Origin of the sequence: Hyphomicrobium sp. (assembly GCF_041659645.1) — a bacterium.
Lineage (GTDB): Bacteria > Pseudomonadota > Alphaproteobacteria > Rhizobiales > Hyphomicrobiaceae > Hyphomicrobium_B.
In genome coordinates this window covers 861493-976835 of the sequence record NZ_JBAZXX010000002.1, presented here as the reverse complement: position 1 = coordinate 976835, position 115343 = coordinate 861493, and the positions used below count along the sequence as shown (strand labels likewise).

Below are 115343 nucleotides of genomic sequence, written 5' to 3'. Positions count from 1 at the left end.
CCGCGGCGAAATCAAGATCGTAGGCCTTGGCTCGGCCATTTAGCCAGCCCGAGTGGCACTCATATTCATCAGTTCACCTCACTTTAGGAATTGTCGTGCAACCTTGCCTCGCGTCGAAGTGGGTCGGATACGTTTTTCTCGCAGCTCAGAGGGGTCGTCGATGGTCAAATCCTGGCTTCAAGCCCACTGGGTCGCGGGCGCCATGTTCATGGGCATCGCCTTCCTGTTACTTGTCCCGGTAGGCATCGGCGGCGGCAGCCAAGCCCTGCTGCTGATCTTTCTCGCGTCTCCTATCTATATGCTGCATCAGGTAGAAGAACACACCGGCGACCGCTTCCGTGCTTACATCAACGGCACCGTGTTCGGAGGCGTGCAAGCGCTGAGCGTGGCCGACGTGCTTTGGATCAACCTGCCTGGCGTGTGGGGCCTGAACTTCGCAGCGCTCTATGCCGCGCATTTCATCGATGTTGGCTGGGGCGTGGCGGCGGGCTATCTCATCCTCATCAACGGCATCGCGCACATCGGCATGGCCGCACGGTTTCGTGGCTACAATCCGGGCCTCGCGACCGGCGCGTTGCTATTCGTGCCCTTTGGGCTCGCGCTGATCCTGCTTGTGCCGGCGACGCCGATGCAGAACGTAATCGGCTTTGCGATCGCAATCGCGGTTCACGCGGCCATCGCCGTCCGAGCGAACCTCAATGCATCGGCGGCACATCATGCTAAAGATCCGCGCGTGTCGGCAGCAGCGGCCTGACCTGTAAGGGCGTCGCCGCCATCGACTAGGCGCGGTGTTCGATTGCGCGAAGCCTTTCGCTGTGTTTCCCGCAATGTGACTCCATCACATTCATTGGAGTGTAACAGGCGTATCCGAAGCGTCGTAGGTTAGGATGCCGGTTGTTCGGACATCCCCTTGATCTCGACGGAGAACCCCATGAAGTTGATCTCTGGTCTTGCGTTTGCCGCGATTTGCTTGGTCGCTCCACTATCGTCGGTGCAAGCGCAAGATCTGACGGGCCTCGATGTCACTTCCGACGCCTTCACCAAGTCCGAACTGACGCGCGATCAGATCGAAGCCGCTATTCGTGCACTTCCAGACGGGAAAATCCTCGATCTCAGCGGCAAAAGCCTGAACGGGATCGATTTGTCGAAACTCGATCTCCGTCGCGTGAAGCTCCAGTCGGCGCGCATCAACAAGGCCAACTTCAAAGATGCAGACTTGGAAGGCGTCGTCCTTGATCAAGCCTGGGCGCTGAATTCCGATTTCTCAGGCGCAAATCTCAAAGGCGCGAGCCTCTTCGCCTCGCAATTTGGTGGAGGAAAATTTGACGGAGCAAATTTCGCCAACGCCCTCGTCGCTGCGGACTTTTCCAACGCGAGCATCAAGAACGCCACGTTCGATGGCGCCAATCTATCTGCCGACGAGAAAAATCAGTCGATGGGATTGATGCGCGGCGCTTTCAAGAGCGCAACGTTGGACGGATCTTCGTTCAAAGGCGCCAATATGGCGCGTGTAATGATGGAATTTGCTTCACTGAAAGGCACCGATTTGTCCGGCGCCAATCTCCGCAAGGGAGAATTCGCGGCAACGGATTTCACCGGTGCGAACGTAGCGGGAGCGAACTTTGACGGCGCCGATTTAAATTCGGCCCGTATCGGCAACATGAAGAATGCCGAAAGCGCAAAGAACATGGACAAGGCGAAAAATAGAGACCGGGCCAACGTCAACTGACGGTTGGCGCCGTTGAGCAGATCAAATTCGGGCGGCCCGGATGCCTCACGCCCTTATCGCGACGGCGCGATTGGCAGACCTTTCGATTTCTGCTTAGAAGCTCTCCCGAAGGCGCATGGCGTTGGTTCTGGAGATATTTGTAAATGAAACTCGTTCGCTTTGGCGCCCCCGGCGTCGAAAGACCCGGCATCCTCGACAGCAACGGCGAAATTCGCAATCTTTCGGAGATCATCCCGGATTTTTCGGGCGAGTATTTGTCTCCGGCATCGCTCGCACGCGTGCGCGAACTCGATCTCGAAAAGCTTCCCAAGGCTCCGAATGACGCCCGCCTCGGCCCGCCGGTCGCCGGGACACACAACTTTATCGCCATCGGCCTCAACTATGCCGATCACGCTAAGGAAACGGGCCAGGAAATCCCGACCGAGCCGATCCTCTTCAATAAGGCGACGACGTCGATCTGCGGTCCCGACGATGATGTGATGATCCCGAGGAATTCACGCCACCTCGATTGGGAAGTCGAGATCGCGTTCGTCATCGGTGCCCGCGCCCGCTATGTCGAAGCGAAGGACTGGGCCGACTACATCGCCGGCTACTGCATTTGCAACGACGTCTCGGAACGCCGCTTTCAGAGCAAACGCGGCGGCCAGTGGGTGAAGGGCAAGTCGGCTGAGACGTTCGGTCCGATCGGCCCCTGGCTCGTGACGCCCGACGAGATCGCCGACGTCGACAATCTCGCCATGTCCCTCGACGTCGACGGCGCGCGTAAGCAAACCGGCTCGACCGCAACGATGATCTTCAAAATTCCGGAGCTGTTGGCCTACGTCACCGAGTTCATGGTGCTCGAGCCCGGCGACATCATCACGACCGGAACGCCGCCCGGCGTCGGTACGGCGCGCAACCCGAAAGAGTTCCTGAAGCCTGGCAATGTGATGGAACTAAAAATCGAAGGCCTTGGGATCCAGCGCCAGAAGGTCATCGACTTCAAACTTTAAACGTCGCCATAGAGTGGGGAGGGCGTCGTACATCCCCATTCTGTCATGGGCGCGACAGCGGCGATCGCCATCGCCAGCTTGCGGTCTCAAATGTCGTTGTCGTCCGGCGACCCGTCATGGTCGGACGGCCTGTTTAGGTAATTGCGGAAATCCGTTCCCGTTCGCATCGCGAGCCGCTGGCGGATCTGGTTCCACGAATCCGGATTGTCGAGATCCAATCGGCCAAGCGCCTCGCGCACATATTTGAGCTGGTCCTTCAGGTCCTGCTCGCCGTGAACGAGGCCATCGTCGGGCTGCGCGGCGGCTTCGAGTTCGTCAATGAGATACGTGACGAGCCCCATCTCCGGGAAAAGCATATAAAGCGTGAGGTCGTTGCGGACACGCCCGTCCACGCTATCGAGCAGCGACTGCTTGCGCTCGTCGCCGCCGTTCTCGCTGCGCAACTGCGAATAAACTTCGGCCAAGACGCGATCTTGCTCGTTCTGGAACGCACGCAGCAGGAAGTCGAGATTTTCGTTCTTCTTGCTGTGCGCGTTGAGCGCCTTCCAGGCTTCAAGGATGGCATCGCGCGATTCCGCCAAGCTCAGGCGCGTGTCGACGATATCGGGGCGAAGGTGGACGGCTTCGAGCAGCGCCTCGCGATAGTGCGCGGCGAGTTCCTGCTTTTCTTCACGCGGCAGCGGCAGCCGGCCCGGCAACGCCGGCGGATCGCGACGCCTCTCGATCTCGGGAACGCTGCCCTTTGCCGGTTCTAATCTCTGTTGCGCTTCACGCAGCACGCCAGCGTCGATTGCCGGACGCTCTTGCACGCCCTCGAAACGCGCGCGCTCGCGGCCATAAGAGGAACTTTCCGGCGCTGTCGCGCGGATCGTCAGCAGCGTTTCGTACAGCGCCGGGCGAATGTAATAGCGATCGTCGATCTTGACGTCGGGCGCCACCGCTTTCGCCGCCGAACCAGCATTCATCACGCGGCGAACGACGCGCGAATCGTAGTCGTTGGCGATATCGGTCAGCGTCACCATCGAGGTGAAGCCTTCCGTTTCCCGGATCGGTTCCAGAGTGTTGAGAACGATTTCCGAATGCTCGCGCGGATGCGGCGCCAGTGCGGCGGATACAAGTTGTTCGAGCCTTGCCCGATCTTTTGCCGTCGCGTCGGTCTTGAACTGCTTGTCGCAAATCGACGACAGATATTCGCGAAGCTCGCTGCGCACGCGGTAACGCTCGGGGTTATGGCTGATCGTCTCGACTGCGCCGATGTCCGCGCCCGCCGTCAAAACCATGCGCACGCGGTCGGCCTGCGATCGCTCCATCGCGCTTAGGTCCGCGAGCGCTGAAAACCCATCCTGGTTCGTAATCGGCCGGAGCGCCGTCAGCGTCAGCCACGCGGTCTCATAGGGATGCGCGCCAAGCGCGGCGTTGATCGTCGCTTCGAGCTGCGCCCCCGAACGCGACCGGAAGCTCGGAATATCCGAGAGCGGCGAACGCACGGCGTTGGCGCCGAACAGGCCCGACATGAAGATCAGCCCGTCGAGGCCGATGGCGATCGCGAGCGCTAGATACGCGAGGCGGTTGCCATCCTGAAACGCGTTGAGCGTAACGACGAAACGGTGCGCTTTGTCATCGCGGGAAAGCTCGATGCGGTTGATGTTCGTCCTGAGCGCATCGGTGTCGCTGCTCGGAAGTGCGCTGTCGGAAAGGCAGCGCCGCGCGAACGCAAACAGCGCGTCGGTCGATGTGTTGGCGTTAAGCTTGTCGCCACCAGCACACGTCGTCTCGAAAACTTTCGTCCCGGCCTGCAGCGAGAAAAGCGTTGTCGCCGCATCCGCCGTCGACTTCGGATCGCAGTCGATTCCGGAAACGAGCGACTTCGTCTCAGGCGTCGCCTGCATCGCCGTGTAAATGTCGTTGCACATCTGCTGTACGTCGTGGAGATGCCCAACGGTCGGATCGGCGCGGAAGTCCGATCTGATGCGGGCAAACAGCGGCAGAATGCGCGTTGGATCGATCTTTGGCCCGCTCTCCGTCTGGACGCTATCTTCAGCAAGCTTGATGCGTTGTTCTGCGGTTTCGGCCTCGCCCTTGTACTTGGCAAGGTCGCCGTCGAGCGTCGCAAGCTCGGTGTCGATCGCCGACAGCCGCGATTCGACGGCCGTCAGGCGCTTCTGCGCGTCCTTCATGCGCTCTTGCGAAATCTGTACGCCAGCCTGCAGCAGCCCAAGCTCGTCCATGCGCTGGCGATAGAGCGGCCCGCGTCCGGCTTTGCCGCTGCCCTCGACTCCCTTGTCCTCCGCCAGCGCCTCGACGCGCTTGGCATCGACGTCGCGAAGCTTCTGGTCGTAGTCGGCCTTCTTGCTCGCATAGTCGGCGGCAAGCTCGGGCCGCTGCCCGACAAGGTTCGACTTCTCGTCGGTCAGCGAGACTTTGCGGTTGGCAAGTCCGGCCTGACCGGCCTGCGCCGACGTCATCCGTTCCTGCTGCTCTTTAACCGCGCGCCGGTGCTCTTCGATCTGATCGTTGACGTACTTTTCGATCACGCTCTGCGATTGCGTCGCGGCGTGGGTGATCTTCTCAAGCTGCTCGTCGTAATTTTTCCAGACATCGGTTGTGAACAGCTCTTCGGCAAGGGCCGCGCGCCGTGCCGCGATCGCTTGCTCGATATCCGTGATGATACCCGAGACCTGATTCTGCGCCCGCAACTCAGCGGCGCGGACGCGCTCCGACTGCGGGAAAATCGAGGTGAAGAAGCTATCGAACGAAAAGAATACGCTCGTCGCCATGCACGCGAAGAACATCAGCCACAGCATCGAATTGCGAATGATAATCCGGCCGACCTGGATGTACGGGCGAATAATGTCGCTTGCCGCATAGAGCGCGAAAAGCGCGACCAGCAGCAGGCCCGCGCCAAACATCAAAAACTTATCGCCGGCCGCCGACCAGTCGAGACCCTCGATACCCGCCGCGCGCTTCGCAGCGTCGCTTCCCGGCCACTGTAGAAACATCACGAAGACCGTGAGAAAAAGCAGCAATCCGATGAAGGTGCCGATCCACGGCTGCGCTCCGGCGCTAACCAGAGGCGATTGGCCGGGGCGCGACTGCCGGTTCATGCCGGTGGCAAAGCTTTCGCCGATCAGCCAAGCGACGATCAGCATGATGCCTTGTATGCCGAATGTGACCATACCGGAGAGCAGCGGCTCCCCGGTAAAATTATACATGCCTTCCCAGGTTCGCCAGCCCGCCGCGGCCGAGAGCACGATGCCGGTCGTGCCGAGCAAGGCCAAGCGCCAGTTGCTGAAAACCGTTTCCTCGATTGCCGCCCGGAGCCGCCGTGCCACACGCGTGCGCAAGAGCAGGGCGAGGGTACAAGCCACGAAAACGGCAATACCGATCGGTTGGGCGTGCTCCGCCAGCCTGTCGATCAGAAATTTGACGTCCATCCTTCGGTCGTTCCCAGCCTAGGCGCCAAGCGAATCGCCGGTCGCGATGGTTAATAATTGCGCGGCCGAGCGGGCCGATTGGCGGCGAGATTAAGACAAAATGTGCTCGTTGAATGAAGTTCTTTCGCGAATTCTGTCCATTCCGTCTGCCATCAGGGCAGTTTAGCTTGCTCAACCCGCCCGGGGATAAAAAGCCGGTGCGGCCCTTGAACCGAATGGCCGCCCATCCCGACATGTTATATCGTCCGAAGAGGCGCAAGTTCCAAGGTGCCGCCCAACGAGCGCTTCGGCCGGACGTTAGGGGACTGTCATGGTAGCCAATGCAGCCGACGAGCAGAGAGCCACGGACCGCTTGAAAACCTCACTTGAGCAGGCGACTGCGATCTTCGCGGAAAAGAACATCCGGTTCACCGATCTCCGTCGCAAGGTCTTCGAGGAAATCGCCTCGACCCATGCGAGCGTCGGTGCTTACGAGGTGCTTGATCGCCTCGCCAAGAAGGGCACGCGGTTAGCGCCGATCTCGGTCTACCGGGCGCTGGACGCGCTGCTCGAAGCCGGCGTCGTCCATCGTCTCGAAAGTAAGAACGCCTATTTCGCATGTCGGCGCATGGATAAGCCGCGCACCGGCCGTCCGCCGATCTTCCTGAGCTGCGAGAAATGCGGCACCGTCCAGGAGGTCGACGGCGACGATATTTTCCGCGCCATCGACACCGCCGCGAACGGAGCCGAATTCGAGACGCGAGTCCGTTTCGTCGAAGTATCGGGCACCTGCCACGACTGCGTTGCCGCGCGCCGCAACGCCTGAGACGGAGAGAATTTCTTTTGTCGGTTTTCGATACAAGCGGTAAGCCGCTCCCGGACGATGCAGACCCGATTGGCTCTGCGGCGTGCAGCTGCGGACACCATCATCATGGCCACGCGCCCGCGCCCGAAACCGCCGGTCGGATTGACGCGGAAGCGCTAATATCCGCACGCGGGCTGACGATGAAGCGCGGCAGCCGCGAAGTTTTGTCGAACGTCGATCTCGACGTCTGTCGCGGTGAGATCGTCACGGTCATCGGCCCGAACGGCGCCGGCAAGACCACGCTCGTCCGCCTTCTGCTCGGCATCGAACAACCGACGCAGGGGCGCATAGTGAAACCGGCGTCGACCCGCATCGGCTACGTTCCGCAGCGGTTCGACGTCGACTCGACGATCCCGATGACGGTCGCCTCATTCCTAGCGCTCGGCGCTGAGGCCAAGCCAAAGGACATCGAGCGGGCGTTGGACGAGGCGGGTGCGGTCAGAACGCTCAATCAGCAGCTTTCGAAGCTTTCCGGTGGCGAGACCCAGCGAGTGCTGATCACCCGCGCGCTTCTTCGCCGCCCGAATCTTCTCATCCTCGACGAACCCGCGAGCGGCGTTGATTTCACTGGCGAAGCCGAACTCTACGATTTGATCGGCCGTCTTCGCGACACCCACAATTTCGGCGTTCTGCTCGTCTCCCACGATCTTCATGTCGTCATGGCTCGCAGCGATCGCGTCATCTGCCTCAACGGCCACGTCTGCTGCTCAGGGAAACCGGAAGACGTCTCGCAGCACGCGTCTTATGTCCGCATTTTCGGACCGCGAGCCGCCACGGCGCTCGGCGTCTATCGCCACCATCACGATCATCATCACGATCTGACCGGCGAAGCCCTGCCGCTCAACAACGAGCCGCTCAACGAACTCCGTCCGGATGAAACAGCAGCACCAGGGCGAGGCTCCTGAGTGTTTGAATGGCCCGATCCGTTCGTCTGGCGCGCTTTCTTCGCGGCTGCCGGTCTCGCCGTCGTCGCGGCGCCGCTCGGCTGCATCGTCGTCTGGCGGCGCATGTCGTATGTCGGCGAGACGCTGTCGCAAGCGGGCCTCTTGGGCGTCGCGCTTGGTCTCGCAGCGAATATCAATCTAACCCTGGCGGTCATCCTGGCGGCGATCGCGGCGGCGGGTATTCTGACGCTCCTCCAGCGGCAACAGACGGTGCCGCTCGATTCCGCGCTGGGCTTGATGCATCACGCCACGCTCGCCCTCGGGATCGTCGCGATCTCGCTGGTGAAGGGTCCGGCCATCGACCTCATGAGCTACCTCTTCGGGGATGTCTTCGCCGTCACCAGCAATGACCTCATCTGGATTTACGGCGGCGGCGCGGTCGTCATGGCGATCACTTTCTTTCTGTGGAAACCATTGGTGCGCCTGTCGCTGCACGAAGATCTAGCAACCGCCGAGGGTATCAATCCGCGCCTGTCGCGGACGGCATTCGACATTTTGCTCGCCGTCGTCATCGCCGTGGCTATGAAAATCGTCGGCGTCCTGCTCGTCATGGCGTTTTTGGTCGTCCCCGCCGTTGCCGCCCGGCCACTATCCACAACCCCCGAGCGGATGGCGGTTCTGGCCGCCGGAATAGCGTTTCTGGGCGTTATCCTCGGCCTTTGGGTGTCTCTATCGAGCGATGCGCCGGGTGGCCCCAGCATCGTCATCGCCCTGTGTACAATCGCGGCCATATCGCTTCTGGCGGGAAGCCGCAGAGGGCGCTAGAACACGGCCACAGAGATCGGAAAGGCTATACGATGTTGCACAGCGACAGCATCACGATGAAAGCCCGTCACCAGACGACTGCGGTGAGCGTCGGCGGTGTCCAGGTCGGCGGCGGCGCGCCGGTTGTCGTTCAGTCGATGACCAACACCGACACGGCTGACATTGCGGGCACGGTGAAGCAGGTCGCCGATCTCGCGCGCGCCGGATCCGAGCTTGTCCGCATTACCGTCGACCGTGACGAAGCCGCCAAGGCCGTCCCCCACATCCGCGACCAGCTCCGGAAACGCGGCGTCACCGTGCCCCTGATCGGTGATTTCCATTACATCGGCCACAAGCTGTTGGCTGAAAATCCCGCGTGCGCCGAAGCGCTCGACAAATATCGCATCAATCCCGGCAACGTCGGCTTCAAGGACAAGAAGGACAAGCAGTTCGGCGCCATCATCGAAATGGCGCTGGAACACCGCAAAGCCGTCCGCATCGGCGTCAACTGGGGCTCACTCGATGGCGAGCTGCTGACGCATCTGATGGACGAGAATGCCAAGGCCACGCAGCCGAAATCCGCGCGCAGCGTCATGCACGAAGCCATGGTGCAGTCGGCGTTGATGTCGGCCGAACGCGCCGAGGAAATGGGACTTGGCGCCAACAAGATCATCGTCTCGGGCAAGGTGTCGTCGGTCCAGGATCTCTTGGCCGTCTACGCCATGCTCGCCGATCGTTGCCGCTACGCACTGCATCTCGGCCTGACGGAAGCCGGCATGGGTTCGAAGGGCATCGTTGCCTCCTCCGCAGCGCTCGGCATTCTGCTGCAACAGGGCATCGGCGACACCATCCGCTATTCGTTAACGCCCGAGCCCGGCGGCGACCGCGCTCAAGAAGTCCGCGCGGCGCAGGAACTCCTGCAGACGATGGGCCTGCGCTCTTTCGTACCCGTCGTCGCGGCGTGCCCCGGTTGCGGCCGCACCACCTCGACCGTTTTCCAAGAGCTCGCGCGCGACATCCAGAACATGATCCGCGATCGTATGCCGGACTGGAAGACGCAGTATCCAGGCGTCGAGGCGCTGAACTTTGCGGTGATGGGCTGCATCGTCAACGGCCCCGGCGAGAGCAAGCATGCCGACGTCGGCATTTCGCTGCCAGGCACCGGGGAATCGCCGGCCGCCCCAGTCTTCATCGACGGCAAGAAGGCCATGACCTTGCGCGGTCCGAACATCGCCGGCGACTTCAAGACCATCGTCGAGGATTATATCGCCCGCCGTTTCACCGTGGACGCCGTTGCTGGCGGCGAGGCGGCGGAATAGCCGTTCGTCTGATCTTCACCAAAACGATATTTCTTAAGCAATTCATGGAAAATCGCTGCTCTGGCGCAGCGTTTGCGACGATCCTGCGCTCGCACTATGGTCGGTCGATGTTGTATCGAGACGACCGGTCACCACCGCTCCCGATGGACCTAGCGCAGTGCGGACGCGTTGCCGATCGGTGCATCGCCACCTGCCATCAAGGATTTTTCTGAGAATGAGCGAAGGAATAAGCACGCTCGAGCGCCACATCGTCATCGGCGCCGGACCCGTCGGATTGGCGATGGCAGCGGCACTGAAGCGCCGCGGCATTCCCTTCGATCTGATCGAGGCGGCGCCCGGTGTTGGCGGCAACTGGCTGCACGGCGTTTATCGCAGCGCGCACATTGTCTCCTCTAAGAAGGCGACCGAATACGCCGATTATCCGATGCCGGACGACTTTCCGGATTTTCCATCCGCCGATCAGATGCTCAGTTACCTGACGGACTTCGCCAAGGATCGCGGGCTTCTCTCGTCCGCCGAATTCGACAAAAAAGTTGTGCTCGCCAAGCCCGACGGTGCGGGCCGCTGGACAGTCAAATTCGAAGACGGCGAGGAGCGCACCTACAAGGGCGTCGTCGTCTGCAACGGCCATCACTGGGATAAGCGCTATCCGACATTCCGCGGCGCCTTCACCGGCGAGATGCTTCATTCCAAGGATTATACCGGTCCCGCGCAGGTCGAAGGCAAGAGCGTGCTCGTCATCGGCGGCGGCAACTCCGGCGTCGATATGGCGGTTGATGCGGGGCGCTTTGGCAAATCGTGCGATATCAGTTTGCAGTCGGGTTATTGGTATTTACCGAAAACATTTTTCGGTCGCCCGTTGACGGATATTCCGATTTGGGGACTGCCGATCTTCCTTCAGCGCGCTATTTTGAAATCGATCGTCGCCATTACCATCGGTGATTATCGCCGTTACGGATTGCAGCGTCCGAACCATAAGATTTTCGATCGGCATCCCGCGTTCGGCACCGATCTCTTGAATGCCATTCGTCTCGGCCGCGTGAAGCCGCGCCCCGCGGTCGAACGCGTCGACGGCGAAACCGTGACGTTCGTCGATGGCACGACCGGCGCTTACGACATGATCGTCGCCGCAACAGGATTTAACACCTCGTTCCCGTTCCTTCCCGAAGGTCTCGTCGAAGTGAAGCACAACGTCGTGCAGGTTTATGGCGGCGCATTTCCGCCCGGCGCGCGCGGACTTTATCTCGTCGGTTGGGCGCAAGCGCGAAACGGCTTCGGCCGCTTGATCACGCCGCTGTCTGATCTTTATGCGCGTATGATCGCGCTACAGGATGAACTCGAGCTTCCGCTCGGTACACTCATGGAGAGTTCATTTACACAAAGTTTGCCGACGACCCATTTGGTCGATCCGGAGAAATCGCGCCGCGAGATTAAGCTCGCGTATTGGATATTGCCGCTCCTTAAGCTGCGCGACCGTCGCCTCTCCCGTAAGCAGAAAATCAACTCGGACAAACGAGGGATGGCCGAGAACGCCTGATTGCGCTTAATCAACGCGTTATTAGGATCCGCCCGCTAAGAGGGGCATTTCGGAAATACTTAGCGGCACGCAGTCGCTATTGCATACCAGCGTATCGGTTTGTGCATCGGCAATGTCCAATTGGAACCCCAAATGGGTGGTTGGCGTTAGATGCGCACGGTGGGCCACAAGCCTAGTACAAAGACGGGGTTCAAAAATGAAATCGCAATTCGCTAAGTCGCTTTTGGCGAGCGCAGCTCTGCTCGCGTTGACTGCAAGCAGCAGCGCTTTTGCAGCAGATCTCGGACCGTATCAGCCATATACGCCGCCGCCCGCTCCGGAAGTTGAGTACAGCGCTCCTTCCATTTGGGAAGGCGCATACGTCGGCGTCAACGGCGGTTACGGCTGGTCGAATTCGTCTTTCACCGAGCCAGAAGGTGGCTTCGGCGGCGGCCAGATCGGTTACAATTGGCAGCGCGGACGTTTCGTGTTTGGCGTCGAAGGTGACATTCAGGCTGCCGACATCAGCGGCCGCGCCTACGATCCTTTTAGCGACGCCACGGCGCATTCCGACGTGAACTGGTTTTCAACCGTTCGTGGCCGTCTCGGCTTCACGAGTGGCCCGCTGCTCATCTACGGAACCGGCGGTCTCGCCGTTGCCGATTTCGACACCCATGTTCGCGTCGACGATCTCCACTTTCGCGATTCAAATACCGACGTCGGCTATGCTGTGGGCGGCGGTGTCGAATGGGCCTTCGCGCCGAACTGGAGCATGAAGGCTGAATATCTCTATCTCGGCTTCGGTGACGACACGCTCTCGAGCGGTGATCGCATCAACAACGATTTCCAGGCCGTCCGCGTCGGTCTGAACTACAAGTTCCATTAATCGTCTGCGCCCTCTCTCGCTAGCTGTCGCGACGGCCCATCAGTCGCGCGGCTTCGGCGAGAGGTTCCGCTTTCCGTCCGAACACGTTGAGGGCTGCGATAGCCGCCGCGATCGAACGATCGAGGTGGCTACGCGCCTCTTTGATTCCGAGCATCCCGATAAGCGTGGCTTTGCCCGCGGCGGCATCCTTGCCGGTGGCTTTGCCAGTGTCCGCGCTCGATCCCTCGGCATCGAGCAGATCGTCGCTGATCTGGAAGGCGACACCGAGGTGTTCGCCGTAGGTCTTGAGCGCCGCACGTTCTTCAGACTTCGCGCCGCCGACAATAGCTCCCATCTCGCACGCCGCCGTAATGAGCGCACCGGTCTTCATCGCCTGTAGCCGCATGATGCTCTCGATCGTCGGCTCCGGCTGACCCTCAAGCTTCCCCGCTTCGAGATCGAGCTGCTGCCCGCCGACCATGCCGACCGAACCCGACGCGACGGCGAGAACGTGCACGAGGTCGGCCCTGACGCTCGGATTGTCGTTGCTTTCGGGCGCGGCGACGAGTTCGAAGGCGAACGCCTGTAGCGCGTCGCCGACGAGGATGGCCGTCCATTCGTCGAACGCCTTCCAGACCGTCGGGCGCCCGCGACGCAATTCGTCGTTGTCCATCGACGGTAGGTCGTCATGGACGAGCGAGTAGCAATGAATGCACTCGATAGCCCCGGCCGCTGGCAGGGCCGCCTCCTGAGCTGCGCCAAAAAGCGCAGCGCTTTGAAATACGAGGAACGGCCGGAAACGCTTGCCACCGCCGAGGACTGCATGGCGAATGGCTTCCGCCAGACGCGGCGGTGTGCCTTCGCTCTCCTGTTTGGCAAGGACGGCCGCTAAATAGGCTTCCACGACTGTTGCGGAGTTGCCAAGCTGGACAAGAAAAGGTGACACTGCCTTATGCTCTCCCCCGAGGATCTATTCGCCGCTCAAACATGGCCATGGTTGGGCGTTATTGCCGACGCGGTAACACAACGTCATTGATTGAAGCAAAGCATGGATCGGCCGGACGAGACATCGGGGTTATCTGCCGCGCCGACCGCGACTCTGTCGGAAAACAAACCGGCCGCCACGGCTGCGGCTCCAAATGCCGTCCAAAATGCCATGTTTGAACGGCCGCCGCCCCGCCCGCTTCCGCCGCGCGCTTTTTTCCCCACCCCATCGGCCGCCCCGAGTTCAACCGTCGACGATACCGCGCCCGCCCTCACGCCCGGCCCTGAGCCGCTGAGCGAAGTCGAGCCACACGCCGAACCGGCGCCTGAACTTGCCCTTGAACCGGCTCCTGAGCCAACCATCCCCGACGGCCCTCTTTCCGCCGATATGGCATTTTCCGCGATCGATGCCGAAGTATCGTCCCGCTCGCTCTTCGCGGTCGAAACCGCCGCCACCGATACCGCCGCTGCCAGGGCGCTTCGCGAGATAAAGCCGCACAAACCCATCGAGATTTCCGAACTCGTTCTGCCTGCGCCGACCCCATTCGCGAGCCCGGATCTCGGCCACACGATCCCGCAGCGGATGCTCGAGCCGCGCCTTGAGATCGCGCCGCCTCCGCAGGCCTTCGAACGCTTGCGGATCGACCCGTCGATGCAGCGCGGCATTCCCCTGCCCGTCGAGGAGGATAAGCCGCAGGTCGTGAAGCCGCCGCCCGCACGGAATTATTGGGCGGTTCTGAAGCGCGGTGTCAGGCTTCTCGCCTGGATCGCCATCGGCTGGCTCGCGCTCGTTCTAGCCTTGATCGTCGCCTACCGTTTCGTCGATCCACCCGCATCGACGCTGATGCTGCGAAATTGGCTCACCGGCCAGGATGTCGTTCAGAAATGGGTGCCGTTCGAGCAGATTTCGCCGAATGTCGTCCGCGCCGTGCTGCTGAGCGAAGACGGCCGTTTCTGCCAGCATTCCGGCATCGACCTCGAAGCCATCGAGAACGCGATCGAGAACATCGACGGCCGCTCCCGTGGCGGCAGCACGATCTCGATGCAGGTCGTCAAAAATCTCTTTCTCTGGCCATCGAAAAGTTACATCCGGAAGGCCATCGAGCTGCCGCTGACCTTCGTGATGGAGTTGATCTGGACGAAACGCCGGATCATGGAAGTTTACCTCAATATCGTCGAATGGGGGCCGGGCATATTCGGCATCGGCGCGGCGGCCGCATACCATTTCGACAAACCGGCCCGGAACCTTTCCGTCCGGGATGCGGCCCGCCTCGCGGTCTCGCTCCCTAACCCCTTGGAACGCAACGCGGGCCGGCCGGGACCCGGGTTGCAGCGCCTTGCTAATGCAATCCAGGTTCGAATGCGCTTGGCCCCGTCCAGCCAGCTCGCCTGCGTCCTGTCGAGAAGCCCCTATTAAGAGGCGGCTGGTGGGGACTGGCTTTTCTCCTCTAACTTGCGTATAAGCCCGGCCCGAGGTACCGCGCGCCTGAGAAATGGCGCCGCCGGTTCATCCAGCAATATGACGTTCGGCATTTCCGCCGCATGTTCGGCGGACCGCCCGCAATTGCGGGTCGAGATGTCACTTTTGGAGCAACACTATGGCAGTTCCGCGCAAAAAAACCTCCCCCATGAAACGGGGCCAACGCCGCTCTCACGACGCCCTCACGGCCCCGGCGTACGTCGAAGACAAGGAAAGCGGCGAGCGCCGCCGTCCGCACCACATCGACTTGAAGTCGGGCAAGTACCGCGGCCGCCAGATTCTGCCGGCGGTTGTCGAAGAGTAATTCGGCCCCAACGGCCTGTGCTGGTTTGCGTTGCGCCGGAACCGCGAGTTCCGGCGAAGGTTGCCTTGCGCCGGTCGCCGTCGCTTGGCAAATCTAACGGGCGTGCCTATAAACCCGGGACCGCGCGTTCAACCCGGACTTGCCAGGATCTCATCTTGCCAAGTCCGGTGCGACTGAGCGTGACGGCTGGGGTGATCGAAATATCAGGAGAGATTCATGTCCGTTAGAGCCCTTCCGCTCTTGGTTCTCGCCTTCATACTTTACAACGCGATCGTCCTGACCTTGGGGAAGGGCGCATTGGACTCTCAGATCTTTGAGCTTCATCTCCTGAGCGGCGGCGATTGGACCTTCAAGTGGGGTGATTTCATTCTGCTCGTCACCCTCGTTCTGCTGTTCATCGAGATCGTGAAGTCGACCTTCACGACGACCTCGACATTGATCGATCATGCTCTGTCGATGATCGTCTTCATGGCCGTCGGCGCGGAATTCCTGCTTGTGGCTGATGCCGCGACATCGGTTTTCTTCCTTATCCTCGTCGCAACGTTGATTGATGTCATCGGCGGCTACACGATCGGCATTCGCGTTGCGCGCCGCGATCTCAACATCGGCGCCGATCACTGAACTCTGACGCGATTTTGTCGGGCCGGATCGCAAGAGCGGGCGCCCTGCGCCCGCTGATTTGCGGGCAATTGTTTATCGCTTGTTAACGAAACCAAAATAGTTTTCCTTCGACTTTGGTACCTTTCCTCCCGCGAAACGGTTGGAAGCTGACCATGAGCTATCGAGGGCCAAACGTGGTTGCCACGTCGAACGCTGACGAAAAAACTCCGGCTGCCTCGCGCGATAACCGGACACGGTCGGCCACAACGGATTTTCTCGACCCATTGACCGAGACCGAGGGGCTCGATCTCGTCGGCATCCTATCGTCCGTCGACGAGACGGCCTACGTCTGGGACCTCACGACCGGCCGCCTCGATTGGGAAAGCAATGCCGCCGAAATCCTCGGCTTCGACGACACGCGCAAAGTAGCTACCGGCGCCGCTTTTCACGCGCTTATTGCGCCGGAACATCTCAATTCCCGATTAGAGGTCTTCTCGCGCAGCGTCGGCGCCGATCGAGTCCGCGGCGTTCCTTATCGCCTCCAATACCGTCTTCGCCCCTGCGGCCAGCGCAGCGAAACCGAAATACGCGTCGAAGACCAGGGACGATGGTGGCCGGGCGCCGATGGTCATGCCGTCCGCGCTCGCGGCGTCATCCGCATCATGCACGAAGAATATCTCGAGCAGCAGCGGCAACTCGTTCGCAACGACTTCGACGAACTAACCGGTCAGCTCAATCGCGTGCGCCTCACGGACGCCCTGGGTGCCGTTCTCACGCGCGCGGAGCGCGAATACCAACCGTGCGCCTTCCTCATGATTTCGGTCAACAACCTCGCCGTGATCAACGAGACGTTCGGCATTGAAATCGGTGACCAGATCATCGCCGAGGTCGGACGCCGGATTCGCTCGAAGCAACGCGGCGGCGACGTCATCGGGCGCTACTCTTCGAACAAGTTCGGCTTGGTGATGCTCGGCTGCGGCCCGGGCGCGCTGCGGGTTGCAGCAGAGCGCTTTATCAAGGCCGTTCGCGAGACCACCATTAAAACGTCATTTGCTCAAATGACCGCAACGATTTCGCTTGGCGGCGTGATCATTCCCGATCAGGCGAAATCCGTGCACGAGGCGGTGAACTTCGCCTTACGCGCGCTCGACATCGCCAAATCGAAACGCTTCGATTGCTTCGTGGCCCACGAGCAGTTGCCTCCGGCCGAAGGCGCGCGCCTGCGCAACAAGTCGATCGCCGAAGGCGTCATCGCCGCGCTCGACGACCACCGCATGCGGCTCGTGCTTCAGCCGATGGTCTCGACGAAGACTGGCAAGCCCGAAATCTATGAGGCGCTTCTGCGTATGGAACGTCCGGACGGCAGTCTCGTGTCTGCCGGCGAGTTCGTTCCTATTGCCGAGCAACTCGGCCTCTCGCGTCTCATCGATCGCAGGACGCTGGAACTGACCGTCGACCTTCTGAAGCGGCATCACGAGCTGACGCTGTCGGTCAACGTGTCGGGCTTGACGTGTTCGGACGCGGAATGGCTGACGACATTGCGCCGCCTGACGGCCGGAAATCCCGACGTTCTGCGGCGCATGATCGTCGAGATCACCGAAACCGTCGCGCTCGAGGAACTCGACCAGTCCGTGAATTTCGTCGACACGCTGAATGAACTTGGCTGCCGTGTCGCGATCGATGACTTCGGCGCCGGCTACACCTCATTCAAGAATCTGAAGCGCCTCAACGTCGACATGGTGAAAATCGACGGCGCCTTCGTAAAAAATCTTGCGGACGACACGAGCGACCAGATTTTCGTGAAGACCATGATCGACCTCGCAAACAGCTTCGGCATGGAAACGGTTGCCGAATGGGTCGGAGATGAGCGCTCCGCACGCTTTCTCAAAGACGCAGGCATCACGTACATGCAGGGCTATTATTACGGGATGCCGTTCGACAGTTCCGATTACGTCAAAGCCGCGTAAAATCGCCGAACGACACAGGCGTCGCCCGGCGATGAATGACTACGGCCGCGACTGCGACAGCTTCTCGATTTTCTGCTGCATCGCAGAGAGCTGAGACTTCAGCTCGTTGAGTTCGTTGCGCTCGCCCTTCTGCTCAGTCGAAGAGGTCGGAGCAGTGGGATGAGTGGAAGGCTGTGCCGCGGACGGCGGAGTACCTTCGCCGCCCTTGCCACCCATCGGAGGGGATCCGAACGTCGCCCACATCGACATGGCCTGCTCGAACATCGCCATGTTCTGCCTAGCCTGCGATTGATAGAATTCGAACGCCGCCGCCGGATTTGAAAACGCCGACGCGAGCTGTTCGCGAAAACGAACTTGCTCTTTGGCCAGATGCTCAAGGCTGAACTGCAGGTAGCTCGGCACCATCCGTGCGATGCTGTCGTCGTAAAAACGAATGAGCTGGCGGAGGAACGGAATCGGCAAAAGCGCTTGCCCACCTTCGCGGCTTTCCTGCTCAACGATGATCTGCGTCAGAACACCGTGTGTAAGGTCGTCGCCGTTCTTCGCGTCGTAAACCACAAAATCTCGATCACCGCGAACCATCTTCGCGAGATCTTCGAGCGTCACGTAGGTGCTCGTCTCGGTGTTATAGAGCCGCCTGTTGGCGTACTTCTTGATAACGACCGCTTCTTTTCTGGGCGCCTGCGTTTGCGGATCTGGATTGGTCAACATCGCGTTCGCGTTCTCTTTTTCGACGGCTTATGAGCATGTTGCTGCACTGCGGCAGCGTACCACACCCTGGGGGTCTCCCGCTAGCCGTTTCTGTCACTCCTTTGGGTGGGGGAATTCCTGGGCGATTGGGCAGTCTAGGCAAGAGGTCGCAATTGCTGAAAATAACCACGCGCTGCAAACTGTTTTGGCCTTTTGAACAACGCCGTAAAAACTGGCGCGACAGCGAGGTATTCTATAGATCTTCTTGAAAAAGATGTCTGTGCCCAGGGAGGGGCAATCAATGAGCCAAGACGCTTCGACGATCGTAATTGCGGGTGCTGCACGCACGCCCGTCGGTTCTTTTAACGGTTCGCTCGCCTCGCTGCCGGCGTCGAAGCTTGGGGAAATCGCGATCAAAGCCGCGCTCCAGCGCGCCAACGTGCCCGCGGGCGATGTCTCCGAGGTAATCCTCGGACAGGTTCTGACCGCCGCCCAGGGCCAAGGTCCGGCTCGCCAAGCTTCCGTCGGTGCCGGTATTCCGGTTGATTCCCCGGCTTGGGGCATCAATCAGATTTGCGGATCGGGGCTTCGCGCCGTCGCTCTCGGCATGCAGCAGATCCAGACCGGCGGCGCGTCGATTGTCGTCGCCGGCGGCCAGGAAAGCATGAGCCAGGCGAACCACGCCGCCCACATGCGCGATGGCACCAAGATGGGCGACATCAAATTCATCGATACGATGGTGAAGGACGGCCTCTGGGACGCCTTCAATAATTATCACATGGGCACGACAGCCGAGAACGTAGCCCGTCAGTGGCAGATCACGCGCGAAGAGCAGGACAAGTTCGCAGTCGCCTCGCAGAACAAGGCAGAAGCCGCGCGCAAGGCTGGCAAGTTCAAGGACGAGATCGCGCCCGTTACCATCAAAGGGAAAAAGGGCGATACCGTCGTCGACACGGACGAATACATCAAAGACGGCGTGACTTACGACGGCATCGCGAAGCTGCGTCCTGCCTTCGATCCCAAGGAAGGCACCGTCACCGCCGCGAACGCATCCGGCATCAACGACGGCGCAGCCGTCGTCGTGCTGATGTCGGCCGAGGAAGCCAAGAAGCGCGGCATCACGCCGTTGGCGCGCATTGTTTCGTGGGCGACGACGGGCGTCGATCCGTCGATCATGGGCACGGGGCCGATCTCGGCCTCGAAGAAAGCGCTCGAGAAAGCCGGCTGGACGATCAACGATCTCGATCTGATCGAAGCCAACGAAGCCTTCGCAGCGCAGGCCATCGCGGTCAACAAGGGCCTAGGCTGGGACCTCGACAAGGTCAACGTCAACGGCGGCGCGATCGCGATCGGTCATCCGATCGGAGCGTCCGGCGCCCGCATTCTGAACACGCTCCTCTATGAGATGCAGCGCCGCGATGCCAAGAAGGGCCTCGCCACGCTCTGCATCGGCGGCGGCATGGGCGTCGCCATGTGCATCGCTCGCGACTGACCCTGATCAAATCCTTCACGCAGTCGCTCGTGATAGAGCGGCTGCGTTTCCACCCCAACTCAGAGCCCAAAACAAAAAATTCAGGGAGAGAATGCTATGGCACGGGTTGCCCTCGTCACCGGAGGCACGCGCGGCATCGGCCACGCGATTTCGATCGCTCTTAAGAGCAACGGCTATCGCGTCGCCGCGAGTTATGCCGGCAACGATGCGGCGGCTCAGGCCTTTCAAATCGAAACGGGGATTCCCGTCTACAAATTCGACGTCGGCAATTATGAAGCGACGGAAAAAGCCGTTGCGCAGATCACCAAGGACGTCGGCCCGATTGACGTGCTCGTGAACAACGCCGGCATCACCCGCGATGTCATGTTTCACAAGATGACGAAACAACAGTGGGACGACGTCATCGGCACCAACCTCAACGGTCTCTTCAACGTGACGCGTCAGGTCTGGGAAGGCATGCGCGCCCGCAAGTTCGGCCGCGTCATCAACATCTCGTCCATCAATGGCCAGAAAGGCCAGATGGGCCAGGTGAACTACTCGGCATCGAAGGCTGGCGACATCGGCTTCACGAAGGCGCTCGCGCAGGAAGGCGCCCGCGCCGGCATTACTGTCAATGTCATCTGCCCCGGCTACATCGCGACCGAAATGGTCAAGGCCGTGCCGCAGGACGTTCTTGAGAAGAGCATCCTTCCGCAGATCCCCGTTGGCCGCCTCGGCGAGCCAAGCGAGATCGCGCGCTGCGTCGCGTTCCTTGCCTCGGACGATGCGGGATTCATCACCGGTTCGACGCTGACAGCGAACGGCGGCCAGTATCTTGCCAGCTAATCTCGCTGGCGAATTGCCCGCGATCCTCTGATCTCAGAAATGAAAAAGGCCCTGCCCGGATATCCCGGCAGGGCCTTTCGCTTATCGGATCAAATCAGCTGGCGGCGTCAGCCGCGAAACCTCGACCGCACGATGCGCGGAAATTCGTCTTCGCCGCCCGCTTGCGGCTGCTGCTGCGTGTAGGCGTTCGCCGCCCGTGGGTCGGCTCCGCGCGGATCAGGGGCCTGCTGGCGACCTTCTTCGACGTTCCACCAGCGATCGCCCCCAACGCCGGGAGCACCGGGAAGCTGCGCCGGTCCAGCCTGCGGCGGCGGCGCGGCCTGACGACCTCCGTAGGCCTGCGGCTGACGCCCAGGCTGCTGCTGGGGCTGCTGTTGCTGCTGAGGCGCGGAGAACCACGCTTCGATCAGATCGAGTTCATCCGCCGAGAGACTTAGTCCCTGGCTGCGGCAGCGCGCGACGACGAAATTCCGAAACCGGCTGGCAAAAAGTCCTGCCGACGTTCCTTGCTCGAACCACGGATCGCTCTCGCTTACCACGTCGTAGATGAACCGGAGATCGTCCCGCTTGACGTCGAGGCCGAACTCACGAGCACGCTGCGTGATATTGACGAGCGTCTGTGCGCCCTGCAGCCCGTTCGTCGTAATTTCTTGCGACATGACGTCGAACAGAACGCGATATTCCGCCGGCGCCAGAGCCGGGGCTTGGCAGGCGTCGTGAATGCGAGCGATGGACTGCTGGATCTGCGTCGCGTGATCGGCGTTACGAGGCGCTGCCGTTACTGGCGGCGGTGGCGCGGGTTGCGGAGCCTGGGCGCGCGGCAACTCCCGGCGCGGCTCGGGCTGATAGCTCGCGGTTGGAGCCTGCACCACAGGCGGCTGACGCCGCGGCGTCAACGCAGCGGGTGTTGGCGCAGCTTGAACCGGAGGCACGCTGTATTCAGGCATGCGAGCCATCGGCTGAGACGCCGCAGCGATGGGCGGGGCCGGTGGCGCGGAAGTCCGGTCGATGTAGCGCGACTGCGGAACGACAGCCTGATAGGGGCGCTCAAGCGCGGGAGCCGCTGGCGCCTGTGGCGGCGCAGCGCGGGCCGGACTGAGCATAGCTTGTTGCGGACGCTGCGCCTCGGCACGGGCGGGCTCCGGTGCGTACTCGCGGCGCTGAGGCTGCGGCTCAGCAGCGGGCGGAGCCAATTGCGGAGCGATAAGCCCCGTCGCCGAGATATGCCGGTTGGCGTCGAACACCGTGTAAGGCGCTGTATCGCTCAAATGGATGTCTTCGGGAAGATCCGTCAGAAGCAGATCGCGGAACGATCCGTAACCGCCCCAGTTCGTCCCGACCGTCTTATCGCGGCCGACGATGCGAACGGCGCGATCCGCAAGCGTCTCGAGTGGGACCGCCTGGGGCGCGTTGCGGACGAACTCCACGACTTCGGCGAGAATGGCTTTCCGTGCGGCTTCGACATCGATGGTCATGGCCGGGGCTGCGATTTCACGCGGGCTCTCGCCCGAAATCGCGCGGTTGCTCGTCAATAGCGCGATAAGGGACGACTCGCGGATCTCACCGTCACTGATGGCCGTGTAAGGCTGCGCTGTGTGATCGTTCGCGAACACGACGGTGCGCCGCGCATGCGCGCGCAGGCGATGCAGCAAAGGCGTGAAGTCGGCGTCGCCCGACAGGATAATGAACTCATCGAAGTGCGTATCGTGGTTGAGAATATCGCGAACGTCCATCACGATGCGGATGTCGGCGGAATTCTTCAGCTGCGCGGTCAGCGGCGGGCAATCGATCACTTCGAATCCCGAGCGCAGGAAATGATGCCGGATGAACGGAAACGAGTTCATGTCCGTCGAATTGTCGTGCGTGTTCCGGCGGGGCACCGGATTGCCGTAGCAGCGGTTCATTACGATGCGCCGCTCGCCGGGCAGCGAGAACGCATTCGTCGCGGTGATGAGTTCGCCCGACGCAATGCCCTGCAGCCACACGCTGCTGTCTTTGGCAAAGCGCTTCGCGGCTTCTTCGTTTTTGCGTTTCAGCGATAGATAGATGTTGTCGTAATCGACGAACATCGTCGTAAGGACGGGTCCTGAGGACTCGCGTTTCATGGACTAACCCCCGTGAATCGGAACGTGATTCGCTTTTCACTTTTTACGAGTCGAACGCGGCCAGCAAGGAGCGCCACTGCGCTCTTGCACAAAAGAGACAATTAACCCGTGGATGGAGGTCCAAGGCGCCACGCGCTAGGCCAATTGCTCTGGGGACGGCGTGTGGATGACCGCCGAAAGGCTTTGGTCTGTTGCTGCTCCGCCGCTCAATCGACCGACGGACGAGATACGGGTGAGAAATCCGGCGCCGTCAAAGTGAAGCCGTCGAACGTGAATGCGGGCGCGACGGTGCAGCCGACAAGTGTCCATTTTCCCAGGCTTCGCGCTTGCTGCCAGTGTCCGGCGGGAACGACCGCCTGCGGGCGCTCGCCGTCGGTCAGATTGCTGCCGAGTCTGATTTTCTCGATAGGCCCGCCGCTCGGCGACATTTCAAGCAATAGCGGATCGCCCGCGTAAAAGTGCCAGCCTTCGGCCGCGTCCACCGCATGCCAGTGCGAACGCTCGCCCGCCTTCAACAGGAAATAGATTGCCGTCGAAGCCGCCCGTTTTCCAGGCTCGGCCTTATCGCGGAACGTCTCGCGGAAATGGCCGCCCTCGGGATGCGGTGAAAGCTCAAGCATCGCAATGACGTCGTCGCCCGAGAGATCGGCAGGCATCGCATTTTCTCCGGAAAGCGTCGATTAGGCCTTGTTCTTCAGCTGCCTCAGGCGGGCGAAGACTTCCGAGGCCGGAGCGCCAAGCATGCCGAGGCGGGCTTGGATGGATCGCGATTTCGGCCGCAGAAACGGGTTCGTCGCTTTTTCGAACTCGATCGTTGTCGGCAGCGTCGGCTTTCCGGCGGCGCGAAGAGCCTCGACGTCCGCGGCACGCTTTTTCAGAATTTCGTTTTCAGGTTCGATGGTCAGCGCGAAGCGCGCGTTGTTCAGCGTATATTCGTGCCCACAGTAGATGTTGGTCTTGTCCGGAAGGGCTGCAATTTTCGAAACGGAGTCCCACATCATCTCCGGGTCGCCCTCGAAGATCTTACCGCAACCGAGGGAAAAGAGCGTGTCTCCGGTGAATACGATGCCGTCGTCGGGGAAATAATAGGTGACGTGTCCGAGCGTATGGCCCGGCGTCTCGAGGACTTGGATCGGATGACCGGCAAACACCAACGCACTTTTTTCCGTGACCGCCCGGGTCAACCCCGGAATACGGTCGGCTTCCGCCTCCGGCCCCGTGACGTTTGCGCCGTAAAAGGCCTTGAGTTCCTCGATCCCGCCGGTGTGGTCGGTGTGGTGATGCGTGATGAAAAGCTCGTTCAGCCGCCACCCGCGCTCGGCCAACGCGGCCTTGATCGCAGCCGCGCTCGGCGCGTCGATAGCCGCCGTTTTGCCGGATTCCGGCTCATGCAGAATGACGCAGTAATTGTCCGCGAGACACGGCAGAAGGACGATTTCAAGGGCTCCCATGGCGGGGACTTTGGTTGGCGCCGAGGGCCATGTCAAACGCAACGAAACGCCGCAGCGCAAATTCGTTTATTGCGCTTCCAGGCTGTCTCTCGGAAGTCGGATCGTCTAGAGAGTGTCCGATGATCCGTTTTAATCAATCTGCGTAAGCGCCAAGATGCCTCTCGACGCCAAAACCTTGAGAGATTTCTACCGGACGCCGCTTGGCCGGGTTGCGCGCCGCCAGCTGACGTTAGCCATTCGTGAAAGATGGAAACGGGTTAACGGCTTGACAGTGGCGGGCACGGGCTTTGCGTCACCGTTTCTCGGCACCTTCCGCACCGATGCGGCAAGCCTCGCTTGCCTGATGCCGGCGCGCCAGGGAGCGGTCGTGTGGCCGCGTTCGGGCCATTGTCACTCGGTCCTCGTTGGCGAAAACCAATGGCCGCTGCCCGACAATTCCATCGATCGACTGCTCGCCGTCCATTCCCTGGAGCAGGCCGAGCGGCAAGGCCCGCTCCTGCGAGAGATGTGGCGCGTGCTAAAGCCCGACGGTCGTGTCTTGTTCATCGTTCCCAATCGCCGCGGACTGTGGTCTCGCATGGATCGTACGCCGTTCGGCTATGGGCTTCCCTTCAGCCGCGGACAGCTTGAGACCCAACTGACGGACGCGCTCTTTACGCCCATCGACTGGGGGGAATCTCTCTATTTTCCACCAATGAGCCAGCGGCTAATGCTGCGCATGGCGCCCGCGCTTGAACGCTTCGGATCGAGCATGTCGATCGGCGTTGCCGGCGTCATTCTTGTCGAAGCCACGAAAGAAGTCATGGCGCCCATCGGTAGCGCCAAACGCGTCGCGCAGCCCGCAATTCTCAAACCGGCCGATAACAGATCGTCCGCGGGAATTCGCCGATTCAGATAGAAGCGGAAGACCGCGAAGGACCGCGCAACAGGAACACGGCTTTTTCCCCGAACAGGTTCTGCATCGACAGCGACCACTTGATCGGAAGCCGCGCGCCGTAAGCATTGAACGCGACGGCCTGTTCGACGTCCGCATGCACGAGCTCGCAAAGATCGGCAAAGTCGCGGATCGTGCACAGATGCGCGTTCGGCGTCAGATACCAGAGGTCGGGCAGGTTATCGTTGATGGGCATGCGGCCCGTCAGCAAAAGCTTCGTGCGGACATGCCAGTGCCCGAAATTCGGGAACGAAACGATCGCCCGCCGCCCAATTCGCAGCAGGTTTTCAAGCACCGTCTTTGGCTGACGCGTGGCCTGGATTGTGAGCGACAGGATGGCGTAATCGAACGCCTGATCCGGGTAATTGTCGAGATCGCGGTCGGCGTCGCCCTGGATGACGGAAAGCCCTTGCGCCACGCACGCGTTCACCTTGTCGCGCTGCAGTTCGACCCCGCGTCCGTCGACACCTTTTCGCTCGGTGAGAAGCTGCAGAAGCTCGCCGTCGCCGCAGCCGACATCGAGCACGCGCGATCCCGCTTCGACCATCTCGGCAATGAGAGCATGATCGAGACGCGGCGTCTTCTGCGCGCCGGCGATTTTCCCGATGTCGGGCGCGTTCATCGCGAAGCCTCTTTCGGTGCGTCAAGGCCCCGCTTGACGGCGGCGGCATTGAGAAAACCGCGGATCGTCGCGAAGAATGTCGGCTCTTCGAGTAGGAACGCGTCGTGACCTTTGTCGCTTTCGATCTCGACGAACGAGACGTTGGCTGCAACCGCATTCAGTGCTTGCACGATCTCGCGGCTTTCCTTTGTCGGATACAGCCAGTCGGACGTGAACGACACGACGCAGAACCGCGTGCGCGTGCCGCGGAACGCGTTCGCGAGCACGCCGCCCGCGCTTTCGCGCAGGTCGAAATAATCCATTGCCCGCGTGATGTAGAGATAGCTGTTGGCGTCGAAGCGGTCGACGAACGTCGATCCCTGATGGCGCAAGTAGCTTTCGACCTGGAAATCCGCGCTGAACGAGAACGTCTTTTCAGACCGGTCCTGCAAGGTCCGCCCGAACTTCCGGTGCAGCGCTTCTTCCGATAGATACGTGATGTGTGCCGCCATGCGCGCGACGGCCAAACCGTTGCGAGGTACTTTTCCCGACGCAAGATAATTGCCGCCGTCCCAAGCCGGATCGGCCATCACGGCTTGCCGTCCGACTTCGTGAAACGCGATGTTCTGCGACGAATGCCAAGCGGCCGTCGCGATCGGCACGGCGGCGAACACCCGGTCCTTGTAGCGCGACGCCCATTCGAGCACCTGCATGCCGCCCATCGATCCGCCGATGACCGCGAACAGCTGGTCAATTCCCAGAAAGTCGATCAGCCGGACCTGCGCAGCCACCATGTCGCCGATGGTAATGACGGGGAAGTTCAAGCCGTAGGGCTCGCCGGTCTTTGGGTTGATCGACGCAGGTCCCGTCGAGCCCATGCAGCCGCCGAGAATATTCGAGCAAATGACGAAAAAACGGTCCGTGTCGATCGGCTTGCCCGGCCCGACAAGCACCTCCCACCAGCCAGGCTTGCCAGTGACCGGATGTGGGCTCGCAACGTATTGGTCTGCCGTCAACGCGTGACAGAGCAGGATGGCGTTCGATTTGTCTCTGTTGAGCGTGCCGTAAGTCTCATATGCAATTGAAAATGGCGCCAAATCCTGTTGGCAAGCCAGCCGCAGGGGCGCACTCGCGTCGAAACGCGCGACGGGGCTCGTCGGCGTGTGGACTTCCGAGTGCCGCCGTAAAACCGGGGCAACGAGATCGGGCGATGCAGCGGTCATCGGATCAATCGATATCCCGGGGTTGAACGGTTCAGCGTGCGGCTAGAGGAGCGGCCGATAAAGTCAACTTTAAACTTTGATTTCAAGTGGTGAAGCCCCTATCAATGCGCCCGAACCCCCCAATTTCGGTCAACAATTCGAGAACATATATGGTGGCGAAAGCTCCAATTGCACGTCCGGGCATCCTGGATATCGCAGCCTACGTGCCCGGCGAAAGCAAGGTGCCGGGCGGCTTTGTCCCCGCCAAGCTGTCGTCGAACGAAACTCCGTTGGGCCCGAGCCCTGCGGCAATCGAGGCATTCAAGGCAGCCGCCGGCGAGCTCGAGCGTTATCCCGACGGCCAGTCGACGCGTCTTCGCGAAGCCATCGCCCGCCGTTACGGGCTCGATGCTGCCCGCATCGTCTGCGGATCGGGCTCTGACGAGCTCTTGGGACTTCTTGCCCGCGGCTACCTCGGCCCAGGCGACGAGGCGATCTACACCGCCCACGGATTTCTGGTCTACCGCATAGCCATTCTCACGAACGGCGCGACGCCCATCGTCGTGCCTGAGCACAACCTGAAAACCGATGTCGATGCCATCCTCGCGGCCGTCACGCCAAAAACGCGGATGGTCTTCATCGCCAATCCAAACAATCCGACCGGAACCTACATCTCCATCGAAGAGGTGCGCCGTCTGCGAACAGGGCTGCGCAGTGATATCGTGCTCGTGCTCGACGCGGCCTATTCCGAGTACGTCAGCCGTAACGACTACGAAGCTGGCATCGAACTCGTCGCCACGACGCCGAACACCGTCATGACGCGCACGTTCTCGAAAATTTACGGGCTTGCGGCGCTCCGCATCGGCTGGGCCTATTGTCCGCCCGAGATCGTCGATGTGCTCAATCGCATTCGTGGACCGTTCAATCTGTCGTCGCCCGCAATCGCCGCCGGCGCGGTTGCGATTGAAGATATCGCCCACATGGAGCGCGCCAAAAGTCACAACGACCAATGGCTCGCCTGGGTCGAAAGCGAGCTGAAAAAACTCGGCCTCGCCGTCACGCCGAGTGTCGCGAATTTCGTGCTCATGCATTTTCCGGAAGGCAGCGACAAGACCGCATCCGGGGCCGACGAATTCCTGAAGTCGCAGGGCGTGATTGTGCGTAAAGTTGGGGCTTACGGTTTTCCGAATGCGCTGCGCATGACGATCGGCTCCGAGAGCGACAACAAGCGAGCGATCGACGCGCTCGGCCGTTACTTGAAGGGTGCCGTCTGATGGCCCGCGACGACAGTGAAGGAAAGCCGATGTTCAAGCGCTTGGCGCTGATCGGCGTCGGCCTGATCGGCTCATCGATCAGCCATGCGGCGCGCCGTGCCGGTATCGTCGGTGAAATCGCGTGCAGCGCTCTGACCGCTGCCGAACGCCAACGCGCCGAAGCGCTCGGCCTAGCGACGAAAGTCTATGCCGACCCTGTTGACGCCGTCAAAGGTGCCGATCTGATTATCCTCTGCGCGCCGGTCGGCGCTTTCAAGGAGATCGCGGAGGCCATCGGACCGCATCTGGAAAAAGGCGCGATTGTTTCCGATGTCGGCTCGGTCAAGGCCGCCGCCGTGCGCGATATCGCGCCGAGCATTCCCGATGGTGTGCATTTCATCGCCGGTCATCCGATTGCCGGCACGGAGCAGTCGGGACCCGACGCTGGTTTCGCGGAACTTTTCGACGGCCGCTGGTGCATTTTGACTCCCGCGCCCGATGCCGACGCGGCGTCGCTGGCGAGGCTTGAAGAATTCTGGCGCAAGCTCGGCTCCAACGTCGAGCTGATGACGCCCGAACATCACGATATGGTGCTTGCGATCACGAGCCATGTGCCGCATCTCATCGCCTACAACATCGTCAACACCGCCGCCCACTTGGAGCGCGTGACCGACAGTGAGGTCATCAAGTTTTCGGCCGCGGGCTTCCGCGATTTCACCCGCATCGCCGCGTCCGATCCGGTGATGTGGCGCGACGTCTTCCTGAACAACAAAGAGGCTGTTCTCGAAATGCTCGGCCGCTTTTCGGAGGATCTCGTGGCGCTGCAACGGGCCATCCGCTTCGGCGACGGCCCGACGCTTGAGCACATGTTCACCGAAGCGCGCGCGGTCCGGCGCGGAATCATTCAGGCCGGTCAGGATACGGAGCAGCCCGACTTCGGCCGCAACGTCTCACGCGTGCGGGAAAAGTCCCGCTGAGCCGCGCTTACGCCGAGTGCGGCGCGTTCATGAATTGCGCCGTGATGAGATCGGCTTCGACGGCTTCGGCTTCCTGATTGGAAGACGCCAGCAAATGCACATGAACTTCGTCGGCGCCGAGAGCTGCAGCGTGCTGGCGGATTTCAGCAAGGTTCTCTGACGGAGAATTGTTCGACAGCCGGCCGATCGCAAGGACGGCGCGCGTCGAGCGATCGCTGCGCCGCACGAGGATATAATTCGCATCTTCGAGCGTCGGGCAGTCGAATAGGCTGTAGACTGTGTGCACGTAGCGTTTGCCCGATGCGCCGGTCCAGAAATGAAACCGCGGCGGCTGTTCCGGATACATCCCGCTGGTGATGACCGGCTGCGGTTCGCCACCCTCATGACGGCGCGACCGGAATTCGGCGAATTGGATAATTTCGGCACTCATTACGCACAACCCCTGATCGGCATCTTATCGCCGAATATTGCTCTTGAGACCTTGATACCCCGCTGGACCGTGAGGAATGATGAACTTTGGTTCGAAAATTTGACGTGCTTGCCCTGATCGCGCCCCGATGGTCAATGAGGTGTTGAGAACAGCAAGAATTGCAAACACTCCGCCCGAGCAGAGACGCGCTTCGCAAGCAAATCTAAATGCACGTTAGCGATTTGACGGGGGCGGCTATCGAAATGGCGAACGGCTGGTGCCGAAATCGTTAATTTCAATGGCCTTAGCCGCAGCGCGAATAATCACAATTCGTGCAGGTCCAGCAGCCTTCGATATGCCGGAGCGCTCGCTCACCGCATTTTGGACAAACCCGCGCCGCGGCGACTGCCCCATGATGACCCGGCGCGCTGCTGTCGTTGCGGGTTTTGCCTTGACCCTCGGTGCCGATCCGCTCGATCGCAACCATCGATTGGCGCGCGGGCTGAATCTGGCCACTCTCGCCGTCTTCGCGCGTCAGGAAGCCGATGTGAAGCATGTGCTGCTCGATGACGTCGCCGATGGCCGCGAGCAAGCTCGGGACATAGCGCCCTCCCATCCAGCGGCCGCCCTCCGGATCGAACACGGCTTTCAGTTCTTCCGCGATGAACGATACGTCGCCGCCGCGGCGAAATACGGCGCTGATCATCCGCGTGAGCGCCACCGTCCAGGCGTAGTGCTCGAGGTTCTTCGTGTTGATGAAAATCTCGAATGGCCGTCGCCGCCCGTCGCGGACGATGTCGTTGATGGTGACGTACAGTGCGTGCGCACTCGCCGGCCACTTGATTTTGTACGTTAGGCCTTCGAGCGCGGCATCCCGCTCAAGCGGCTTCGTCATGTAGACGACGTCGCCGGATTTCGCCGGATCCTCCAGCGATCTCGCCGCCGACGGTTGCGCCCGCTCCCCGCCGTCCGTTGCCGGTGTCGACTTGGAAAGGACCGAGCCCGTAACGGCGTTCGGCCGGTAGGTCGTGCAACCCTTGAGGCCCAAATCGAAAGCTTCCGCATAGATGCCGCGGAAATCTTCGAAGGAAATGTCCTCGGGGCAATTGATCGTCTTGGAAATGGCGCTGTCGACATAGAGCTGCAGCGCCGCCTGCATCGCGATGTGCTCGGCAGGCGACAACGTCTCCGCCGTTACGAACGCGTCCGGTAGCGGCGCAGTCTCGCCGAACGCCGCTCGAAATTCGCGATAGGCAAAATCCTCGACCGTCTCCTCGGTCGCCGTCGTGCCGTCGCCGAGGATGCGGCGCCGGTAGGCGAAATCGAACACCGGCTCGATGCCGCTCGAAACATTGCCCGCAAGAAGCGAGATTGTTCCGGTCGGCGCAATCGATGTGAGACAGCCGTTGCGGATGCCGTTGGCGGCGATTGCCGCGCGAACGTCATCGTCGAGCCGCCCGAGGTTCGGTCGCGCCCGAAAAGCTTCCGCATCGTAAAGCGGAAACGCGCCTTTCTCGGCGGCCAACGCCGCGCTTGCGCGATAGGCGGCGTTCTGGATGATCGCCATCCATTCGGCGGCTTTCTCGCGAGCAGCTTGGCTGCCGTAGGGAAGCCCGAGGAACACCAGTGCGTCGGCAAGCCCCGTGATCCCGAGGCCGATACGCCGTTTCGCGCGTGCTTCGTGCGCCTGCGCGTCGAGTGGATAGCGTGAAATATCGATGACGTTGTCGAGGAAGCGAATGGCGGTCGCGACGCGCGCTTCGAGCTTCGCGCGGTCTATGTCGGCCTGCGGCGTGAACGATTTCTCGACTAGGCGTGCGAGATTGATCGACCCGAGAAGGCAGGCGCCGTAAGGCGGCAACGGCTGCTCTCCGCACGGGTTCGTCGCCGATATCGTTTCGCAGTACGCGAGGTTGTTCGCCGCATTCACCCGGTCGATGAAAATGACGCCCGGCTCCGCATAATCATACGTCGCACGCATGATCGTGTCCCAGAGCCCCCGCGCGTCGACGGTCTTGTAGACCTTGCCTTCGAAAACGAGATCCCACGAGGTGCCGCGCTTGACGGTATCCATGAACGCGTCCGTGACAAGAACGGAGAGATTGAAATTCCGCAGCCGCAACGGATCGGACTTTGCAGCGATGAAGGCTTCGATGTCAGGGTGATCGCAACGAAGCGTTGCCATCATGGCGCCGCGCCGCTGCCCCGCCGACATGATCGTCCGGCACATGGCATCCCAAACGTCCATGAAGCTGACAGGCCCCGAAGCGTCGGCACCGATGCTCTTGACCGCCGCGCCTTGCGGCCGAAGCGTCGAGAAGTCATGGCCGATGCCGCCACCCGCCTGCATCGTCAGCGCCGCTTCTTTGACACTCTCGAAGATGCCCGAAAGGTCGTCGGGAATTGCCCCCAAAACGAAGCAGTTGAAGAGCGTGACGTTGCGGTCGGTGCCGGCTCCGGCGAGAATCCGTCCGGCCGGCTGAAAGCCGAAATCCGCCATGGCGTCGTAAAAGGCGCCCGCCCATTTCTCCTGCGCTTGGCTTCCTTGTTCGGCCGATGCGGCAGCTAGGGCCGCGCGCCGGAACGTGTCCTCGATTGTCCCGTCGGCAGCCGCCGTCGACGATCCGGCAAAGCGATACTTGCGCCGCCAAATGGCGTCGGAAATCGCGGGCAAACCTGACAAAATTGCGCTCATCGGAACAACCGTAATGTAGGCGTTCGGGGCCAATCTTCAATTCATGTTCACCATATGTTCCAAATGCGATCGCGTCAATCAATTTCGCGTCCGTTGATGCCCACTCTGTCTTCGGTCCGTGGTCGTGCCCTCAGCCGTGCTTTGCCCGTCTCTCGTGGGCTTGGATCATACCCTTGAGCTTGGCTATTTTCTGCTTGCTGCCCGCAATGGCGGCCGCGGTTGTGCCCGGAGCGTAGCCGCTTAATCTTTCTTGTTCGAGTTTGAGTTGCTTCTGATAGTCCGCCAGGACTTTGTCTTCTTTAGACATGCGCGCGCCTCGTCGTATTGCTCCGCGCTACGCATAGCACGGGAGTTCACTGCCAGTGAATTTCTGTCAACAGACCTGAATCTCAAACTGAGACAGTGCCCAGCCCGATCAGCGCTGCTCTCGCAGCAGGCGATAACGTCACTTTTTCAGAGAAGCGGAATGCTTCGAGACGATGCCTTGCGGCTCTAGCCGGTGAAGCCAGAGGGGCCGATCGCGACGCGATGCTTGTTCTTGTCGAAAATACGATACCCGCGAGCGCCGTATTTGGCCTTCATCGCCGGCAAATGGGTATCGGCTTGATCCCTGGCCTCTTCGAGCGTTGATCCAAGCGCCAATTCATCGAATATCTCTGGCGGTTCCACCCCAATCGGGGAAGCGACATACTCAATAATGAACATGAAAAGCCTCCAAGAATTCCTCCATGCATAGCATAAAGGTCGGGAAGCTTCTCTGCATAAAAAGCCGCCCGCCCGGCGACCGATGTCTCGGCGCGGGCGAACGGCTTTTAAATTCCATGAGAAAATCGCCGGCTCAGAGTTTGCAGAGCTTCGCTTCGCCGTGGCATGACCAGCCGATAGCTGCCGGGCTGCACTTGTAATGACGCGGGCCGAACGAATAGCCCGGCGTGCCGTTGCCCGACACCCAGGTGAAATAGATGTTCCAGTCGGTCGACTGCAGCAGCGCTGCGTCGACCTGGAAGTGCGCGAGTCCCTCGGTGAGGGCGACGCCCTCGGCGGCCTTGTTAAAGCAGTCTTTGGCTTCGGCCGGAGCGGCCGCCATAGCAGCGCCTCCGACGGCGAGAACGGCCCACATCAAACGGGCGGAAGTACGCATTGGATGGCTCCATGATTGCGGAAACGATCAGGTCTGGGATCGTGCCATACCGAGGCGGGCGCCGTGCATAACAAAGCGCGCGCTCGCTGTCGATTTCAGCCGCATTGCGGCATCGGAACATCAGCGCGCGGGAGAAGATGTGGAAAACTCAGTGCGCCGGAGTATCCGCGCGCATCTGCGCCAGCGGCGGCGGCGAAGGACTCCGCGCCGCCTCATCGATCAATCGCGCGCTCGCGGCTTCGATTGCCGTCTCGATCCGAGTTCGAAATTCCGCACGCGGCAGCCCCGGCGGCAAAGAGGGGAGGAATTCGACGACAATCGTCCCCGGATACCGCCAAAGGCTGCGGCGCGGCCAGAATAGGCCTGAATTGAGCGCAAGCGGCACAGTGGCGACTCCAAGCGCTTCATAAAGCGCGACATAGCCGGGCTTGTAGTCTGGAGCCGCACCCGGAATGGTCCGCGTGCCTTCCGGGAAAATGACGACCTCGCGGCCGATGCCGATCCGTTGCCGGGCATCGCGGATCATCGCTTTCAGCGCCGCCGAGGCTTTCTCGCGCCTGACAAGGATATGCTCGAACTTGATGCAGAACCAACCGTAGAAGGGGATCCACTTCAACTCTTCCTTGAGCACGATCGCCGGATCGCGAAACAGCGATATGAGGCCAAACGTGTCCCACGCCGATTGATGCTTCGAAATAACGAGGCATCCCGTCTTCGGCAGATTTTCATGACCGCGGACTTCGAGCTTTGTCCCGCAGATAAGCCGCAGAAGCCAGACGCAGGTGCGGCCATGAACTTCGAGCCCCTTCATCGCCCACGCTCGCGGGCCGATGAGCAGCCATGAGCCGAGAACGAGATACAGCGCCGTGACGACGTAAAAGACGACGAAGTAGACGAGGGAGCGGATGACGACCAATGGCGCCGGCCCGGGCGTCGCCAGTTTACTCATCGGCTTGCTTCTGCGGCGTGATCGCGACGGACCGTCCCTCGCTCCAATCGATGACGCGCTGCGCCGTGAGGCGCGCAACCGCCGGCAGGAATTTCAGATACTCCGAGAGCAGCACGCGAGTTGTCGTCGCATGTAGCCACCACGCCGTTTCCGGAAATCTCCGTGGTGTCACCGCGTAGGGCAGCAACGTGACGCCGGGCATGACCAGCGCCAGCTCGGCGAGGCTGCGAGGCATATGATAGCGCGACGTCACGATAATCAGCCTCGTGTAGCGGTTGGAATTGGCCCAGGTTCTCGTTTCGTCGGCATTGCCGACGGTGTCGAGCGCTTCATAGCCGAGATCGACGCAGCAATTGAAGAGCTGTTTGTCGATGCCGAGCAGGCGCTGCATCTCTTCGCGGCTGACCTTGCGATTGACGCCGGAAATCAACATTCGTTTGGCGCGGCCCTCGCTCATCAGCTTGGCGCCGGTTTCGATGCGATTGTCGCCGCCAGTCAGCACGACGATGCCGTCGGCCTTGTCCCAGCCCGTCGCGTCTTCGCGGGTGACGGATACCGCAAACAGCACGAATCCGAACGCCAGCGCGGTCGCGCCGAACGCCAGCATCAGAACGAATGCCTTTGAGATCGCTGTCATGGTCGGATGGTGTGTTCGGTATCGCTCGTTTTTGCGCCGCTGGCCGTCGTCGCGAAGTCTAGCCGAACTTCAGCCGGATAGGCAGCCTCATCCACGGGGCGAACTTGATGCTGTGCCATGCAAATCACAGCAACTCCCCCCGCAGGATTATGATTGCTCCCCGCGTCTAATGCCGGCCATGCAAGATGCGATAGACGCCGACGCGGGACGTCACCATGCAAAGCCCTGCGATCGTGACGACGACGAACCCCAAGATGACATAGCCGAGCGCATCGAGCGCCCCGGTTCCAATCAGCCGCTGCATCTCGACGGCGCTGACCGCCCCGCCGCCAAGCATTTCCGTTATGGCCGGCATGCTCATGAAGACGAGCATGGCCAACGCCGCACCGACGATGCCCGCCTTGATCCCGAGCCGCAGGAAATGCTTCTCGAATTCGCGCGAAATGAATCTGTCGGTGGCGCCGACGAAGTGCAGCACCTCGACGATTTCGCGATTCGACGCCATGGCGCTGCGGGTCGCGGAAACGATGATCGCTGTGGTCGCGGCGCCGACGAGCGCGAGGATCGCCAGACCCCCCAATGCGAACGACCGTGTCACGGCGCGGATCTGCTGCTGCCAGCGGCGGTGGTCGTCGAGTGACGCACCCTTGAAGTCCCTTGTGAGCGCCGTCGAAATCTCGGCCAGATCCGGCGGATCGGTGCGATCGACCTGGACGGCGATAAGGCGGGGCACCGGCAGCGACTTAAGCGCATCCGCCGAGCCGAGCCATGGCTGCAGAAGCGCCGCCGATTGGTCGAGGCTCAACGCGTTGACGTTCGCGATCCCCCGCTGCTTTTGCAGAAACGCGACCGCGTCGGAGACCGTCTTGTCGATGTCGCCGGTCTCCTGCGGAATGACCTGCACCGTCACTTCGCTCGCGATGTCGCTGAGCCAAGCGTCCGAAGATTCCTTGATCATCCAAACCGCGCCGGCCGTAAGACACGCGAGAAAGCACATGATCGCGATGACGAGCGTCAGCGAACGCCCCGTGACAGAGCCGGGCGGTACGACCGGAGCCGTCACTTTCATCTTGCGGCCACGTTCGCGGTCTCGGTCGCGGCCCGGCGCCCTGAGATCACGCTGCGGGTCTTCCGTCGTGATTGCCGGTTCGGCGCTGAACGGCGGATATCCGGCCGTGCGTGATGGCACGCCGGTCACGGGATCGTCATAGGGGTCGTAACCGGGCAGCGATATCGCTGGATCGGCTCGTCCGGTGAAACGGCTAGATGATCCGGACATGGCCCTTGTGCACCTCGATGCGCGGCGCTTTGAACTGCCGCATGAGCTGATGATCGTGCGTCGCTATCACGACGGAGGTGCCGAGCCGGTTGAGTTCGACGAACAGCCGCAGCAAGCGCCGCGCCATCTGCGGATCGACGTTGCCCGTAGGCTCGTCGGCCAGCAGCACTTCCGGCTTGCCGATCACTGCGCGCGCAATGGCTGCCCTCTGCTTCTCGCCGCCCGACAGCACCGAAGGATTAACATACATCCTGTCGCCGAGGCCCACCCACTGCAACAGGTCCGTTACATCTTCGCGGTAGTCGGAGGGCTTTTTACCGATGACCTGCAAAGGCAGCGCGACGTTCTCCCAGACCGTCAGATGATCAAGGAGACGGAAGTCCTGAAACACGATGCCTATGCGCCGCCGCATCTCGGCGCGCATCTGCGGCTTCACCTGCGTGATGTCTTCGCTGAACATCCGGATCTCGCCACGGGTGGGATGCAGCGACATGAACATGAGGCGCAGCAGCGACGTTTTTCCCGCTCCCGATTCCCCATGCAAAAAGTGGAAGGACCCGGGCCGCAGATGGAATGTCACATCCGACAGCACCTCTGGCCCCCTGTCGTATTTCAGTCCGACATTCGTCAAGCGAATCAAGAGGTATTAGCCTTGGCAGTGGATATTGATGTCTCTTTACAGGTCCCAGCGTTTATAGACACGTCGAAGACACAATGATCAATCGATTACGATTGTGGCGCGGTCGTGTACACAGGAACCTTCACGGTTTCCGACCGCCAGCCGCCGCGAGTTGCAGGATAATGACATGCGCGATTTAGACGTCCCTCCGACCATAGAAACGATCTACTCCGCCGAGGATATCCAAGTCCGTCTTAGCGTTCTTGCCGCTGAAATCGCAGCCAAACGGCCGGAAAATCTCCTGGTTGTGCCGATCCTCAAAGGCAGCTTCGTCTTCGCCGCCGATTTGATACGGGCGCTCCACGCAGCCGGATTGGCGCCGGAGGTCGATTTCTTGACGCTGTCCAGTTATCGCAAAAGCCGGGTCTCCTCCGGCCAGGTGTCGATTTTGCGCGACCTCGATCTCGATGTTGAGCATCGCCACGTCATCCTGATCGACGATGTCCTCGATTCCGGTCGCACCCTGGCTTTCGCCAAGGATCTGATCTCGGCCCGCGGTGCCAATCTCATCGAAACGTGCGTTTTGCTCGACAAGCAGGCCTCCCGCGCCGTATCGATCGAACCGGACTACTGCGCCTTCGAATGTCCTGACGTCTTTGTGGTCGGCTATGGCATGGACGTTGCGCATCGTTACCGCGAGCTGCCCTTTGTGGGCCGCCTCGTCGATTAGGGCCGAGGATACCGGGTTCGAAGGGAGGGCGCTTCATGGCGACGATCCTGCTCGCAGACGATGACGCCGCCGTGCGCGATCTCGTCAAGCGGGCGCTGATTTCTGACGGTCATACGGTGCACGTCACGCAAGACGGCGTCGAGGCTCTCGAAGCTCTGGAATCCGGCGCGGTCGAAATCGACATTCTGGTATCGGATGTCGACATGCCCCAGCTCGACGGCATAACTCTCGCTGAAAAGGCGCTGGCCCTGAAGCCCGGCCTCGCCGTCGTTCTCATGTCGGGTTTTTCCGATCAGCTTGAGCGCGCCGCCCGCTTGCGAGCGCGTCAACTGCTGTCGATTTCAAAGCCGTTTACACTCGAGCAGATCAAGCAGGCCGTCAGATCCGTGCTTTCGTGAGGGCCACGCGCTTCAGTTCTCGGGCTTGATGCGCGACGTCAGCCAAAGCGTCAAAAGCGCCAGCCCGATGAACGCCAGCGCGAACCAGGACGACGCCGCCGCGAAGCCGGTAGCACCGGCCCAGAAGATCGAAGAGAACGCTTCGGAAAACGTCGCAACCTTGGTCGCGGTCTGACGCCGGCGAAATTGATTGCGCTTCGCCGTGCTCTTGAACCAAAGCTGAATCGTGATCGCGGATATGCTCGCGGCAACAATGCCGAACAGCGTTGCGACCGCGCCAGCCTTCGAGATGAAGGCGATGCCGATGACGAACGGAGCCGCCGCGCAGGCGATCACGGTCAGGACGGCTTCGATCTTGGCCCGCGTGATCATGTTGCCCGTTGCCGGCGCCGTCGCCATGAGATCGGGCGCGTCTTCGCCCGAGATCGTCAGCCAAGAAAGTCCGCCGGAGAGTTGTCCAAACGCCATCACCAGAACGGGCGCGAGGATGACATGCACCTGCGTGTCCTGGCCCATGTCCCGCCAAAGAAGCAGGGCGGGCGGCAGCAGGTAGAGGATCTGCATGAGGGTTTGCGACAGAAGCCACGGATCGCGGCCGAGTAGGGTCAGCTCTTTATGCCGGAGCGCCCCAATCGGAGTGACTTTTCGGAAAGGCCTCGAAATGCCGCCGACGCTCTTTTTGTCGGTTTCGACACTGGCCGCTACGATGGCGTTGCTGCCGAATTCGGAGGCATAGACAGCGATCACCAGGGCCAGGAACGCGATGCCCGTCGTGACGATCGCAACCGCGGCGCTGGCATCGCCGATGAGTGCCTTAGCCGGCATCCAAAACAGGCTGTCGAGGGCGGGAGCCGCTCGGCCAACTGCTTCTGAATTCAAGATTGAGAACCGCGAAAGTCGGCCATACGCGAAGACCGCCGCGGCCTGCAAACCGATGAGCAGCGCCGCCCCAACGACCGCCGCGATGATTTGGGCAATGAGCCGGGTCCGCTTTGCGCCCGCAACGCGAAAAAGTCCGAGCGTGATGAGCACCGCAAGCCCGGTAGCGAAAGCACTCAATCCCGCGATAACGGCATAAGCTGAAAGCCAGCGCGGTCCGTCGATCCAAGCCGCCGCGTTGATCGCCGGGGCGATCATCATCGCTGACATCGCCGCGCCGGTCAGTGCGATCGACGCGATCCGAACCGCAAAAAGGTTCCGAGACGAAGCCGGCGACGACAGGATGAGATCGAGATCTGAACGCGCGTAGAAAGCACGGGTCACCTGCTCGATAGCCTGCGAAAGCATCATCGAGAACGTCAGCAGGATCGACGCGGTGAGCGTGATCAGCGTCGCCTTGCTCGCAAGGTCGGCACCCGGCAGGACGCGCGAGAGCAGGACGTAAGCCAGCCAATGCAGCAGCGCCACGAAAATGACGGCCCCGATCAACACGCTGCGTTCGCGCTTGGTCCGGCCGCCCGCCGCCATCTGCGCCCAGTCTCGCCAGGCAAGCTTCAACTCGTGCCGTGCAAACCATGGAAGCGATGCGGTCGTCATGCGGCGGCGCTTTCCTCGGCGACGAGGCTTAGAAAAATGTCTTCGAGATTGCCGTCGCGATGACCCCCTTGGACGCGAAGTTCATCGAGCGTGCCTTCCGCGATGAGACGGCCACGCGCGATAACGCCAATGCGTTCCGCCATGCGTTCGGCGACTTCGAGAATGTGCGTTGTCATCACCACGGTCGCGCCATTCGCAACGTACTCTTTCAGCACGGCCTTGACCCGGCGGGCCGATCCGGCGTCGAGGCCCGTCAGCGGTTCATCGAGAATGATAAGTTGCGGGTCGTGAATGAGCGCGCCCGCGAGCGCAACCTTCTGGCGCATGCCCTTTGACAAGCCCTGGCAGCGCATGTGCGCCTGCGCTTCAAGGTCGAGGACGCTGATAAGTTCCGCCGCGCGCTTGGTCGCCTTGCCGTCATCCATGCCCCAAAGGCCCGCGACGAATTCGAGATATTCGAGTGGATCGAGCTTGTCGTAGACCATCGGCTCATCGGGCACCCAGGCGGTCACGGCCTTTGCGGCGACGGGATCGCGGAGGGCATCAATGCCGAAAATGCTGACCGATCCGCCGTCGGGCTTCAAAAGCCCCGCGACCATCCGGAGCGTCGTGGTCTTGCCCGCGCCGTTTGGGCCGAGAAGCGCATAGAACTCCCCGCGCCTGAGGGAGAGCGACAGTCCGTCGACCGCCTTTTCGTTGAATGTCTTGCTGAGATTGCGGATTTCGAGCGCGGGAGCTTGGGAGATCATCGGTACGCACAACCTTGAACGATCGGTAAACACGGCATTGCCGCTCCGAGGCTAAGGGATTGTGATTGAACAAGAGTGAAGGCGCCCGCGAGGGGTGCCGCGCCTGCGGCTAGCCGCCCGTTACGCTCATGTGGCGGCTGACGGCGGGCTTTTTCGTGCGCCGGTCGATCACGAAGTCATGGCCCTTCGGTTTGCGCGAAATGGCTTCGACAATAGCCGCATCGAGCAGCGTGTCGTCCGTGGAGGCCCTCAGCGGGGCCCGCAAATCGGCGTCGTCTTCTTGGCCGAGACACATGTAAAGCTGGCCCGTGCATGTCACGCGGACGCGGTTGCAGCTCTCGCAGAAGTTATGCGTCAGCGGCGTAATGAAACCGAGACGTCCGCCCGTCTCCTTGACGGTCACGTAGCGCGCCGGGCCGCCTGTCCGATACGGATTATCTTCGAGCGTCAGCCGGTCCATCAGGCGCGCGCGTACGATCGAGAGCGGAAGATATTGGTCGGTGCGGTCTTCGCCGATGTCGCCAAGCGGCATCGTCTCGATAAGGGTCAGATCCGCGCCGCGGCCATGCGCGAAGCGGATCATGCTTTCGATCTCGTCCTCGTTGATGCCTTTGAGCGCGACGGCGTTGAACTTCACCTGGATGCCGGCTGCTTCCGCCGCATCGACGCCACGCAGGACGGCGGCGAGATCGCCCCAACGCGTCACTGCCTTAAACTTTTGCGGATCGAGAGTATCGAGCGAGACGTTGACCCTGCGGACCCCGGCGGCATGAAGCTCGCCCGCATACTTTTCGAGCTGGCTGCCGTTGGTCGTCAGCGTAACCTCATCGAGCGCGCCGGTCTCGAGGTGCCGTCCGAGTGCCCGGAACAGCCACAGGATGTTGCGGCGTACTAGCGGCTCGCCACCCGTGATGCGAAGCTTCCGCACACCGCGACGAATGAAGGCCGCGCACAGGCGGTCCAGTTCCTCAAGCGAAAGCAGGTCCTTCTTGGGAAGGAAAGTCATATGCTCCGTCATGCAGTAGACGCAGCGGAAGTCGCACCGGTCGGTCACCGAGACGCGCAAATACTCGATCGACCGGCCAAAGGGGTCGACGAGCGGCGTTTCGGCGATTTGGGCAGACGCGCCCAGCATGAGACCTTCTCCCGGCAAGATCCTTGAAATCATATATCGTGCCTAGGGACGTCAAGGACAAGCAAAGGCCTCGCGTCACATTTTCCTGCATTGTAGAAAAAAACGGGTTGAGGGGAGGAAAAATCGATGAAAAGTCCCGCTGGGTATTTCGTATTGGGGTTTGTCGCCGCATCAGTGCTCTGGCTGATCGGCCTCGCCGTCCTGAATGGTGAGCTCTTCCGTGCCTTTACGGGCCACTAGGCCCGCTGCAGCACCCGTTTGAAGGGGCCGACGGTCCTGGCGATCAGGGCGGCGATATTGTCGATATCGTTAAGATCGAACACGGGCTTGCCGTGCGCGTCGACCTCGTAGTCCGCCGCGATGGCGAGCACCATCGGATCGGTCGGCGCCAATAGCTTTTCCGGCGCGACGGCGGCGCGGCGAACCTCGATCTTCGGAATGTTTGCAGCCTTATAGCCTTCGACGAGAATAATGTCCGCCGGACGCAGGCGCTCCGCGACAGCTTCGAGCGCCGGTTCCCCCGCCGACTCGATCTCCTCGATGAAAGCGACGCGCGATCCCGAGACGATCGCCGTCTCGGCTGCGCCCGCCGCGCGATGCCGGGCGGTGTCGCTTCCGGGCGCATCGATGTCGAATTTGTGGTGCGTGTGCTTGATCGTCGCGACGCGCAGCCCTTCGCCCGAAAAGTGTAACGTCAGCTTTTCGATCAGCGTCGTCTTGCCGGAATTTGACCAGCCCGCGACGCCGAACAGCGGCAGAGAAGAGGAGGAGTGGGAGAGAAAAGCTTTGCCCAAGACGGTTATCCTTCCATCGTTTTTTTAGCGAGGACACGGGCAGCGCCGAGATCGTCACGCGTGTTGATGTTGAAGAACGGATCAATCTCGCAGCCATCAATGTCGCGCATCGCAAAGGCCACCGCAACAGCATTGAGGTCGTTCGCAAGGCGGTTGGCGCTCAATGCCTGCCGCGCGAGAGCATCGGCGACGGCAGGCCGTGCATTCATGGGCCAAAGTCCAATCGTTGGATGCCGCCTCCCGGCCGATTCCGCAATCGCGACGCCCCCGTTTCGCACTGCATCAAGGCGCGCCACCAGATCGTCCGGCACGAACGGCGCGTCCGCCGAGACCGTAGCGATCACCGTCATGCCGGGAGTGTGCTCTGCAGCATAGTCCATCGCGGCGAGAAGCCCGCTCAGGGGGCCGAGTTCGGGGCTCTCCCGATCCGAGATCGTCTCGATTCCATACGCAGCAAAGCGCGCCGCGTCGCCATTGACGTTCAAGACCAGCCGTCCGACCTGCGGCCGAAACCGGGCGATGACGCGCGAAAGAATGGATTGTCCGTTAAGGTCCGCCAGCGCCTTGTCGCCGCCGCCGAAGCGCCGCGAGCGACCGCCCGCCAGAATGACGCCAAGAATATGATCGCACGTCCGCATAGGCCACGATTAGGCTGCCTCAAGGGGCACAGCAAGTCGCCTGTTTCCGGGCAATTGGGCCGCACCCGCGAGAGGCGCTTCCCACCGGCGCTCACCCGACTTATATCGCGCGGATAGAAAGAGCGCCGCTTCGGCGCTTCCGGGAGACGCTCATGCCAGTCGATAAGACACAGGTGCTCGCCGCCCTGCGTCGGGTCAAAGGCCCAGACCTTGAAAGCAATATTGTCGACCTCGGCCTCGTATCCGAGGTCTTTATCAAGGACGACCATCCGTATTTCTCGATCACGATTCCGGCGAACCGCGCCGAGGAACTCGAGCAATTGCGCCTGGCCGCCGAGAAAGTCGTTGCCGAAATCAGCGGCGTCACGGGCGTCACCGCCGTCCTGACCGCCGAAGCTCAAGGCGGCCAGCCGCGCGAGACACGGGTTGCGAGCGGCCCCGTTAAAGCCGTCTCGGGTCCTCGTCCGGAGCATGCGCGCGTTCAGGCGGCTCGCGCCAAAGGTGCGACGGGTGACGGCGCCGGCCCGCGCCAAGCCGCAGCAGCTGGAGCGCAACCGGCCGCGAGAGCCCAGGGCATCCCCGGCGTCAAGCACGTCGTCGCCGTCGCGTCCGGCAAGGGCGGCGTCGGCAAATCGACAGTCGCGGTCAATCTCGCGCTTGGCCTGCAAGCCATCGGCCTGAAGGTCGGCATCGTCGACGCCGACATCTACGGCCCGTCGCAGCCACGCCTGCTCGGCATCAGCGGCAAGCCGCAGGTGGCGAACGGCAAGACCATCACCCCGCTCGAAGGTTGGGGCCTGAAAGTCATGTCGATGGGCTTTCTCGTCGATGAAGGCACGCCCGTCGTCTGGCGCGGACCGATGGTCGTCTCGGCGCTGACCCAGATGCTCCGCGAAACCGATTGGGCCGGTTCGACAGGCGATCTCGACGTCCTCATCATCGATATGCCGCCCGGCACCGGCGACGTGCAGTTGACGATCTCGCAAAACGTGCCGCTCTCGGGTGCCGTCGTTGTCTCGACGCCTCAGGATCTCGCGCTCATCGACGCCCGCAAGGGCATCGCGATGTTCAAGCGCGTCGAGGTGCCGATCCTCGGCATCGTCGAGAACATGAGTTACTTCCTCTGCCCGAAGTGCGGCGAACGCTCCGACGTCTTCGGTCACGGCGGTGCCCGCGACGAAGCGAGTAAGCTCGGCGTGCCGTTCCTCGGCGAAGTTCCGCTGCACATGGAAATCCGCGAAACCTCCGACAGCGGCAAGCCCGTGACGGTTGCCGCACCCGAAAGTGTCCACGCCGGAATCTTCCGCGATATCGCCGCGCGCACGTGGAGTGAGGTCGAGCGCGCCAAAGGCACGCTGACGCCGCCGCCGCTGCTCGATATCACCGATGGCGGCAAGACGCTGAAAGCGGCATTCCCCGACGGCCGCACCTTCGAATTGCCCGCCGAGTTCCTTCGCGTCGTCAGCCCTTCGGCTGAAGTCCAGGGCCACTCGCCGTCGCAGCGCATCACCGTGCCGAGGAAGAAGAACGTCAAGATCACCGGCATGAGCCCTGTCGGCAACTACGCGACGCGCATCGCCTTCGACGACGGCCATAACACCGGGCTCTACACCTGGGGTTATCTCCATCTCATCGGCCGCGAGAAAGATACGCGCTGGGGCCAGTACCTCGAAGAACTTGCAGCCAAGGGTTTGACGAGGGAATAAGAAATTACCCTCTCCCCTTGGGGAGAGGGTTCGGGTGAGGGGACAGTTTAGCTCCGCTCTTCCGGAACGATCGCGTAGTCCAGCTTTTCGCCGTTTCGCAGCACGGACGCGAGCACCTTCTGATTGATGTGCTTCGCATCGAGAACGCGCGCGACGTCATCGACGCCCGCGATCGGTACGCCGTCGAGCGCGATCAGGATGTCGCCCGCCTTAAGCCCGGCCGTATCCGCCGATCCACCCGTTTGCACGCTGCGAATGCCGATGGCGCCCGCCTGTGTCAAACCGAGCGCATGACGAATGCGTTGCGGCAGCACGACGTGTTCTGCAACGATGCCCATGACGCCGCGCCGCACGCGTCCGTGCGACAGGATTTGCGTCAGCACATATTCCGCCGTGTTCGACGCAACGGCGAAGCAAAGACCCTGCGCGCCCATGATCATCGCCGTATTGATGCCGATGACGTGCCCCGACGAATTGACGAGTGGCCCGCCGGAATTACCCGGATTGAGCGCGGCATCCGTCTGGATCACGTCGTCGATCAAACGCCCGTTCTCCGCCCGCAGCGAACGCCCGACCGCACTGATGATGCCCGCCGTCACCGTCGACTGAAAGCCGAGCGGATTGCCGATCGCAATCGCGATCTGGCCCGGGCGCAGCTTCTTCGAGTCCGCGAGACGCGCGAATTTCAGGCGCTCCGTCGTCTCCGCCCGCAGCACGGCGATGTCGGTGTCCGGGTCGCGGCCGACGAGGCGTGCGCCGAAATGCTGGCCGTCGCCCTGCGCAAGCGTGATCGACTGCGCGCCGTCAATGACGTGGTTGTTGGTCAGCACAAGGCCGTCCGGCGAAACGATGACGCCGCTGCCCGAGCCTTGTCCCGTGCGTCCGCCGCGCGTGCTTGTCACCTGCACATGCACGACGGCGGGCGATACCACGTCGACGACATCGACGACGGCGTTGCTATAAGCGTCCATGAGGACGGCGTCATCGCGGGCGATGCTACCGGGTAGCGCGCTTTGACGCTCGGCGTCAGACGAGTCAAAAACCCGAAAAATACTGTGTTCCATGATGCACCCGATGGGAGATGAAGTCGCGATTAGATGGCGACGGTCATCAATCCCATCAAGTCCTGGACGGTACTGGGACGCAGTGCAGCCATGCTGCCGCCGTTCGGCCAAAGGCCAAGAGCAGCGGCAATGACGTTCTTTCGAACGCTATTCGGCCGCTTGCCGCTCCAACGACTCGTAAGCCGCGTCGGCGCTCTCGAAGACGTGCGTGCCCAGTCCGCGTCGTCGCAGCGCCTCTTGCAGCTTCTGCCGCGTGATCGCGCTCGTGGCATAGCGCGCCGACCGCCCGTAATGGTTCTTCGAGACGTAGGCCACCATATCGGCATACTCGTCGTAGAGGTCTTCCGCGATCCGGCAGCCATCCTGATTGACCACAGCGTCGACCCGCTTACCGGTCGCCTTGCAGGCCTCGACAAGCACGGTCTTGAGATCGGCGACGTCGGCTTTCTTGCGCGCGCTCCAAGCCTGAAGGTTGACCGATAGAATGTTCCGGCCCGCGTCGTACGTCACACGATCCTTGAGGTTCTGATTCAGAAGGTCCGCGAGAAGATCCATTGGCTCGTCGATGAAGATCCGTGGGTTCATCGTCACCGGGTTGTGGATGTGAGGCTTGAACGCCATGTTCGGAAGAATGTCGCGCTCGATGTCGATGCCCGGCGCCACTTCGATCAATTCAAGGCCGTGATCGGTGAGCTGAAATACGCAGCGCTCGGTGACGTAAAGCACCGGCTGCGATTTCTGTGCCGCGTATTGGCCCGAGAACGTCACCTGCTCGACCTGCTTCACGAACTTCCGCGCGCGCCCCTCCTGCACGATCCGAACCTTGCCGTCCTCGATCGCGATTTTGAGGCCGCCCGCCGTGAACGTGCCAGCGAACACCACCGCGCGCGCGTTCTGCGAAATGTCGATGAACCCGCCGCAGCCGTTGAGCTTGCCGCCGAACTTGCTGGTGTTGACGTTGCCGAGGCTGTCGCATTCCGCCATGCCGAGGCACGTCAAATCAAGGCCGCCGCCATGGTAGAAATCGAACATCTGGTTTTGATCGAGGATCGAATGAGCGTTGGCCGATGAGCCGAAGCTCGATCCGCCCGCTAGCACGCCGCCAACCGCGCCTGCTTCCGTCGTCATGACGAGATACGGCGTAACTTTTTCTTCGTTGGCGACGTTCGCCACACCATCCGGCGCGCCGACGCCGAGATTGATGACACCGTTCGGCGGCAACTCGAAAGAAGCGCGCCTCGCGACGATCTTGCGCTCGTCGAGTTCCATCGTCGGCAGCCCATCGACCGTGACGCGAACTTCGCCCGCGAGACCCGGATCGTACATCACGCCGTAGTTCATGCGGTGCATCTCAGGCGGATCCGCGATAACGACGCAATCGACCAGGATGCCCGGAACCTTCACGTCCTTCGGCTTGATCGAGCCTTCCGCAACGATGCGTTCCACCTGCGCGATGACGATGCCGCCATTGTTGTGCGCGGCCATCGCCTGCGCCAGCACGTCGAGCGTCAGGGCTTCCCTCTCCATGCTGAGGTTGCCGAGCGGGTCGGCGCTGGTTGCACGGATGAGCGCGACGTTGATCGGCGTCGCCTTATAGAACAGCCATTCCTTGCCATCGACCTCGACCAGCTTGACGAGATCTTCCTTCGTCTTGGTATTGACCTTGCCGCCGCCAAGGCGCGGATCGACGTAGGTATGTAGGCCGACGCGGGTGAAAAGGCCCGGGCTGCCGGATGCGCAACTGCGGTAAAGCTTCGAGATCACGCCTTGGGGCAGGTTGTAGCCCTGGATCTTGTCGTCCTGTGCGGCCTGCGCGACTTTCGGCATACGCCCGAAGTTTGCGGCGATAACCCGCTTCAAAAGCCCGTCGTGATGCAATCGGCCCGTTCCGAGGCCTTTGCTGTCCCCGGCGCCGGCGCACATGATCAGGGTCAGGTCGCGTGGAGCGCCCGTCTCGACAAAGCGCTTCTCAAGAGCCGCGTGTAGCGCTTCAGGAATGCAGCTCTGAACAAACCCGGTCGTCGTGACGACGGCATTGTCGCCAATTCGCGCGATGGCCTCATCAGCAGAAATGACTTTGTTGGTAACCATGCGATGCGTTTCCCCGAGTCACAGCCTTGGATTGGGTGAGGCTTCGACCGGCCTCTTCACCATCCGAGCTGTTGTTTGTTTTATGCCGAAGACCAAGTCGTGCGCTCGGCCGATCATGGCGCATAGCGTAGCTACGCGAAACCTGCACCACTCAAGGGGGTAATGGCAGCCTATCCGAAAGTCGGCGGGCGGCTTATGCCGCACCCTAATGCAATCGAGACCTGCATAGGACGCGCGCCGGAAAGTCTGGCCATTAATCGTTTCACGCATGCTAGACAGCCCGCCATGACCGAACATTTTCGCCGTAATTTCATACCTCTGATCGTCGCCACCGCTCTCTTTATGGAGAACCTCGACGCGACGGTGCTTGCCACATCCTTGCCCGCAATCGCTAAAGATCTGAATGCAAACCCCATTCATCTTAAACTTGCCCTGACCACATATTTGCTGGCGCTGGCGGTTTTCATCCCGGCGTCGGGCTGGATGGCGGACCGTTTTGGCGCCAAAAACGTCTTTCGCGCGGCGATGGTCGTGTTCTCGGTCGGCTCCATTGCCTGTGGACTATCGACCGATCTCGGCTCGCTCATTGCTGCTCGTATCGTCCAGGGGATAGGCGGAGCGATGATGGCGCCGGTCGGCCGGCTCATTGTGCTGCGCACAATTCCGAAAACAGACATGATCAACGCAATCGCGTGGCTGACGGTTCCAGCGCTTGTCGGCCCCGTGCTCGGACCGCCGCTCGGTGGCTTCCTGACAACCTACTTCAACTGGCGCTGGATCTTCTGGATCAACATCCCGGTCGCGCTGGTCGGCCTCGTGCTCATCACCCGCTTCATTCCCGACACTCGCGAGAAGGTATCCAGCACCTTCGACGTTCGCGGCTTCCTGCTGATCGGCCCGGGCCTGTCGCTGTTCTTGACTGGCGTGACGCTGATGGGTCTCGGCCTCCTCAGCCGCGATCTGGTCGTGTTGATTACGCTTGCTGGCGCCGCGCTGCTTGCAACGTATGTGTGGTACGCGACGCGCGTTCCGGCGCCGATCATCGATCTCCGTCTGCTCGCCATTCCGACGTTTCGCGCCGGTGTCGTCGGCGGCTTTCTGTTTCGCACCGGCCTGGGCGCCGGACCCTTTCTACTGCCGCTGCTGTTTCAAGCAGGCTTCGGCATGACCGCCTTTCAGTCCGGATTGATGACATTCACAACCGGGATCGGCGCCATGTTTATGAAGACGCAGGCCGCAGCCATCATTCGTCGCTTTGGTTTTCGGCAGGTGTTGATCGCCAATGCCGTCGTCGCCAGCTTGTTCGCGGCTTTGCCGTCGCTGTTCTCGGCAAACACACCCTGGTTGTTGATAGTCACGCTTTTCCTGACAGGAGGTTTATCGCGCTCGCTGCAATTCACGAGCGTCAATACGCTCGCCTACGCCGACGTGCCACCCGAGCGGTTGAGCCGCGCCACGAGCTTCGCCGCTGTTTGCCAAGAGCTTTCAGGCTCAGTCGGCGTCACGATCGCGGCGTTGGGACTTCAGTTCATGCAATACATGCGAGGCGGCGACGCCATCGACGCTGATCATTTCCCGCCGGTCTTCATCCTGATCGCGGTCGTCTCGGCATCGTCGATCATCTTCTTCAGCCGCCTGTCACAGTCGGCCGGTGCTTCGCTTCTGCCGACGGAGGCGATGAAGGCCGCCGAACCCGCCAAGGAAGCCGCACGCCAGCGTGAAGGCCACATTGGGTAGACCGAAGCTGCACATGGAATTCACAAACACGAAAAGCCGCGATCGGGACGCGCCCGATCGCGGCAGCCTATTGCTGGTCGTGAAGAGAACGAAGCGGCTTAAGCCGCCTTCGCTTGGGCCTTCTGGCGCTGAGCCTTACGCGGTGCAGGTTGCTGCACGACACGCAGGGCAGGCACGGCGACGTCGGTATCCGTCCGCACGCGCTGGATGACCGCCTCGCGTGCCTGGAAGGCATCCGCGAGGGCGAGAAGAGCCGATGACGGCTTCAATCCCGCGCATCCGCGCGCGTCGACGGCGGCAAAGCCGGTCCGCGAGCACGCTTGCAAGGACAGGCGCCCGGAACTCAAGACCGCGACACCCGACACGCCGCCACCGGCGACGCGATCGAGGTGGAGGCTCTTGAGCTTGAGGCCCAAGCTCTCGACGGCGCGCTTGGTCGCACGCTCGGCCGACTTGACGTCGTCGAGGCGCTTGGCGCCGTGGAGATCGATATAGATCGTAGTCCCTGCACTAATAACGCTTTGCTCTGCAACCGGACTCGTCTCCGAGTCTTCGACTTCCGCATTGAACTCAGCGCGCGAGTGATCTTCCTCTTGGGCGGTGCTTGAACGAGTCAAGTCCATCCCCAATTGGAAGAGGGTGTCATTAAAGGCCATGTGACCCTCCCCAACCAGCAGATAGGTTTGACTCGCCCGCTCCTTACCTCATTGGTTCTGGGAAACCTCGACCATGTTGGCAGGTGGACAGACGAGAGATGCGCATATGAGGCCAACGCCCCCCCCACGCAAGACCTTTTTGACCCCTGGGGGGAATTTTTTTCAACGTGTCGCACCAGCGACTTAGCTGCAGCTTTTGTGACGCCTCGCCGACGCCTTCAATTCGTCATCGAAGCCAAACCAAGCCGTAAAAAAACCGCTAATTTTGATCGTCTTCCTGCTTGCCGAATAATTTATTCAGCAGGTTCTTTGCACTTTTCTTGGTTTTTTCCGTCTGCGGGTCGTCGTCGCCCTTCTTGCCGAACAGACCATCGACGATTTCGTCGGCGTTTTTGCCCTTGAGCTTCTTGCCGATCTTCTTGATCGCATCCATCGCCTTGTTGGGATCGGAAAGCACGCCTTTGAGGTCGGGCTGATAGCTCGGCTTGTCCCAGGAACCGCTTATCCGGACCGGCACCTCGATACCGGAAGCTTGCGCGTCACCCCCTTCGCCTTCGAGCGATGCGATGAGCTTCGGCTTCACCGTGTAATCGACGGTGCGCGCCGGCATGTGGATGGTGCCGCCGCCGGTCACGCGCAAAAGCGGGCTCACAAGCTGCAAATCCTGGTTCTCCGCGACGCCATTAGTGACGGTGAATGTCGCCGCCAGCGCGCTGAAATCCGTCTTCTCCGACGGCGATGTCCTGAGCGCCGAGAAATTGCCCTGCGAAAGTCCACGCAGCGCTGCCGGGAGATTGAAGCCGACGACGGAGCCATTCGAGAACTGGAAACCGGCCGTGCCGTTGAGGCTTTCGATCAACTGCAATTGGCTCGCGCCGTTCGCGGCAAGCTGAAGTTTGACGTTGGCGTTACCTGCAACCCAACCGAAATTCGCCGCGTCTTTGAGGAACGGCAGCGCCGAAACGCTGTCGAGCTTGAAGTTTGCGCCGACGTTCGCCGTTCCTGCCGAGCCATCGACCGTCAGCACGCCGCGGCCGTGCCCCTGATAAAGCGTGACGTCGTTGAACGTCGCCTGCATCGCGCGGTCCTTGACGGCCACATCGACGGAAGATTGCCCGATCGAGATGTTCTTGAAATGAAGCTTTCCAACGCTTACCCGCGCATTGCCATCGGCGACGCCAAGCAGCGTCAGGTTCAGCGCTTCGCTCGACCAGCCCGCGCGCTGCTCGACGCCGTAAACTTTCGTGCCCTGCTTTTGCAGCAGCTTTTGAATGTCGTCCGGCCCCGGCTGAGGCTCAGTCGGCGTCGTGGCGGGAGCTTGGTCTTCGCCTCCACCCGCGCCTTCCTTCGCCAGCATTCCGGTGACGGCGCTCGTCAGATATTTGTTGAGGTCGAGTTCGGAGATCGCGAGGTTGGCTTCGACGAACGGACGCGCGCCGCCGGTCGTAACCTTGATCGTGCCTTTCGCCGCTTCGCCGTCGAGTGCGAACGTCGCATTCGAGAATACGGTGACGTTGTCGGCCGTCTGTAGCGTGCCCTCAATCGAAAGCGGCCCGAAGCCGGAGACCGGCGGCAGGTGAGTGCCAAACCATTCCGCGAGTTGGCGCGCGGACTCCGCTTTCGCCGACACCTGGCCTTCGAGAGTGGCGCCGTCGTGGACTGTCAGATCGCCGTCGTATGAAGCAGCAATCAGCGTGTTCTTGGCGGAAAACGACAGGTGCGCGGGCGCATTCATGAACAGGCTGCGCACGTTTTCGATTCTGCCATCGAAATTGAGCTGCTGGTCGCGCCAGACGAGATTACCGTTCGCGACGAGCGGGCTTTGCAGTGACGGCAGCCCAAATTTTACGTTTACGCCGGAAACCTCGGACTTGCGTCCGGTCCGTTCGTCGCTGAAGCGGAACGTGCCGTCTTGAACGCTGACGTTATCGAGCTGCAGGTTGTTGATCACGCGGCTGACTTGGGGATTGTTATCCGCGTCCGCCGCCGCCACCTCGATTGCGCCCGCGTCCCGTAGCGTGCCCCGGCGCTGCAACTCTGCAAGCCGGGTCGACGCGTGATAAGCCGCGAATTTCCAATTGCTCCGTCCGCTCTTGTCGACGCGCAAATCGAAAACCGGCCGTTTGAGCGTCACCGAGTTGATCACCGGTTTGCGCTTGAAAAGCGACATCGCCTTCACGCTGACCTGCAGCGCTTCGGCCTGTATCAGGGTGCCGTCCATGCCGGGCGGCGCCGAAAGCGAAACGTCGTGCAGCGATACGCCGAGCACGGGGTAGAAATCGAACGACGCCGGTCCCGCGATCACGAGATCGCGACCCGTCCGGGCTTTGATCTGCTCGGTGATCCTCTGCCGGATGAAGTCGCTTGGCGGATTGAGCACAAAATAGCCGACACCCACGCCACCTGCGATCAGGAGAAAAAGAAAGAAGTAGACGGCGCCCATGAGAAGGCCGCTTCGCCGTCTTGGCGGCGGCCTTCGGGGGCCACCGGGCGGCGGCGGGCCACGGCGCGGGCCGGAACCGAGTGGCGCCCGCTCGAAGCTCGGTCGTTGCGGGGGCAACGGCGGTGGCGGCGGCACAGGATATTGGGAAACCATTCGTTCCTCGTCTTTGGCGGCAGCCCGCCCGCAAATCACGCGAAATATCGAGGCAAATTATGTCACTTGCGAGCCGCCGACGTCTGCGGCGCAAGGTCTACCCGATGCTGATGCCCAACGCGCGCCCCGAAGCTCGATTCACGCATCCGGTTTATCGCGCCGAACCATAACGGCTGGCACGCGCCCTCCCGTCGGGCGTCGCCAGCCGCCCCGTGTTGCATCCGCCCCACTGGATTGCATGATTTCACCACGACTCCGCCCAGGTTGTGACAAGCCGGGGGAAGATTTCTCCGTCGCATGTTCCCTGCGTCCTTCCCCCACCGACTTTCGCGCACCGGCCTCAAGGTCGGTGCGCTTTTTTTGATCGGCATTCTCCCTCTCACCGCCTACGCCTTGGGAGGGCGCGACGACCAGCCCGCGATCATCACCGGCATCGGCCGCGTTGTCGACGGCGATACCCTCGACGTTGGGCCGACGCGCGTCCGCCTCGAAGGCATCGATGCGCCGGAGATCGCGCAGACCTGTCAAACAGCCCGTGGTGAGACGTGGAACTGCGGCGTGGCGGCCGCGACGATGTTGCGCAAACTCGCCGAGCACCAAGATCTGTCGTGCGATCGGAAAGGCACGGACCGCTATCGTCGCGTCCTCGCGACCTGCTTCGCCGATGGCATCGATATCGACGAAGCGATGGTGAAAGCCGGTTTGGCATGGGCCTTCGTCCGGTATTCCGTCACGTATGTCGGCGTCGAAACCGAAGCGCGAAACGCGAAGATCGGCGTCTGGCAAGGCCCGGCGGAAGCGCCTTGGGATTTTCGCCGCAACGAATGGCAAGTCGCGGAAACGGGCGCTCCGAAGGGATGCGCGATCAAAGGCAACGTCTCGTCTCATGGCCGCATCTATCACATGCCTTGGGACCCTTGGTACGACAGCGTGAACATGGATTTGGCCAAAGGCAAGCGCTGGTTCTGCTCGGAACAGGACGCCATTGCGGCAGGCTGGCGTCCCGCGTCTCCGAATTAAGCGTTCCCGCTCGCCGCCGTCTCACGCGCCGCGACCGCTTGCGGCACGAGCCAGCCGCGGTAGTGCGCGAGCAGACCAACGATCGGTAGCCGGATCGCGACATCGAAGTGAAAGCGTCCGTCGCCGCCGACGAATTCCCGTGTCTCCGATTTCGGCGCCAGGAAAAGCGGTAGCGGCATCGCGCCGAAGCGCCACCCAACGACCGGCATCTCGATTTCTCCGCGCTGGGCTTTGATCGCGAGTCGCACGCTGACCGCGCCGAAGCGCTCGGAAATGATCGCGCCGCCTTCATGACTGAGCCGCGAGACAAAGCGGCGACCGCCGAAATTTCGCGTCCAGGTTTCCCCACCCTCGCGACGGTCAACCGTGACGATCACATCGACGTCTCGCCCCGACGGCGGAAACCCGAAGACCCGCCGCACGATGCGCCCGGCAAATGAATCGGACGCGTCGATATCGGCTTTCCCCACCCAGACGGGCGGCGCATCTTGATCGTGAAATGCCTTGAGAGTTCTAGGCAGCGACGCATAGCTGCCGCCGCACGCCGCCTCGATCAAGCTCGCATCGCTTGCGACCGTGACAGCGCGAGAGGTCACGTGCGATGGCGGTTCCATTTCGGCTTCGATGTCCTTGAGCAGCAGCGCGCCAATCTCTGCGCCGGTCTTTTTGCCGCCGCCCAACAACGCGCGCGTCAATGCCACGGCCGGAAGCACCGGAACGTCCGGACCGTGTCCCGGCAACGCGTGAAGTGTCCATCGTGCCGACGTCAGCCGTCCATCGCCATCGAGGCCGGTGCAATCGACAATCATGCCGCCGTGATCGCAAGCAAAAGGCCGCGTCAGCGAACGTGCCCTGACGAGATATGGCGCCCACGCCTCCAAATCGGAAATGAAACCCCGACGTCTGAGATGCGCGAGCAACAAAAGTCCGAACTGTTCGACACGGGATTCAAGTCCGGCGCCGAACGACACACGCGAGGTCACGGAAAATCGCTTCGGCATCACCATCGCGTCGGCGGTCTCGACCGGTGACGCGTAGCGAACGCCGAGTCCATCGACATGCAAGCGGCGTGCGCTTCCCCACCCCGTCGTCTTCTGTTGTCGTCCTTCGACAAATGTCGCAATCGGCGCGCCGCTATAGGAGAGGATAGCTCGGACCACCGCCTCTCCGACATCGCCTTTGCCGCCCGGCAAAATGGCAATGTCGACGCTATCGATGCGTCGCCACCCGCGCGTCAGATCTTCGGCAACAGCCATCGATAGCGCTGGCGTGGAACTCGCACCCGCCCGCGCGACGACGTCTTTCTCGCGTGCGATGGCGTCGAGCGCTGGGCCAAATCCGAGCAGATAATCGCGGGCATCCGCAAGGTCGATCCAGTGCGCGCCGGCGCCGATCACGGCTCGGGCAAGGTCATAGCTCGCGACTTGAAATGGCCCCGAGGCATCGATCACGAGCCACGGAGCGAGCGACACGAGTCGTTCGATGCTAGCAGCGTCGTTGCGAGCGAAGGCCAGCGGGGTAATTCTTCCGCCACCTCCGAGCGCATCCGCGAGTGCCGTTGCACGGGCTTCCCTGCGCGACGTGAGAAAAAGCGCGACGCCATCCAGTGAAACAAGACGTCGCGCCAGCCGTTGGCCAAAAAACCCCGTCGATCCGATCAATACGATGCGACGGGGCACACAACGGCTCCTGGCGTCTTAGTTCTGTCGGTCGTCATTACCCCGATCGTCGCCCTGGTCGTCAACGGGGCCACCATCGTCCGGACCGCCGCCAGGGCCGTCGTCATAAGCAGGCTGCCGGTCACCCGGCCGCGGTGCCGGCGGCGGCGGACCATTGTCGCGTGCCAGAAGCGGCGTGATGCGTCGCACAGCTACGCGCCGGTTAAGCCTCTCTGGTGCTTGCGTTGGCACCTTCAGATAGTCTTCGCCGTAACCCTGCGTCGTCAGATTCTCGAACGGGATCTGGAACTGCTCGGACAGAACCTCGGCAACGGACTCCGCACGCCGATCGGACAGCGAAAGATTGTCCTCCGGCGATCCAACGGCGTCCGTATATCCCTCGATCATGAACACCTCGTTGGGGTTCCGCTCGATGATACGGCGCATCGCCCGCGCGATCCGTTCGAGCTTGCCGTACTGGATCGGATTGACGTCCCACGAACCGAAATCGAACGTGATGTCGTCGAGGTCGACGCGGCGCATCCGGTCACGAAGCGCAGCCGTCGCGCGGATTTCATCGAGCGTGTACCGGTCGCGGAAGTCTTCGACAGGCGGCGCGCTCAATGCATCGTAGACGTCCTCGTCGCTCGCGCGTTCGTAATCGACGATGTATTCGTCGCGCGGAATGGTGACGCGAGGCGGCGGCACATCCAGAACAGAATTCAAGATCGCCGCCCCGGCGACCACTCCGACGCCGATACCGATGCCAGCCGCGAGGTTTCGGCCGAAGTTGTCGTGCCGGCGGCGGCGATTGTCGATGATGATGACGTCCCGGCCGTCCGGACCGCGTCTATAACGCCGGACGAGCTGGCCGTGCGAGTCCGTCTCCGAGTAGACTTTATATCCGCCCGGACGATCGATGACCGCGATGTTTCCGCCGCCTTTGCCCTTCTCGAAACGGGCATTCGGCGACACGCGTCGCAAGCGCTCGTTGTCGTCATGCGTGATCATGACCCGATTGTTCTCTCGGTAGATGCGCCGCTTGCCGGGCTCTTCGATCACGACGCCCTTGCCGCCGTCGATCTTCACTTCTTTGCGTTGACCGCGAAGAGCTTCGAAGCGGCGTTTGGAATCGCTTGCCGAGAGGGGCGGCGTATTCGGCGGCCGGAAGTTGGACGCCGGCCTATTGAGAGTCTCGGGTTTACCGACCGCGCCCGGTGGCTTGCCCTGGCCAGCTTGATTGCGGTCATTCCCACCAAAGGGCTTCTGGAACTGGCCTCTGTTCCGATCGTTGTTCTTGTTGTTATTATTGTCGTTGTTCTGGCCACCGAACTTGTTGTCGAAATTCTGCGGCCCGGCATTTTGCGGGCGCTGTTGTTTTTGCGGAACCACCACGTCGTTCGCAACCGGCGGTTTCGGCTGAAAGTTAGGCTTCGGCTTGACGAACGCGTTGGGATTTCCACCCTGTCCGCCATTGCCGAACTGCTTGGGTTGAACATTCGGCTGCGGGTTCTGACCGAAATTCGGCTTCCCGCGCTTTTCTTCCTTGTTTCCCTGGTTGTTTCCCTGCGGGCGCTCGCGGTGCTGCTTATCGGGCCTGCCTTCTTGTCGGTTCCGATCGCCGCCGCCTTGCTCTTTGCCCTCTTGTTTCTTGTCGTTTTTGTTGCCCCACTTGCCCTGAGGCTGCTGATCATCGGCTTTGACCAACGATGGCGACACCGCGACTGCCGCCAGGAGCGAAGCAGCGGCGAGTGCGACGTGTCGGCTAGATTTCATGGCATTCCCTCGAATAATTTGCGTCTGCGTTTGACGCCGCGAATCGGTTTTGACCGGATCGCCCTTTTACCGGAATTCGCGCTTTCGCCGCAGTGTGCGGTATGGGCAGACGATCTCCGCGCTTGAGCAGGGCTTAAGGGCAGCCATATGAAGCGAGCGTGAATAGGGTACGTCGAAATCATGGCGCAAAATATTTCTTTCGCTTCAACCAATCGAGAAAGCGAGAAAAAGCGGCCTGCTGATCATTGTTTCCGATATAGCGGATCGAGCCCAGAGCGACGAAAGTAGAAGATCGATAGCCAGGGCCGAGCGTATCGAGATCGCGTCCGACGATCGGTCGAGCGCTAAGAGCCGCGCGATAGGGCCTGCCCTTCGATCTCGGCTGCCAGCGGTGAAATCGATGGCTCGTACAACCCGAAGCGCGCGACATGCCGATGCCGAATTGATCTTAGCCGAGGCCTATTTCGACACGTCAAATCAAAGACATGGACGCATTTTAAATAGCTCGGTTGCAAGCTATTCACGACCTTGCGCGCACATACAGCACGAGGCTGCGAATTATCGTAACATCGAGCCGAGCATAATGTGCTTCGCTGCGTTTCGCCCAACTTGGGAGTTTGAGAAAATGTCATTCGATCAACCCGACGTCCGAGCCATGAAGCTGGCGCTCGAGACTTCGCTTCGTTCGAACTGGAAACTGTTTCTTTTCGAAGGGATCGTTTTGGTCATCCTTGGCGCCGCCGCAATTCTCGTGCCCCCGATCGCGACGCTGACGGTGACGTTCTTCATTGGTTGGCTCTTGCTGTTCAGCGGTGCCGCCGGTCTTTACACGACGTTTTCCATGCGCCCGATGGCGGGCTTCTGGTGGTCGTTGTTGTCTGCGGTAATCGGTATTGGCGCAGGCCTCGTCCTGCTCACCTCCCCCGGGACAGGAGCAGTCTCTCTGACGATCGTGCTGGTCGCCTTCTTCATCATTGAAGGCATCGCGTCCATCATGTTCGCCCTCGAACACCGCAACGAACTGCCGGGAACTTGGGTGATCATGCTTCTCAGCGGTATCGTCGATCTCGTGCTCGGCGGCATGATCTTTCTCGGCCTTCCGTCCACGGCAGCCTGGGCTATCGGCCTGCTGGTCGGCATCAACATGATCTTTGGCGGGTTCGCCTTGATCTCGATGGCGATGCAGGCTCGCAATATCGAACCCAAAGCCTAGCGAAGCGCGCGCAATCCGACACGCCACTCTTTTCGCTGCATCGCCCTGCGGTGCAGCGAAAGTTTGATCGAGATCATTCCGGCCGTACGCAGTTGCAACGAGAGTGCGCCCGTTCCCGATAAAGAATAGCGTCGGGAACGCAAGCATTTGGAGCTGACATGTCGGAAATCAAAATCGACGAAGCCCTATGGGCATCGAGCATCTTTCCCGAAGGCATGGTTGTGAGGTGGCTCGTTCCCGATGGCTCGAGAGTCGTCGCCGGACATGCGATCGCGGAAGTCCGCATCGAAGACGCACTTCATGAAATCGCCGCACCCACAGACGGCCTCGTGACGATCGTCGCCCGTGAAAACAGCGTCGTCGATCCGGGCTCACTGCTCGCAACGTTGTCGGATTGAAGCTGACATGTCGCTTGCAGGGAAGAAAGGCCTCGTTGTCGGCATCGCCAACGAGCACAGCATCGCGTATGGCTGCGCCAAAGCTTTTCGTAACGCCGGCGCCGATCTCGCGGTAACGTATCTGAATGCTAAGGCCGAGCCCTATGTGCGGCCCTTGGCCGAAGAACTTCAAAGCCCCTTGATCGCGGCGTGCGACGTCCGTGAGCCGGGCCAGCTCGAAGCCTTGTTTGCGCGCATCGAGAAGGAATGGGGCAAGCTCGACTTCTTGCTGCATTCGATCGCATTTGCGCCGAAGGAAGACCTCCACAGCCGCGTCGTCGATTGCACCTCGGCGGGCTTTGCCTTGGCGATGGATGTTTCGTGTCACTCCTTCATCCGCATGGCGCATCATGCCGAACCTCTGATGAAAGACGGCGGCTGCCTGCTGACCGTGACGTTTTACGGCTCCGAGAAGGTCGTCGAAGAATACAATCTGATGGGCCCCGTGAAGGCGGCTCTCGAATCCTCGGTTCGCTATATGGCGGCCGAACTCGGCAAGAAGCGCATTCGTGTTCACGCCCTCTCGCCGGGGCCTCTCAAGACGCGCGCCGCTTCCGGCATCGACCGCTTCGATGAGCTTCTGGAACGCACGCGCCAGCGGATGCCGGAGCGCCAGCTTGTTTCGATCGAGGATGTCGGCAGCGTCGCCACGTTCCTCGTCGGCGACGGCGCCAAGGCTCTCACAGGCAATCTCGAATATATCGACGGCGGCTATCATGTCCTCGGATAGCCCGTAGGAGACATCATGGACCTGATGACCAATCGCACCTTCGACGAACTGCAAGTCGGAGACAGCGCGAGCCTGGAACGGACGTTGACCCATCGCGACATCGAATTGTTCGCTGCCGTCTCGGGTGACGTCAATCCGGCGCACGTCGATCCCGAGTTCGCCAAGACGGATATTTTTCACGGCGTCGTGGTGCATGGAATGTTGGGCGCGGCTTTGATCTCGACCGTGCTCGGCACCAAGCTTCCCGGCCCCGGCACGATCTACCTCGATCAGACGCTCCAGTTTCGCCATCCCATCCGCATCGGCGACACCGTGACGGTAACGCTGACGGTCGCTGAAAAACTCGCCAAAGGCCGCGTCAATCTCGATTGCAAAGCCGTCAATCAGAAGGGCGAAGACGTGATAACGGGCGTCGCGACGATTCTGGCCCCCAACGAGAAGATCTCGCGCCCGCGCGTCATGCTTCCCGAAGTCGAGATTCACGAAAATACAGGAAGCTGAACGCGGCGTCGCTTTCGCCTCTCAGGGCACGAGCACGGCTGCGCCCGAAAAGCGTCCGGCCCTCAGATCCGCGAGTGCCTCATTGGCCCGCGCGAGCGGATAGACTGTCGTTGTCGTGTGAACTCCAGCCTTGGGCGCGATCGCAAGAAACTCTCGCGCGTCCTGGCGCGTGAGGTTCGCGACCGACAGGATTTCCCGCTCTTCCCACAAAATATCGTAGGGGAATTGTGGGATGTCGCTCATGTGAATGCCGCCACAGACGACGCGCCCACCTTTGCGCACCGCCCTGAGAGCAGCCGGCACGAGCGCACCGACGGGGGCGAAGATGATCGCCGAATCGAGTTCTTCCGGCGGCTTTTCGTTGGAACCGCCGCACCAACGCACGCCGAGCGAGCGCGCGAATTCCTGGGCGTCCGTGTCGTCTTGTCGTGTGAAGCCGTACACGTCGCGGCCCTGCCAGATGCATACCTGCGCGATGATATGCGCCGCGGCGCCAAAGCCGTAGAGGCCGATGCGCTTACCATCGCCCGCCATGCGCAACGATCGCCAGCCGATCAGGCCCGCGCACATCAGCGGCGCCGCCGCGACAGGATCATCGAAGCCGGGCATCGGAAAGGCGAAATCCGCGTCCGCGATGACGTGCGTCGCGAAACCGCCATCCCGCGTGTAGCCCGTGAAAAGCGGAAAATCGCACAGGTTTTCTCGGTCGGCGACGCAATAGCTACACTGTCCGCACGTATGTCCAAGCCAGGGAACGCCGACGCGCTCTCCGATTGTGTGATTCCGAACGTCCGGTCCGATCGCATCGACGATGCCGACAATTTCATGACCCGGAATAACCGGCCGTTTCGGATCGGTAAGATCGCCGTCGATCACATGCAGATCGGTTCGGCAAACCGCGCACGCTTCGACGCGCACGCGGATCTCACCCTTTTCTGGTGTCGGATCGGGTCTATCTTCGAGAGTCAGAGGTTGCCCGACGGCTCGGAAGACCATGGCTTTCATGATTGGCACATCTTTCGCAATGAATTGGCGGAAGCTGCCATGCTTCGCGCGTTCCGGCCACCACGCCGGCAGCGCGGCCGGAAACGCTTTAGGCGCTGCGCACAGCGTTGGCGAGCGGCGCTTGCTCGTCGGGTGTGTAGACCACCATGCCCGACATCGGATCGATCCACGATAGGTGGCTGCGAACGTTTTTAACGCCGGGCACGTTTTCGGCGGCGACGATCGCCGCCTCGTCCTGCCGATAGGCGGTATAGCAGCCCCAGAGATCGACGTTACCGTCATTGACGGTCACGTTCACGAACTCGTTCGCCGCCCAAGGCAATTCGCCGAGAGCAGCGATGACGCTCTCGCGGATTTTCGCATCGCTCTGATCGACACTTGCGCTTCTGACCAGCCCAGACAAAGCCTGCAGCAGATTGGCCCGGCTCAAAATGCCGACGACAGCACCGTCCTTGACGACCGGCACACGCTTGATCTGGTTCTTCTCCATGATGTGAATGACCTCACTGAGGTCGGTTTCCGGCGCGACGGTGATCGGATCCCGCGTCATCACCTCCGAAACCTTCCGGCCATGCGAACGGATGTATTCGTTCGCGAGCGTCTCCGAACCGGTCAGCAGATCACGCCAGAATGAGCGCTTCACTTCCGTGCCGGTCTCCGTGCGGCGCAAGCAATCGCCCTCCGTCACCACTCCGACGAGCTTACCGTCCTCTCCAACGACAGGCAGCCCGCTAATCCGGCGGTCGAGCATGAGCTGGATCATATCGCTGAGCGTGCCATTGGGACCGATCGTGACGACCTTGCTGGTCATGACATCGCTGGCTTTCATGGGTCCGTCTCCTACACGCTGCTGTCCTATTTCGACGAGCATTTGCCGCAACAACCTTTTTCATTTTCCGAAGCACATGCGTTGGAGCCTTCGAACGCCGAGCGCATGGCCGACCAAGACAAGTCCGCGATTTGATTGAACTCCGCGGAATAATCCCTCGACGCTTGCTGCCAGAACTCAGACATCGCGACGCTCAAATCGTCAGCCGTTTTGCATGCCGCGATCTGCTGCGGAAATTTAAGATCCTTAAGCCATCGTTCGCCGATGAACTGCAGCCAGCTCTGCGCGACTTCGCCGCCGGCCTCGAATGCCGATGTGTTCCAGAACTCCATATACGCAGTTGCCGGATTGAAGGCATTGAGTAGCGGTGCAATTCCGGGTGCCGGCACGTTTGTGCCGCTTTCACGCCGAGTAGGTTTATCGAGCATGCTCGTCACTCCTATGCTTGCGCCATCGAAAAAGCGATTATCGCTCCGCGCCGCCCCGCCGCCTTGACAGAGGTCAAGAGTGCGATCAACCGCCGTTTATCGCTGAAGCACGTAAGTGCCGGGCGCCGCGCAAAGGGGCGAAAGGCCCTTTTCCGGCGCGCCCATCAACGGCGGTTCCGTCATCCCGGACGACTTGCCGGCGAGCCAGTCGGCCCAGGCCGTCCACCACGATCCATCGGTCTTGGGCGTCGTCGCTTGCCACGTATCCGGATCGACGAATTTGTTGTTCGCGAGCTTGGTCGCCATCCGGTAGCTGCGATGCGGCGTACCGGGCGGCGATACGATGCCGGCGTTATGACCGCCGCTTGTCAGTAGGAACGTCACGCTCGTATCGCTCAGGATGTTGAATTTATAGACCGAGCGCCATGGCGCAACGTGATCGGTTTCGGTCCCGATCGCGAAGATCGGCACGGTGAGATCGGTCAGTGCGATCGTATGGCCGTCGACCTTGAAGCGCCCTTCGGCAAAGTCGTTGTTGAGGAACAGCGACCGCAGATATTCCGAATGCATCCGGGAGGGCATGCGCGTCGCGTCGGCATTCCATGCCAACAGATCGAATACCGGCTGGCGTTGTCCAAGAAGGTAATCGTTGACGACATGCGACCAGATCAGATCGTTGGATCGCAGAAGTTGGAACGCGCCCGACATCTGGGCGCTGTCGAGAAAGCCCTGCTCCGCCATCATGTCTTCAAGCAGCGATACTTGGCTTTCGTCGATGAACAGCGTCAGCTCACCGGCTTCGCGGAAGTCCGCTTGCGCGGCAAGGAGCGTCAGGGTCGCGATACGGTCGTCGTTTTCGTTGGCCATTGCGGATGCGGCCGTCGCCAGAAGCGTCCCGCCGAGGCAATAGCCCGCCGCATGGATCTTGTTGCCGCCCGCAATCGAAGTGATGGCATCGATCGCCGCCATCACGCCGTCGCGGCGGTAGGCGTCGAATCCAAGATTACGGTCGTCGGCATCCGGATTGCGCCACGAAACGATGAAAACCGTGAAGCCCTGAGAGGTCAGATATTTGACGAGCGAATTCTCCGGGCGAAGATCGAGAATGTAATATTTCATGATCCAGGCCGGTACGATGAGCACAGGCTCGGCGTGGACCTTCTCCGTCGTCGGCTCGTATTGAATAAGCTCGATCAGATGGTTGCGGAAAACGACCTTGCCGGGCGTAATCGCAACCGTCTCCCCAACCTTGAATTTTTCCGCGCCCTCCGGGGCCTCCCGCGAGCGTAGGCGCTTCAAGTCGTCGCGATAATTTTCAAAGCCGCGAATGAGATTGAGCCCGCCTTCCGACCGGGTTCGCGCGAGGACGTCGGGATTCGTCGCGACGAAATTCGCTGGCACGAAGACGTCGGGCGCCTGCCGCGTGATGAAGTCGACGCGGTTCAGATTCTGCTTTTCCGCTCCCCTGACCTTGGTGGTCGCCGAATGCCACCACTCTTCGCACAACAGAAAGCTCTCGGCGAAGACGTTGAAGGGATATTGCTTCCAGCCCTCTGAAATGAAGCGATGATCGTGAGGCTGCGGCACGACGCTCGGCGAAACCGCGCCGCCTGCGGCCGCCTGTTGGGCGAACGCCGCGAGCCGCATCCACTGGCGCACGCCTTCGCCCATCAGCTCGAGTTGCAATCCGGGGGAAGCCGCCATGTGCATCCCCCAATCGAAGAACGCATTGGCGCAGGCTGCCGGGGAAACGCCGCCCGTCGATTTCGCGATGAGATAATGGAGATAGCGGTCGAGTTCCGGCTGCTCGTCGTCCGGCGGCAATGTTGGCGCGATCTTCGCCACTTCGGCCTTGCCGCTGGACTGACTGGACTGATCGGTCAGAAGCGCGATCGCCTCCGAGCGCGGCGCAGGAAGTGCATTTTGCACTTTGGCTGGCATATGCACGTTACGGCCCTCGTTGCTCGAATTTTCCCGCGGCTTTGATACACCCGTTGTGTTCAATCTAATTGACGCAGCGCAAATGAGCGGTCGCAAAAGATTATTGATCAAGATCAGAACGGGGAGAGCTTCGGTCGCTTATTGGACGTTGGAACGAGCATGTTTAAGGATTGGGGTCGATGACTGTTCGCAATTTGAATTATCTTTGCGCGCCGCGATCGGTGGCGTTGATCGGCGCGGGAACGCGGCCAGGATCCGTCGGCGCGACGGTCAGGAAAAATCTGCTCGAGGGTGGATTCAAAGGCTCGATAAGCCTGGTAAATCCCAAATACACCGAAATCGAAGGTCACCGCTGCTATGCGTCCGTCTCGGATTTGCCGGAGGTGCCGGACCTCGCCGTCCTCGCGACCCCTCCGAGCACCATCGTCGGCCTCATCGAGGAACTTGGCGCCAAGGGCACGCGGGCAGCGATTGCTCTCGCGGCGGGTCTGGGCGAACAGAAAAAGGCGATGATCGCCGCCGCGCAGCCGCACTGCCTGCGCATTCTCGGCCCGAACTGCATCGGCTTGATGTCGCCGAACATCGGTCTGAACGCCAGCTTCGCTCACCGCGCGCCTGTTGCCGGAGACCTCGCGTTCGTCTCGCAATCGGGTGCGCTCGTAACCGCCGTGATCGACTGGGCTGCCGGACGCGGCATCGGCTTCTCCCACGTCGTCTCGCTGGGCGAAATGGCCGACGTTGACCTCGGCGACATGCTCGATTTCCTGGCGACCGATCCGCGGACCCGCGCGATTCTTCTCTATATCGAAGCCGTCACCCACGCCCCGAAATTCATCTCGGCGGCACGTCGGGCCGCACGCATGAAGCCGGTCGTCGTCGTCAAGACAGGCCGTCATGCCGGCGGCGCCCACGCTGCGCTGTCTCACACTGGCGCGCTGGCGGGCTCCGACGCAGCCTATAACGCCGCATTCCGCCGCTCGGGCCTACTGCGCGTCAAGACGCTCGACGAACTCTTTGCGGCTGCCGAAACCTTGTCCCGCGTGCCCCGTCTGCACGGCGAGAGACTGGCCATCCTGACCAATGGTGGCGGCGCGGGCGTTTTGGCGACCGACGAGTTCCAGGATTGGAACGGCACGCTCGCGTCCTTTGGTGTCGACACGATCGAGGCCCTCGATCGCGTTCTTCCGCCGACCTGGTCGCATGGCAATCCCGTCGACATCATCGGCGACGCCGGAACGAAGCGCTATTCCGACGCCCTCGAAGCGCTCCTGCACGATCACGACTCCGATGCCATCCTCATTCTCCATTGCCCGACCGCAACGGTGTCGGCCATTGATGCTGGCAAGGCGGTCGTCGATACCGTCACCGCAAACCGCGCGCTTGTGGCCGATAAACCCGTCATGACGTGCTGGCTCGGTGATGGCGCCGTGCAGGAGGCCCGCTCGCTTTTCGAAGCAAACAAGATCCCGACGTTTGACTCGACATCTTCTGCAATCACCGGATTGATGCAACTCGTCGACCATGCCCGTTCGCAAGACGAGCTGATGCAAACGCCGCGCATCGCGGCGGGTGACCACGCCTATGATGAAAAGTCCGCATGTCGCGAAATTCGCCGGATTCTCGATAGCGGTAGAACGGTCGCGTCCGCCTTGGAAGCCAAGACGATCTTGGCTGCGTACGGCATTCCGACCGATAAGGCCGTTCTCGTCCCTGATCCGGCTGGCGTCCGCTCTGTCGCCGCCGACATTCTCAAGACCAACGACGCCTGCGTCATCAAGATTGCCTCACCGGACATTTCCCATAAGTCCGATGCCGGCGGCGTGCGGTTGAACTTGGAGAGCGCTACGGCTGCCGAGCAGGCCGCCATCGACATGCTCGCCAAGATCAAAGCCAAGCTTCCAGAGGCCCACATCGACGGCTTCACCGTCGAACCCATGATCAAGCGGCCGGATGCGTTCGAGACGATTGTCGGCATGAGCGTCGATCAGACCTTCGGCCCTATGCTGTTGTTCGGCGCCGGCGGCGTGGCGGTCGAAGTTCTTCGCGATAGCGTGCTGGCGCTGCCTCCGCTCGATATGCGTCTCGCCCGTCAGATGATCGACGGAACGCGGATTTCGAGGCTCCTGAAAGGCTACCGCGATCACCCGCCGGCCGACATGGACGCGATATCCGATACGCTCGTTCGCATCAGCGACCTCATCGTCGCGCATCCCGAAATACGCGAACTCGACATCAATCCGTTGCTCGCCGACAAGGATGGTGTGATCGCGATCGATGCGCGCATGAAACTCGCCGACGAGAGCGTGAGCCCGCGGCTTCCCCTTGCCATTCGCCCCTATCCGGCGGAACTCGCCCGTGAGGTCAGTATCGATTCGATCGGCGAGGTTCTCATTCGCCCGATCCGGCCCGAAGACGAGCCGGCTTATGCGAAATTCTTTTCCGAAATCTCCGAAGACGATGTCCGTCTCCGCTTTTTTACCGGCCGGCGAGCCTTCCCGCACGCGTTCTTGGCAGCCTTGACGCAGATCGACTACGCGCGAGAAATGGCCTTCGTGGCAATTGACGAAGCAACGCAAGAATTGATCGGCGGCTCCCGCCTCGTGCTGGAACCGGACCTAAGGCGCGGAGAATTCGGAATTCTCGTCCGCTCGGATCTTCACGGCCGCGGCCTCGGCTGGCAACTCATGTCCGCGCTCCTGAACTACGCGCAGCATGAGGGCGTCGAGGAGATCACCGGTCTGGTAAACGTCAGTAATACGCACATGCTCGATATGGCGACCGACCTCGGCTTCGAAACCCGCACCTTCGAAGGCGATGCTTCGGTTCGAGAAGTTGTTTGGCACCCCGCGGCATCGGCTGCCGCACCCCCTGCAATCGGCGCGGTGAAGAAGCAATCCGAAAAAGCCGATAGCTAGAGCGCGACGACGTCGTCGAGGTAGCGCGAAATCTCGTTGCTCGGGATGCCGGTCAAGTCTTTCTCGATCTCGACGATGATCTTTTCGCGCACGGCCGGACTGAGCATTTTGCGAAGCTCTCCGAGCATGGCCGCCGGCGCCACAAGCACGAGCCTGTCGAAGGCGTTGTTTCTGAGGTAGCTCGCAAGCATGGCCCCGAGCTGCCTGGCGAACAGCGCTTCGAGCGCCCGGGTTCCGCTCGGTCGCTCGTCAATCGGGCGATGAGGCGGCGCCGTCTCAACTCCTGACGGCAAGCGATGGCCGCCTCTGACCGTATGCTCATGATAGCCCCGACCGTCTCCGAGCGCTTCGAGAATCCGAGCTTCCTTGCCGTCCGCAATCAAAATCCAGGTGCTCTTCGGCTTCACGATTTTTCCTCTCGGCCAAACCGCATCATCGCGGGACGTGCCACGGGTCGGAATTGACCTTGGTCAATTGAGGTCGGGTAACGACAGAGGCTTGAAACCCTCGAACGGCCATGGATTGGCTGAGGTCCAGTTCGAGAACATCTGCCGTTCGGCCGGCGTCAGCGTTTGCGGGAGCAACGGGCCGAGCAGAACTTGCTCCCAGTCCACATGCTCGCGCCTTCGTTCGGCGGCGTTCCGGATGAGATAGCCGAGCATGCCCGAGTCGATTGTCTCTCCTCGGGTGACCATGTTGAAGCACTCGACCAGTTCGTCATTGATGCCGGAGATCTCGATGTGCTGCCGCGCCAGCGGCGCTAAGCGGCTTTCAAGGTCCGGCAGACATCCGCCCCGGCGCGTAATGAGCGGCAGAATGGCTCCGCCCTGCAGCGTTAGATGCGACGTCCATGTGCTCGGCACCAGTTTTGTGAGCACGTCGATTGTCTTGGTATTCATCGATCCGGGCAGGACATCGGCGACCGCCAGCAAGGACTTGCAGACGTCGAGTTGCAAGGCGCAATCGGCTGCGAAACGGGTCGCCGGGTGCTCGGCATCGTTCGTCCATGCTGCGCGGATGCGGTCGTCGGTAGCCATAAGCTCTCCCATCGGATGCTCCAATTTTGGCGCGACTGTCACGAAACTGCTTTGATCAAGATCAGTTGAAACCCCGCCCGTCGCGGGGATCATCGTCCGCGGCTCAGTTGACGCAACACGACATCTGGATTGCAGGACCTTGAGGCATTAGGGTGCGCGGAGAAAAACCGGTCATATCAAGGTCAACAATGCTAGAGGCGATCCTAGAGTCAGCGGTTGCCGCAATATTGGCTATCGATAGTTCTGGCCGCATCCAGAACGTCAACCCGGCTGCTCAGCGGATGTTCGGGTATTCCGCTGCCGAAATGCTCGGCCAGCCGATCAACATGTTGATGCCGGAGCCATACCAGTCTCAGCACGATGGCTATCTTCACCGCCACCTTTCGACCGGTGAGAGGCGGATCATCGGCATCGGCCGCGAGGTTCAAGGACTTCGCAAGGACGGAACCATTTTTCCGATCCACCTTTCGGTCGGAACGTTCGAAGTTGGCGGCAAGCGCTTCTTTTCCGGCATCATCAATGACCTGAGCGCCCGCGCGCGGTTGCAGGCCGAGATCGACCGTCAATCGCTGCTGTTTCAAGCTGTGTTCGACCACGTTCCGGAAGCGCTCGTCATCTCGTCGCCCGACGGCGAGATCATTCTGGTGAACCCGGCCGCGACACGCATGTTCGGCCATTCGGCAGAGGAGGCGCTGACGGCGGATCTCGACGTTCTTTTTGTCAATCCCGAGGATTTGCAGAAGCTCGAAGTCGATTCTGCGGACGACGCGGGCAGCCGAACACTTTCGATGCCGCTCCGCCGGCGCGATGGTACGACGTTTCCAGGCCAGGGACACGTCGCCGACATCGTCGGCGCCGACGGCTCACGCATCGCGGTCGTGAGCCTCTTTCGAGACATGACGGAAGATCTGAAGCTGAAAGAAGCGGCGCTGAAATCGCAAAGACTAGAGGCGATCGGCCAATTGAGCGGCGGCATCGCCCATGATTTCAACAATCTCCTGACCATCATTTCCGGCAACTTGGAGCTGTTGGAAGAAACGATTTCGAACCCGCAGGATCACGAGCTTCTGACGCGGGCCGCGAGAGCCGCCGATTCAGGCGCCCGCCTCACCAACCGCCTGTTGACCTTCGCCCGCCGCCGCCAACTCGCCGCTGAGGTCATCAATCTCAACGAGCAGGTTCGTGGCATGACCGAGCTTTTGCGGCGAACGCTCGGCGACATGATCGAATTGCGCACGCATCTGGCCCCAGATCTCTGGCTTGCCCGCGTCGACGCCGGAGAGGTCGAGGCGGCGGTGATCAATCTCGCGATTAACGCTCGCGATGCCATGCCCGATGGCGGCAAGCTCGCAATTCGCACCGACAACGCGACACTGGAAGAGGGCGAGGTCGGGTTTGAAGGCCCGTTGACGGCCGGCGAATACGTCCGGATTTCCGTGTCGGACAGCGGCACCGGCATGACGAAAGAGACGATGAGCCGGGTATTCGAACCCTTCTTCACGACGAAACCGCCCGGGCGTGGCACCGGCCTCGGCCTCAGCACCATTTACGGCTTCGTGAAGCAATCGCAGGGCAACATTACGATTTACAGCGAGCCCGGCACCGGAACGACCGTAAATCTCTATTTGCCACGCAGCATCGACCCAAAACATTCCGAGCAAAGCGCGTCTCAGCCGGACCGGCCCATCGCGACGAACGAAAACATTCTCGTGGTCGAAGATAATCGCGATGTCCGCGCCTTAACGGTAAAGCGGTTCGAGCGTCTCGGTTATCGCGTGGTCGAATGCGTCACGGGCGCGGAAGCCAAAGACGCGTTGAAGAACGGCCTGAACGTCGATCTCGTCTTCACCGATATCATGATGCCCGGCGGCATGACCGGAATAGACCTCGGCAAATGGATTGCCGAAAATCGCCCGAGCCTGCCCGTAGTCCTGACGACGGGATTCGCCGAGGAGATCGCGGGAACCACCAGCGCCGGTAAAGTATCGTGGACGATCCTGCGCAAGCCTTACGCCCAAAAGGATTTGGCGAATGTCATCCGCCAGGTTCTGGATAAGCACGCAGCCGAGCCGTCGGCATAGCGGAGCGCCAGCCTTCTGGCTTCAAATTCGCCGGGCGTCCGTCGCCAGCATATAACCGACGCCGCGCACGGATTTGATCTGCGCGGGTTTCGAGCCGTCGTCGTCGATCTTCTTCCGCAGACGGCTGATCAAGGCGTCGATCGACCGGTCGAGCGGGGAATAGTCATGGCCCTTCAGAAGATCCATGATCTCATCGCGTGACAGCACCCGATGTGGTCGCCGCACGAAGATTTCGAGCAGGTTGAACTCCCCCGTCGTGAGTTCGCGCACAGTACCCGAGGCATCCTTGAGTTCCCGACTCGTCACATCGAGCGTCCAGTCGCCGAAGTGAAACGCCTCGTGCTTCGCCTGAGGGGCGGGCGAGGCCGTTGCGCCTGCTTCGCGCCGGCGCAGAACAGCCCGGACGCGCGCAAGCACCTCGCGCAAATTGAACGGCTTTGAGATGTAGTCGTCGGCGCCGAGTTCGAGCCCGACAATGCGATCGACGGCGTCGCCTTTACCCGAAACCATCACGATTGGAACATCGCAGTTGGCGCGAATTTCACGCGCGAGACTGAGGCCGTCGTCCCGGCCGAGCGTCAGGTCGAGCGTCACGAGGCTAACCGCGCCTTTCGCGAGCGCCGAGCGAGCTTCGGTCGCGTCGCCAGCTTCAGATACCAAGTAACCCTCACGCTCGAAGCACGTCCGCAGCAGGTGTCGGATTTCCGGGTCGTCGTCGATAACGAGAATTTCTGTCGTCACTGCCGAGTCCCCGGATTCCTGTCGGTCATTTGCATGCTGCGGTCGACGCCCAGACGGAGCCCCCGGCCGCGGCTAAGCGCCCGAAGAGTAGAAGATGGGATATAACAAAATTTATTGAAGCAGAAGCGTCCCTTCGCCGCTGAGGGAAGGCTGCACGGTCGGACAACCCAAACCAATAGCGATTGTGTTCGATCGGCTTTGCCGTCACCTGAATCGCAGATAGTGGCGAGCGCCGCTTAGATTTTCGCTGAGCGACGACAATTGTAGGCCCTTAGGCGACCAACGGAGCGCCAACGGCTTCAGCATCTCGGCGACGGCTAGATACGCGACCGTAGTGACCGCAATTGCCGCGAGAATGGCGCCCTGCAGCGGGACGAACCCCGCAAAGTGGCCCAGCGGCGTCAGGGCAACAAGCAGCGCAACGGCGAGCGCCCCAAGCGAGCTCGCCACCAGAACCGCGTTCGGTCGGCTCGTCCAGAATGGCCTAGCGGTTCGGATGACGAAAATGACAAGGATCTGCGTCGTGATGGATTCGACGAACCAAGCAGTCCGGAAGACATCGGCAGTCGCCTTGAAAATGGATGAGAGCATCAAAAACGTTCCGAGATCGAACAACGACGACAATGGCCCCATGATCAGCGTGAAACCAAGCACGGAGCTGATATCCCACGTCTGCGGCCGCGACAGAGACTGCTCGTCCGCTGTATCGAACGGAATGCCGATCTCGGAAAGATCGTAGAGCAGATTGTTGATCAGAATTTGCAGAGGCATCAGCGGGAGGAAAGGAAGGATCAACGACGCGAGCGCCATCGAAAGCATGTTGCCGAAATTCGAGCTTGTCCCCATGCGCACATATTTCATGATGTTGGCGTACGTCCGGCGGCCCTCGGCGACGCCATCCGCGAGGACGTTGAGGTCGGGCTGAAGTAAAATGATGTCGGCGGCATCTCGCGCGACATCCGTGCCCCCCTCGACGGAAAGTCCGACGTCGGCTGCGTGAATGGCTGTGGCGTCGTTGATGCCATCACCGAGAAATCCGACAGTATACCCGCGATTGCGGAGAGCCCTGACGATCCGTCCCTTCTGGTCGGGCGAGACACGCACGAAAAGATCGACTGTCGCGACTTTCTCCATAAGAGCCGCATCGGAAAGCGTGTTGAGATCGTCTCCGGTGAGCAAGCCCTTCGCGGGAATTCGCAGGGTCTTTACAAGATTGAGAACGACGGGGGCCGCATCGCCTGAGATAATCTTCACGACAATTCCGGCGTTCACGAGCTTTGCCACTGCGCCCGTCGCCGAACTCTTGGGCGGATCGAGAAACGATGCGCAACCGACGAAAGTCATGCCCGCTTCGTCGTCCGGGCAGACTGTCGAACGATCGGCCGGCATCGCCCGCCGCGCCACGCCGAGCAGCCGCAATCCTTCGCGTCCTTTCGACTCCATCAATGCCTGGATCGTCGCCCTACGCTCCGAGTCGAGTTGCACGACGGTTCCGTCGCTGCCTTCGACGGTGTCGCACAGCGGCAGAACCATTTCCGCGGCGCCTTTGGTGACGATCTCGCGATAATCGCCACGCGCGACAAGAACGGACGAGCGACGGCGATTGAAATCGAATGGCGCGTCGTCGATGAGGGTCCAGTCCGCTTCCGCGGGCGCAACCGCCGCAATGACGGCATCGTCCAGATTGCTCCGCGCGCCGCTCGCGAATTGACTGTTCAACCTGATAAGTTTCGCAACGCTATCGCTCGGGGCGCCGTCGAAGTCGATGCTTTCAACGAGCGCGATCTTGGCTTCAGTCAGCGTGCCGGTCTTATCGGTGCACAGCACGTTCATCGCGCCGAGGTCGTGGATCGCCGAAAGCCGTTTGACGACGACTTTACGCTTCGCCATTCGGATGGCGCCACGCGCGAGCGTGACGGTCATGATCATCGGTAGCAATTCGGGCGTCAGCCCAACCGCAAGCGCCACCGCGAACATGAAGCTCTCGAGTGAAAGCCCGTGCCGGACCAGCTGACTTAGGAGAACAAAAAGAACCAGGAACGCGGTGAGCCGTAGGATCAGCATTCCGAGCCGGTGTACGCCCCGCTCGAACGCCGTCATCGGCTCGCGGGCCTGAACCGAAGCAGCGATGGCGCCGAAAGTCGTTGCCGCTCCGGTCTCGGCGACGAGCATGAGCGCATCTCCGGAGACGACGCTCGTCCCGGCGAAGAGGGCGTTATGAGCTTCTGCGATCAGCGAACTCGCGCATTCGCCCGTCTTCTTTTCGCAAGGATAGGGCTCGCCCGTCAGGCTTGCCTCATTGGTCATTGCGTTGCGGCTCGAAATGACAAAACCATCGGCCGGGACGAGATCCCCGGCGCGTAATTGCACCACATCGCCACGGACGATGTCTTTGACGGGCAATTCGACAGGCTGCCCATCGCGCAGCGCCGTTGCCGTAACCGCAACAGACCTCTTGAGCGCCTCGATAGCCGTCTCGGCCTCACGCTCTTGATAGAGATCGAGCGCGATCGAAAACGATACGATCAGTATAATGATGAGAAAACTCTGCCAATCTCCCGCGAAGCCCGACACTGCAGCGGAGAGAAGAAGTATCGCGGTCAATGGCTCAGCAATTCGCCGCAGCGCCTTCGCGACGATGCTTTTCCGGACCCTGACGCCGACGAGATTAGGTCCGTCCTCGGCCAACCGCGCAGCCGCCTGATCGGAGCGAAGCCCTGTCGCCCGGCTGACGAGTGCTTCGAAAGCGGCATCGATCGGATGTGTCCAGAACGGCACGGAGCAGCGGCGATCGGTCTTTCTGGCGGAGTGCTCGACATCAATCATCGCGGGTAGCGAGAGCCCGTGAACCTGGAATATCTGGCCGTCATCGAAGCCCCTTGGGTTAACATATCGCGCCGCAGCAAGGTGCGCGAGCCACATCGCCGAATTCCATGATGATCTTCTTTGCGCGAGATCAACGTTGTGGGGGAAACCTTCAGCGATCTTCCTGCCGTCGGTGGTCGTTCAAAGTCGAGCGCGTCCGCCGCTTACGACAGTAGATGCACGCGAACGAGCCTGAGATTTTATTCTGCCAGCAACGCTGCGTCCCCGCGTTGGCTGACACTATGCGGGCGCCTCGATTGCCCCCAGTTCGGGGCGCCCGCCGCTTATTTGAGGAGCCCAGAGCATGACGCTCGATAAATCGCGGGAGATTGAGAGATCTCTGATGCGAACAGCCTTCGAGAAGGCATGTCTGCTCTCCGGCCTGACGCTCGATCCGCGCGAAGCGGTGAACGACAACGAACTTGCTCAGATCCCTGCAACGGTCCAGACGCTCGTCGAAAGCGGCGTTTCGGATATCGAATTGATAGCTGACCGTGCGTCCGAATTCTGCAGGAAATAGATTTTCCATTGCCAAACGGCTGCGCCGGTCGCCGTCGTAATATATCGAATTGCGTCCATATTATTAATATATATATTACTCGCGCATAAAATCCAGTTTACAGAAGCGGGCATAAACCGGAAATAAGCTATTGTGCGCTAATATGCTTTGCGTGTCCCAATTTGGCGCGCAATTGAATAATTCATACGAATACCGCCAATGATGAAATGAGTAATACGCTGTCGGTATCCGACTCACGGGATGCGCCCTCGATTGAGGCGCCACGTGAGGAAAATCAGCACGCTGATTATGGTGGCGATGATCGCGGTCGCGGCGGCCCAAGCGGCGCGACGGGCGAACACCCCGCGGTCCGCAGGCTTTCCCAGATTCACCGCGAAATGGGACAAACGGTGCGCCGGGCGGCCGCCGTTCACGAGCAGCACTCATCGCAAACGGATCGTGTCGTCGAGCCGTTGGCGGCATGGCGATGGACTGCGCGAAAGACATTCGTCGTTGTAGCGATCTTTTCCGTTTTCGTGAACGTCCTGATGTTGACGATGCCGATCTATCTCTTTCAGATCTCCGATCGCGTCTTGACGAGCCGAAGCCTCGACACTCTTTTGATGTTATCGGGGCTGGCACTCGGCCTTCTGGCGACGATGTCCTTGCTCGACATCCTTCGCAGGCAGATCCTCGGCCGGCTGGCGGCGTCGATGGAAGTGATACTCGGCGGTCCGATCCTCGCGGGAATCGTTATGTCGACGCCGACAGGCGAGGGCGGCAACGTCCTGGCGTTGCGTTCGCTGCATCAGGTGCGCAGCTTCCTTTCGAGCCCGACGATGTTGCTGTTGTTCGACGCGCCGCTCGCGCCTTTCTATTTCGGCGTTATCTTCCTCATTCATCCCGACCTTGGCGTGATCGTCCTGGTTGCCGGCCTCGTCCTCTTTAGCATCGCCATATTGAATCAGACCGCGACGGCGGGTCCGCTCGGCAACGCCGGGGGTTTTGCGCCGAAAGCTGATACGCGTGCGGAATCGTTCGCGCGCAATGCCCAGGTGATCAACGTGATGGGGATGCAAAGCATCCTGCATTGGGGCCGCGAGCGGGCACGAGCTCTAGCTCTGCCAATAAATGCCCACGACAAAAACGTCTGGATCAGCGGCGCTTCCAAGTTCGCACGTTTGGTGACGCAGATCGCCATTCTTGGTTGGGGCGCGCATTTGGCGCTTTCCGGAGAGTTGACGGGCGGCATGATGATCGCGGCGTCGATCATGGCGAGCCGTGCGCTGCAGCCGCTCGAAGGTATGATCGAAGGCTGGCGCTCGCTCATCCAAACACGCGCCGCATATGCGCGCGTTCGGTCGACGCTGGAAGGCTTGCAAAAGGAAAAATCGAAACTGCGTCTGCCGCGAGCCACCGGAAAGCTCACGGCGGAGAGGCTGCTCTACATTCCACCTGTTATGGACAGCTTCTCTCGGGCGTTCCGCGAGAAATGATCAGCGCACGTAGTGGCGGGGAAAGCTTCCTCGCCGCACGCCAGTAAAAGCCGAAAGGCCGAGACGAGACGTCTCGGCCTTGTCGTAAGGAAGCTTCTTCCGAGCACATACTGAACGAGCGGACCGCGCTGCGGCCCGCTCATAAAATCCTCGACAAATAATGTTCGCAGATGGTTCAGGCCGCCGTGGCGGCAACGATCGGTTCCGCGTGAGCAACGACGTCTGCGGCGGTCGTCAGGCTCGTAAGATACATGGTCGATATGTGGCCCGATTCGAAAAGGGCATCGACGGCAGCGGCCTCGGCCATCATCTCAGCAATGTCTTCAGCCGTAAGGTCCGAATAGATTTCGGCAGGTTTGATATTGGAAACGACTTCATTCATGACGCACTCAACCCCGTGATTGCCAGATTCGCCGGTCGCAGCGTTTTCGCTTTTTTCGATCCGGCGCGTTCCCATCGGTATGAACGTCAATTCCTAAAAATTGCGGAGTTTCAAAGCGTAGGCTCTGGTTCTGCTTAAAATGCCGTTACTGTCGCCTCGTATTGAAGCGTTTTCGCGCGCTACGCTCATCCGAGCGGCGGATGTGAGCAAAATCTGTTCCAACTCCGATCTCGGGGAGTCCGGCCCAAATCAGTCTTTGCCATCCTGAATTTTACCGGTTTGGTGCGCTCCGGGCGCGGTTGCCCTCGTCCTACTGGTAAGCTTCCCGGGTCTGTCGGAGACAAGCTTCGCAGCCTCTCCGGCGCCGGTATAAGAACAGCCGTGCACGTGTCTTGGTTTTCATGCCGGTGTTTTCGACGTAAACGGAATTATCATGCCGTCTCCCAAAACGCCCCTCCTCGCCGCCGATTGCGTCGTTGTCGACCCCGACCGCGGCGTGCTTATGGTCCGGCGGAAAAATCCGCCTTTCAAGGGTGAGCTTGCTTTGCCCGGCGGATTCGTCGAAATCGGCGAGACCGTGGAAGGCGCCGCAAGACGCGAGTTGATGGAAGAGACCGGCATCGAAGCGCTGAGCCTGACGCTCGTCGGCGTCTATTCCAAACCCGATCGCGATCCCCGGGGGCATGTTTGCTCCGTGGCTTTTCTCGTCCGCACGAAGACCAACGATGCCAAGGCAGGCGATGACGCCGAAGCCGTCGCCTGGATCAAGAATCTCGACGGCATTGCAATCGCATTCGATCACCGAAAGATTATATCTGACGCGCTGAACTTTATCCGATGATGTGAGAGCCAATGGAATTCAAGGACTACTACAAGACCCTCGGTGTCGAGCGCGACGCGACGCAGGACGACATCAAGAAGGCGTACCGGCAACTCGCGCGTAAGTTCCATCCCGACATCAACAAGGAAGCGGACGCCGAGGCAAAGTTCAAGGAGATCGGTGAGGCTTACGAGGCGTTGGGAACGGCCGAAAAGCGCGCCGCTTACGACCAACTCGGCAAGGACTGGAAGGCCGGCCAGGAGTTTAAGCCGCCGCCGAACTGGGACGCCGGTTTCGAATATTCCGGAGCACCGGGGGGCGGCGACTTCAGCGATTTCTTCAGCAGCATCTTCGGCGGTGCTCGCGGCGAACGGGCTGGCCGCTCCGGCCGCGCGCATACTGCGTTCCACATGCGCGGAGAGGATCATCACGCGGCGATTGTCATCGATCTGCGCGACGCGCTGGATGGCGCCACACGCACGATAACGTTACGCATCCCCGATATGGATGAGGGCGGCCATGTCCTCGTCCGTGACAAAAATCTCACCGTGCAAATCCCCAAGGGCGTGACCGAAGGACAGAGCATTCGCCTCAAAGGGCAAGGCTCTCCCGGCATGGGGGAAGCGCCAGCCGGCGACCTCTACCTCGAAATTCGCTTTAAGCCCGATCCGCTTTACCGTGTCGTTGGCAAGGACCTCTATCTCGACCTGCCGGTGACGTTGTGGGAAGCGGCGCTCGGCGCCAGCGTGAAGATGCCGACACCATCCGGCGCCATCATGCTGAAGGTGCCCGCCGGTTCCGCGTACGGCCGCGAGCTTCGCATCAGAGGTCGCGGCATCCCCGCCGCGGAACCTGGCGATCTCTATGCGGTCCTGAAGATCGTTTGGCCACCCGCAACCGACGAAAAGGCCCGCAAGATTTATGAAGAGATGGCGAAGGAATTGGCGTTCGATCCGCGCGCCGGGCTTGGAGTTTAAGCGATGACCGACACCACCATTGGCGCGATCCCCGCGGAACCGATCGGTACCGATCCCGTCTATTCGCTGGAGGAATTGAGCATCGTCTGCAATGTCGAAACCGCATGGGTTGTGGAACTTGTAGAGCAGGGCATCATCGAAGCACGCGGCACAACCGTTTCGGAATGGCGGTTCTCAAGCGTTAGCATCGTTCGTCTCGCGAAAGCCAAACGCTTCGATCGCGACCTCGGATTGAACCCGGCAGGCATCGCGCTCGTCTTCGATCTCTTGGGCGAGATTGACCGCCTCAAGGCACGCTTGAATGTTCTGAAGGGCGCGCGGACGTCTCTTGCAGATCGTTCCAGCGATGACAGAGACCAAGTTTGACCATCAGCACCGGTGACCGCGTCATGGCTCGAAAACGCATCATCGCAGTCGGTCACGCGGCGCTCGACTACGTCTATCGGATAGACAAGTTCCCGTCGTCCGCGACCAAGATGCGGGCGCTCGATCACGTCACGAGCGGTGGCGGCATGGCGGCAAATGCAGCCGCCGCAATCGCTCGTCTCGGGGCCGACGTTTCCCTTTGGGCGCGTATCGGCGACGATCCAGCGGGCGGCATCATACGCAACCAGCTCCATGCCGTGGGCGTCGGCGTCAGCCATGTGCGCGCGTTCCACGGTGTTCCATCGGCGACGGCCGCGGTGATTGTCGATGGGCGCGGTGAGCGTCTTGTCGTCAGCGAGGACGACCACGAATTTCCACTCGCCCCCGATTGGCTTCCAATATCCGACGTCGATGCCGCCGACGCTGTCGTGAGCGATCTGACTTGGCTCGAAGGCACCGTCGCTGCATTCAGCGCCGCTCGCGATCGGGACGTGCCGACAATTCTTGATATCGATCTCAACAGCGGCCAGTTGCTCGCTAAAGTCATCGGTCTCGCCGACTTCGCGATATTCTCGGCTCCGGCCTTCAGAAAGTTCTTGGAAGGCGGCAGCGACGAAGATCGCCTGACACGTCTCGTACATGCCGGAATTCGCCACGCTGGCGTGACGCTCGGCGCGCGGGGCTACCTTTGGGCGGCGCGTGGTGGGGAGCACGGCCGTCAGCCTGCATTTCCGGTAAAAGTCGTCGATACGACAGGTGCTGGCGATGCCTTCCACGGTGCGTTTGCGTGGTGCCTAGCGGCGGGATATGCCGATCAAGAATGCGCCCGCTTCGCATCCGCCGTCGCCGCGATGAGCTGTACGGGATTAGGTGCGAGATCGGGTCTTCCGACGCGAGAAGATGTCGACCGCTTCCTGGCTCGAAGCGCATAATTGAAGCGCGCGCACAAAGCCTATTTCTTTCCTCAGCGGTCCGCCCTCCTCCGAAGGTCCAATTTTTTGGCCGCTTATTGCGATGCCGCAAGTGCATTGCGGGATAAATCGCGAAACGCAGAGATCGATCTCAATCACATCAAAAGGCGATCAAGGGCGTGTACGGATTGAACAAATCGAGGTTCATTCAGCTTTCGCGTACGCTCGTCATTTTTTGTGCGTTGCGATCCAAGAGTCAAAAGAAATGCTGATTCACCGCAGACGTGATTGGCATTCCCGCGAATATCGGTGTGTCATTGACCCATAACAAACAAGAGGATGCCCAATGCCCGATTCAGCCTACACCATGATCTTCGCGATTGAGGGGCTCCTGATCGTAGGAGCTGTCGGAACCGGTTTGATGTTATTCTACACAAGCCGCCATCACCGCAGTGAAAGCAAGCTGACGAACCGCGGCAAGTAAGCGTCCGTACATAACGAAAGAGCATTGTCTGAACGCGAGCGACGGCAACTTAATGCTGCGCTCGGGTTGTCTATGTGCGCCCATTGAATTTAAAGCCTCGGCGCAATCGACGTTTCAAACTTTGGTTTACCCCCTCGCTCCGGCCGAGAAGGCCCGTAAATCGAGCGCTGCCGAGGTTGGTCCTCGCTACGGGTAACAATACCCGTCCGTGCCTCATACCTAGAGATGATAGTTCCGGAGGCCTCCGCGCTTATCTGTCTCGAGCGGCTTTCGACAAAGCGCCGCCCGAGAAACGGGGGCTGCCGGCGCGGATAGAGATAACGGAGACGTAAAATGAAGATTGCTGTTCTTGCTACGATGCTGCTCGTTTCGGGTGTTTCCGGCGCATTCGCTGCTCCCTACCACTGCACGGGCGATTACAAGACCTCTGGCGCTGCCTGCGACGTCACGAAGTAAAAAAGAATTTCGAGCGAATAACCACTCGAAGAATGGGGCGCCCTTGGGCGCCCTTTTTTGTTCTGCGGCCGCGCGCCCAAATCGACGGAACGATCGACGGAACGCGACGTGATCGCGAGGCACCGAAATCGCGAGGGCCTGCCCTGCATTTTGATAGCGACACGTTTTTCATATTCGATACTGAGCCTGTGATTGCTGCGCTTTTAGAACATTCGCCAAGCACGGCCACAAACGGATCGATTATTTTTTCATACTCAGAGATGAAATATTTCGGCACCCAGCGAGCGTATGTAGATCACGCGGCTTTCAACAAAGCGCCGCCCGAGAAACGGGGGCTGCAGGCGCGGATAGAGATAGATGGAGAAGTAAAATGAAGATCGCTGTTCTTGCTACGATGCTGCTCGTTTCTGGTGTTTCCGGCGCGTTCGCGGCTCCCTACCACTGCACGGGCGATTACAAGACCTCTGGCGCCGCCTGCGGCGTTTCGAAGTAAACAGAATACGGGTGATCTTAACTCGAAGAAGGGCGCGCCGAGCGGCGCCCTTTTTTTTCGGGTCAGTATTGCATCGCTGATCCCCGATCGGGGTTTAGGTATCGAAATCGCGATCATCAGATCTGCGTCCCGGCCTCTCAACATACCAATAGATGATGGCGCGGAAAGGCGCGGAGCTTACCTAGCGTTGGTGGCTTTGCAACAATCCGCCGGCTGCTGGAAAACCAGGAAGCGCGACGTGGACAGAGACGTACGGAGAACGAAAATGAAGATGATTGTTATGGCGGCGATGCTGCTGATATCCGGCGCCTCGGTCGCATTCGCGGCGCCCAGCTGCAATGGCGATTTCAAATCGACGGGCGTTGCCTCTGGTGGTTTCTGCGCGATTGCGAAGTAACGTAAACTGGCAAATATCGAGATGACGAAGGGTGCGCTGTTTGCGCCCCTTCTCTCGATGGATCAGCAGAATCGATCAGAACGATTGGGATTATGCGTTGGTTTCAGAAGGATTCCATACCCAAGTCCTTCTTAGCTTTTCGACAAGAGCTCGCTCGTTGAGCGGAGAAAAAAGGAGTTGAAAGATGAATAGGTTTGTATTCGCACTGTCGGCAATCGCACTCGGAATTGGAACGACGAGCGCATTTGCCGCCTCCGGTTGTTCCGGAGATTTTTCACGTGTCGACGGTCGGTGGATCGCCGATCCAAGTTGCCAACGTGCCGTTGCCCAGTCGATCGCATCGACGATGCACGAGCGCATCGGACGCGGCCCAGGTGAGGAAACGCACGGAGAATTTTGCCGCCGCAACGGCGACGATATCCGTGCGGATGGGTATTGTTCGGCATACAAATACTGATGTATGGGCGCGGACATATCCGGACAATCAAGAGCGCCCCGAAATCGGGGCGCTTTTCGCGTGACAAATAAGATCTGGAGGCGAGCCGCCGCCAATCTTCAATTGCAAGCAACGAATGCGAAGCTAAACACTCAGAAGTGCGCTGATGCTCTGAGGAGTGGAAAATGGCTTCGAACACATACGACGCGCTCGTAATCGGAAGCGGCGAAAGCGGCAAATATCTGTCGTGGCATCTGGCCCGATCCGGCAAGAAAGTCGCTGTGATCGAACGCAAGCTGATCGGTGGCTCATGCCCGAACACCAATTGTCTCCCAAGCAAGAACGAAATCTGGAGCGCTAAGGTCGCCGATCTGACGCATCACGCGGAGGCGTTCGGCTCAATCACCGGCGCAGTGACGACGGACATGCGGATGGTTGTCGCTCGAAAGCGGAAGATGGTCGACGGCCTCATCGCGATGCATCTCGATCTTTTCAAGCAAAGCGGCGCTGAGCTGATCATGGGCGAAGCTCGCTTCGTCGCACCAAAGACCGTCGATGTGAAGTTGAACGACGGCGGCAGCGCGACTTTCACTGCGGATCGCGTTTTTATCAACGTCGGTACGCACGCGACTATCCCTGATATCGAAGGGCTTGCCGCCGCAAAGCCGATGACGAACATCGAGGCGCTCGAACTCGATTATCTGCCGAGGCACCTTATCGTTCTTGGCGGCGGCTATGTCGGGCTGGAACTCGCGCAGACCTATAGCCGCTTTGGTTCACGGGTGACCGTCGTCGAAGCTGGGCCGCAGCTTGCCGGCCGAGAGGATTCCGATGTCGCCGCTGAAATCATGGAGGCGCTTCGCGCGGAAGGTTTGGCGATCGAACTCAACGCCAAAGTTTCCAAAGTCGAGGGTCGCTCGGGCGTGAAGGTCGTCGTAACGACGCAGAATGGCGTGATTGAAGGGACCGATCTCCTTGTCGCGACGGGTCGAACTCCCAATACGTCGGGAATTGGCCTCGATCTCGCGGGCGTCGCCGTCGATGCGCGCGGCTACATCGTTGTCAACGATCGCCTTGAGACGACGTCGGCGGAAACCTGGGCGATGGGTGAGAGCGCAGGTACTCCGCAGTTTACCCACGCCGCCTTCGATGATTTCCGCGTCATCCGCGATAACCTTGCAGGCGGCACGCGCAGCACAAAAGATCGCCTGATACCGTATTGCATGTTCACCGATCCTCCGCTTGGGCGGGTCGGCCTGAGCGAAGCCGCGGCGAATGCGAAAGGCATAAATGCTCGTATTGCGAAGCTGCCGATCGCTTCGGTGCTCAGAGCTCGAACGATCTCGGAAACGCGCGGGTTCATGAAGGCGCTTATCGGCGACGACGATCGCATTCTCGGTTTTGCTATGGTCGGACCGGAGGCAGGTGAGGTGATGGCTGTGGTGCAAACGGCGATGTTGGCCGGTATGCCATTCACTGCGCTCCGAGACGCGATCCTCGCGCACCCGACGATGGCGGAAGGCTTGGGACCGCTCTTCACGCGTGTTCCGGCCCTTTAGCCATCGGAATTTTCCAACCCCCGGAAAAATGCCTAAACCTTCGGCATTTGCGCAGAGTGCAGGCGTCTGCAACACGGCGAAAGCCCTGCAACGCGGGGCCTTTCCTTTTGACGGCGCTTGTCGCGTCTACTGTCGCAGAGGACGTCGCCGCTCGTGAAACCAGGTACGGTAGTCTTCCATTTTTGCGCGTTGCGCGGATGAAGCGTGCCGCTTGCACGTCGCGGATTCCTCGCTCTTCTCCGTTGCGCCCCATCGAGCTTCGACGCAATCGTTGACGTTGTACGCCATCTCGAGATCCTTCGATCGGTCGATAACGTCCTTGAGCGCGAGCGTCCATGTCGAGCCGTCGCTTCGGGTATACGAAAATTTCCGCGCGGCGATCTCGGACGCGAGCGTGCCACCGAGTTCCGTCTTCACCTGGTCCGCGCTTTTGTCTTTCGGCATTGCGTATCGTTCCGCCCGGCGGGCAACCCGATCAGGGAAACCGCGCACGACATCGATCGCGATGAGAAGACGCAAATCCCGCGAGGGCGTCGCAAAATCTTCCCACGCTCCCGTCGTCTCGAAAATCGAGGGACCGGATGGGATAGCAACTTCCGCGCCTCCACCGACTTGATATTTGCGGCCGTTCTCGACGGACGTAACGCGCGTCTTGACCTGCTCGTCGAGCGCCGTGATCGTCTCCTTCATCGCCCGCTCAGGATCGAGCGGATCGGGCGACATGACGTCGTCCATGCGATCATAGAAGTCTTCGACGCCGAGCTTAGACTGTTCGAGGGAAAAATCGCCGTAGTCGGGATCTTTGGCGATCTCGGCGTTCGTCAGCCGCCGGAGCGCGCCGCTATTGTCCGCGACAATCGGCCGGAAGCGTTTGAACCCAGGACTGCCCAGCGACGGGTTCTGAGCGAACAGAAAATTACCGCGCCAGAAGCGTTTGCGCGCAACCGTGCCGTCAGGCTGGCCGTCGACCGCCAGAAATACGCCCGCTGCTTCGCTCGTCTGCGCGACGCGTTTCACGAGAACGAGAACATGTCCGTAAGGATCGGCGTAGATCGTGCCTGGGCGCAACGTCTCGGCAGTGAGCGGCACCGGATAGTAATCGGTATTGTTGTCGTCGGCCGCTGTGCGGCCGGAGCCTGAGTGCACGGCGTTGGCGACGACCGTGCGGATATAATAGCCAAACCCTGGCACCAGGCCTTGCGGCCGTGACGACGATTGCGGTTCCGATTGTTGTGCGGCCGCCGTTTCGAAAACGCCAAACAGCGAATTGCTCGCGCTTTGCGTCGGCTTTTGTTTGGATGCCGACGGGGAAACGTCTTCCTTTTGAATGTTGAACCACTGCGGACAGCGCGGAGCTTTGCCGCCGCCGCCGCGCGAGCACTTGGAGTAGCCAAACGGTAAGCCGACCTTGAACGCGAAATACGCCCGAAGGAAATACGGGAGGTCGGCGCAATCGGGCTGCATAACGAGCTTTTTGCTGTCTTCGCCGAGTCCCAAATGATCGAAAAGCATGTTGCGGGATTTGTCGCGCAACACTTCGTGCAATGCGGGCCACGACGGCGCGGCTTCGATCGGGTCGTCGAAGAGCTTCTCGATCCACGCCGAATAGAGATTCTCGGTCTCGCGATCCCAGGTGCCTCTGATCGGCCAAACACTCTTGGCCGTCGGACGCGGCGGCGCCTCGGCGGTCTTGGTGACTGAGAACGTATGCCTGACCGTCGCGCACCCGGCTTCAGCGCCCTCGCGCGTCAGGGTCGCAACCCAATCTCCGGACACGGGCGACGCAACTTCCGCAAACCAGAAATAGGGCGGCCCGCCATGACGCTCGCTCGATGTGACGGCGACTTTGCCGTCGGGAGCGGTGAGGGAAAGCTCACCCTTGAGCGGTTTCTCCGCAGTGAATACGACCTTGAGCGGCGCGCCTTTCCACGGCGCGATTGGCGATGCGAGAACAGCAAGGCCGGCCTCGGTTTCGCAGGCCGCGAAGGCGTCTTTAGCTTGCCCTCGCGTCGGCCCGGCGGCGACGGAAAGAATTGCGATTGCAGCCAGCAAGACAGCCGGTGCAATTCGGCGAGAATGGCGTTGGGGAAACAACGGACCCCCCCTTTTGAGTGCTCCCTAGATATCGAACACTATCGCAGGAGCCTTGCCCAAACGATGGCAGAGCCAATCTTCTTTATTGCCGCCCTGTGAGGGAAACCTTGCAAACGCGCGTCTTAACCAATCACTCGTCCGAATAGCGCTGCTCTTTCCACGGATCGGCGCGATTGTGATAGCCGTTCACTTCCCAGAAGCCGGGAGCGTCGCGGGTCGCGAATTCGATACGCTTCAACCACTTCGCGCTCTTCCAAAAGTAGAGATGCGGCACGACCAGACGAACCGGGCCGCCATGTCCACGCGTCAACGGTTTGCCCTCCCAGCTATGCGCCAAGATCGCATCCTCGGAAGCGAAGTCCTCCAATGTGATGTTGGTCGTGTAGCGGTCGTGGCTATGCAGGATCACGAAATGCGCGTCCCGGGTGGGCATCACGAGATCGAGCAAGTCCCGAGTCGCAACGCCCGTCCAGCGATTGTCGTAGCGCGACCAAGTCGTCACGCAATGGATGTCGGATGTCTTGCCGCTCTGCGGTTCGCTTTGAAACCTGGGCCAGTCGAGCGTGATCGGGCTCTCGACGGCGCCGTCGATCGCGAGCTGCCATCGGTCGAGCGCGATCTCCGGCTGCTGGCCGAGATCAAGCACAGGCCAATCGCGCACCAGATGCTGGCCAGGAGGCAATCTCTCGGACTCCATGCGTGCCGTGCGCCCCGTCAGGAATCGCCCTTCCTGCGCCCAGCGTTGCTTCGTCCGTGTCAGCTTGCTGGTTTCCGGCAGATCATCGTTGCTGTCTTCGGCGGCCACGGCTCAGCTCTCCGTACACAATTGACGTTCAGCTCCGGCTTTCTGGGTCGCTGCGATGATCTCGAACGAGCGCAGCCGAAGAATGTGATCGTAGATATCCGAAACGATCATAATCTCGTCAGCCCCGGTTTCGTCAACGAGAGCTTTAATTCCACTGCGGACCGATTCCGCAGAGCCGACGATGGAGCGTGCGAGCATATGCGTCGCCTGCAGTTTTTCCTGCGGTGTCCAATAAACCTCGATATCGTCAATCGGCGGCTGGCTAAGTTGGCGCGCGCCTCGGAGAAGATTGGCGAACGACATTTGCTGCGTCGTTGCGAGGTGGCGGGCTTCGCGATCAGTTTCGGCAGCGACAATGTTGACGCCAACCATCGCGTGCGGACGGTCGAGCTGTTCCGACGGCTTGAACCGGCTGCGATAGATTTCGAGAGCTGGCAGCAATTGCGCCGGAGCGAAATGCGACGCGAACGCGTAAGGCAATCCGAGTTCGGCTGCGAGATACGCGCCGTAGGTGCTTGAACCAAGGATCCACAGCGGCACGTTCGTTCCCGCAGCCGGAACGGCTTGAACGCGCTGCATAGCGGCCGCCGGAGCAAAGAAGGCCTGCAGCTCCAGAACGTCCTGCGGGAATGTATCGGCGGCAGAGGGTTGTCGCCTCAAAGCCTGCACGCTGATCTGGTCGGTGCCGGGTGCCCGTCCGAGCCCAAGGTCGATACGGCCGGGAAAAAGCCGCGCCAGGGTTCCGAATTGTTCAGCGATCACGATGGGCGCGTGGTTGGGAAGCATGATGCCGCCCGCGCCGACGCGGATGGTCTTCGAGCCCGCAGCGATATGCGCAATGACGACCGACGTCGCGGCGCTGGCGATGCCGGGCATATTGTGGTGTTCCGCCACCCAAAAGCGCTGGTAGCCCCACTTTTCCGCGTGGGCCGCAAGATCTCGGGCATTATCGAGAGCCCCGCGCGCATCCGTATTTTGTGTGACGCGAACAAGGTCGAGTATCGAGAGTGCAGCCATGACGTCCTCCGGGCTGTCGCATCATGTAGGTGCGCGCGCCCGTGATGCCAATCCGGCGACCGTCGTCTCAAAAATTCATAGTGTCGCGGACGCGATACCAGGCTTCGACGAACGGAACCGCACGGCGGGCAATCGGATGAGCCGGAAACGGAGGAAACGCCAGATCGTCAAATGCCGTATGGCCCTCGGCACTGCCCAGCATCTGCAAGGCGATTTTATTGCCGAAGTAGGTGGCGCGCGACACGCCCGTCCCGCAATAGCCAAGTGCGTAATGGATGCCGAAGGCCGTCTGTCCGATATGTGGAACCTCGTCGTAGGTGTAGCCGATCCGGCCATCCCAGGCGTGCGTGACGGGCACATCTTTCAGGTCCGGAAAGACCCGCAGCATGTCTGCCGCGAGATGCCGGAAGGCGGCGGGAGACGCGCTCGCGGCGAAGCGCCCCTCGCGGCCGCCCCAGATGATGCGACGCGCGTTCGGCGCTCCCCGAAAATAAGAGAAGACCCGATTGGTATTGCCGTAGACACGGTTCTTCGGCAGCAGCCGATTATAAAGGTCTTCCGGAATCTCGTCCGTCGCTATGAGCCCCGATCCAACGGGAACGATGCGCCGCCCAAGCTCCGGAACGAGGCCGTCGGTATAGCCGTTGCTCGCGACGATGACGTTCCGCGCGATGGTTTCCCCACGGCCCGTGCGGACGCGGAACGATCCCGAAGCCGGCTCGATGTGTACGACGGCAGTATGGTCTATGACTCTCCCACCCGCTTCCATGACGCGCAGCATCAAACCCGCATGATAAAGACCGGGATGCAGCGAGGCATCGTTGGGAAGCACTGAGCCGCCGAAGAAAACGTCCGAGCCGATTTCCGAGGCTTGCTCCGATTTCGGCACCATGAAGCTTTGGACGCCTGCGATCTCTTTCAAATCGCGCATGTCGGCGGCCATGGCTTCATAATGTTCGGGCCGGATGGCGGCGCGGAAGCGGCCGCAGCGGCGAAAGTGACAATCGATCTTCTCCGTCTCGATCAATGCGGCGATATGATCGAGCATGCGCGTGCCTTCGCGCAACATTTCTTCAGCTTTCCGTCTTCCGCGTAGTGCGATGAGCGTCTTGATGCGAAATTTCTGGTTGCCGCTGCCGATCTGGCCGCCGTTCCGCGTGCTGGCGCCAAATCCCGATCGGCCGCGCTCGAATATCACGACATCTCGACCGGCCCGCGCAAGCGTCAGCGCCGCCGAAAGCCCCGTGAAGCCGGACCCCACAATCGCGACATCACATTGTGTTGGGACCGGAATCTCGCCGCCCGCAGCCTCGGCCGATGCGGCTTCCCACCAATAGGGTTTGAAGGTCAGCGAATGACGATAGTTCATTTTTCCGCTGGCCAGCGCTCCAGCCGTCGGATGGGCCGTAGAGGGGGGATCAGTAGGTCGTGGCACGGAAGTCCTCATGCATGCTGCGCGCGCAGTAATTATCCTGCTTATTGGATATTTGCACGAACCAGACAGGGGGCGCGGCGAGAGCAGCGCTTGGTTACTCGCTCAAATCCCGCCATCCCTTGCTGCGCGATACGGCGTCATGAAAACGCTTGCGCGCTACCGAGCTGTCGCCGCGGCGCGGACTGAAAGTGTGCGTGAGACTGTCGGGATCGGGCAGCACGATGCCCGCTCCGAGCGCGGCAAGCTTCGCCGTCCCGAATGCGGTCCGCTCGTCGAAATCCGCAACGATGACATCGCGGCCGATCATGTCTGCCAGAAACTGCGCAAAGTAACGGCTGCGCGCGAGGCCGCCATCGATTGCAATCGAACCGCCGATTGGAACGTGTGCGTGCATCGCTTCCACGACGTCGGCGGCGCTGAGCGCGATACCTTCGAGCAGCGCTTGGCGTAGATCGGCCTGCGTCGTCGCCGCCGACATGCCAAGGAAAAGCGACGCCGCCGTTCGGTCCCAGTGCGGACACGCGAGGCCCGAAAGCGCCGGAACGAACACGATGCCACGATCGATTGCGGGCTCAGCATCGAACCATTCGAGGTCTTTCTCGATGTCCGATACGAGACCGATACGCCTTGCCCACTCGACCGCCGCCCCCGCGTCGTAAACACCGCCGTCGACCGCGTACGTCATGCGCCCGTCAAGCGCCCACGCGACCGTCGGCAGCAGACCCTTTTCCGGAGCGTGCGCGATCTCGGTGCCAGTGACGGCCAAGGCGAATGCGCCGGTTCCGAAGGTGATCTTCGCGTCGCCCGGTTTCCGGCAGCCGTGGCCGAACAGAGCCGCTTGCTGATCGACCACCGACGCCATGACAGGAACGCCGTCGATCCGCCCGAAGTCGGCGACCGTCGGGCGGATTTCAGGCAGGCAGGAAATCGGCACGCCGAACAGATCGCACAGGTCCTGGTCCCATCGGCCCGTTTCGAGATTCATCAATGACGTCCGCGATGCCGTCGTCACGTCTGTCGCGAAATGGCCGGTCAGGCGATGAAGAAAGAACGCATCCGTCGTCCCGAGGCGTAAGCGTCCCGCGCTCAATGCATCCCTTGCCGCGGGAGTATTGTTGACGATCCAAGCAAGCTTCGACGCCGAAAAGTAAGCGTCGAGCGGAAGACCAGCCCGCGAGAGCGTCAGTGATGCCGCGCCCTTATCTTTCAACCGCGCGACGGCGTCGGCCGTCCGGTTGTCCTGCCAGACGACGACGGGAGACAGCGCCTTACCGGTCTCGGCGTCCCACGCCAGACAGCTCTCGCCTTGATTGTCGATGCCGATGCTATCGACCGCGCCCGCAGCATCGAGACAACTTCGGATGTTCGCCAGCAGTTCTTCCGGGTCGTGCTCCACCCATCCCGGGTGCGGATGAAGCTGCTGATGCGCAACCGAGCAAGCGATATCGAGCGCGCCATCCGTATCCGCAACCAGCACGCGCGTCGACGTCGTCCCCTGATCGATCGCCGCTACACGCATGCCGAACCGCTCCGAATTGTCGTCGATGGCCGGTCGTCGACACCGATGATGACGTCTGCGTCGGCCTCCGAAAATGCCGCCAGCGGCGCCAGGATTCGCCGCTCCGGTCCGGAGGTCAATGGCTGTTGTCGTATCGCCCGCCCGCGCGAATGCGCAACCAGCACGCCTGAAACTTCGCACGCTGCGCGCAATTGCAAATGATCGAAACCGCCGCCGCCTGGAACCAGCCGCTGCGGAACGACATATCGAATGCCGGTTCCCGGCGTCAGCTTGATCGCGTGCTCCGGTTTCGATAGCTTGCCATCCAAGTCTTGAGCGACGAACGCTCCGACTCGCCGCCCCTCGCGCCACGACCATCCGGCCGTTTCGACGGGATGCAAGACATTCCCGGCCGCAAAGATTCGCGGCTCGCTTGTCCGTGCGAATTGGTCGATCACGGGGCCGCCCGTGCCGCCGTCGATTTCGAGCCCCGCCGATCGCGCAAGCGCCGATTCCGGCCGGAACGAGCCCGTGAAGACCACGCCGTCGCAAGCGACGTCTTCAAGACTGCCGTCCGGCAAGCGCAACGTTACAGCCTCGACGCGCGGACGGCCTTTGATATCGGCAATTCGCGTTCCGTAGCGAACCGGCACGCCGAGCAAACGCGGGAGCGCCATCGAAACGCGGCGCACAGTCGGGCGGTCACGGCTCTCGATCATGGCAACCGGCTTCGCGCCGATCTTGCGGCATGTCAGCAAGCTCGAAAGCGAGACGAGCTCGGTTCCGACGATCACAGGACGGCGAAACGGCACGAGATGCTGAAGGTAGACATACTCTTGCAGTGCGCCGGTGTTGAGAATGCCGAGCGGCCGCTCGCCCGAGATCAATCGCGCCGAACGCGGCCTCTCCCGCACGCCGGTCGCGACGATGACGCGCTTCGCAACGATCGTCAGCGGCCCGCGATTGCTAGCGCACGTAACGATAAGATCGTCGGCATAGTCGATGGAAACGACCGAGCATTTGAGCTGCAACTCGACCCCAGCCTTGACTGCCCGATCGACAAGCCGCCGAGCATAGGCAGGGCCGGTCAGGACAAGCCCGAATTCGCGCATGCCGAATGGCGGGTGGCCGCAATGACGGGGAATTCCGCCCGCAATCGGTTCGCGTTCGACAACCATTACGTTGCCGACGCCGAGGCGTTTCAGATGTGTCGCCGCTGATAGGCCTGCCGGCCCCGCGCCAATGATGAGCACGTCGGCGCTTCGAACGTCGAACGGGGCCGACATCACGCCGCGTCCCCCACGGCGAGGGGCGACGCGAAGCAGCCTTCCGTCAAAGCCGCGAGCTGCGCGTTGCAATAGAAGCCTTGGCAACGGCCCATGCCGCACCGCGTCCGGCGCCGGAGGCCGCCGAAATCGCCAGCCGGCAATGGCCCGGATAGGGCCTGCTCGATCTCGCGCAGAGTAACCATCTCGCAATGGCAGACGATTTCGCCATAGCCCGCGGACTGCCAATCTCTCGGGCGATTCTCCGCGAGATTCGGCACTCGCGGCGTTTGCGGGTTCACGATCGCCGTGTGCTCATTTCCCAAATCTCGATAGAGCTTGAAGATGTGCTGCGCGATGCCGAGCGATGCAGTGAGGCCGGTCGAGCGAATCCCTCCAACGGTTATCCAATTGCGGTTCGCATGCACGGCAATGCGGTAGGCTTTCTCCTCCGTTGCGGGCCTGAGGCCGGCGTAAACAGCCGTAACGTCGACGTCGGCCAACGCTGGCACCATCTCTTCCGCCTTCGCAAGCAACCCGCGCAACGCCTTTTCTTCGACGGTCGCGCGCTCGCGGTCGTCCTGCTCCTCAGCGGTTGGTCCGACCAGTACGTTGCCGAATGCCGTACGCGTCAGCACCACGCCTTTTGTGCGCTCCGATGGTACCGGCAGAATGATTGTTTTGAGAAGCTTCGCTGCCGCCTTGTCGAAAACGACGAATTGCCCCTTCCGCGGCTTGATCTGAAACGATGCCGATCCGAGAAGGCGCGCGTCGAGCCTGTCACCGTACAGTCCGGCGCAGTTGATGACGGTATGGGCGCGGCGAACGCCTTTGGTGGTTTGCAGCGTCCAAACCTCGCCGTCAAAATTTCCTGAAATCACCTCTGTCGCAAATGAGATTTCAGCACCGTGCGCTGCCGCCTGGCGCAGATAGCCGAGAAACGGCGACCAGGGATCGATCACATGCTCGCCGGGAACAAGCAGAGCTTCGAGCGCACGCATTGAAAGCTCTGGCTCGCGAGCGCGGATTTCCGCCGCCGTCAGTCGTCGAACGGTATCGACACCATTGGTCTTTGCTTGTGCCTCGATGCCGTCGAGCGCGTTGCGCTCCGCTTCCGACCAAGCGACCACCATCGCGCCGGTCTCAAGCAGCGGCAGGTTGAAGCTTTCGCGGATCGATAGATATTCGGCGTATCCGGCTTGCATGCAACTCAGTTCGATGCTGCCCGGAGGCGCGTCGAAGCCCGTGTGCAGGATCGCGCTGTTGCCCTTGCTTGCGCCCGAGAGCAGGTCCGAGCCGCGATCGAGAAGAACGACTTTGGCGCCTTCAAGGGTGAAGCGCCTCGCCATGGCACAGCCCACGACGCCCGCACCGACGATGGCGACGTCTGCCACAGACATAATACCTTGTCCTTTGCCATTCAGCGCCAGTCCCGCGCCGAAACGGAAATAAAAAAGCCGTGGGTCTGTTGAACCCACGGCTCTCGTCGTTGTCGAATTTAGGCGGACTCGCCGACGGCTTTCTCGGCTGCGGCGATCTCGGCCTGCCGCCTCGCGATTTCAGCGCCGATCGGAGGCCCCTTGAAGCGGCGAGATTCAATACCGAACCACAGGACGATCAAGAGAACGATCAAGCCGATCGCGTAGTTGATCAGGATGTCGAACGGAGGCTGAATGCCCGCGTACATGAGGACCAAAACACCGGCGATGGAAATTAACGCCAGCGGCTTCGACCAGAAACCGAGACGGAACGGCCCGAACTCGGTCCAGGTTTTGCCTTCGGCGAGCATGCCAGCAGCAATCGGCATCACGTAGGAAACATAGAGGAACAGAGCGCAACCCGCTGCCAGAGCCGCAAAGGCCGGTGAGTAAAGCGTCGCCGCGACCGACAGAACAGCAGCCAGCCAGATTGCAGGCACCGGCGTCCGCCATTGCGGACTGACCTGCTTCCAAAGGCTGGAACCGGGCAGGCCACCGTCACGAGCGAACGCATAGATCATGCGCGACGTCGATGTGAGGCCCGCAAGCGCGCAGATGAAGTTCGCAATCACGATGCAGATAGCGATCACGTCTTTGAGCGGTGTAGGCGCCGGAAGATTGTTGAACAAGTTGAACCAGGCATTGCCGCCGTCCTTGGCTGTCGCGGCGAGGTCGGGACTCGCGAGGACGAAGGAAAGTGCCATCACGAAGCCGAACACCAGTGACCAGAACACCGAGTGAATCATGCCGCGCGGAACGGCCCGCCGTGCGTCGGCGGTTTCCTCCGAGGTATGGGCGGAAGCGTCGAAGCCCGTGATCGTGTAGAGCGGATAGAGAAGACCGATGAGGAAGGCGACCAATGCAGTGCGCGGCTCGGGGACGTAGCCGCCGCCCGGTTCGCCCGTGTTGTTCACGAAAGTGAAGGCCCGGTGAAAGTCCCAGGTTGCGCCCCAGATCAGGAACATCGCGGTCAGGACGACCGCGACGACGAGGATCAGGTAACCGGAGAAGTCGGTCAGCAGCGTCGTCAGTTTGATGCCGAAGTGATTGACCAGCGCCTGTGCCAGCACGATGACGCTGACCGCGCCGACCTGTACGTAGTAGGCGTGGTTGTTGTTCGCGATCACCTGATCCATGGTCATGCCAGCGGGAAGGGGATCGGTCGCCAGCGTCGTCCACGCCGTCACATCCATGTGGAACACGCCGGCCAGCACTAGGTCGCGGAGCAAAAGCCACACGCCGACGTCGACGGACGCCACGACGAAGATCAGACCGAGCAGGTTGATCCAGGCGGTTGCCCAGCCCCAGCCGCGGCCGCCGAGAATGGACGACCAGTGGTACAGCGCACCGGCAGTCGGATAAGCCGAAGCGATCTGACCGAGGCTAGTCGCAACGACAAGAGCAAATAGACCACCAACGATCCAGCCGATGGTCGCTTCGAAGCCGCCACCCGTCGCCATCGCCAGCGGGAACGACGTGATGCCACCGGCGAGAATGCAAATAATCGAAAACGAAATTGCGAAATTCGAGAATCCACCCATGCGCCGCGACAATTCTTGCGCGTAGCCCATTGAGTGGAGAACTTTGGTGTCTTCGTCCTGTGTCATGCTCAACCCCCAGTTGCGGATGATTGGAACCGGCCAAACAAAATTTGCCCATGTAGGCAGGTTATTTGTTTGTATGGTCCGACAGAACTGCTGAACAGTCAAACAGAATGACCGAATAGGCAACGATAATGCGACCGAACAATAGACGGGAACGGATTGAGCAGGTCGTCCGTGAGCGTGAGCGTGTGACCGTCGACGCTCTGGCCGAACTCCTTGGAACCTCACGAGAAACGATCCGCCGCGACCTCACCGATTTGGCCGAGCGCGGCCGTGTACGGAAGATTCACGGCGGCGCGACGCTCGCCGAGCCGAGACTTACGGAGGATGTCGAAGGCTCGTTCCAGGGCCGGCTTTTGGAAAATGCCGACGCCAAGCGTGCCATTGCCCGGCGCGCTGTCCAGTTGTTTCAGCCCGGCGATACCCTGTTCGTCGATACCGGAACGACGACGTTGTGGTTTGCCGAAGAACTCTCATCGGCGACCGGATTGACCATCATCACCAATTCCGCGGCCATTGCTGCGCTCGCGTCGCGCGGACCCTCGAGCGCGACATTCCTGATCGGCGGCGAATATCGCGCCGACGGCACGGAAAATCTGGGGCCTCTTGCCATCGAGCAGATCGGACATTTCCACGCGACACACGCCGTCCTAGCGGCCGGTTCGGTCGAGACGGTCGGTATTCTCGACTTCGACGTCCGCGAGGCTGACGTCGCGCGCGCCATGATCGCCCAAGCTCGTTTCGTCACGGTGCTCGCGGATGCTTCGAAGTTCGGTCGCGGCGGCCTTATCAAGGTCGCAACGCTCGATGCCGTCACGCGGCTCGTCACCGACTCGGATCCGCCGGGCGAAATCGCCAGCGCCCTGAACGATGCGGGCACGGAGTTGGTCAAAGCTTGCTAGCGGTCTGCGGCCCGAACAACGACGAATCCGACGCGTCTTAGGCTTGGCCCAGAACCCTCCCGGCGCCACGGATAGTACGAACGTAAACGGTCGTGCCGGCATCGAATGTTTCCGTGGACCGGCGTCGCCCTATATCGATCATCAACTTCTGGCCGCCCGAGATTTCGACGAACAGCCGAAGCATCGGCCCATAGAACACGGTCGAGGTGATCTGAGCAGCGACCGTATGTTCGGAGGGGAATGTCTGCACCGTCAGCTCTTCGGGTCGGATACAGATGAGAGTGGATGCGCCGCGCGGGGGCGCCGCCGTTGCGCACTCGGCCGGGATGTCGACGATCATCGGTCCGGCTGAGACGCGGACGCCCTCGGCGGTGGTCTCCAGCACTTCGGCGTCGAGTACGTTCATCGATCCGATGAAGTCCGCGACGAAGCGCGTCGTCGGCGCATCGTAAAGCTCGGAGGGCGATGCAATCTGTTCGATTCTGCCGCGACTCAAAACCACGATGCGATCGGAAATGGACAAGGCCTCGGCCTGATCGTGCGTCACCATGATGAACGTGGTGCCGAGCCGCGACTGCAGCCGTTTCAGCTCGATCTGCATCTGCTCGCGCAGGTTAGCGTCGAGCGCCGACAGCGGTTCGTCGAGCAGCAGAACGCGCGGCGAGCAGACGAGCGCGCGCGCGAGCGCAACACGTTGACGCTGGCCGCCCGATAGCATCGAAACGCGTGCACGGATTTTGTCGCTGAGCCCGACGAGTTCCAGCGCTTCCTTCACTTTTTTGTCGGCCTCGGCGGCCGGAAGCTTGCGCAAGGACAGCCCAAACCCGACATTCTCCGACACGTTCATGTGCGGAAAAAGTGCGTAATCCTGGAACACCGTGTTGAGTGGCCGGTCGTAGGGCCGTAGATCGGTGATGTCTTTGCCGTCAAGAAGAACGCGGCCGCTGGTCGGGGATTCGAAACCGGCCATCACACGTAGGCTGGTCGTCTTTCCGCACCCCGACGGCCCAAGAAGACTGACGAACTCGCCGTGCGCAATGTCGAGCGTGACGTTATCGAGACCGATCGTCCCACCGTCGAAAACTTTCGATACTCCGTCGAGGCGCAGGAGCGGGTCAGTCGCCATTACGGATCTCTGTCGACTTCGTGGTATTGATCCACACGATCTCGCACCGCTCTTTGCCGCGATTGCGGAATGAGTGTTTCAACGTGCTCTTGAACGCAAAGCTGTCGCCGGTTTTCAAAAGATAAATGACGCTGTCGATCGTCAACTCGACCTGTCCCTTTTTAACGAGCCCGAATTCATAGCCCGCATGGCTATAAGATTCGCCCGTCCCACCGCCCGGCTCAACGTGCACCAGAAGGCCCGTCAGCACCGAGCCGGGCGGCGAAAGAAGTTCCTTGCGCATGCCTTCAGAACGCACCGGAATCTCTTTTCGTCCCGAGGCGCGGACGACGTAAAGGTCACCCGTCGTCTCCTGGTCGTTCGAAAGAAGACTGTGCGGCTCGACGCCGAGTGCCGCGGCCAGCGGCCACAACACACGGATCCGCAGCGAAGTCAGGCCGCGTTCGATCTGACTCAGCGCGCCGACCGAAATACCGGCGCGCTGGGCGACTTCCGTAATGCCGAGTTTTCGTTCGAGACGGAGCGCACGAATACGGCGGCCAAGACGGACGTCTGCCTCCGATGGCGTCTGGTCCGAGGCGTCCTGGCGCGCGTCTGTAATTTTTATCCGTCGCACGTTTGTAGCCCTTCTCTGAAAATTCGGCATTCTGCGTTTCCAATCGGAGTGCGATCAGCCGCCCGCCTTGACCTTTTCAAACATCTTTGCGAGCTCGTCGTTCTGCTTCATCGGGCCGGTAAAGACCGTGGTCTTCAGCACGATGTTCGGGTCGGCCGGAAGCTGCAGGCGGTCGAGTTCTTCCTTCGGCACGAGAGCGAACGCTGCGCTCGACGCGCTGCCGTAGCCATATTGCGTGATGAGTTCCTTGCCTGAATCGCCTTCGAGACGGCTGTTGATGAAGTCGTACGCGAGATCGACGTTCTTGGCGTCCTTCAGCATCACTAATCCGCAGGCCCAGGTCAGCATGCCTTCCTTCGGCTTCATGAATTCGACCTTGACGCCCTGCTTCTTAAGCGTCGTCGCCGAAGCGTTCCACGTCATGGCCGCAACGAGTTCGCCGCTCGCGAGCGACTGCTCGACGGAGGTCATGTCCGTCGTGTAAGCTCGGAGAAGCGGGCGTTGCTCGCGCAGCTTCGCCGCGACCTTGTCGAGGTCCGCGGGAGACATATCGAACGGGCTTACGCCAGCCAAGAGGGCCGCGACGACAGGCGTATCGTGGACGGCGTCGATCGTCGCGATGCGTCCCGTGTATTGCTTGTCCCAAAGCAAGGTCCACGACGGCGCCGGGTCCTTCACTAGGTCGGTTCGGTATAAGATCGACGTATTGCCCCAATCCCACGGAACCATCCAGACCTTGCCGTCGCCCGCTTGAATGTCGGGAAGGTCTTTGAAGACCGGAAAGATGGTATCGAAGTTCTTGATGCGCTTCGTATCGATCGGCTGCAGCAGGCCTTCTTTGTTCCAGCGCGCGATCTTGTCGTAGCAGGGGTGCGCGAGATCGGGATGGAAACCGGCCTTTACCTTGGTGAAAGCTTCGTCGTCGTCACTGAACACCGACGTTTCGACGCCGTCCGGATGCGCGGTTAGGAAGCTCTTGTTGAAGGCCGGCAATTCATAGCCCGACCAGGTGAAGTACGTGAGCTTGTCTGCGGCCATCGCAGGCGACGCGAGAGCCGCAATGAATGACACAAGACCCGCGGCCCCGCGAAGCACGTTACGTGTCGTCAATCCTTGCATGACTTGATACTCCTCGTTTGCGTTCAAGAGATGGGTAGATTTCCTTTGGCAGTCACCGGAAGATCGTCCGCGAACGCGCCGCGTCGCCGGATCAACTCGGCGGCAGTCGCGATGACGATCGAAGCTAAAAGAATGACGGAACCGAGCGCCATGACGCTCGGAAGGGATTTGGGGAAGCGAAGCTGACCCCAGACGAAGAGAGGCAGCGTCTGCTCCGTCCCCGACAGGAAGAACGCGACGATGAACTCGTCGAACGACGTCAGAAACGACAGCATGAATGACGATACGATCGCAGGCGCCGCGAGCGGCAGGATGATGCGCCGGAATGTCGTCCATTCATGCGCGCCAAGATCCATCGCGACTTCGCTGAAACTCTTGGGCAATGCCAGAAACCGGCTTCGCATGATGACGACCGCAGTCGGCAGCGCGACGAGCGTATGGCCAAGCACGATGGCGACGCGCGATGGGCCAAGGCCTGCGAGATTGACGAGGATCAGAAGCGCGATGCCGACGATGACGCCCGGGATAAGAATAGGAAGCCGCGCAAGCGCCGATATCGTGCGCGAGATGCGGTCGCCCCCGGCGATTTCCATATAGCCCACGGTGACGCCGATCGTCGTCGCCAGGAATGCCGCCGTCAATCCAACGATCAGGCTCGTTTCGAAAGCGCGATGCAGATTCTCGTTATCCAGCAGGCTGCGATACCAATCGAATGTAAATCCGCTGAGCGGAAACGCGGCCTGTACAGAGTTGTTGAACGAAAATATCGGAATGATCGCGATCGGCAGATAGAGAAACACGACGTACGCGACGATATAGATCCTAAGCCAGGTCGCGTTTTTTGACGGCGCCGCACTCATGTCCGGCTCCCGAAATGCTTGTCGGCGAACCGTGCGATCAGCACCACAACCAGGATCACGAGCATCACGATGACCGCAAGCGCCGCCCCGAACGGCCAGTCGTTGGCCTTTCCGAATTGCGCCTGAATCATTGAGCCGATCATCGTGCTGCTCGGGCCGCCGACGAGCGCGGGCGTAACGTAATCGCCGACAGTCGGCACGAAAACGACGAGCGCGGCGCCCATGACGCCCGGCATCGAGATCGGCAAAATCACTCGGCGGAAGACCGTGAACGGCCGCGCGCCGAGATCTTCAGCGGCTTCGATCAAGGATCGCGGAACATTCTCGAGAGCGACGTAAATCGGCAGGATCGCGAACGCCGCATAGGCGTGCGCCAGCGTGACAACGACCGCCGCGGGCGTGTTCAAGAACGCCAAAATCGGCTCTGACGTTATTCCGGCCGATAGCAGCGCCGAATTCAAGACGCCGTTGTAAGCCAGCACGACCTTCCACGCGAACACGCGCAGCAGATAGCTCGTCCAGAACGGCAGCGTAACGACGAACAGCAGCAGCCCACGGTGCCGGCCGGCGTGAAACGCCAGATAGAACGCGACCGGATAGGCGGTCGCCACGGTCGCAAGTGTGACGAAGCCCGCGATCGCCAGCGACCGCAGAATGACCGTCGCGTAAAGCGGATCCGATAAAGCGTCCGAAAAATTCTTGAATGTCACCCCGCCGCCGAGCAACGAGCCGTCATTCGTCCTGAAGCCAAGAAACAGCACCACGCCGAGCGCGAAAAGCACCAGGATCGATGTCGCCAATGCGCCGGGAACCGACATTCCGAATTGGAATAGCCGCTGGCGGCGCTTCGAAGCGGCCGGTGCCGTGAAGTCAGTTTCGGCGGAAACGCTCATAAGCTCGCAATCCTGAACTCTTGAGAGTTTTTTTCACATTCACGAAAAAGTCAATCGCAGTATTTTTTACCGCTCCAGCATGTCCACGAGCCGGTACCACGCTATCGCGGCGCTGATGCCGATGTTGCGGAAGGCATGAAACGGAATCGGCCGTATCGGAGTGATCGGAAAGGGAATTCGCTCGGCGTCCCTTGATGCGAGATAGTCGACGAGGCGCGGGCCGAGCGCAGTCATGAGCCCGACCCCGCGCCCTTGGCATCCGGCCGCGATGATCAACCCGGGCTCCGGCTCGTGGACATGCGGTAGGTGGTCGAGCGTCATGGCCACGCGCCCATACCAACGCTTTTCGATCGCGACGTCGGCAAGCGCCGGATAGAGCCGCTTCAGCGCGTGTTCAAGATGCGACCACGCTTTCGGGTCCGTTGGTTCGGCCATCGAACCGCGCCCGCCGAGCAGCATCCGCCCATTCGGCCCTTTCCGATAATAGACAACGATACGGCGTGAATCCGAAACGACCTGGCCTTCCGGCAAAATCGTTGACAAAACTTCGTCGGAGAGCGGCTCGGTCGCAATCTGGAAGGAATGCAGCGGCAATAACGTCCGCGCGAGGCCCGGGACGAGGCCGTCGGCATACGCGTTTGTGGCGATGATGACGCTCTTGGCGCGAAGCGATTTGCCATCCGCCGTTTGAAGAACCCAGGCCGAATTTTCCCGGTTTAGCCTTGTAATTCGCGTATGTTCCGCAATGCGTACGCCCGCCGCGACGGCAATGCGCGCCAGCTCACGCGTGTACGCGAAGGGTTGGATCGCGCCGCCGCGCGGGTCATGCCAGCCACCGAGATATCCGCGTGCGCCCGTCAGTCGCGTGACTTCCGCGACGTTCAGAATTTTCGCGGGAACGCCGTATGCGATCCACTGTTTGGCGCGCTGTTCGATAGCGCGCATAGCGACGTCGGAGTGCGCCGCTTGAATCCATCCGCTCGCCTGGCGCGGTACATCAAGTTTCTCGCGTGCGATGAGGTCGAACACGGCATCCGGCGTCGACGCCCCAAACTGCGCCAATGCCGCGCCGCGCTTCTCGCCGAAATGCGCGACGAGCCAGCCCGGGTCATATTTGAAGCCAGCGATGACCTGGCCGCCGTTGAGTCCCGACGCCCGGTCGCCAACGCTTGCCGCGTCGACGATGCGGACCGAAAGTCCCTCCCGCGCGGCATGGAGACCTGAGCAAAGCCCCAGAATTCCACCGCCGACAATTGCAAGATCGCAGCTTTCGTTTTGCGTCAACGGATCATTCGGAAACGGCGTTGAAGGCGCTTCGGTCCATGCTGACGCCGTCATGAAGGCAGCCACGATTTTCGCATCCTTCTGCGAATGAAGATGCCGGAGAACTTTTCATTTTTATGAAAACTTGTAAAGAGGCCTCGCGCCGTCAGCGATATTTTAGGTTCGCGCAGGAAGCCTCGGCGTAGCAGGCCGTCGGCGTCGTCCAAAAAAATGCGCCGGAGGTCTCGCCATCCGACGCATTTTTTGAATCGACGCTCGCGAGGATCGCGGCTGCCTATTCAATAAGAAATTCGTTAGCCGACGGCAGCGACGCTTTCCAGAACGACTTCTGGTTCGAATTCGTGAGCGAAGCCCACAAGGATGTCCCAGCCGGAACGTCCTTGTCGAGTTTCACGCCGATGTTGTGATGGTCTCCGGCTTCCAGCTTCACGCTGCCGATGGTTTTGGCATCGTGTTTTCCTGAGTGGTTAGAGCCGTAAATAACGAGATTGCCCGCCGACGGCATGAACGCATACGTGACGGTAATCTCTTCGCCTTTCGGCTTTTGATTGAAGACGATCACTGACGGTGGCGTTTGCGAAACGGCGCCCGCGGGATTGTCGACAAGCGCATAGGCGGAAATCGGCAGGCCAAAAAGCATAAGGGACGCCGCGACGATTCCACCACTGATGTTCAGACGAGACATGTCCGGATCTCCTTCGAAGGGTTAAATCCGCGATCCGAAAAACTTACCGCGCCCCCCGCTGCATCTCGCGAACGAGCTTTGAGATCGCATGCTGTTGACGTATGGCCTCGCCCGCCGAAAAGAAGTGAATCTATCCAACACGAATGTTCACTTTTCTTTGAGCGAATTCTGACTCTCCGGGTGTCGAGGAGCGGACGTTTCGCTCCTCTCGACCCGAACGCGGTCCTTCAGGTTCGGTGCTTGCGCTGCCGGCGGGCATCCGCATTACGTCTGGGCGGGCGATGGAGGGGTGATCCTCAAAGTCGTCGCCAATGGTCCATTCGACATCAACGACATCAGCCCGGACGATGATCTGCGCCTGAAGCAGAAATGACGTCTCTGGCATCGGAACAGCAGAGAACTCGCGCGAACGCTAGCTTTAACTCGAACTCTTTAGACCTGACGCAGCTTCTAGAAGCACCAGAAGCTCGGCTCGGCCGTCACGTCCAATAAAGCCGAGAAGAACCGCTGCCGCCGCAGCGCGAGCACGCTGCCTCAAAAGTTGGTCCGAAAGCTCGCCTGCCGTCCAGAACGACAGCACGCCGCGAAAGGCGACGGCAAGCTGATCGGGAAGCGCAGCCATCGCCATCGAACGCGTCGCAGAGGCGAGCCCATCCCCCGCCCCAAGCGCCTCGGCCCAAAACGCGCTTGAGCGCGAAAACACATTACCAGGTTCGTCGCTCGGCGCGCTGATCGCACCCATAACAGAGCGATTCATGGCCGGTGCGCTCAGCATGACTGCCGCCGCAATATCGACCGCCATGAGCACACGCCCGACCGCGCTTTCAGGAAGCGTAGCCCGGACAAGCTGGTCACGCATGGTGTCGATGCGGCGTGCCGACAGCGCGAGCATGATCGCAGCTTTGCTGCCGAATTGGTTGAAGGGCGTCGCGAAACTCATTCGCGCTTCTTCAGCAAGTTCGCGCATAGAAAAGGCAGCGCTGCCCTGCATAAGCAGGCGCTCGGCTGCATCGAGAACGCGCTCGCGCGTGGTTTGCTTCGGCTGTTCAATCCGGGACTTGTCACGGGTCATAAGATTTTATATCATGATATAAATCGAAAAACAATCGCGACGTGGAGTTCCTATGACCCAACCCAAAACCTTCCTTATCACCGGCGTCAGCTCCGGCCTTGGCCGTGCCTTTGCCGCGGCTGCTCTGGCTGACGGTCATCGTGTGATCGGCACCGTGCGCCGTGCGGCAGACGCCGAGAGCTTTGGCACGTCGGAGCGCGCGTTTCCGCTCTTGCTGGATGTCACGGACTACGCGGCCGTTCCGGCGGCTGTTCGCACCGCCGAACGGGAGGCGGGACCGGTTGACGTGCTGGTGAACAATGCCGGCTATGGCCACGAAGGCGTTCTCGAAGAATCGTCCATCGACGACCTACAGCGTCAGTTTGCGGCCAACGTCTTCGGCCCGGTTGCGATGATCAAAGCCGTGCTGCCGGGCATGCGCGAGCGGCGACGCGGACACATCGTCAACGTCACCTCCATGGGCGGTTTTATCACCATGCCGGGCATCAGCTTCTATTGCGGCAGCAAATTCGCGCTTGAAGGGATCTCGGAGTCCCTCGGCAAGGAGATAGCGTCCTTCGGTATCCACGTCACCGCACTGGCGCCGGGCCAATTCCGCACCGATTGGGCGGGGCGCTCGATGGATCGCACGGCACGCAGCATCAGCGACTACGATCCGGTCATGGACCCGATGCGTGCCGCGCGGCAAGCGAAGAGCGGGAACCAACCCGGAGACCCCGACAAGGCGGCGCAAGCCCTGCTTCGGCTGGTTGAGGCTGAGAAGCCGCCGACGCGCCTGTTCCTCGGCGAGGATGCGCTTGGCCTCGTGGCGCAGAAGCTCGATCACATGAAGACGGAGATCGCGGCCTGGGATGCCCTGTCGCGCTCGACGAACTTCGCATCATGATGGCATAGACGCCGGTGCGTCGAGCCAAGGCCCTTACGAGATTTCGACTTTTGAGTGGTCCGTCATTGCGCCGCTGCGTCCCAACAAGCCGCATGGCGGCTTAAACGGAGCCGTTGACTGTTCGCCCTACTAGATGGTAGGACACGAATATGAGCAATGTATCCTCGACGGCTGACGAAATCTTGGCCTGCGCCCGCAACCTGATTATTGCGGGGGGCTATAACGGCTTCAGCTACGCCGATATCGCGGATGTGGTGGGCATCCGCAAGCCGAGCATCCACCATCACTTTCCGAGCAAGGTCGATCTCGTCCGTACCCTCGTATCGCGTTACCGCGAGGACGTCGAAGCAGGCATCGCCGAACTGGAACGCCACGCCCCCGATCCGGTCGACATCTTGCGGAAATATGCAGGCTTCTGGGAGACCTGCATCAACGACGCGAGCGTGCCTTTTTGCGTTTGCGCCCTCCTCGCCAGCGAACTTCCTATCCTTCCCGAAGAGATTGCGCTCGAGGTCAGGGCGCATTTTCGGTCGCTGTCGGCTTGGCTTACTTCGGTCTTCGAACGAGGAGCGCTGCAGGGCCAGCTTAAGCTCACGAGTTCTCCGCGCGTCGAAGCCGAAGCTTTCATGGCGATCGTTCATGGCGCGATGCTCTCGGCGCGGGCCTATGGCGACCCCAAGACGTTCGGACTCGTCATCAAGCCGCTTCTGGACCGGCTTTCTGCCCGCTAGACGACGCTGCTCCCCCACGTTCGGTATGTGCTCATAATCTACCAACTAATAGATAGATTAAACTGAGAGGACCATGATATGACAACCCACTATCAAGACATTGAGCCTTCGACCGAAGAACGATGGCTGACGCAGTACTATTTTTTCCGGGCAGCGTTTTCGGTTCTTTGGGTGACGCTTGCGCTGTCAATCGGCCGACATGATGCAACCGTCGCGGCGGTCTTGCTGACCGTCTATCCCGCGTGGGATGCCGTCGCGAATTACATCGATGCGGCGCGAAGCGGCGGCCTAGCTCAGAATCGAACTCAGAGCGTCAACGTCGTCGTCAGCTTGGCGACAACGATCGCAGTCGTTGTGGCGCTCCAGACAGGCATGAACCAAGTGCTCGGCGTGTTCGGAGCCTGGGCAATCCTCGCAGGACTTCTCCAACTCGCAACTGCAATCCGCCGCTGGAAAAGTTACGGCGCCCAATGGGCGATGGTCTTGAGCGGCGCGCAGTCGGCGTTGGCCGGAGGGTTTTTCATCGCGCAGGCGAACATGCCGGAGGCGCCCTCGATCGGCAACATCGCCGGATACGCCGGCGTGGGCGCGCTCTATTTCCTGATTTCTGCCGTATGGCTGATCACGCGTGATTGGCGCCGGAAGTCTGCTTGATCGCAGAGGGAGCATCGAGGCAGACGATGCTTTTTTTGTCTGAGCCGTCGGAGCTATGACAAGGTGGGCCGGCTGAGCCGACCCATCTGGAACCTGAAAGCAGCGCGCCAACGTCCGCTGTCGGTGCCGCAGTCTATCTCCGGTGTTTAGAGTTGAAGTCGACCTCATTAATTAGCGCTTTATTTTTGATCCCGAAGAATCCAGCACAACAGCATATTGTCATCGGAAGGAGTAAAGGTGTCCGAGCAGCATCTTGCGGTCAGCGCCCCGGCTTGCCTTTTCGCCCGCACTGAGTTTGTTTAATCAGAACATTTTCTAAATGCACAAAAATACATCACAGCTTATGACGTGGATATACATTTATTTGAATCGATGAAATGGGCGGCTATTCTATCTGCTCTTAATAAAAAATTTCCGCCACAGAATATAACCTGAATAAGCGACCCGATTACCGAATGGTGTCGATGGCATGATGCCGTTGGTCGATGAGCCGCCGTCCAGGCGGCATGTACCTTGCCTTTCAGACCAGCTTTAACCGAGCAATTCGCCGCCGACACAGGTGGAGCGTCGATTTCCGATTTGCCAGGCCAGCCTCGGCATTCGGATCGAGTACGAAGGGGATTTTGCGATGTCGATGGACGAGTCTCTGCGGATAAAAGCCGAACCCGATGATGTCGTTGTCAATTTTGAGGGCGAACCGAGCCGCCAGCCCAAGCGATCGGCGCCGCGAAAAAAGACCGTAAAGGCGACGCCAATCTTGCATTTCCTTTCAACTCAGGCATTTGCAAGTCCTTTCGACGTCAACATGGCCGTCGATGCCGGCTTCAACGTTGTTATCCCGCATACGAACGTCCTTTTGGAACACGCGCGGGGATTGGTGCAGGACGCGATCTTTTCGAGACCTCCCCAATATGGATGCCGTACGGCGATCTTTATCGGGGGCAAGGATGCGCTGCTCGCGCTTGACATGCTTGCCGCCGCAAAATCTGCACTCGTTCCACCCTTCACATTATCGGCTCTTGCGGATCCGGGCGGTTCGTTCACGACAGCGGCAGCAATGGTCGCTTGCGTCGAGGAAGTCTTTCGGAGCAAGACCTCGCGGCCGCTCAAGGGCGCAACCGTTGCCGTATTTGGAGCGACGGGCGTTGTGGGATTTGCTTCCGCCGTCATCGCTGCTTTACAAGGCGCAAAGGTCGAAGTGGTGTCTCACATGGGACTGAAACCGCTAAAGCCGTTGACGCGGGCCGCAAAGGAGCGCTTTGGCGTCGATCTCGTTCCGGTTCTGGGTGGTCGCGATACGGATAAGGCCAAAATCGTAGCGCGCGCCGATATTGTTCTCTGTGCGGCTGCCGCTGGTATTCGGGTGCTCGGTTCCAAGCATCTGCGGGGATCGAAAAAGCTCAAAGTCGTCGCCGACGTCAATGCTGTTCCGCCATCGGGCATCGAGGGTGTGGAGCTCTTTGACTTCGGCGCCAGCCTGCCGTCATCAGCGATCGCGTCAGTCGGACCACTCGCGATCGGCGACATCAAATACAAGACCCAGGCGAAATTGCTCCGCCAGATGATCGACGCACAAAATCCGATGATGTTGGATTTTACGCATGCCTTCGAAGTCGCGCGAAAGCTCGTCCGGCTTAGGAAATGATAGGCGGCTTGTGGCGCAGCTCTTCCCCGGCGTTATCCACGCGAGAAAGTCAGCGCGGCGATTCGTCGGGGGAAGGTGAAGCCATACTGGCATCGCAGCTCTGGTCAACAACCGGGATGTTCAAACATGTTTTGCCGGAAAGATTTGGTATTTTAGCAAATTAATTGCCGAGCTGAATCGAGATTTCTTCTATGAGCGGCCATATCCCGAGCGCCGCAACGTGCTTATCTTTTTAATTCATCGCCATTAAATCTCGCGTTCCCAAGTAGAGCTAGCTCGTTGGCGCGCCATTCAGCAAATGCCGTTCCGATTATTCCAAGGGACACGCGCTGAGGAATTGTATCGCATCCGCTATGGCAACCAAGCCATTCGAAAAAACCGCGTAAAAGTAGCGCACAATACCTTTAATTCGATCTTCAGCATTAATGTGGAAAAAACAAAATTATCGCCCCACGACTCAGTTCGGAGAAAATTGGAAATGGTATTCCGCACGCTGCGATTTCGTATTCCAGCCGCGATCGTTGGTTTGGGCCTTTTCAGTGCAATGGTCATAGGAGTGATCGGCTGGTCCGAGGCTCGCAAAGCGCTCACCGATGCGGCTTCCCATCGGCTGATGTTGGCGGCGCAATCTCGGAAGACAAGCCTGGAACTCGTCGCCGATAAGCTGCGGGGCGACATGCACTATCTTGCGGGCCAAAAAGAAATCACAACGAATATCGAAGATCTCTCCGAGACCCTCGGCTCCACCTCGGAGGATGCCCAGAAAAATCTCTCCTACTTCACATCCGGTACCGAAACGGAGCGGATGCAATTGGACGGCGGAATGGCAGGCACGATTTACGGCGTCCGGCATTCGAAAGTCCATCCGATCGCTATCGCGCTCATGGCCGAGGGTGGATATGACGACGTCATATTGGTCGACCGAAACGACCGTGTCGTCTACAGCGCACGCAAAGGTGGCGATTTTGCCAAAAAAATCGGCGAACCTGGAGCCAACCCGCAGCTGACCAAGATTTTGACGCTGTTGAAATCAGCAAAAAAAGGCGAGACGAAATTTCTCGATTTCGCTTCTTCGTCAGTGAATGGCGATAACCCCACTGCCTTCATCGGCACTCCTATCGTCAAAAAAGCAAACGTCGCAATGGATCAAGCCCAGGAGGATGAGCAGGTCGGCTTTGCTATCGTCCAAATTTCGCCCTCGATCCTCGATCGCGTGTTTGCGGCCCGCGACGGGCTCGGACAGACGGGAGAGACATTCGCAGTCGGAAGCGATGGGATCGTTCGGACGAATGCACCGCTGGCAGCGGAGAAGACGGCCGGGAAGTCGGCGTCAGTGATGGGAATTTCCTCCTTGGGGAGCTCAAACACTGGCGCAGGCGCGTTGCTGTCGGCAAATACGAGCGTCGATTTCTTGGGCGCCCCATGGAATATCTATGCTCAGCAGAGCTCCGGAGAAGCATTATCGGCGGTGACTGGCATGAGCCGCTCGATGGGTCTGGCGGGCATCTGCATCGTGGTTCTCCAGCTGCTCATTGGCGGCTTTGTCGCGCTCAGCATCACGCGCCCGTTGAGCAGACTGAAGGAGAGCATGCGCCGCCTCGCCGACGGCGATCTGGACACACCGGTAGCAGGAACCTCCCGCGGCGACGAGATCGGTGCGATGGCATCTGCGGTACAGATCTTCAAAGATAATGGCAGAAAAGCTCGCGAGCTCGAAATCATGGCCGAAAATGAGCGCCGCAATCGCGAGGCCGAAAAGGAATCCGAGCGCTCGGCGCGGGAGGCCGAAAAGGAAGCGGAGCGCCAAACCCGTGAGAAAGAAAGAGAATCGGCACAAGCGGCCCGGGATGCGGAAAAAGCAGCCGAAGCGCAAATGATCGATCAGACAATCAAGACTCTTGGCAAAGGCCTCGATGAACTCGCCGGCGGAAATTTAGCCTGTCGCATCGATGCACGCTTCAGCTCGGAGTTCGAGCAACTCCGGCTGGACTTCAATTCAGCCGTCGCGAAACTTTCGCAAGTCCTGAAAAATGTCTCGGAGAGTTCGTATACGATTAAATCAAGTGGTGGAGAAATATCAGGCGCGTCGCAGGAACTCTCAAGGCGTACCGAACATCAGGCAGCAAACCTCCAGGAGGCTGCGAGCCGCCTTGACGAGGTTACCACCACCGTCAATGCCACGGCCGGCGATGTGAAGCATGCGAGCGAAATTGCAGGAACAGCGCGGAGGGAAGCCGAGGGAGGTGGCGAAGTCGTCCGCTCAGCGGTTTCCGCGATGAACGATATTGAGAAATCGTCGACACAGATTCAAACGATCGTCGGTGTCATCGACGAAATCGCATTTCAGACCAATCTTCTGGCGCTCAACGCTGGCGTTGAAGCTGCGCGAGCGGGAGATGCCGGCAGGGGATTTGCAGTCGTGGCTTCCGAGGTTCGCGCGCTGGCTCAGCGTTCCGCCGAAGCTGCGAAAGAGATCAAGCAACTCATCACCAATTCGAGCGAACTTGTCGCAAGAGGTGTGAAGCTCGTCGACGAGACGGGCCAATCGCTTGACTGCATCGTCGGTAGCGTTGCCAAGATTGCTTCGATTATTTCTGAAATTTCGAGCCGCACGCAAGGACAGGCGTCCAGCCTCCAAGTAGCCAACACAATGGTTGCTGAACTCGACAAGGCAACCGTACAGAATACGGCGATGGCGGAAGAAGCGACAGCGGTGAGCATGGGCCTAGCGGAAGAGGCTGAAAGATTGGTCCGGCTTGTCGGTCAGTTTCGATTGGCGTCGTCGTCAGGTCAGTCGGCTGCCGACCTGAAGCTTAGAGCTGCGTAGTGAAACGCGATTCTCGTGAGAGAGCGGATCACATGAATCCGCTTTCAGGAAACCAGCGTGCCACAAATGCGGAACTTCGCTCTTGACCACTTCCGGTGCCTTGAAAGAAGCCGCTCGTTAAGTGGCAATTGGCCGAGGGCCGATAGGCCTGACTAATGCGGCCAGTTGGCCAACTCAATTGAACAGCCAAGCAGGAAATTCTCTGAACTTCCCCCAAACCCAGCTGCCGACGCGTATATGCTGGGGCGAGATAGGCCAAAATCCAGAATGGCGCACCCGGCAGGATTCGAACCTGCGGCCTCTGCCTTCGGAGGGCAGCGCTCTATCCAGCTGAGCTACGGGTGCTTCGGGCGAGACTGATAGCCCATTCGGCGGTGAGCCGCAAACACCATGCGTTGCGGCCGAGGGCCACCGAATACGATGCCACGGGGTATCGGGGTGAGGCGTGCCGTCTCACCCGGATCGCGGCCGGAGGGCGCGAACGCTCAATACCGGCAAGGCTTGGCGACGACGACGCATTTCGCGAGCAGGATCGCGCCCTTTGCGCAGTTCCATTGCTTGTTCTGGGCGCTCCAGAAGTCGGCGTAACGCGGCCCATAAAGCTGTCTGACGGTGATCTTCCAGTTTTCCCGCGCTTCGATCCGCGCCTTCTCGGAGCCGGTGCCCAAAATACCGGTGGCGGTAGCGATGCCTTCGACCGCCGGGCGGCAGCGGGGAAGGGCACTGGCGTCGGTGGCCCCGAAGCCGGCGGCCATGGCCGCGGCAGTCACGGCGAAGGCTGCGAATTTGACGGGCGTGCGCATGACAAATACTCTCCTAAGAGCCACGATTTGCAACTTTGCTGGCGGGTATTCTAGATAACGAACCGGCGGACTTCAGCCACGAGGGCGGCCCGCTGTCAACGGACGCCGGGCTTGAGGACCAGAATGATCCGATAGCGTGGGATAATGGCCGCGATTTCGCCATGGAGGGCACATTCCGCGGCAATATCCCGACATTCCTGTAGACGATGAACCGCCGCCGCCTCCGATCGATTCCCTCATGGCCAGAAGAGAAAAATGCAGCAGACCGAAGTTGAATCTCTTTCAGGAAATGGCTCGGCGGAGGTCGTTCCGATCGCCAAAGGAAGCCACGTCTATCTGATCGACGGATCGGGCTATATTTTCCGCGCCTTCCACGCGCTTCCCCCTTTGACTCGCCCGTCCGATGGCCTTCCCGTCGGCGCGGTCCATGGCTTTTGCGCCATGCTCTGGAAACTTCTGCGCGAAACGAAGATGTCGGAAGCCCCGACGCACTTCGCGGTCATCTTCGATGCCGGGCGAGAGACGTTCCGCAACGCCATTTATCCGCAATACAAAGCGCAGAGGCCGCCGCCGCCAGAGGAGCTTGTTCCGCAGTTCCCCTTGATCCGCGATGCCGTCAAAGCCTTCAACGTCGCCTGCATCGAGCGCGACGGATACGAGGCCGACGATCTGATCGCGACCTACGCCAGGCTGGCGGTCGATGCCGGCGGCGACGTCACGATCGTGTCCTCCGATAAGGACCTCATGCAACTTGTTCGCCCCGGCGTCACGATGTTTGATGGCATGAAGTCGAAGCGCATCGGCCGCGACGAGGTGATCGAGAAGTTCGGCGTGCCGCCCGAAAAGGTCGTCGAAGTCCAGGCGCTCGCGGGGGACTCGGTCGATAACGTCCCCGGCGTTCCCGGCATCGGCATCAAGACGGCGGCGGAACTCATCACGACCTACGGCGATCTTGAGACGCTTCTCGCTCAAGCCGGAGAAATCAAGCAACCGAAACGGCGCGAGAAGCTCGTCGAGTTCGCAGATCAGGCCCGCATCTCGCGCCAACTCGTGCTGCTGAAGGATGATGTCCCGCTCGACACCGAAATCGACGCGCTCGGCGTCCGCGATCCGCAGGCTGATGCGCTGCTCGGGTTCCTTCGCACCATGGAATTCAACACGCTGACGAAGCGCATCGCCGAGAGCTTGGGCGCCGAGGCGCCGCCGCCACTTGCCGTCTCGGTCGGCGCGAGCATCAAGGCCAAGCCGCAGGATCTCTCCGAAAAAATTGAGGCGCTGGAGGAAGCGGCGGCCTCGGAAGATTCGACGCCCGCCGCAGCGGCAGCCGCCGGATCGGTTTTGGCGCGCGGCGTACCGGTCGATCGGTCTCGCTATGAAACCGTGACGACCCGTGCGCAGCTCGAAGCCTGGGTTGCAAAAGCGCAGAAAGCCGGACGCTTCGCCTTCGACACCGAGACGTCGAGGCTGAGCGCCATGGAAGCCGATCTCGTCGGATTTTCGCTCTCGGTAACGCCGGGAGAGGCTTGCTACGTTCCGGTCGGCCATCAGTCGGGCGGCGGAGATCTTTTCGCCGGCGACGACAGCCGTCCGCCTCAGCTTTCAGCGGCCGAGGCGGTCTCCCTCATGAAGCCGCTGCTCGAAGACGCGTCGATCCTGAAGATCGGCCAGAATATTAAATACGATGTCCTCGTGTTGAAACGCTACGGCGTCGAGGTGACCCCGTTCGACGACACGTTGTTGCTGTCCTATGCGCTCGACGGTGGCCGCGGCCAGCATGGCATGGATGTTCTCGCCGAACGCCATCTCGGTCACAGCTGCCTATCGTTCTCGCAGGTGATCGAGCATGCGCCGGGCGCGAAAAAGGCCGACAAATCGTTTGCGGGCGTTCCCATCGACAAGGCGACCGAATACGCAGCCGAAGACGCAGACATCACGCTCCGTCTCTGGATGGCCCTGAAGCCGCGCCTCGCGGCCGAGCGCATGGCGACGGTTTACGAGACGCTCGAACGTCCTCTCGTGCCGGTCATTGTCGCGATGGAAAACGCGGGGATCAAAGTCGATCGCGATATTCTTTCTCGGCTGTCGAGCGCCTTCGCACAGCGCACCGTGCGGCTCGAAGAGGAGATTTATGGCCTCGCCGGCCACAAGTTCAATCTCGGTTCGCCGAAGCAGTTGGGCGAGTTTCTTTTTGACCAGTTGAAACTCCCGGGTGGCAAGCGGACGAAAACCGGCCAGTGGGAAACGCGCGCCAATCTACTCGACGATCTCGCCGCCAATGAAGACCTTCATGGCGATGCCCGCCGTCTCATCAACACGATGCTCGAATGGCGGCAGATGATGAAGCTGAAATCCACCTACACCGATGCGCTGCCGGTCTTCATCAATCAACAAACCGGTCGCATCCACACGAGTTATGCGCTGGCTTCGACGACGACGGGCCGTCTCGCCTCGTCCGACCCGAACCTGCAGAACATTCCGATCCGCACCAAGGAGGGCCGAGAAATTCGCACGGCCTTCATAGCCGACAAGGGCATGAAGCTCGTCTCGGCCGACTACTCCCAGATTGAGCTGCGCGTGCTGGCGCACGTCGCCGACATCCCGCAATTGAAGAAAGCTTTCGCCGACGGCCTCGATATTCACGCCATGACAGCCTCGGAAATGTTCGGCGTGCCCATAAAGGACATGCCGAGCGAAGTCCGCCGCCGCGCCAAGGCGATAAACTTCGGCATCATCTACGGCATCTCGGCGTTCGGCCTCGCGAACCAGCTGAGCATCAGCCGCGAGGAAGCGGGCGACTATATCAGGACGTATTTCCAGCGCTTTCCGGGTATCCGAGATTACATGGACGCCACGAAGAAGGAGGCGCACGCCCACGGCCGCGTCGAGACCATCTTCGGTCGGCGGATTCATTATCCCGAGATCAACACGAAGAACCCGTCGATGCGCGGATTCCTTGAGCGCGCCGCCATCAACGCCCCGATCCAGGGTTCCGCCGCCGACATCATCAGGCGCGCGATGATCCGGATGCCGGCCGCCCTTGATGACGCCAAGCTCTCATCCGCGCGGATGTTGCTGCAAGTTCACGACGAACTTGTCTTCGAGGTTGCGGAAGGCGACGCCGAGGCGCTGATCAAGACCGCACGCCACGTCATGGAAACCGCCGCCGAGCCCGCGATCAAGCTGTCCGTGCCGATCCACGTCGATGCGAAGGCCGCCAACAACTGGGACGAAGCGCACTAATCTCCGTCGCGGGGTGTGAATTCGTCTTCCACAGATTCCGATTTCGGCAGCTTCGGCCAGAGGCGCGAACCGAAGTAATCGAGCAAGAGCACGGCGATGGCGAGCGCCGTCGCGACGATCGCGAGCTTGAGTTCGCCAATGCCGCACATCAGCCCGATGGCGGCGGTCAGCCATATCGCGGCGGCCGTCGTCAGACCTTTGACGTGGTGGATGTTATTATGCTGCAGGATGACGCCGGCGCCGAGGAAGCCGATGCCGGTGACGACGCCCTGTGCGATGCGGCTGAACCCATCCGTATCGCCGTGCCGAACGCCCGCGATGGCCGCAACGCAGGCTCCGAGGCTGACGATTGCCATCGTCCGGAAGCCCGTCGGCATGCGCCGGAGATCGCGTTCAAGCCCGATAAAACCGCCGCAGAGCACGGCGGTCACCAAGCGCAATACGACTTCATGGTCGGGAGGAATGGTCATGGTACACCAACCTAGCAAGGACCGGGTTAGCGCAAAATGCCTTCGCGCGAATTTATTCGCCGGCCGCCGCTGGCGGGTGCTTGCCGTTGACGCTGTTTAAGGCGCCGTTTGCTTTGGCCCGCCAATCGGGCGCGACGTCCGGCGCGTCTTTCAAGACCCGGTAGGGCTTCGGCATCTTCGTGCTTTGGCCGCCCGTCAGGCGCTTGTAGTTGATGGTGCGAATGAACTCGCGGATGCGCGGCTGAATTTCCGTGCGCCAACGCGTGCCGTTGAACACGCCGTAATGGCCGACGCCCTGCTGCACGTAATGCACCTGCTCGTCCGTCGGCACGCCGACGCACAGATCGTGAGCCGCTTCCGTTTGCCCGAGGCCGCAGATGTCGTCGCGCTCACCCTCGACGGTCATGAGAGCCGTCTTTTGTATCGCCGAGCAGTCAACGAGCGTGCCACGGTGCATCAGCTTTTTGTCGGGAAGCAGATGATCCTGGAATACGGTCTGGACGGTCTGCAGATAGAACTCGGCGGTGAGGTCCATCACCGACAGATATTCTTCGTAGAACGTCTGATGCTGGTTGACGCTGTCGCAGTCGCCCTTGACCAGATTGTTGAAGAGATCGACGTGCGCGTTCATGTGCCGTTCGAGGTTCATCGTCATGAACCCCGTGAGCTGCATGAAACCCGGATAGACGGGCCGCATGAACCCTGCATGCGGGAACGGCACGGTCGAGATCACGTTGCTCTCGAACCACGCGAGCGATTTCGCGGCAGCGAGATCGTTGACCTTCGTTGGATTGCGCCGTGTGTCGATCGGGCCGCCCATCAGCACCAGCGAGGCTGGCTGAGATACGTCGTTGCGGGCTGCCATCACGGCCGCGGCGACGAGAGCGGGGACGGCCGGCTGGCACACCGCGATAACGTGTGTGTTCGTCCCTATGAACTGCACGAAGTCGATCAGGTAATCGACGAAATCGTCAAAATCGAAACGTCCGGCCGCGAGCGGCACGTTGCGCGCGTCCGACCAGTCGGTGATGTAAACGTCGTGCTCCGGCAGCATGGCTTCGACCGTGCCG

The 115343-nt window shown here is 60.7% G+C and carries 104 protein-coding genes and 1 tRNA gene (1 of these 105 running past the window's edge); 48 read left to right on the top strand and 57 right to left on the bottom strand.

What is annotated here, in order from left to right; all coding sequences use genetic code 11:
- Window positions 1-160 precede the first annotated feature (160 nt).
- The 3 genes from WC811_RS09630 (at window position 161) to WC811_RS09620 (ending at window position 2721) form a co-directional block, all read left to right on the top strand.
- The gene (locus WC811_RS09630; RefSeq protein ID WP_372643576.1) at window positions 161-754 is read left to right on the top strand and encodes an HXXEE domain-containing protein; all 594 of its coding nucleotides are present in this window, start codon (window positions 161-163) and stop codon (window positions 752-754) included.
- A 177-nt stretch (window positions 755-931) separates the two neighbouring features.
- Window positions 932-1729 (top strand): pentapeptide repeat-containing protein, encoded by a 798-nt coding sequence (locus WC811_RS09625; protein WP_372643574.1) that lies wholly within the window; start codon window positions 932-934, stop codon window positions 1727-1729.
- A gap of 143 nt (window positions 1730-1872) precedes the next feature.
- A complete protein-coding gene (locus tag WC811_RS09620; RefSeq protein ID WP_372643571.1) occupies window positions 1873-2721 on the top strand; it encodes a fumarylacetoacetate hydrolase family protein in 849 nt (282 codons plus the stop codon).
- 86 nt (window positions 2722-2807) lie between these two features.
- Here WC811_RS09620 and WC811_RS09615 read toward each other — a convergent pair whose 3' ends face one another.
- Complete coding sequence (locus WC811_RS09615) at window positions 2808-6155, bottom strand: hypothetical protein (protein ID WP_372643568.1); 3348 nt, start codon at window positions 6153-6155, stop codon at window positions 2808-2810.
- A 310-nt stretch (window positions 6156-6465) separates the two neighbouring features.
- Between WC811_RS09615 and WC811_RS09610 the strand changes: the two genes are divergently transcribed.
- The 6 genes from WC811_RS09610 to WC811_RS09585 all read left to right on the top strand — a co-directional run bounded on the left by WC811_RS09610 (window position 6466) and on the right by WC811_RS09585 (window position 12408).
- Complete coding sequence (locus WC811_RS09610) at window positions 6466-6960, top strand: Fur family transcriptional regulator (RefSeq protein ID WP_372643566.1); 495 nt, start codon at window positions 6466-6468, stop codon at window positions 6958-6960.
- A gap of 17 nt (window positions 6961-6977) precedes the next feature.
- Complete coding sequence (locus tag WC811_RS09605; protein ID WP_372643563.1) at window positions 6978-7904, top strand: ATP-binding cassette domain-containing protein; 927 nt, start codon at window positions 6978-6980, stop codon at window positions 7902-7904.
- Window positions 7905-8708 (top strand): metal ABC transporter permease, encoded by an 804-nt coding sequence (locus tag WC811_RS09600; RefSeq protein WP_372643560.1) that lies wholly within the window; start codon window positions 7905-7907, stop codon window positions 8706-8708.
- A gap of 32 nt (window positions 8709-8740) precedes the next feature.
- Window positions 8741-10006: a flavodoxin-dependent (E)-4-hydroxy-3-methylbut-2-enyl-diphosphate synthase gene (gene ispG, locus WC811_RS09595; protein WP_372643557.1), complete on the top strand. Its 1266-nt coding sequence runs from the start codon at window positions 8741-8743 to the stop codon at window positions 10004-10006.
- A 214-nt stretch (window positions 10007-10220) separates the two neighbouring features.
- Window positions 10221-11543: a flavin-containing monooxygenase gene (locus tag WC811_RS09590; RefSeq protein ID WP_372643555.1), complete on the top strand. Its 1323-nt coding sequence runs from the start codon at window positions 10221-10223 to the stop codon at window positions 11541-11543.
- Window positions 11544-11739: 196 nt separating this feature from the next.
- Window positions 11740-12408: an outer membrane protein gene (locus WC811_RS09585; RefSeq protein ID WP_372643553.1), complete on the top strand. Its 669-nt coding sequence runs from the start codon at window positions 11740-11742 to the stop codon at window positions 12406-12408.
- Window positions 12409-12427: 19 nt separating this feature from the next.
- Here WC811_RS09585 and WC811_RS09580 read toward each other — a convergent pair whose 3' ends face one another.
- Entirely contained in the window at window positions 12428-13333 is a 906-nt protein-coding gene (locus tag WC811_RS09580; RefSeq protein WP_372643550.1) for a polyprenyl synthetase family protein, read from the bottom strand.
- A 102-nt stretch (window positions 13334-13435) separates the two neighbouring features.
- Here WC811_RS09580 and mtgA point away from each other — a divergent pair, with 102 nt between their 5' ends.
- The 4 genes from mtgA to WC811_RS09560 all read left to right on the top strand — a co-directional run bounded on the left by mtgA (window position 13436) and on the right by WC811_RS09560 (window position 17722).
- The gene (mtgA, locus tag WC811_RS09575) at window positions 13436-14788 is read left to right on the top strand and encodes a monofunctional biosynthetic peptidoglycan transglycosylase (protein WP_372643548.1); all 1353 of its coding nucleotides are present in this window, start codon (window positions 13436-13438) and stop codon (window positions 14786-14788) included.
- Between the two features lie 181 nt (window positions 14789-14969).
- Window positions 14970-15155 carry a 50S ribosomal protein L32 gene (gene rpmF, locus WC811_RS09570; RefSeq protein ID WP_372643545.1) on the top strand — a complete coding sequence of 62 codons (186 nt, stop codon included), beginning with the start codon at window positions 14970-14972 and terminating at the stop codon, window positions 15153-15155.
- Between the two features lie 216 nt (window positions 15156-15371).
- Window positions 15372-15776: a hypothetical protein gene (locus WC811_RS09565; RefSeq protein WP_372643542.1), complete on the top strand. Its 405-nt coding sequence runs from the start codon at window positions 15372-15374 to the stop codon at window positions 15774-15776.
- Between the two features lie 152 nt (window positions 15777-15928).
- Window positions 15929-17722, top strand: coding sequence for an EAL domain-containing protein (locus WC811_RS09560; RefSeq protein WP_372643539.1), 1794 nt, complete (start codon window positions 15929-15931; stop codon window positions 17720-17722).
- A gap of 39 nt (window positions 17723-17761) precedes the next feature.
- Here the strand turns inward: WC811_RS09560 and phaR are convergent, their stop codons facing one another.
- Complete coding sequence (gene phaR / locus WC811_RS09555; RefSeq protein WP_372643536.1) at window positions 17762-18433, bottom strand: polyhydroxyalkanoate synthesis repressor PhaR; 672 nt, start codon at window positions 18431-18433, stop codon at window positions 17762-17764.
- Between the two features lie 280 nt (window positions 18434-18713).
- Here phaR and WC811_RS09550 point away from each other — a divergent pair, with 280 nt between their 5' ends.
- Entirely contained in the window at window positions 18714-19904 is a 1191-nt protein-coding gene (locus WC811_RS09550) for an acetyl-CoA C-acetyltransferase (RefSeq protein ID WP_372643534.1), read from the top strand.
- A gap of 96 nt (window positions 19905-20000) precedes the next feature.
- Window positions 20001-20729, top strand: coding sequence for an acetoacetyl-CoA reductase (gene phbB, locus WC811_RS09545; protein ID WP_372643531.1), 729 nt, complete (start codon window positions 20001-20003; stop codon window positions 20727-20729).
- Window positions 20730-20836: 107 nt separating this feature from the next.
- Here phbB and WC811_RS09540 read toward each other — a convergent pair whose 3' ends face one another.
- The 3 genes from WC811_RS09540 to gloB form a co-directional block, all read right to left on the bottom strand.
- The gene (locus WC811_RS09540) at window positions 20837-22834 is read right to left on the bottom strand and encodes an NYN domain-containing protein (RefSeq protein ID WP_372643528.1); all 1998 of its coding nucleotides are present in this window, start codon (window positions 22832-22834) and stop codon (window positions 20837-20839) included.
- A gap of 206 nt (window positions 22835-23040) precedes the next feature.
- The gene (locus WC811_RS09535) at window positions 23041-23490 is read right to left on the bottom strand and encodes a cupin domain-containing protein (protein WP_372643526.1); all 450 of its coding nucleotides are present in this window, start codon (window positions 23488-23490) and stop codon (window positions 23041-23043) included.
- A 24-nt stretch (window positions 23491-23514) separates the two neighbouring features.
- Entirely contained in the window at window positions 23515-24285 is a 771-nt protein-coding gene (gene gloB / locus WC811_RS09530) for a hydroxyacylglutathione hydrolase (protein ID WP_372643524.1), read from the bottom strand.
- Window positions 24286-24439: 154 nt separating this feature from the next.
- Between gloB and WC811_RS09525 the strand changes: the two genes are divergently transcribed.
- Window positions 24440-25183 (top strand): methyltransferase domain-containing protein, encoded by a 744-nt coding sequence (locus WC811_RS09525; protein WP_372643522.1) that lies wholly within the window; start codon window positions 24440-24442, stop codon window positions 25181-25183.
- Here the strand turns inward: WC811_RS09525 and metW are convergent.
- On the bottom strand, window positions 25176-25841 hold the full coding sequence (metW, locus tag WC811_RS09520; protein WP_372643519.1) for a methionine biosynthesis protein MetW: 666 nt from the start codon (window positions 25839-25841) through the stop codon (window positions 25176-25178). The genes WC811_RS09525 and metW overlap by 8 nt on opposite strands.
- Window positions 25838-27043, bottom strand: a complete 1206-nt coding sequence (locus WC811_RS09515; protein WP_372643516.1) for a homoserine O-acetyltransferase — start codon at window positions 27041-27043, stop codon at window positions 25838-25840. The genes metW and WC811_RS09515 overlap by 4 nt, the downstream gene beginning before the upstream one ends.
- A gap of 149 nt (window positions 27044-27192) precedes the next feature.
- Between WC811_RS09515 and hisC the strand changes: the two genes are divergently transcribed.
- Together hisC and WC811_RS09505 are read left to right on the top strand one after the other, a co-directional pair.
- Window positions 27193-28296, top strand: coding sequence for a histidinol-phosphate transaminase (gene hisC, locus WC811_RS09510; RefSeq protein ID WP_372643514.1), 1104 nt, complete (start codon window positions 27193-27195; stop codon window positions 28294-28296).
- The gene (locus tag WC811_RS09505) at window positions 28296-29252 is read left to right on the top strand and encodes a prephenate/arogenate dehydrogenase family protein (protein WP_372643512.1); all 957 of its coding nucleotides are present in this window, start codon (window positions 28296-28298) and stop codon (window positions 29250-29252) included. The genes hisC and WC811_RS09505 overlap by 1 nt, the downstream gene beginning before the upstream one ends.
- A 7-nt stretch (window positions 29253-29259) precedes the next feature.
- Here WC811_RS09505 and WC811_RS09500 read toward each other — a convergent pair whose 3' ends face one another.
- The 9 genes from WC811_RS09500 to ftsE all read right to left on the bottom strand — a co-directional run bounded on the left by WC811_RS09500 (window position 29260) and on the right by ftsE (window position 37002).
- The gene (locus WC811_RS09500; RefSeq protein WP_372643510.1) at window positions 29260-29682 is read right to left on the bottom strand and encodes a hypothetical protein; all 423 of its coding nucleotides are present in this window, start codon (window positions 29680-29682) and stop codon (window positions 29260-29262) included.
- A 283-nt stretch (window positions 29683-29965) separates the two neighbouring features.
- Window positions 29966-32356 carry an adenosylcobalamin-dependent ribonucleoside-diphosphate reductase gene (locus tag WC811_RS09495; RefSeq protein ID WP_372643507.1) on the bottom strand — a complete coding sequence of 797 codons (2391 nt, stop codon included), beginning with the start codon at window positions 32354-32356 and terminating at the stop codon, window positions 29966-29968.
- Between the two features lie 130 nt (window positions 32357-32486).
- Window positions 32487-32663 (bottom strand): hypothetical protein, encoded by a 177-nt coding sequence (locus WC811_RS09490; RefSeq protein ID WP_372643504.1) that lies wholly within the window; start codon window positions 32661-32663, stop codon window positions 32487-32489.
- Between the two features lie 185 nt (window positions 32664-32848).
- Complete coding sequence (locus WC811_RS09485) at window positions 32849-33061, bottom strand: hypothetical protein (RefSeq protein WP_372643501.1); 213 nt, start codon at window positions 33059-33061, stop codon at window positions 32849-32851.
- Window positions 33062-33194: 133 nt separating this feature from the next.
- The gene (locus tag WC811_RS09480; RefSeq protein ID WP_372643499.1) at window positions 33195-33497 is read right to left on the bottom strand and encodes a hypothetical protein; all 303 of its coding nucleotides are present in this window, start codon (window positions 33495-33497) and stop codon (window positions 33195-33197) included.
- A 148-nt stretch (window positions 33498-33645) separates the two neighbouring features.
- Entirely contained in the window at window positions 33646-34446 is an 801-nt protein-coding gene (locus tag WC811_RS09475; RefSeq protein ID WP_372643497.1) for a lysophospholipid acyltransferase family protein, read from the bottom strand.
- A complete protein-coding gene (locus WC811_RS09470; RefSeq protein ID WP_372643494.1) occupies window positions 34439-35083 on the bottom strand; it encodes a YdcF family protein in 645 nt (214 codons plus the stop codon). Before WC811_RS09470 ends, WC811_RS09475 begins: the two co-directional genes overlap by 8 nt.
- A gap of 166 nt (window positions 35084-35249) precedes the next feature.
- Window positions 35250-36362: a cell division protein FtsX gene (locus tag WC811_RS09465; RefSeq protein ID WP_372643491.1), complete on the bottom strand. Its 1113-nt coding sequence runs from the start codon at window positions 36360-36362 to the stop codon at window positions 35250-35252.
- Entirely contained in the window at window positions 36346-37002 is a 657-nt protein-coding gene (ftsE, locus tag WC811_RS09460) for a cell division ATP-binding protein FtsE (RefSeq protein ID WP_372643488.1), read from the bottom strand. Before ftsE ends, WC811_RS09465 begins: the two co-directional genes overlap by 17 nt.
- Before the next feature lie 166 nt (window positions 37003-37168).
- Between ftsE and hpt the strand changes: the two genes are divergently transcribed.
- Together hpt and WC811_RS09450 are read left to right on the top strand one after the other, a co-directional pair.
- Window positions 37169-37711: a hypoxanthine phosphoribosyltransferase gene (gene hpt, locus WC811_RS09455; protein WP_372643486.1), complete on the top strand. Its 543-nt coding sequence runs from the start codon at window positions 37169-37171 to the stop codon at window positions 37709-37711.
- 35 nt (window positions 37712-37746) lie between these two features.
- A complete protein-coding gene (locus WC811_RS09450; protein ID WP_372643482.1) occupies window positions 37747-38109 on the top strand; it encodes a response regulator in 363 nt (120 codons plus the stop codon).
- A gap of 12 nt (window positions 38110-38121) precedes the next feature.
- Here WC811_RS09450 and WC811_RS09445 read toward each other — a convergent pair whose 3' ends face one another.
- The 5 genes from WC811_RS09445 to mobA all read right to left on the bottom strand — a co-directional run bounded on the left by WC811_RS09445 (window position 38122) and on the right by mobA (window position 42961).
- The gene (locus WC811_RS09445) at window positions 38122-39645 is read right to left on the bottom strand and encodes a permease (RefSeq protein WP_372643479.1); all 1524 of its coding nucleotides are present in this window, start codon (window positions 39643-39645) and stop codon (window positions 38122-38124) included.
- Window positions 39642-40394 (bottom strand): ABC transporter ATP-binding protein, encoded by a 753-nt coding sequence (locus tag WC811_RS09440; RefSeq protein ID WP_372643476.1) that lies wholly within the window; start codon window positions 40392-40394, stop codon window positions 39642-39644. The genes WC811_RS09445 and WC811_RS09440 overlap by 4 nt, the downstream gene beginning before the upstream one ends.
- 109 nt (window positions 40395-40503) lie before the next feature.
- Entirely contained in the window at window positions 40504-41529 is a 1026-nt protein-coding gene (gene moaA / locus WC811_RS09435) for a GTP 3',8-cyclase MoaA (RefSeq protein ID WP_372643473.1), read from the bottom strand.
- Between the two features lie 236 nt (window positions 41530-41765).
- Complete coding sequence (gene mobB / locus WC811_RS09430; protein ID WP_372643732.1) at window positions 41766-42332, bottom strand: molybdopterin-guanine dinucleotide biosynthesis protein B; 567 nt, start codon at window positions 42330-42332, stop codon at window positions 41766-41768.
- Complete coding sequence (gene mobA, locus WC811_RS09425) at window positions 42329-42961, bottom strand: molybdenum cofactor guanylyltransferase MobA (protein WP_372643470.1); 633 nt, start codon at window positions 42959-42961, stop codon at window positions 42329-42331. Before mobA ends, mobB begins: the two co-directional genes overlap by 4 nt.
- Window positions 42962-43113: 152 nt before the next feature.
- On the opposite strand from mobA, the gene WC811_RS09420 reads away from it, so the two are divergent.
- Complete coding sequence (locus tag WC811_RS09420) at window positions 43114-44667, top strand: P-loop NTPase (protein WP_372643467.1); 1554 nt, start codon at window positions 43114-43116, stop codon at window positions 44665-44667.
- Between the two features lie 47 nt (window positions 44668-44714).
- Here WC811_RS09420 and WC811_RS09415 read toward each other — a convergent pair whose 3' ends face one another.
- Both WC811_RS09415 and WC811_RS09410 read right to left on the bottom strand, forming a co-directional pair.
- A complete protein-coding gene (locus WC811_RS09415) occupies window positions 44715-45731 on the bottom strand; it encodes a S1C family serine protease (RefSeq protein WP_372643465.1) in 1017 nt (338 codons plus the stop codon).
- 147 nt (window positions 45732-45878) lie between these two features.
- Entirely contained in the window at window positions 45879-47822 is a 1944-nt protein-coding gene (locus tag WC811_RS09410) for an acyl CoA:acetate/3-ketoacid CoA transferase (protein ID WP_372643463.1), read from the bottom strand.
- A gap of 285 nt (window positions 47823-48107) precedes the next feature.
- Between WC811_RS09410 and WC811_RS09405 the strand changes: the two genes are divergently transcribed.
- Window positions 48108-49559: a DHA2 family efflux MFS transporter permease subunit gene (locus tag WC811_RS09405; protein ID WP_372643460.1), complete on the top strand. Its 1452-nt coding sequence runs from the start codon at window positions 48108-48110 to the stop codon at window positions 49557-49559.
- A gap of 98 nt (window positions 49560-49657) precedes the next feature.
- Here the strand turns inward: WC811_RS09405 and WC811_RS09400 are convergent, their stop codons facing one another.
- Window positions 49658-50215: an S-adenosylmethionine decarboxylase family protein gene (locus WC811_RS09400; RefSeq protein WP_372643458.1), complete on the bottom strand. Its 558-nt coding sequence runs from the start codon at window positions 50213-50215 to the stop codon at window positions 49658-49660.
- A gap of 259 nt (window positions 50216-50474) precedes the next feature.
- Complete coding sequence (locus tag WC811_RS09395; RefSeq protein WP_372643456.1) at window positions 50475-52811, bottom strand: AsmA family protein; 2337 nt, start codon at window positions 52809-52811, stop codon at window positions 50475-50477.
- Between the two features lie 297 nt (window positions 52812-53108).
- On the opposite strand from WC811_RS09395, the gene WC811_RS09390 reads away from it, so the two are divergent.
- Window positions 53109-53831 carry a thermonuclease family protein gene (locus WC811_RS09390; protein ID WP_372643454.1) on the top strand — a complete coding sequence of 241 codons (723 nt, stop codon included), beginning with the start codon at window positions 53109-53111 and terminating at the stop codon, window positions 53829-53831.
- On the opposite strand, the gene WC811_RS09385 is transcribed toward WC811_RS09390, so the two are convergent.
- Window positions 53828-55510 (bottom strand): DUF4166 domain-containing protein, encoded by a 1683-nt coding sequence (locus WC811_RS09385; protein ID WP_372643452.1) that lies wholly within the window; start codon window positions 55508-55510, stop codon window positions 53828-53830. The genes WC811_RS09390 and WC811_RS09385 overlap by 4 nt on opposite strands.
- An 18-nt stretch (window positions 55511-55528) precedes the next feature.
- Window positions 55529-57265, bottom strand: coding sequence for an OmpA family protein (locus WC811_RS09380; protein WP_372643449.1), 1737 nt, complete (start codon window positions 57263-57265; stop codon window positions 55529-55531).
- Window positions 57266-57890: 625 nt separating this feature from the next.
- Between WC811_RS09380 and WC811_RS09375 the strand changes: the two genes are divergently transcribed.
- From WC811_RS09375 to WC811_RS09360, 4 genes are all read left to right on the top strand, one after another.
- Window positions 57891-58478 (top strand): HdeD family acid-resistance protein, encoded by a 588-nt coding sequence (locus WC811_RS09375; protein ID WP_372643446.1) that lies wholly within the window; start codon window positions 57891-57893, stop codon window positions 58476-58478.
- A gap of 158 nt (window positions 58479-58636) precedes the next feature.
- Window positions 58637-58876: a lipoyl domain-containing protein gene (locus tag WC811_RS09370; RefSeq protein ID WP_372643444.1), complete on the top strand. Its 240-nt coding sequence runs from the start codon at window positions 58637-58639 to the stop codon at window positions 58874-58876.
- Window positions 58877-58883: 7 nt separating this feature from the next.
- Window positions 58884-59645 carry an enoyl-ACP reductase FabI gene (gene fabI / locus WC811_RS09365; RefSeq protein ID WP_372643441.1) on the top strand — a complete coding sequence of 254 codons (762 nt, stop codon included), beginning with the start codon at window positions 58884-58886 and terminating at the stop codon, window positions 59643-59645.
- A gap of 15 nt (window positions 59646-59660) precedes the next feature.
- Window positions 59661-60146, top strand: coding sequence for a MaoC/PaaZ C-terminal domain-containing protein (locus WC811_RS09360; RefSeq protein ID WP_372643439.1), 486 nt, complete (start codon window positions 59661-59663; stop codon window positions 60144-60146).
- 21 nt (window positions 60147-60167) lie between these two features.
- On the opposite strand, the gene WC811_RS09355 is transcribed toward WC811_RS09360, so the two are convergent.
- The 4 genes from WC811_RS09355 to WC811_RS09340 all read right to left on the bottom strand — a co-directional run bounded on the left by WC811_RS09355 (window position 60168) and on the right by WC811_RS09340 (window position 64349).
- A complete protein-coding gene (locus WC811_RS09355) occupies window positions 60168-61151 on the bottom strand; it encodes a zinc-dependent alcohol dehydrogenase family protein (protein WP_372643437.1) in 984 nt (327 codons plus the stop codon).
- 88 nt (window positions 61152-61239) lie between these two features.
- Window positions 61240-61980, bottom strand: a complete 741-nt coding sequence (locus tag WC811_RS09350; RefSeq protein WP_372643435.1) for a CBS domain-containing protein — start codon at window positions 61978-61980, stop codon at window positions 61240-61242.
- Window positions 61981-62006: 26 nt separating this feature from the next.
- On the bottom strand, window positions 62007-62408 hold the full coding sequence (locus WC811_RS09345) for a phasin family protein (protein ID WP_372643432.1): 402 nt from the start codon (window positions 62406-62408) through the stop codon (window positions 62007-62009).
- A 96-nt stretch (window positions 62409-62504) separates the two neighbouring features.
- Window positions 62505-64349, bottom strand: coding sequence for a PHA/PHB synthase family protein (locus tag WC811_RS09340; protein WP_372643731.1), 1845 nt, complete (start codon window positions 64347-64349; stop codon window positions 62505-62507).
- A gap of 179 nt (window positions 64350-64528) precedes the next feature.
- Here WC811_RS09340 and WC811_RS09335 point away from each other — a divergent pair, with 179 nt between their 5' ends.
- Window positions 64529-67264 carry a bifunctional acetate--CoA ligase family protein/GNAT family N-acetyltransferase gene (locus WC811_RS09335; protein WP_372643429.1) on the top strand — a complete coding sequence of 912 codons (2736 nt, stop codon included), beginning with the start codon at window positions 64529-64531 and terminating at the stop codon, window positions 67262-67264.
- Here the strand turns inward: WC811_RS09335 and WC811_RS09330 are convergent.
- A complete protein-coding gene (locus tag WC811_RS09330; protein ID WP_372643426.1) occupies window positions 67261-67671 on the bottom strand; it encodes a host attachment protein in 411 nt (136 codons plus the stop codon). The two genes, WC811_RS09335 and WC811_RS09330, sit on opposite strands and share 4 nt — an antisense overlap.
- Window positions 67672-67734: 63 nt before the next feature.
- Window positions 67735-68301, bottom strand: coding sequence for a hypothetical protein (locus tag WC811_RS09325; protein WP_372643424.1), 567 nt, complete (start codon window positions 68299-68301; stop codon window positions 67735-67737).
- 188 nt (window positions 68302-68489) lie between these two features.
- Here WC811_RS09325 and WC811_RS09320 point away from each other — a divergent pair, with 188 nt between their 5' ends.
- Entirely contained in the window at window positions 68490-70382 is a 1893-nt protein-coding gene (locus tag WC811_RS09320) for a PAS domain S-box protein (RefSeq protein ID WP_372643421.1), read from the top strand.
- Window positions 70383-70403: 21 nt separating this feature from the next.
- Here the strand turns inward: WC811_RS09320 and WC811_RS09315 are convergent, their stop codons facing one another.
- Window positions 70404-71123, bottom strand: a complete 720-nt coding sequence (locus WC811_RS09315; RefSeq protein WP_372643418.1) for a response regulator — start codon at window positions 71121-71123, stop codon at window positions 70404-70406.
- A gap of 204 nt (window positions 71124-71327) precedes the next feature.
- Window positions 71328-74045 (bottom strand): magnesium-translocating P-type ATPase, encoded by a 2718-nt coding sequence (gene mgtA / locus WC811_RS09310; protein ID WP_372643416.1) that lies wholly within the window; start codon window positions 74043-74045, stop codon window positions 71328-71330.
- Between the two features lie 247 nt (window positions 74046-74292).
- Here mgtA and WC811_RS09305 point away from each other — a divergent pair, with 247 nt between their 5' ends.
- Together WC811_RS09305 and WC811_RS09300 are read left to right on the top strand one after the other, a co-directional pair.
- Entirely contained in the window at window positions 74293-74508 is a 216-nt protein-coding gene (locus tag WC811_RS09305; RefSeq protein WP_372643414.1) for a hypothetical protein, read from the top strand.
- Window positions 74509-74714: 206 nt separating this feature from the next.
- Window positions 74715-75983 (top strand): hypothetical protein, encoded by a 1269-nt coding sequence (locus WC811_RS09300; RefSeq protein ID WP_372643412.1) that lies wholly within the window; start codon window positions 74715-74717, stop codon window positions 75981-75983.
- Between the two features lie 175 nt (window positions 75984-76158).
- Here WC811_RS09300 and WC811_RS09295 read toward each other — a convergent pair whose 3' ends face one another.
- On the bottom strand, window positions 76159-76365 hold the full coding sequence (locus WC811_RS09295) for a hypothetical protein (RefSeq protein ID WP_372643410.1): 207 nt from the start codon (window positions 76363-76365) through the stop codon (window positions 76159-76161).
- Between the two features lie 433 nt (window positions 76366-76798).
- Between WC811_RS09295 and WC811_RS09290 the strand changes: the two genes are divergently transcribed.
- The 10 genes from WC811_RS09290 (at window position 76799) to WC811_RS09245 (ending at window position 83264) form a co-directional block, all read left to right on the top strand.
- Window positions 76799-77206 carry an NUDIX domain-containing protein gene (locus WC811_RS09290; RefSeq protein ID WP_372643408.1) on the top strand — a complete coding sequence of 136 codons (408 nt, stop codon included), beginning with the start codon at window positions 76799-76801 and terminating at the stop codon, window positions 77204-77206.
- A gap of 11 nt (window positions 77207-77217) precedes the next feature.
- Window positions 77218-78162, top strand: a complete 945-nt coding sequence (locus tag WC811_RS09285) for a DnaJ C-terminal domain-containing protein (RefSeq protein WP_372643406.1) — start codon at window positions 77218-77220, stop codon at window positions 78160-78162.
- Between the two features lie 3 nt (window positions 78163-78165).
- Window positions 78166-78528, top strand: a complete 363-nt coding sequence (locus WC811_RS09280) for a chaperone modulator CbpM (protein ID WP_372643403.1) — start codon at window positions 78166-78168, stop codon at window positions 78526-78528.
- Window positions 78525-79460 carry a PfkB family carbohydrate kinase gene (locus tag WC811_RS09275; protein WP_372643400.1) on the top strand — a complete coding sequence of 312 codons (936 nt, stop codon included), beginning with the start codon at window positions 78525-78527 and terminating at the stop codon, window positions 79458-79460. Before WC811_RS09280 ends, WC811_RS09275 begins: the two co-directional genes overlap by 4 nt.
- 325 nt (window positions 79461-79785) lie before the next feature.
- Window positions 79786-79923 (top strand): hypothetical protein, encoded by a 138-nt coding sequence (locus tag WC811_RS09270; RefSeq protein ID WP_372643397.1) that lies wholly within the window; start codon window positions 79786-79788, stop codon window positions 79921-79923.
- A 333-nt stretch (window positions 79924-80256) separates the two neighbouring features.
- Complete coding sequence (locus WC811_RS09265; protein WP_372643395.1) at window positions 80257-80379, top strand: hypothetical protein; 123 nt, start codon at window positions 80257-80259, stop codon at window positions 80377-80379.
- A 370-nt stretch (window positions 80380-80749) separates the two neighbouring features.
- Window positions 80750-80872 carry a hypothetical protein gene (locus tag WC811_RS09260; RefSeq protein WP_372643393.1) on the top strand — a complete coding sequence of 41 codons (123 nt, stop codon included), beginning with the start codon at window positions 80750-80752 and terminating at the stop codon, window positions 80870-80872.
- 265 nt (window positions 80873-81137) lie between these two features.
- On the top strand, window positions 81138-81269 hold the full coding sequence (locus tag WC811_RS09255; protein WP_372643391.1) for a hypothetical protein: 132 nt from the start codon (window positions 81138-81140) through the stop codon (window positions 81267-81269).
- 184 nt (window positions 81270-81453) lie between these two features.
- Window positions 81454-81726 (top strand): hypothetical protein, encoded by a 273-nt coding sequence (locus WC811_RS09250; protein WP_372643388.1) that lies wholly within the window; start codon window positions 81454-81456, stop codon window positions 81724-81726.
- A 164-nt stretch (window positions 81727-81890) separates the two neighbouring features.
- Window positions 81891-83264, top strand: coding sequence for an FAD-dependent oxidoreductase (locus WC811_RS09245; protein ID WP_372643386.1), 1374 nt, complete (start codon window positions 81891-81893; stop codon window positions 83262-83264).
- Window positions 83265-83390: 126 nt separating this feature from the next.
- Here WC811_RS09245 and WC811_RS09240 read toward each other — a convergent pair whose 3' ends face one another.
- The 8 genes from WC811_RS09240 to WC811_RS09205 all read right to left on the bottom strand — a co-directional run bounded on the left by WC811_RS09240 (window position 83391) and on the right by WC811_RS09205 (window position 94463).
- A complete protein-coding gene (locus WC811_RS09240; protein WP_372643383.1) occupies window positions 83391-85358 on the bottom strand; it encodes a hypothetical protein in 1968 nt (655 codons plus the stop codon).
- Between the two features lie 130 nt (window positions 85359-85488).
- Window positions 85489-86163, bottom strand: coding sequence for a sulfite oxidase-like oxidoreductase (locus tag WC811_RS09235; protein ID WP_372643380.1), 675 nt, complete (start codon window positions 86161-86163; stop codon window positions 85489-85491).
- A 3-nt stretch (window positions 86164-86166) separates the two neighbouring features.
- Window positions 86167-87180, bottom strand: a complete 1014-nt coding sequence (locus tag WC811_RS09230; RefSeq protein ID WP_372643377.1) for an LLM class flavin-dependent oxidoreductase — start codon at window positions 87178-87180, stop codon at window positions 86167-86169.
- Window positions 87181-87247: 67 nt separating this feature from the next.
- Window positions 87248-88549: an NAD(P)/FAD-dependent oxidoreductase gene (locus WC811_RS09225; protein ID WP_372643374.1), complete on the bottom strand. Its 1302-nt coding sequence runs from the start codon at window positions 88547-88549 to the stop codon at window positions 87248-87250.
- Window positions 88550-88709: 160 nt separating this feature from the next.
- Complete coding sequence (locus tag WC811_RS09220) at window positions 88710-90134, bottom strand: FGGY family carbohydrate kinase (RefSeq protein ID WP_372643372.1); 1425 nt, start codon at window positions 90132-90134, stop codon at window positions 88710-88712.
- On the bottom strand, window positions 90125-91399 hold the full coding sequence (locus WC811_RS09215; RefSeq protein ID WP_372643370.1) for an NAD(P)/FAD-dependent oxidoreductase: 1275 nt from the start codon (window positions 91397-91399) through the stop codon (window positions 90125-90127). The genes WC811_RS09220 and WC811_RS09215 overlap by 10 nt, the downstream gene beginning before the upstream one ends.
- The gene (locus tag WC811_RS09210) at window positions 91399-92778 is read right to left on the bottom strand and encodes an NAD(P)/FAD-dependent oxidoreductase (RefSeq protein ID WP_372643367.1); all 1380 of its coding nucleotides are present in this window, start codon (window positions 92776-92778) and stop codon (window positions 91399-91401) included. Before WC811_RS09210 ends, WC811_RS09215 begins: the two co-directional genes overlap by 1 nt.
- A gap of 98 nt (window positions 92779-92876) precedes the next feature.
- Window positions 92877-94463 carry an amino acid permease gene (locus WC811_RS09205; protein ID WP_372643365.1) on the bottom strand — a complete coding sequence of 529 codons (1587 nt, stop codon included), beginning with the start codon at window positions 94461-94463 and terminating at the stop codon, window positions 92877-92879.
- A gap of 128 nt (window positions 94464-94591) precedes the next feature.
- Between WC811_RS09205 and WC811_RS09200 the strand changes: the two genes are divergently transcribed.
- Window positions 94592-95362, top strand: coding sequence for a DeoR/GlpR family DNA-binding transcription regulator (locus tag WC811_RS09200; RefSeq protein WP_372643362.1), 771 nt, complete (start codon window positions 94592-94594; stop codon window positions 95360-95362).
- Between the two features lie 37 nt (window positions 95363-95399).
- On the opposite strand, the gene WC811_RS09195 is transcribed toward WC811_RS09200, so the two are convergent.
- The 8 genes from WC811_RS09195 to WC811_RS09160 form a co-directional block, all read right to left on the bottom strand.
- Window positions 95400-96488: an ABC transporter ATP-binding protein gene (locus WC811_RS09195; protein ID WP_372643359.1), complete on the bottom strand. Its 1089-nt coding sequence runs from the start codon at window positions 96486-96488 to the stop codon at window positions 95400-95402.
- Entirely contained in the window at window positions 96478-97104 is a 627-nt protein-coding gene (locus tag WC811_RS09190) for a cupin domain-containing protein (protein WP_372643356.1), read from the bottom strand. The genes WC811_RS09195 and WC811_RS09190 overlap by 11 nt, the downstream gene beginning before the upstream one ends.
- Before the next feature lie 54 nt (window positions 97105-97158).
- Window positions 97159-98223, bottom strand: coding sequence for an ABC transporter substrate-binding protein (locus WC811_RS09185; protein WP_372643353.1), 1065 nt, complete (start codon window positions 98221-98223; stop codon window positions 97159-97161).
- Between the two features lie 23 nt (window positions 98224-98246).
- A complete protein-coding gene (locus tag WC811_RS09180) occupies window positions 98247-99083 on the bottom strand; it encodes an ABC transporter permease (RefSeq protein WP_372643350.1) in 837 nt (278 codons plus the stop codon).
- Window positions 99080-99976, bottom strand: coding sequence for an ABC transporter permease (locus WC811_RS09175; protein ID WP_372643348.1), 897 nt, complete (start codon window positions 99974-99976; stop codon window positions 99080-99082). The genes WC811_RS09180 and WC811_RS09175 overlap by 4 nt, the downstream gene beginning before the upstream one ends.
- A 66-nt stretch (window positions 99977-100042) precedes the next feature.
- Window positions 100043-101314: an NAD(P)/FAD-dependent oxidoreductase gene (locus tag WC811_RS09170; RefSeq protein ID WP_372643345.1), complete on the bottom strand. Its 1272-nt coding sequence runs from the start codon at window positions 101312-101314 to the stop codon at window positions 100043-100045.
- A 220-nt stretch (window positions 101315-101534) separates the two neighbouring features.
- Window positions 101535-101945 carry a hypothetical protein gene (locus tag WC811_RS09165; RefSeq protein WP_372643343.1) on the bottom strand — a complete coding sequence of 137 codons (411 nt, stop codon included), beginning with the start codon at window positions 101943-101945 and terminating at the stop codon, window positions 101535-101537.
- Window positions 101946-102363: 418 nt separating this feature from the next.
- A complete protein-coding gene (locus WC811_RS09160; RefSeq protein ID WP_372643341.1) occupies window positions 102364-103017 on the bottom strand; it encodes a TetR/AcrR family transcriptional regulator in 654 nt (217 codons plus the stop codon).
- 52 nt (window positions 103018-103069) lie between these two features.
- On the opposite strand from WC811_RS09160, the gene WC811_RS09155 reads away from it, so the two are divergent.
- The 5 genes from WC811_RS09155 (at window position 103070) to WC811_RS09135 (ending at window position 109760) form a co-directional block, all read left to right on the top strand.
- Complete coding sequence (locus WC811_RS09155; RefSeq protein WP_372643338.1) at window positions 103070-103903, top strand: oxidoreductase; 834 nt, start codon at window positions 103070-103072, stop codon at window positions 103901-103903.
- 149 nt (window positions 103904-104052) lie between these two features.
- Window positions 104053-104634, top strand: a complete 582-nt coding sequence (locus tag WC811_RS09150; protein WP_372643335.1) for a TetR/AcrR family transcriptional regulator — start codon at window positions 104053-104055, stop codon at window positions 104632-104634.
- Between the two features lie 78 nt (window positions 104635-104712).
- Window positions 104713-105288 carry a DUF308 domain-containing protein gene (locus WC811_RS09145; RefSeq protein ID WP_372643333.1) on the top strand — a complete coding sequence of 192 codons (576 nt, stop codon included), beginning with the start codon at window positions 104713-104715 and terminating at the stop codon, window positions 105286-105288.
- A gap of 628 nt (window positions 105289-105916) precedes the next feature.
- Window positions 105917-106933 carry a methylene-tetrahydromethanopterin dehydrogenase N-terminal domain-containing protein gene (locus WC811_RS09140; protein WP_372643331.1) on the top strand — a complete coding sequence of 339 codons (1017 nt, stop codon included), beginning with the start codon at window positions 105917-105919 and terminating at the stop codon, window positions 106931-106933.
- A gap of 478 nt (window positions 106934-107411) precedes the next feature.
- Window positions 107412-109760, top strand: coding sequence for a methyl-accepting chemotaxis protein (locus WC811_RS09135; protein WP_372643329.1), 2349 nt, complete (start codon window positions 107412-107414; stop codon window positions 109758-109760).
- Between the two features lie 268 nt (window positions 109761-110028).
- On the opposite strand, the gene WC811_RS09130 is transcribed toward WC811_RS09135, so the two are convergent.
- Both WC811_RS09130 and WC811_RS09125 read right to left on the bottom strand, forming a co-directional pair.
- Window positions 110029-110105: transfer RNA gene (locus WC811_RS09130), tRNA-Arg, on the bottom strand.
- 140 nt (window positions 110106-110245) lie between these two features.
- Window positions 110246-110563, bottom strand: a complete 318-nt coding sequence (locus WC811_RS09125; RefSeq protein ID WP_372643326.1) for a hypothetical protein — start codon at window positions 110561-110563, stop codon at window positions 110246-110248.
- Between the two features lie 255 nt (window positions 110564-110818).
- Between WC811_RS09125 and polA the strand changes: the two genes are divergently transcribed.
- Entirely contained in the window at window positions 110819-113803 is a 2985-nt protein-coding gene (gene polA / locus WC811_RS09120) for a DNA polymerase I (protein WP_372643324.1), read from the top strand.
- On the opposite strand, the gene WC811_RS09115 is transcribed toward polA, so the two are convergent.
- Entirely contained in the window at window positions 113800-114273 is a 474-nt protein-coding gene (locus WC811_RS09115) for an MgtC/SapB family protein (RefSeq protein WP_372643322.1), read from the bottom strand. The two genes, polA and WC811_RS09115, sit on opposite strands and share 4 nt — an antisense overlap.
- A gap of 52 nt (window positions 114274-114325) precedes the next feature.
- Window positions 114326-115343, bottom strand: the 3' portion of a protein-coding gene (locus tag WC811_RS09110; protein ID WP_372643319.1) for a polyhydroxyalkanoate depolymerase. The gene runs 365 nt beyond the window's last position; only the last 1018 of its 1383 coding nucleotides appear in the window; its start codon lies off the right edge, out of view — the gene reads right to left on this strand; it ends in the stop codon at window positions 114326-114328.

Coding starts and splice junctions, on each gene's coding strand:
- WC811_RS09630 (WP_372643576.1), top strand. CDS start 161: ATGGTCAAATCCTGGCTTCAAGCCCACTGGGTCGCGGGCGCCATGTTC.
- WC811_RS09625 (WP_372643574.1), top strand. CDS start 932: ATGAAGTTGATCTCTGGTCTTGCGTTTGCCGCGATTTGCTTGGTCGCT.
- WC811_RS09620 (WP_372643571.1), top strand. CDS start 1,873: ATGAAACTCGTTCGCTTTGGCGCCCCCGGCGTCGAAAGACCCGGCATC.
- WC811_RS09615 (WP_372643568.1), bottom strand. CDS start 6,155: ATGGACGTCAAATTTCTGATCGACAGGCTGGCGGAGCACGCCCAACCG.
- WC811_RS09610 (WP_372643566.1), top strand. CDS start 6,466: ATGGTAGCCAATGCAGCCGACGAGCAGAGAGCCACGGACCGCTTGAAA.
- ispG (WP_372643557.1), top strand. CDS start 8,741: ATGTTGCACAGCGACAGCATCACGATGAAAGCCCGTCACCAGACGACT.
- WC811_RS09590 (WP_372643555.1), top strand. CDS start 10,221: ATGAGCGAAGGAATAAGCACGCTCGAGCGCCACATCGTCATCGGCGCC.
- WC811_RS09585 (WP_372643553.1), top strand. CDS start 11,740: ATGAAATCGCAATTCGCTAAGTCGCTTTTGGCGAGCGCAGCTCTGCTC.
- mtgA (WP_372643548.1), top strand. CDS start 13,436: ATGGATCGGCCGGACGAGACATCGGGGTTATCTGCCGCGCCGACCGCG.
- rpmF (WP_372643545.1), top strand. CDS start 14,970: ATGGCAGTTCCGCGCAAAAAAACCTCCCCCATGAAACGGGGCCAACGC.
- WC811_RS09565 (WP_372643542.1), top strand. CDS start 15,372: ATGTCCGTTAGAGCCCTTCCGCTCTTGGTTCTCGCCTTCATACTTTAC.
- WC811_RS09560 (WP_372643539.1), top strand. CDS start 15,929: ATGAGCTATCGAGGGCCAAACGTGGTTGCCACGTCGAACGCTGACGAA.
- phaR (WP_372643536.1), bottom strand. CDS start 18,433: ATGTTGACCAATCCAGATCCGCAAACGCAGGCGCCCAGAAAAGAAGCG.
- WC811_RS09550 (WP_372643534.1), top strand. CDS start 18,714: ATGAGCCAAGACGCTTCGACGATCGTAATTGCGGGTGCTGCACGCACG.
- phbB (WP_372643531.1), top strand. CDS start 20,001: ATGGCACGGGTTGCCCTCGTCACCGGAGGCACGCGCGGCATCGGCCAC.
- WC811_RS09540 (WP_372643528.1), bottom strand. CDS start 22,834: ATGAAACGCGAGTCCTCAGGACCCGTCCTTACGACGATGTTCGTCGAT.
- WC811_RS09535 (WP_372643526.1), bottom strand. CDS start 23,490: ATGCCTGCCGATCTCTCGGGCGACGACGTCATTGCGATGCTTGAGCTT.
- gloB (WP_372643524.1), bottom strand. CDS start 24,285: ATGGGAGCCCTTGAAATCGTCCTTCTGCCGTGTCTCGCGGACAATTAC.
- WC811_RS09525 (WP_372643522.1), top strand. CDS start 24,440: ATGCCTCTCGACGCCAAAACCTTGAGAGATTTCTACCGGACGCCGCTT.
- metW (WP_372643519.1), bottom strand. CDS start 25,841: ATGAACGCGCCCGACATCGGGAAAATCGCCGGCGCGCAGAAGACGCCG.
- WC811_RS09515 (WP_372643516.1), bottom strand. CDS start 27,043: ATGACCGCTGCATCGCCCGATCTCGTTGCCCCGGTTTTACGGCGGCAC.
- hisC (WP_372643514.1), top strand. CDS start 27,193: ATGGTGGCGAAAGCTCCAATTGCACGTCCGGGCATCCTGGATATCGCA.
- WC811_RS09505 (WP_372643512.1), top strand. CDS start 28,296: ATGGCCCGCGACGACAGTGAAGGAAAGCCGATGTTCAAGCGCTTGGCG.
- WC811_RS09500 (WP_372643510.1), bottom strand. CDS start 29,682: ATGAGTGCCGAAATTATCCAATTCGCCGAATTCCGGTCGCGCCGTCAT.
- WC811_RS09495 (WP_372643507.1), bottom strand. CDS start 32,356: ATGAGCGCAATTTTGTCAGGTTTGCCCGCGATTTCCGACGCCATTTGG.
- WC811_RS09490 (WP_372643504.1), bottom strand. CDS start 32,663: ATGTCTAAAGAAGACAAAGTCCTGGCGGACTATCAGAAGCAACTCAAA.
- WC811_RS09485 (WP_372643501.1), bottom strand. CDS start 33,061: ATGTTCATTATTGAGTATGTCGCTTCCCCGATTGGGGTGGAACCGCCA.
- WC811_RS09480 (WP_372643499.1), bottom strand. CDS start 33,497: ATGCGTACTTCCGCCCGTTTGATGTGGGCCGTTCTCGCCGTCGGAGGC.
- WC811_RS09475 (WP_372643497.1), bottom strand. CDS start 34,446: ATGAGTAAACTGGCGACGCCCGGGCCGGCGCCATTGGTCGTCATCCGC.
- WC811_RS09470 (WP_372643494.1), bottom strand. CDS start 35,083: ATGACAGCGATCTCAAAGGCATTCGTTCTGATGCTGGCGTTCGGCGCG.
- WC811_RS09465 (WP_372643491.1), bottom strand. CDS start 36,362: ATGTCCGGATCATCTAGCCGTTTCACCGGACGAGCCGATCCAGCGATA.
- hpt (WP_372643486.1), top strand. CDS start 37,169: ATGCGCGATTTAGACGTCCCTCCGACCATAGAAACGATCTACTCCGCC.
- WC811_RS09450 (WP_372643482.1), top strand. CDS start 37,747: ATGGCGACGATCCTGCTCGCAGACGATGACGCCGCCGTGCGCGATCTC.
- WC811_RS09445 (WP_372643479.1), bottom strand. CDS start 39,645: ATGACGACCGCATCGCTTCCATGGTTTGCACGGCACGAGTTGAAGCTT.
- WC811_RS09440 (WP_372643476.1), bottom strand. CDS start 40,394: ATGATCTCCCAAGCTCCCGCGCTCGAAATCCGCAATCTCAGCAAGACA.
- moaA (WP_372643473.1), bottom strand. CDS start 41,529: ATGCTGGGCGCGTCTGCCCAAATCGCCGAAACGCCGCTCGTCGACCCC.
- mobA (WP_372643470.1), bottom strand. CDS start 42,961: ATGCGGACGTGCGATCATATTCTTGGCGTCATTCTGGCGGGCGGTCGC.
- WC811_RS09420 (WP_372643467.1), top strand. CDS start 43,114: ATGCCAGTCGATAAGACACAGGTGCTCGCCGCCCTGCGTCGGGTCAAA.
- WC811_RS09415 (WP_372643465.1), bottom strand. CDS start 45,731: ATGGAACACAGTATTTTTCGGGTTTTTGACTCGTCTGACGCCGAGCGT.
- WC811_RS09410 (WP_372643463.1), bottom strand. CDS start 47,822: ATGGTTACCAACAAAGTCATTTCTGCTGATGAGGCCATCGCGCGAATT.
- WC811_RS09405 (WP_372643460.1), top strand. CDS start 48,108: ATGACCGAACATTTTCGCCGTAATTTCATACCTCTGATCGTCGCCACC.
- WC811_RS09400 (WP_372643458.1), bottom strand. CDS start 50,215: ATGGCCTTTAATGACACCCTCTTCCAATTGGGGATGGACTTGACTCGT.
- WC811_RS09395 (WP_372643456.1), bottom strand. CDS start 52,811: ATGGTTTCCCAATATCCTGTGCCGCCGCCACCGCCGTTGCCCCCGCAA.
- WC811_RS09390 (WP_372643454.1), top strand. CDS start 53,109: ATGTTCCCTGCGTCCTTCCCCCACCGACTTTCGCGCACCGGCCTCAAG.
- WC811_RS09380 (WP_372643449.1), bottom strand. CDS start 57,265: ATGAAATCTAGCCGACACGTCGCACTCGCCGCTGCTTCGCTCCTGGCG.
- WC811_RS09375 (WP_372643446.1), top strand. CDS start 57,891: ATGTCATTCGATCAACCCGACGTCCGAGCCATGAAGCTGGCGCTCGAG.
- WC811_RS09370 (WP_372643444.1), top strand. CDS start 58,637: ATGTCGGAAATCAAAATCGACGAAGCCCTATGGGCATCGAGCATCTTT.
- fabI (WP_372643441.1), top strand. CDS start 58,884: ATGTCGCTTGCAGGGAAGAAAGGCCTCGTTGTCGGCATCGCCAACGAG.
- WC811_RS09360 (WP_372643439.1), top strand. CDS start 59,661: ATGGACCTGATGACCAATCGCACCTTCGACGAACTGCAAGTCGGAGAC.
- WC811_RS09355 (WP_372643437.1), bottom strand. CDS start 61,151: ATGAAAGCCATGGTCTTCCGAGCCGTCGGGCAACCTCTGACTCTCGAA.
- WC811_RS09350 (WP_372643435.1), bottom strand. CDS start 61,980: ATGAAAGCCAGCGATGTCATGACCAGCAAGGTCGTCACGATCGGTCCC.
- WC811_RS09345 (WP_372643432.1), bottom strand. CDS start 62,408: ATGCTCGATAAACCTACTCGGCGTGAAAGCGGCACAAACGTGCCGGCA.
- WC811_RS09340 (WP_372643731.1), bottom strand. CDS start 64,349: ATGCCAGCCAAAGTGCAAAATGCACTTCCTGCGCCGCGCTCGGAGGCG.
- WC811_RS09335 (WP_372643429.1), top strand. CDS start 64,529: ATGACTGTTCGCAATTTGAATTATCTTTGCGCGCCGCGATCGGTGGCG.
- WC811_RS09325 (WP_372643424.1), bottom strand. CDS start 68,301: ATGGCTACCGACGACCGCATCCGCGCAGCATGGACGAACGATGCCGAG.
- WC811_RS09320 (WP_372643421.1), top strand. CDS start 68,490: ATGCTAGAGGCGATCCTAGAGTCAGCGGTTGCCGCAATATTGGCTATC.
- mgtA (WP_372643416.1), bottom strand. CDS start 74,045: ATGTGGCTCGCGCACCTTGCTGCGGCGCGATATGTTAACCCAAGGGGC.
- WC811_RS09305 (WP_372643414.1), top strand. CDS start 74,293: ATGACGCTCGATAAATCGCGGGAGATTGAGAGATCTCTGATGCGAACA.
- WC811_RS09300 (WP_372643412.1), top strand. CDS start 74,715: ATGAGTAATACGCTGTCGGTATCCGACTCACGGGATGCGCCCTCGATT.
- WC811_RS09295 (WP_372643410.1), bottom strand. CDS start 76,365: ATGAATGAAGTCGTTTCCAATATCAAACCTGCCGAAATCTATTCGGAC.
- WC811_RS09290 (WP_372643408.1), top strand. CDS start 76,799: ATGCCGTCTCCCAAAACGCCCCTCCTCGCCGCCGATTGCGTCGTTGTC.
- WC811_RS09285 (WP_372643406.1), top strand. CDS start 77,218: ATGGAATTCAAGGACTACTACAAGACCCTCGGTGTCGAGCGCGACGCG.
- WC811_RS09280 (WP_372643403.1), top strand. CDS start 78,166: ATGACCGACACCACCATTGGCGCGATCCCCGCGGAACCGATCGGTACC.
- WC811_RS09270 (WP_372643397.1), top strand. CDS start 79,786: ATGCCCGATTCAGCCTACACCATGATCTTCGCGATTGAGGGGCTCCTG.
- WC811_RS09265 (WP_372643395.1), top strand. CDS start 80,257: ATGAAGATTGCTGTTCTTGCTACGATGCTGCTCGTTTCGGGTGTTTCC.
- WC811_RS09260 (WP_372643393.1), top strand. CDS start 80,750: ATGAAGATCGCTGTTCTTGCTACGATGCTGCTCGTTTCTGGTGTTTCC.
- WC811_RS09255 (WP_372643391.1), top strand. CDS start 81,138: ATGAAGATGATTGTTATGGCGGCGATGCTGCTGATATCCGGCGCCTCG.
- WC811_RS09250 (WP_372643388.1), top strand. CDS start 81,454: ATGAATAGGTTTGTATTCGCACTGTCGGCAATCGCACTCGGAATTGGA.
- WC811_RS09245 (WP_372643386.1), top strand. CDS start 81,891: ATGGCTTCGAACACATACGACGCGCTCGTAATCGGAAGCGGCGAAAGC.
- WC811_RS09230 (WP_372643377.1), bottom strand. CDS start 87,180: ATGGCTGCACTCTCGATACTCGACCTTGTTCGCGTCACACAAAATACG.
- WC811_RS09225 (WP_372643374.1), bottom strand. CDS start 88,549: ATGAACTATCGTCATTCGCTGACCTTCAAACCCTATTGGTGGGAAGCC.
- WC811_RS09220 (WP_372643372.1), bottom strand. CDS start 90,134: ATGCGTGTAGCGGCGATCGATCAGGGGACGACGTCGACGCGCGTGCTG.
- WC811_RS09215 (WP_372643370.1), bottom strand. CDS start 91,399: ATGTCGGCCCCGTTCGACGTTCGAAGCGCCGACGTGCTCATCATTGGC.
- WC811_RS09210 (WP_372643367.1), bottom strand. CDS start 92,778: ATGTCTGTGGCAGACGTCGCCATCGTCGGTGCGGGCGTCGTGGGCTGT.
- WC811_RS09205 (WP_372643365.1), bottom strand. CDS start 94,463: ATGACACAGGACGAAGACACCAAAGTTCTCCACTCAATGGGCTACGCG.
- WC811_RS09200 (WP_372643362.1), top strand. CDS start 94,592: ATGCGACCGAACAATAGACGGGAACGGATTGAGCAGGTCGTCCGTGAG.
- WC811_RS09195 (WP_372643359.1), bottom strand. CDS start 96,488: ATGGCGACTGACCCGCTCCTGCGCCTCGACGGAGTATCGAAAGTTTTC.
- WC811_RS09185 (WP_372643353.1), bottom strand. CDS start 98,223: ATGCAAGGATTGACGACACGTAACGTGCTTCGCGGGGCCGCGGGTCTT.
- WC811_RS09180 (WP_372643350.1), bottom strand. CDS start 99,083: ATGAGTGCGGCGCCGTCAAAAAACGCGACCTGGCTTAGGATCTATATC.
- WC811_RS09175 (WP_372643348.1), bottom strand. CDS start 99,976: ATGAGCGTTTCCGCCGAAACTGACTTCACGGCACCGGCCGCTTCGAAG.
- WC811_RS09170 (WP_372643345.1), bottom strand. CDS start 101,314: ATGACGGCGTCAGCATGGACCGAAGCGCCTTCAACGCCGTTTCCGAAT.
- WC811_RS09165 (WP_372643343.1), bottom strand. CDS start 101,945: ATGTCTCGTCTGAACATCAGTGGTGGAATCGTCGCGGCGTCCCTTATG.
- WC811_RS09160 (WP_372643341.1), bottom strand. CDS start 103,017: ATGACCCGTGACAAGTCCCGGATTGAACAGCCGAAGCAAACCACGCGC.
- WC811_RS09155 (WP_372643338.1), top strand. CDS start 103,070: ATGACCCAACCCAAAACCTTCCTTATCACCGGCGTCAGCTCCGGCCTT.
- WC811_RS09150 (WP_372643335.1), top strand. CDS start 104,053: ATGAGCAATGTATCCTCGACGGCTGACGAAATCTTGGCCTGCGCCCGC.
- WC811_RS09145 (WP_372643333.1), top strand. CDS start 104,713: ATGACAACCCACTATCAAGACATTGAGCCTTCGACCGAAGAACGATGG.
- WC811_RS09140 (WP_372643331.1), top strand. CDS start 105,917: ATGTCGATGGACGAGTCTCTGCGGATAAAAGCCGAACCCGATGATGTC.
- WC811_RS09135 (WP_372643329.1), top strand. CDS start 107,412: ATGGTATTCCGCACGCTGCGATTTCGTATTCCAGCCGCGATCGTTGGT.
- WC811_RS09125 (WP_372643326.1), bottom strand. CDS start 110,563: ATGCGCACGCCCGTCAAATTCGCAGCCTTCGCCGTGACTGCCGCGGCC.
- polA (WP_372643324.1), top strand. CDS start 110,819: ATGCAGCAGACCGAAGTTGAATCTCTTTCAGGAAATGGCTCGGCGGAG.
- WC811_RS09115 (WP_372643322.1), bottom strand. CDS start 114,273: ATGACCATTCCTCCCGACCATGAAGTCGTATTGCGCTTGGTGACCGCC.